The organism is Alsobacter sp. (genome assembly GCF_059501845.1).
This window is the reverse complement of the sequence record NZ_JCACDK010000021.1, coordinates 74,654-185,946: the sequence shown is the minus strand read 5'-3', so window position 1 is coordinate 185,946 and position 111,293 is coordinate 74,654. Positions and strand designations below refer to the sequence as shown.

Below are 111,293 nucleotides of genomic sequence, written 5' to 3'. Positions count from 1 at the left end.
CGCCTGAAACTGTATCTGGCCCAGGAACGGCGCGAGTGGAACGGCGCGTTCTTCAAGCCGGGATCGCGGTCCAACACCGCTGCCCGCGACGCGGCGCTCGCGTATATCCGCGATGTCTTCGCGGACCGCCCCGACCTCGCCGCCGCCGTTACGCCGGACTACCCCTTCGCCGGCAAGCGAGCCGTGGTCAGCAGCGACTTCTTTCCCGCGCTGAAGCGGCCGAACGTGACGCTCGTGCCGCGTGCGGTCGCATCGTGCACGCCTGGCGGGTTGGTCGACGCCGCCGGTGTCGAGCACGCCGCCGACGCCATCGTCCTGTGCACGGGGTTCGAGGCCACGCAGTACCTGAGCAGCCTTCCCGTCCACGGCCGCAACGGCAAGTGGCTGGCGGATGTCTGGGCCGGTGAGCCGCAGGCGTTCCTGGGCCTCATGGTTCCGGGCTTTCCGAACTTCTTCATGCTCTACGGCCCGAACACGAATGGCGGCTTCATCATCTCCAATCTGGAGCGCCAGTCTGCATTCGTGGCTGCCGAGGTCTCGCGCCTGGACCGGCTCGGCCTGCCGCGGGTCGAGGTCAGCCAGGAGGCCACCGACCGCTACAATTCATGGCTGCAGACCCGCATGGCCGGGACGGCCTTTGCGGAAGGCCAGAACTATTTCAAGTCGTCCACCGGCCGAATCGTGACGCAGTGGCCGGACAACGCCACGCAGTATGCCTGGCGCCTGACGTCACTGCGGCGCTTCTCAAACTGGCGCGAGCCCGTGCCCGCGGGTGCGACGCAGCCGGCGCAGCCGGAGGCGCGCGACGCCACCGTCGAGGAAAGGGCCTGAGATGAGCGTGACTCCGCTCTTAGCTGTCGATCGGAACGGCAAGCCCGTATTTCACGCGGTCCATGACCACCATGGTCTGGAAGCGCCGGACATTCGGATTGTCGAAGAAGAAGCGGCGCGTGAACTCCTCGTAGTTCGCCATGCTCCTGGCGGTGACGATCAGGATGAAATCGGTCTCGCCGGTGACGTAGTAGCACTGCATCACCTCGGGCGTGGCGCGCATCGAGCGCTTGAATTCGTCCATCAGGTCGGGACGCTCCCGCTCGAGCGTGACCTGCACGATCATCATCAGGTGGCGGCCCAGCGTCTCGGGTGCCACCACGGCGACTTCCGATTCGATGATGCCCTCGTCCCGCAGCCGCTTCATGCGCCTGAGGCAGGCGGATGGAGAGAGGCCCGCGGCATCGCCGAGCTGGTCGGCGTTCAGCTGGTTGTTCGCCTGCACGGCTTTCAGCAGCCGGCGATCGAAGTCATCGAGGGGCATGCGGCTCCGGCCCGTTGCGTGGGGGACTGTCCAGCTAACGCGCTGGCACCGCCCAGGTTCAGCCCGGACCTCCAGTGGCCGCTTCAACTGTACGGGTGGAGGCAATCATGAGCGGCACGGGACTGCCCGGACTGCGCGGCATCGAGCATGTCGGCCTCACGGTCCCCGACCTCGAGGAGGCGATCAGATTTTTCTGCGACGTCCTCGGCTGCGAGTTCGTCTTCGACGGCGGCCGCTTCGCCGATCCGGACACGATGCGCGACAGGCTCGCCGTCTCGCCCGAGGCGAGCATGCGGTACTGCTTCCTGCGCTGCCCGCGCGGGCCGAACCTCGAGGTTTTCGAGTACGAGGCCCCGGACCAAAGACGCGAGGCGCCGCGCAACAGCGATGTGGGTGGCCACCACCTGGCCTTCTACGTGGACGATTTCCAGGCCGCTCTGGCTCACCTCCAGGCCCACGGCGTCCGGATCGCCGGCACTCCCGAAATGATCTCCGAGGGTCCGGCCGCAGGGTCGACATGGGTTTACTTCATGGCGCCGTGGGGCCTGCAGCTGGAACTCGTCTCCTACCCGGCCGGCAAGGGGCCGGAAGGCGGACCGGGACGCCGGCTCTGGACCCCCGCCTTTCCCGAGCGATGGCCGGACTGACCGCACGCGCAGCCTTGCCGCCCTGCCAATCTGAACCCCCGGCCGTGCCGTGCCGGAACGTCAGGACACTTCAATGCCCATTCCACGCTTTCAGGCCCGACACGTTCACAACGAGATGGCCGATCCGTCGCGACCCTACGGAGAAGAGGAGCGCCGGGTCCTCAGCCTGGCCGCACATCGCCGCGCACGCGACGAGATCGGCTCCTGGCCCGGCTACGCACCGACGCCGCTCGTCATGCTCGATGCACTTGCAAGCAGCCTCCGGGTCGCATCGGTGGCCTACAAGGACGAGGGCGAGCGCTTCGGTCTCGGCAGCTTCAAAGCGCTGGGCGGCGCCTATGCCGTGCTGTGCGCACTGCGGGACCGTTCTGCCGCCGCCCACACGGAGATCGGCTCGGGCTTGGCTTCTTCTCCTGTTGGTCTCCCTGGCATAACCGTCGCCGCCGCGACGGATGGCAATCATGGCCGCTCCGTTGCCTGGGGCGCGCGGCTCTTCGGCTGCAAGTGCATCATCTACTTGCACGAGCACGTCAGCATGGAACGTGAGAGGGAGATCGCGAAGTTCGGCGCCGAGATCGTGCGGGGGCCCGGGCAATATGACGAGTCTGTGCGCCGCTGCGCCGCCGATGCAGCCGAGCGCAACTGGGTGCTGGTGGCAGACACGTCCGACGATCCCGCCGCTGCGGTCCCCGCGCTCGTGATGCAGGGCTATACCCTCATCGCGCAGGAGATCCTCGACGCTGCCGGCGGCACGTTGCCGACACACGTCTTTGTCCAGGCTGGGGTCGGCGGCCTGGCGGCGGCGCTCGCCGCGCATTTCTGGGAGACGCTCGGACCCGACCGTCCGCGGCTGGTGGTGGTCGAGCCGGAGCGGGCCGACTGCGTCTTCCGCGCGGTCGCGAGCGGGCGGCCGGTTCCGATCGAGGGCGACACGGACACGTTCATGGCATGCCTTGCGGCCGGCGAGGTGTCCGCTCCCGCCTGGGTCGTGCTCCGCACCTCCATCGACGACGTGCTCGCCCTGCCGGATTCCGCCGCGGTCGAGACGATGCGGTTCCTGGCCGATCCGCTGGACGGCGACCCTCCGCTCGTGGCCGGTGAATCGGGGTGCGCCGCCATGGCCGGCCTCCTGGCGGCAGCGGCCGATGAGCGGCTGCGCACCGCCCTGCATCTCGACGACCGGTCGCGCGTCGTCGTCATCGGAAGCGAGTCCGACACGGATGCCGAGACCTACCAGCGGGTCGTCGGACGCAACTCCGATGCTGTCCGCCAAGGACGTCGAACGCCAAAGCGGGAGATGGCACGATGAGCGCGCAGCTTCTCGCCGGCCGCTCCGCCTTCGTCACCGGGGGCGCTCAGGGGATCGGCCTCGCCATCGCCGAGGCGTTCCTGCGCCAGGGCGCGCGCGTCACCATCGCCGACGTGCAGGAGAGCGCGCTGGCGGCGGCGTGCGCGGCGCTCGAAGGGCTCGGCCCCGTGCGCGGCGCTGTCGTCGACGTCACCGACGCGGCCGCCACCGAGACGGCCGCCGCCGAGGCCGACGCGGCGCAGGGCGGCGTGGATCTCGTCGTCGCCAATGCCGGGATCCTGCTGCTGGCGCCGGCCGTCGACATCGCCCCGGACGCGTGGCGACGGGTTCTGGACGTCAATCTGACCGGAGCCTTCCTCACCGCGACGGCCTTCGCCCGGCGCATGGTCGCTGGGCCGCGGCGGGGGCATATCATCTTCACCTCGTCGCTGTTCGGCCTGCGCGGCGGTGTCGAGAACGCTGCCTACTCGGCTTCGAAGTTCGGCATGCTCGGCCTGATGCAGTGCCTCGCCGCCGAGCTGGCCGGCAAGGGCATCTCCGTCAATGCGGTCTGTCCCGGCCAGATCGGCAGCGCCATGCTGGACCAGCTCTTCGAGGAGCGCGCCGTGCTTCAGGCCCGGCCGGCGGCGGACCTGAAGTCCGCCTTCGAAGCGCGGATCCCGCAACGCCGGCTCGGGACAGCTGCCGAGGTCGCCGACACCTATGTCTACCTCGCCTCCGATCTCGCCCGGTACGTGACGGGGCAGGCCATCACCGTGGACGGAGGGTGGCAGGTCGGATGACCCAAACTCCGCTGACCCACGAAGAGGTCGCCGGTGCAAGCGCTCTGGCCGAAGCGCAGCGGGAGCGTCTCGTAGAAATGTGCGCCGCCCTCGTCGAAGCCCGGAGCGACCAGCCGGTGGGCGACACGACGGGTCCGGCACGCGTCATCGCGGCCTACCTTGCCGAGAACGGCCTTGCTGCCGAGACGAGGGCGGCGGTGCCGGAGAAGCCGAACGTTCTCTGCCGCTTCGGCGAAAGTGGGCCCCACCTTGTCCTGAACGGGCATCTCGACACGCTGGCGCCGGGGGACGAGGCGGCGTGGAGCGTCCCTCCTTTCCGGCTGGGCCGTGGCGGTGGCCGGCTCACCGGGCTCGGCATCGGCAATATGAAGGCGGGCACGGCCGTCCTCGCCGTCGCCTTCGTCCTGCTGGCGCGAGACGCGAACCTGCGCGGGCGTGTCACCTTCACGGCCGTCGCCGACGAGGTCGTCTTCGGCCCGCATGGCACGCGGTGGCTGCTGGAACACGACCCGGATCTCCGCGGCGATGCCGTCATCAATGCCGAGGGGCCGGGCGAAATGGGCGTCGCCCTCGCCGAAAAGGGCCTGATGTGGGTGGCGTTGACGGCCGAGAGCCCGCCCGGCCAGGGCATGCTCACGACGGAGCGGTCGAGCGCAATGGCCCGCCTCGCGCGGGCTCTTGCAGAGATCGACGGGTGGAATGCGTGGCGTGCCGAAGCTCCCGCCGCCATCGCTGCCGTGGAGGCCCATGCCGGCGAGCACGGGTTGCGCCTCTCCGCCAATATCGGGCGCATCGGGGGCGGCGATTTCGTCAGCCAGGTGGCGACCCGGGTGGAGGCCGAGATCGACTTCCGGATCCCTCCCGGCCTGACGATGGCAGACGTGTCCGGCCGGCTCGACGCACTCGTCGCGGCCGCTCCCGGCCTGTCGTGGCGGCTGATCAAGGGATGGGATCCGAACTGGTCGTCGCCGGAGAGCCCGCCTGTCGCCGCCGTTCTGCAGGCGTGCCGGGCCGTGCGGGGCGAGGCGCGACCCGTGGTCCGGCTCCCCGCGAGCGACGCGTCGCGTTGGCGCGCCCTCGGCGTGCCGGCCGTCTGCTTCGGGCCCCAGCCGACGCTCGCTGCGGGCGTCGACGACTACGTCAATGAGCAGGACGTGGTCGATTGCCTCGCCGTCACGCTCCTTGCAGCGCGATCGCTGCTGGGGCGGAAGGCCGAGGAGGAGGTGACATGAGCGCGCCCCTGGTGGCCGATTCCTACTCGTCCCGGATCAGGCCGGTGCTGGCTGGATCGCGTGGAGCGATCGCCGCAGCCCACCCGCTGGCCACCGCAGCAGGACAGGAGATCCTGTGCGACGGCGGGTCTGCAGTCGATGCCGTGGTCGCCGCGCAGGCTGTCCTGTCGGTCGTCTCGCCGGATGCCTGCGGGCTCGGTGGGGATGGCTTCTTCCTGGTGCGCACATCCGACGGCACGACGACGGCGATCAACGGCGCCGGGGCATCCCCGCGGGGTTTCGCCGGGCCCGCGTCGGACGGCGGCGCGAGCGTCACCACGCCGGGCATCGTCGACGCGTGGGACCAGATGACGGAGCGCTGGGGGCGGCTGCCGCTGCATCGCATCCTCGCTCCGGCAGTGCGCCTCGCGCGCGGCGGCATGCTGGTCACGCCGGGGCTGGCCAGGGCGGTCGAGGCTCAGCGCAACCGGCTCGTTCGCGGAGGGGCCGCGGACTGGAGCCTCGTGGCGGCGGAGCCCGGCGGGCGCGTGGTCCAGCTCGAGCTCGCCAATCTGCTGGACCGGATCGCAAAGGAGCGCGCCGCCGCCTTCTATTTCGGGGCGATGGCGGACGCGGTGGCGGATGCGGTGGCCCGGAACGGGGGAACGCTCGACCGCGCCGACCTCGCCGCTCACCACACCGTCTTCGCCCACCCGGTTGAGATCGCCTGGAGGGGGATGCGGGTCATGGTGCAACCGCCCCAGTCCCAGGGCATCCTGCTGGCGATGGCGTTGAAGGCGATGGACGAGCGGCCTGCGGGCAGCGATGCGGACCATGCCGGGGTCGAGCTCACCGAGGCGGCATTCCGCTGCCGCGATCGCGTTGCCGAAGGGGCCTCGCTGCTGGACGAGCCGCTTGGCTTCGATCCGGAGCGCGCGGGGCGGCGCGGAGGACCGCGCGCCTACCTGCACACGGCCGGCGTGGCAGCCGCCGACCGCCATGGCATGACGGTGTCTTCGCTGGCCAGCGTGTTCGACGATTTCGGCTCCGGCGTTTTCGTCCCACAGGGCGGCTTCGTCCTGAACAACCGGTGCGGGGGCTTCACGGCCGGGCTCAACGAGCCCGCTCCCGCCAAGCGGCCGGTGCACACACTGGCTCCGGTCCTGCTGGAGACCCCGGCGGGCCCGATCGGCCTGTCCACGCCAGGCGCCGACGGACAGGTTCAGACCCTGCTCCAGGTGCTCACGGCGGTCTTCGAGCGCGGCGACGATCTGGCGACGGCGATCGCTCGCCCGCGCTGGCGCAGCGAGGACGGGACGCTGCTGATGGAGAGCGACCACCCATTGCAGGAGGGGCTGCGCGGGCGTGGACACCGCGTCGAGCCGATGCCGCCCGGACACATGAAATTCGGCTCGGTGGTCGCAGCGGGAGTGATCGACGGCGCCCCCGTCGCCGTGTCGGACTGGCGGCGCGAGGCCTGGTCGGGGGTGGCCTGAGCGCGGCGTCGCGGCGGGTGAGGGTCGCCCCGCACGAAACGTCGCTGCCGGATCAGGCGAGTTCTGCAGCTGCGGCGAGGACCTCCGGGACGATCATCTGCACGTCCTCCTCCCGTGTCCTGTGGTTCACGAAGCAGGCTCTCAGCGCGAACTGGCCGTGAATGGTCGCGTTCGAGAGATAGACGTTCCCGCGGGCGATGAGCCTGCGCAGGAGGGCTTCGTTGTCCCGGTGCCTGTGCCTGAAGCACACCGCACTCAGCGGGACGCCGGCCAACACTTCCAGGTCGGGCTGGGACTGGACGAGCCGATGGAGAAGCCGGGCGTGATCGAGATCACGGGCAATCGCCTCCCGGAACGCGCGGCGCCCGTGGTACTGCAGCGAGAACCACAGCTTCAGGGCCCGGAAGCGGCGCGAGAGTTCCATGCTCTCGTCGAAGAACGAGAAGATCTCGGTCGGATCCGTGTTGAACGTCTTCACGTAGTCAGCGCTCTGCGAGAAGGCCCGCCTCGCCGCGCCGGGATCACGATAGAGCAGGCACCCGCAATCCAGCGGCTGGTAGAGCCATTTATGGGCATCGAGCGACAGGGAGTCGGCGCGTTCCATGCCCTCGAACTGCTCGGGCACCGCCAGCGCGGCCAAGGCCCCGAACGCACCGTCGACATGCATCCAGGTGTTCTCCCGCTCAGCGATGTCTGCGATCGCCGGCAAAGGATCGATAGCGCCAGTGGCGACGCTGCCGGCCGTCGCGACGATCGCCAGTGGATGGCGTCCCGCGCTCCGGTCGGCCGCGATCGCCCGTTCGAGGGCGGCGACGTCCATCCCGAAACTGCCGTCTACCGGGATCAGGCGAACGTTGTTCCGCCCGATTCCGAGGAGCGCAGCCGCCTTGACGATCGAGAAATGGGCCTGCTCGGACACGTAGATCGCGCCCGGCTCACGAACTCCGGTCTCGTTGGCCGGCAGCTTCGCTTCACGGGCCAGGGCGAGCCCCATCAGGTTGGCGGCTGATCCTCCTCCGCAGAGCGAGCCCCGGAAGCCGCCGCACCCGACAGCCTCGGCGAGCCACGTGACGACGCTCTGCTCGACGGACACGGCGGCCGGGGCGGATCGCCACGCCGTTGCGTTCTGGTTCAGCACGGATGCCAGGAAGTCACCGGCGGCTCCAACAGGCTCCCCGGAGCCGACCACGTAGCCGAAGAAGCGGCCTCCTGCCGGCCGAGAATGCGCGGCGATCTCCTTGAAGTCGTCGAGGACCGCTTTGCCCAGCCCTTCCTCCAGCCACGGCCTTGTGAAGAGCCCCGCGGTCTGGGATCCGCTGGTCTGGGGGTAGGACGGCAGTGCGGGCAGGCTGGCCCAGTATCGCTTGGCGAGGTCGGCTGCAGTCTCGACCAGCAGGGCGAGTTCATTCTCTGAAATATCCAGACCGCGCATGGCGCCCTCGCAAAAAAATTCGCGGGAAATGATGCGCTCTTTTCCGGTCATACGCGACCTGCGGCCCCTGGCAGGTCACCCGCGACGCAAATTCCGGGCCTGCAGCGATGCAGGGCCTGAATGGCTGCGTCCCTCGACAGGGGTTGAAACGGCCTAAGTAGATGATAATTTCTATGTACTACTAGATTACTCGGAAAGCAGGATTCATGGCCCTTCGTCACGTTCTTCAACGCCGGCAGGTTCTGGCTGCCTTCGCCGCTGCCGGGCTTCTCGCCGCCGGCACGGCTGCGCAGGCCGCGTCCACGAACTCCGTCACGGTCGGCATCATGAGCGGCGAGGACGAGGATGTCTGGAAGGTCGTCGCCGCCGAGGCTGCGAAGAACGGCCTCACGGTCAAGACGGTCGTCTTCTCAGACTACACACAGCCCAACGAGGCACTGGAGCGCGGCGAACTGGATGCCAACGCTTTCCAGCACCAGCCCTACCTCGACAACCAGATCAGCACGCGCGGCTACAAGATCGTGCCCGTGGGCTTCACGGCGATCTGGCCGATCGGCCTCTACTCCAAAAGACACAAGTCGGTCGCCGACCTGCCGAAGGGAGCCGTGATCGGCGTTCCCAACGACCCCTCGAACGAAGGCCGGGCGCTGCGGGTTCTCGAAGGGGAGGGCCTGATCAAGCTCAGGGACGGTACCGGGATCCTCGCCACCGCTATCGACATCAGCGACAACCCCCGCGGCGTCACCGTCAAGGAACTCGATGCCGGCATCGTGGGGCGCGCGATCGACGATCTCGACGCCGCCGTCGTCAACACCGACTGGGCGCTCAAGGCGGGCCTGAACCCCGCCACGGACCGCATCGCGCAGGAACCGCTTGCCAACAATCCCTACCGCAACTTCATCGCGGTGAAACAGGACCGGCAGGCCGAGCCGTGGGTGAAGACCCTCGTCGCCGCCTACCAGAACGACGCTGTGAAAGCCGAACTCGCCCGCGTCTACAAGGGCGCCGGACTGCCCGCCTGGTGAGGTGCGGCGGAGGTGTGCGGGCGCTGCCATCCCTTCTCCCGGCGCCCGCGCACCTGCTCCTTGCGCGCCTCCCTCGTTCAGGATTTCCCATGACCCGCGACACCGCTCCGCTTCGCCGGCGGGGCACACCCACTTCAGCAGCCGAAATTACCGGCCAACCCGTCGTCTGGCTCGACAGGGTGAGCCGGCGCTTCGGCACCGTCGCGGCGCTGGACGATGTGTCGCTGGAAGTCGCGCGCGGCGAGATCGTGGGCATCATCGGCCGCAGCGGTGCGGGCAAGTCGACGCTGATCCGCTGCATCAACGGACTGGAACGGCCGGACACGGGCGACGTGCGCGTGGACGGGCGCAGCATCGCCCGGCTGGACGAGCGCGACCTTCAGCCGGTGCGCCGGCGCATCGGGATGATCTTCCAGCACTTCAACCTGTTGGCCGCCAAGACGGTGGCCGACAACGTGGCCTTGCCCCTGAAGATCGGCGGCGTGCCGAAGGCCGACCGCGCCAGGCGCGTGACGGAGCTACTGGAGCTGACCGGCCTGGGCGACAAGGCCGATGCCTACCCGGCCCAGCTCTCGGGCGGCCAGAAGCAGCGGGTCGGCATTGCCCGCGCGCTCGCGGCTGATCCGACGCTCCTGCTCTGCGACGAGGCCACGTCCGCGCTCGATCCGGAAACGACGGCGCAGATCCTCGACCTGCTTCTCGACATCAACCGGCGGTTCGGCCTCACCATTGTCCTGATCACCCACGAGATGGAGGTGGTGCGGCGCATCGGCGACACGGTCGTCGTTCTGGAGGCTGGCCGCGTCGTCGAGCAGGGCCCCGTCGCCGACGTATTCGTGCGCCCGCGCGCCGCCATCACCCGCAGCTTCCTGCAGTCGGTCAGGCCGCAGCTGCCCGAGACACTGCGCGCCGCCCTGCGGCCGGACGGTGACGGCGACGCGCTGATCGAGGTGAGCCTCGCCGGTGACGATGCCCTGCGCCCCCTGATCGCGGATCTTGCCCTGGCGACGGGCGTCACCGCCGGCCTCGTGCATGGCGGGGTCGGAGACGTGCGCGGTGTCCCGATAGCGACGCTGTTCCTCTCGGTGCCCGCCCAACAGGCCGATCGCCTCGACGCAACCCTCGCCTATATTCGCCCCCGCTCGGCCGAAGTCGCTCTGCTCGGGCGCCTTCCCGCCCTCGTCCGCCACGCTCCGGAGCTCGCCGATGTCCGCCGCGCTTCTTGACCTTCTCCTGCGCTCGCTTGGCGAGACGGTGATCATGACGGCCGCGTCCGGCCTCATCTCGCTGGCGGTCGGGCTGCCGCTGGGGCTGCTGCTCGTGGCGACGGACAAGGGCGGCATCCGCGAGAACCTGGCCGTCAACCGCGTCGTCGGTGCGGTCGTCAACGGCTTCCGCTCCGTGCCCTTTATCATCCTGCTGGTGGCACTGATCCCGCTGACGCGGCTGATTGTGGGCACGTCCATCGGCACTGCTGCGGCCATCGTGCCGCTCTCCATTGCGGCGATCCCCTACTACGCCCGCATCGCCGAGGTCTCGCTGCGGGAGGTTCCGCCCGGGCTGGTCGAGGCGGCCCGGGCCATGGGCGCCAGCCGCTGGACCATCGTGCGCGAGGTGCTGGTGCCCGAGGCGATGCCGGGTCTCGTCTCCGGCTTCACGGTCACGCTCGTCACCCTCATCGGCGCGTCGGCCATGGCAGGGGCCGTCGGGGCCGGCGGGCTCGGCGATCTCGCCATCCGCTATGGCTACCAGCGGTTCGAGACGACCGTGATGATCACTGTCGTCGCGGTGCTGGTCGTGCTGGTGTGCGGCCTGCAATGGATCGGCGACCTCGCGGTCCGAAAGCTCGACCACCGCTGATGGCGGCGATCGACGCCAGCCCAGCGTTCCCCTCGCGAACGGCAGGCGACGCAGCAAGGAGACGGTCGAGCCAACCCAAGGCCGAAGGCTCCGTTCCATGGAAAGCCTCGCCTGTGTGCAATGCAGGAATTAACTAACGCGCGGCAAGCGTTGAGCTGATGTTTTCATCACGCTCAACCTTCAGCTGTGAGGTATGCTCCGCGCCGAGAACGGTTCAACGTCTCCGCTGAGGCTCCAGCCCTGTCCAGCGATACGGCGCGCCGGCCGTTACGGCCCTCGTTCAGTTCACGTTCGGCGCGGCGCTGTGCCTGCCAGCAGGGCTGATCCTGGAGCGATCCGGGCTGGACGCGTTCGGGGCCGCCGGGCTGGAGCTGTTCATTCTCGGCGTGTTCTCCACGGCCGCCGCCTTCGGTCTGCAGACCTATGCCCAGCGGCACACGCCCGCCAGCCACGCCGCAGTGATCGTGAGCGCGGAAAGCATTTTCGGCGCGGCCGGCGCCTTACTCCTGCTGTCCGAACGGACCTCGGCCGAGGGGATCGCAGGTGCCGCGCTCATCATCGCCGCAATCGTGCTGATTTCGCTCCGGCCGGGGCGGCCGAACCGCATCGTTCCACCTCGTCCGGCCGGGTGAGTTTCCGGCGATAACTCCTTCGCGCATTCCCTGCCGGCCAGTACCTCGCGCGCTAACGCCAGATCAGGGTCGCGGCCGTGAGGCCGGCGAGAACCACGATCGCTGCCGAGAGCCTCCAGGTAAGCACAAGCTGCCGCTTGCGTTCTCGTTCGCTCGCTCCCGGATCGCGACGTGGGCCTTCGTGCGGCTGCATCATCCGGCTCCTTGTGTCGCTGCCCTTCGTGCGGCTTCAGCCTGCAGCTTGTGCGACGGTGTTGGCGCGCGGCAGGGCGGCGAGGCCGGCGAACGGGATGAGGCGGCGCTCGGCCTCGTCCCAGAGCACCAGCTTCACGCATCCCAGGCTTTCCCTGAGGGTCAGCCGGCCGAGGTCGTTGAGCTCGGGATGATCGCGCAAAACCTCCGGGAGCCTGTAGAACGGGATGCGGCTGCTGAGATGGTGCACGTGGTGAGCGCCGATATTGGCGGAGAACCAGCGCAGCACGGGAGGCAGGACGTAGTGCGAGGACCCGTGCAGGGCAGCGTCGGCGTGGCTCCACTCCCCCGTCCGCTCCCAGCTCGTGTCCTCGAACTGGTGCTGCACGTAGAAGAGCCAGACGCCAGCAGACGCCGCGAGCACCGCCACGGGCAGGTGCAGCATCAGGAAGGTCGAGAGCCCCATCGCCCATATGGCGACCAGCGCCACCACGGCTATGGCGAGGTTGGTTCCCATGGCGCTCACCCAGGGAGCGACGCCGTGGCCGCGCATGAGCCCCACCGGGAGGCGATGCTGCAGGAGAAAGAGATAGGCCGGCCCGATCCCGAACATGACGAGCGGATGCCGGTACGCCCGATAGAGCAGTCGGCCCCATGTCGAGCGCGAGCGGTATTCCTCGACCGTCAGCGTCGTGATGTCGCCGATGCCGCGCTGGTCCAGATTGCCGGAAGACGCGTGGTGAAGGCTGTGGGACCGCCGCCACGCTCCGAACGGCGTCAGCGTCAAAACACCGATCATGCGCCCTGCCCATGTGTTGGCAGCGCGGTTGCCGAAGAAGGCGTCGTGACTGCAATCGTGCTGGATCATGAACAGCCGAACAAGGAACGCGGCGGTCGGGATCGCGAGCAGCAGGCTCAGCCAGTATCCGGCCTCCAGCGCCATCCACATCGCCACCCAGAGCGCGACGAACGGGCCGAGCGTGCAAACGAGTTCGACGAGGCTCTGGGCGAGCCGGGGCTTGCGATAGGGGGCGAGAACCGCCGGCCAGGGCTTGGCTGGCGGCGGGGTCGTCTGGCTGGCATGCAACATCGGCAACCGATTCTGGCGAGAGGACTGGAGGGAAGGCCTGCTGCCGTGGTCGGAACAGCCGCGAGCGAAACGAGGGACGATAACGGCACGACCGGGCCGGTGTGGGCCGGCCCTCTTGGCTGGCGCGTGCCGTCGCTGGCCTTTGCTCCATCATGAACCATAGAATGGTGCCAGCTGCCAATCGAAAATATTCGGCATCTTTCCTTTATGAATCTATCTTGGAATGTCTGCGCCTATTCGTCGGATCCATTTGCCTCGCCATGAATTCATGACAGAGGAGGCGAGTTGCCAAAATATTTTCTCAGCGTTCGCATGGGCGGCGTCGGTATCGATGACCTTGTCGGCGAAGCCTTCGACGACACCGAGGCCGCTCTCGCCTGCGCCGAAGCCAGCGCTCACGAGATGATCCGCGAAGCCTTGTCGCTTGGCGTCGGGCCGCGCAAGGGCTGCATCATCGTTTCCGACGAGGCCGGCGAGGTCCTTGGCACCGTTTCGTTCTCCAGCAGCGTCACCATTCTCCGGTCGGCGGTCTGAACGGCGCCGGGCAGCGGGCGAGTCACGCGGGCCGAAGCTTGCGCTCAGTGCCGCCGCCAGGTCTGTGAACGACCGAGCAGGGGCGTTCCGATATAGCCGCGCACATCGAGCGTGCGTCCGTCCGCCGAGAGCCGCATCCGGGCGGTGTACTCCTTGCCGTTCTTGGGATCGGTGATGGTTCCCCCCGTATACTCGTCTCCGTCCCGGCGCATGTTCTCGATGATCCTGAGCCCGACGATCTTGGCGCCCTTCTTCGCGCCGCTGCATTTCTCGCAGGTCTCGGGCACGGGATCCTTGCGGGGAAGAACCTTGCTGATGACCCCGTCGATGACGCCATTGCGGTCTGTGATGGTGATCAGGGCGCCGACAGTTCCGTCCTCGTCCACCTGTTCCCACACACCGTCGACTGGATCGGCCGCATGCGCCTGCGGCAAACCCCAGAGCGCACCCAGTGCCAGCCCGATTGCGACGATCCCGGCCAAGCGAATCATGACGTCATCTCCTCGCGAATGACGAGCAGGCCTACCGTTTCACGCGCCGGCATGGAACGTGGTCACGTCCCCGGGAGCCCGGATTGGCGAACGTCGTTCCAGCTGGCGTAAAAGACCGGAGACAGATGAGGGACGACATCATGGCCGACCGCCGCAACGACCGACCCGGCTTCGCCACCCGCGCCATTCACCACGGCTACGATCCGGCGGACGCCAAGGGAGCGCTGTCGCCGCCCGTCTACATGACCTCGACCTTCACCTTCGAGTCGGCGGAGGAGGGCGCGGCGCTCTTCCGCGGCGAGAAGGACGGCTACATCTACGGCCGGACGAAGAACCCGACGCAGGCCGTGCTCGAGGAGCGGCTCGCCAGCCTGGAGGGTGCGGAGGCAGGTCTGGTGCTGGCCTCCGGCATGGCCGCCATCTCGGCGACGCTCTGGACCCTGCTGAAGGCAGGCGACCGGGTGGTGGTCGACTGGACCCTCTACGGCAACAGCTTCACGCTCTTCACCAAGGGGCTGCCGAAGTTCGGCATCGAGGTGGTCACCGCCGACTTCACCCGGCTCGAGTCCGTGGCCGGCGCGCTCGGGAAAGGGGCGGCGCTTGTCTTCTGCGAGACGCCGGCCAACCCGAACCTGCGCGTCATCGACATCGCCGCCATTTCCGCGCTCGCCCGCAACGCCGGGGCGCTCACGGTGGTGGACAACACCTTCGCCACGCCGGTCCTGCAACGGCCCATCGAGCATGGCGCGGACCTCGTCGTGCACTCCGCGACCAAGTACCTCTCGGGCCACGGCGACCTGCTTGCGGGCGCCGTGCTGGGCTCCCGGTCGCTCGTCACGCAGGTCCGTGCGCATGGCCTGCGCTATCTCACGGGCGCGACGCTTTCGCCGCTGGCCGCCTTCCTCGTGATGCGCGGGCTGAAGACGCTGGAACTCCGCATGGAGCGGCACGTCGGGACGGCGACGGAGCTGGCGCGCCTCATGGAACGGCATCCCGCCGTGGAGCGGGTGATGTATCCCGGCCTCGACAGCTTCCCGCAGCGCGACGTGGCGCGCCGCCAGATGACGGGCGGCGGCGGTCTCGTCTCCTTCGAGCTGACAGGCGGCTTGGCCGCCGGGCTCGCCTTCATGAACCGCCTGCAGCTCGTCCAGCGCGCCGTCAGTCTCGGAGACGCAGAGACGCTGGTGCAGCACCCGGCCAGCATGACCCACGCCCAGTACACCCCGGCCGAGCGCGCCGCCCACGGCATTGCCGAGGGCCTGCTGCGGCTGTCGGTCGGCCTCGAAACGCCGGCCGACATCCTGGCGGATGTCGAGCAGGCCCTCGACGCTCAGGCATGACACGCTGACCGCCTGTCCCGCAGGGACAAGCAGCGCTGTGCCGTCCCGTGTAGGTTCTGCTGGGGATGGCCGGACGGAGCGCGACATGGCGGGTACGGGGGAGTGGTACGTGGCTGACGATGGAGAGGTCTCCGGACCTCTCTCCGCCACCGAACTGGCGGTGCTGGCCGCGACGCGGACGGGGCCTGTCCTCGTCTGGAAAGACGGCCTCGAAGGCTGGTCGGATGCACGCGAGATCGAGGCTCTGCGCCCTGCGCTCGGGCTTGCGGCCGCTGCTCCCCAGCTGGCGGACAAAGCGGCGCACAAGCCAACGGTTGCGGAGCGGGCGCGCCGTGAGCTCATCGAGTACGGCGTCATCGCGGCCTATCTCTACGTCTGCTTCGGCGCACTGATCCTGTACAAGGCCGCCATTCTCCGCGGTGCGGGCGTTCCGTTCGCGCCAATCGGCTTCGCTCTGGCCAAGGCGCTCATCCTTGGTAAGTTCCTGATTCTCCTGCACGCGGCGAAGGTCGGGGAGCATCGGACAGGCGGCGGGCGCATGCTCGTCGAGATCGGCCGCAAGGCGCTGCTTTTCGCCGGCCTCCTCATCCTCCTCAATGTGATCGAGGAGGTGATCGTGGGGTGGTTCCATCACAAGCCGCCTGCGGCTGTGCTCGCCGAGATGACAGGGGATTCGGCGCTGCAGGTTCTGGCGACGGCGTTCCTGATGGTGCTCGTCCTCGTGCCGTACTTCGCCTTCCGGGCCGTTACCGAGCGGCTGGGAGAGGGGGTGCTGGCGCGCATGCTTCTCGCGCGGGCGGAAGCAGAAGACGGCAGGCCGCAGCCAAGGCACGCCCGCGGACATCACCGAAGGGACGTCGCGGGTGGGGATGCCCCGGCCTGACGCGATCGGCCGGAACACGTCCGGCAGCAGCAGAACCAGCACCCGCCCATCTGCTTGTCCCCGGCGAGCGATCCCGTGTCTCCGGATGTCAAGCCACGCCCGCTGCGAGAGCCTAGTCCTAGCTGCTCGCCGGCACGGCATCCCGGCGTGAGGACGGACGGACACGGCCCGTTCCCGCCACCAGACGCGAGCTCTTGATTGGACTGGTTCATGGATCTGGTCGGACACCTGCCTGACGGCCTGATACTGATGGTCGGCGCCGCAACCACCGCCGCGCTCGCGGTGATCCTCGCCCTCCTGTCGCGCGCCGTCTTCTTCGCCACGGGCGGCGACACCCTGGCAGCACACACCAAGCTTGCGGAAATCGTGCACAGCAGCCTGCTCGCCTTCGCGGTGTTCGTGCTTGCTTTGGTGCTCAGCGACGCCCGTGCCAACATGAGCAAGGCCGACGACGCCGTCCTGCGGGAGGCGGCGACCCTGGAGCGGCTCGATTGGGAACTGGGGCTGATCGGCAGCCAGGAAGCGGGCGCCGTCAGAAAACACGTCCGCGACTACGCCAAGGCGGTGGTCGAGTTCGACTGGCCGTCGCTGGGACAGTCGAGGCCGGCACTGTCGCAGCAGGCGGGGGAGGCGCTGACGCGCCTCTTCGTCGGCGTGCGGTCCATTGCCTCCCTCCGGCCGGACATGGCGGGGACGCTGGGCTCACTTCTCGACCGGCTGCACGAATTCAGGCACGACCGGCTGGCCGGAGCGACCCGCGCGGTGCCCGCGATCTTCTGGTGGCTGATCGCGGCGTTTCTGCTGGGCGCCATGATGCTGAACGGGCGCCATCCGCTGGATTTTGCCAGCGTGTCGCTGATCACGCTTCACATGGCCGCCATCGGCCTCGTGATCGCGTTCATCCTCGTGATGGACGAGCCGTTCCGGGGAGAGGCCAGCATCGCGCCCCACCCCATTGCCAGCGTGTTCGACGACGATAACCCTCTCTAGCCGCTCAGGGCTAGGCTGGCGCCAGCTGCGCCACGCCGATCGATGCGGCGATCACGGCCTCCGCGATGTCGATGAAGCGTGCCGACGGGCCGTCGGGGCCGACGCTCTGCCGGCTCACCCGCGCTCCTTCGAGCAGCAGCGACAGCGTGTCGGCGAGTTGTTCCGGATCGACCGCGCCGGCGTCGCGGCACAGGCCGACCATCCGGTCGCGCTGGCTGCGTTTGAACGCATCCACCACCTTGCGGGCGGGATGGTCGGGATCGGGGATCTCGACGGCAGCGTTGGCGAGGTCGCACCCGCGGTGCTCGGCCGTGATCTTCTTGGAGACCAGCCGCACCCAGGTATGCAGGACGGCGACAGGGTCGGGATTGTCGGCGAGGATCTCCGCCCACTTCTCCTCGGCCTTGCGGGCCTGCTCGCGCATGCATTCGGCGATCAGCTCGTCCTTCGAGCCGAAATGCCGGTACAGCGTCATCTTGTTGGTTCCGGCAGCCTCGGCTATGGCATCGACGCCGATGCCCTTGATGCCGTGCTCCCGGAAAAGATCCTGCGCCGTGTCGACAATCCGGTTTCTCGGACGTCCTTTGGAGCAGATATCCATCTCCTCCTCCTCGCGAAAAAATCCCGTCGGGTGGGTTGACGAGGGTGTGACCGGTCTGTAACTTCCGGCTTGTTACTGACAGGTAACACCCCCACCGGAGTGCGTCAAGCCGCGCGGAACCTCCCGGTTCCCGCAGCAGGGATGTGTTGTCCCGCGCAGTCCTCGGCAACCCCCGGCCGAAGGAGTGTCCCATGACCCCGACCGACCCAGATCTCGACACACTCCTGTCGGACCCGCTGATCCGCTCCGTCATGAAGGCCGACCGGGTCGATCCCGAGCGGCTGCGCAGCAAGCTCGTGCGGATCGGCAGCGAAATTGCAAAGCGCCGCCTCGGGCGCTCGCGCGACAGGATCAGCGCCTGCGTTCAGGCGCGCTTTGCCGCGGAGCGGAAGGTGTCTGCCGCGCCGGCCGGGGGTATCTGGTAATGGTCAACTTCTTTATCAGCCGGCCCATCTTTGCCTCGGCCATCGCCATCATCATGGTGCTGGCCGGCGCGATCGCGTATGGGCTGCTGCCCGTCTCGCAATTTCCCAACATCACGCCGCCGCAGGTGGTGGTGAGCGCGAAATACCCCGGCGCGGGCGCGCAGGTTGTCGCAGACACGGTGACCACTCCGCTGGAGCAGCAGATCAATGGCGTCGAGGGCATGACCTACATGTCCTCCACGAGCTCCAATGACGGCAGCTCGACCATCACCGTCACCTTCGATGTCGGTTACCCGCTGAGCACCGCCGCGGTGGACGTGCAGAACCGCGTCTCGCAGGCGGCCTCGTCGCTGCCGGCCATCGTCAACCAGGCTGGCGTGACGATCCGCAAGCAGAACCCGAACTTCGTGCTGATCGTGAACCTCACCTCGCCGGACGGCACGGTCGATCCGGTGACGCTGAGCAATTATGCCTTCCTGCAGATCGTCGACCCGCTGAAGCGTCTACCCGGCGTCGGCGACGTGCAGATCTTCGGCGAGCGCCGCTATTCCATGCGCGTCTGGCTCGACCCGGACCGGCTCGCCAATCTGGGCCTGACCGCGGTCGACGTGCAGGGCGCCATCGCGGAGCAGAACCTGCAAGTTGCCGCCGGCAAGATCGGGCAGTCGCCCGCACCCAAGGGCACGCCCTTCGAGCTTCAGGTCAACGCCACCGGCCGCCTCTCCGACCCGCAGCAGTTCGGCGACATCGTCGTGCGTGCCGATCCCGCCTCCGGAGCGGTGGTGCGCCTGCGCGACGTCGCCCGCATCGAACTCGGCGCGCTGCAATATGCGTCGTCGGCGTTCTTCGGCGACGAGCCGACGGTCGTGCTCGGCGTCTACCAGATGCCCGGCTCGAACGCGCTCGAGCTGCAGCGCCACGTCAAGGAGAAGATGGACGAGCTCGCCACGCGCTTCCCCAAGGGGATCGCCTGGGCGATGCACTACGACACCACCCGCTTCGTCTCGGCCTCGATGCACGATGTGCTGATCACGCTCGGCGAAGCGCTGGTGCTCGTCGTGGCCGTGGTCTTCATCTTCCTGCAGAGCTGGCGCACGACGATCATCCCCGTCATCGCCATTCCCGTCTCCCTCATCGCGACGTTGGCGGTGATGCTGGCTCTGGGCTTCTCGCTGAACATGCTGAGCCTGCTCGGCATGGTTCTGGCCATCGGCCTCGTCGTCGACGATGCCATCGTCGTCGTCGAGAATGTCGAAAGGCAGCTCGAGGCCGGCCTTCCGCCCCTGGAGGCGGCGCGCACGGCGATGAAGGAGGTGACGGGCCCGATCATCGCCACCACCGCGGTGCTCATGGCCGTCTTCATCCCGGTCGCCTTCATCCCGGGTGTCGCGGGCCGGCTCTACAACCAGTTCGCGCTCACGGTGGCGATCTCGGTCGGCATCTCGGCTTTCAATTCACTGACCCTGAGCCCGGCGCTTGCCGCCGCGTTCCTGCGCCATGGCGGCCCGCCCAGCTTCCCGCCGTTCCGCTGGTTCAACGCCGCCTTCGGCTGGCTCTCGCACGCCTATTCCCGCTCGATCCGAGGCCTCGTATGGGCGCGCTGGCCCATGCTGATTCTGTTCGTCGCGGGTCTCGGGGGCACGTACTGGCTGTGGAGCCGCACGCCCTCGACCTTCCTGCCGGTCGAGGACCAGGGCTACTTCTTCGTCGTCGTACAGGCGCCCGACGGCGCCTCGCTGGAGCGGACGGACGCTGTTGCGCGAAAGGTCAGGGCGATCCTGCAGGAGACGCCGGGCGTCGACATCGTCGGCTCGATCAGCGGGCTGAACTTCCTGACCGGGGCGGCGCAGTCCAACTCCGCGGTGGAGTTCGCCATCCTCAAGCCTTGGGAGGAGCGTACCGCCCCCGGGATGAAGGCGAGCGAGATCGTCGCCAGGGTCCGGCCGAAGCTGCTCGGCATCCCTGATGCGCTCGCGCTCAGCTTCGATCCACCCTCGATCCCGGGTCTCGGCGCCACCGGCGGCTTCGAGTTCCAGGTCGAGGACCTCACCGGGCGCGGCTCGGCCGCGCTCAACGAGGTCACGCAGGCGCTGCTCGTGGAAGCCCGCAAGCAGCCGGAGATCAACCCGCAGGCGATCTTTTCGACCTTCAGTTCGTCGACGCCGCAGTACCAGTACGACCTCGACCGCAACAAGGCGAAGCTGATGGGCCTCAAGCTGCCCGACATCTTTAACACGCTGCAGATCCAGCTCGGCTCGCTCTACGTCAACGATTTCAACCTGTTCGGGCGCACCTTCCGGGTCACCCTGCAGGCGGCGCAGGACGCGCGCGGTTCGGCGTCCGACCTCTCCCGGCTCTTCGTGCGCAACGAGGCCGGAGGGATGGTGCCCCTCAACACGCTGGGCACGCTGAAGCCGGTCGTCGGCCCCGAGACGGTGACGCACTACAACAACTCCGCCTCGGCGCTCATCAACGGCGCCGCCGCGCCCGGCTTCAGCTCGGGCCAGGCGGTCGCGGCGATGGAGCGGGCGGCAAGGACCGTGCTGCCCCGCGACTATGCGTTCGAGTGGACGGGCATCACCTTCCAGGAACTGCGGGCAGGCTCGGTCGCCTCGCTCGTCTTCGTGCTGGCGATCGTGTTCGTGTTCCTCATCCTCGCCGCGCAGTACGAGAGCTGGACCATGCCGTTCATGGTGCTGCTCGCCGTGCCGCTGGCGCTGCTGGGTGCGCTCGGTGCGCTCGCCCTGCGGGGGCTGCCGATCGACGTCTACTCGCAGATCGGCTTCGTCATGCTGATCGGCCTTGCCGCCAAGAACGCCATCCTCATCGTCGAATTCGCGCGGCGACGCCGCGAGGAGGGGATGGAGATCGTCGAGGCGGCGATGGAGGCGGCACGGCTTCGCCTTCGGCCGATCCTGATGACGGCGTTCGCCTTCATCCTCGGCGTGGTGCCGCTGATGATCGCGACCGGCGCTGGTGCCGCCAGCCGCCAGTCCATCGGCACCACGGTGTTCGGCGGCATGCTGGCCGCGACACTTCTCACCTTGCTTTTCGTGCCCGTCTTCTACGTCGTGATCGAGCGCTGGCGCGAACGCCGGCCGGTGGCGGTGGCAGAGGCCGGTCACATCGCCCATGCACACGGCCAGCCGCTTCCCGGCCCGGCCGAATGATCCGGAGATCCCCCATGTCGACCTGGAAACTCACCCTCGGGGTTGCCGTCGCGCTGGCCGGCGTCACCCTCGTCCATCCCTGGATCCGCACGGGACTGGACATCGGCGCGGAGAAGGCCGGAGCCTCCGCACCCGCCAAGCCGCAAGCGGCCGCGCCCCAGGCGCCCCAGGCCATGCCGGTGCCCGTCGCTTCCGTCGTGAAGCGCAGCGTGCCGGTCACGCTGGACTATCCGGCGCGCACCGAAGCGGTTCGTACCGTCACGCTGCAGGCCAAGGTGCCCGGCTTTCTTCAGGAGCAGGCGGCCGCCGACGGCTCCGACGTGAAGGCCGGCGATCTGCTCTACCGCATCGACCCGCGCGACTTCCAGGCCGCGCTGGACCAGATCCGGGCGCAGATCGTCAAGGACAACGCCAATCTCGACTACCTGAAGTCGAGCCTCGACCGGGCCGTGGAGCTGTCGCGCAGCGGCAACATCGCCAGGGACAGCTTCGACCAGCGCACCAGCGCCGTGCGCCAGGCCGAGGCGGCGCTGGACATGGATCGCGCCGCGATCCGCACCGCCGAGCTGAACCTTGGCTACACCGAAATCCGGGCTCCGTTCGCGGGCCGGCTCGGCCGCAACCTCGCCTCGACGGGGACGCTGGTGACGGCGACGGGCACGCCGCTGAACACGCTCGTGCAGCTCGATCCGATCTACGTCACCTTCTCGCCAAGCGAGACAGACCTGGCGCAGATCAGGAAGGCGCAGGCGGCCGGGCCGGTCACCGTCGACGTGGTGCTGCCGGGCAACGACACCACCGTGCACAAGGGCGAGGTGACGTTCGTCGACAATGCCGTCGATCGCGGCACCGGCACCATCACGGCCCGCGCCACCATCCAGAACGATGACTTCGCGCTGCTTCCCGGCCAGTATGTCCGCGTCCGCTTGCATGTCGGCGAGGAGCCCGGCGCGCTGCTCGTGCCGCAGGTGGCCGTGGGGTCCAGCCAGCTCGGGAAATACCTCTATGTCGTGGGCCAGAACGGCGCGGTCGAGCAGCGCTTCGTCACCCTCGGCCTTCAGGATGCCGAGCTGGTCGCCGCGCACGGCGCCATAGCCGAGGGCGACCGCGTTATCACCGGGAACCTGCAGAAGATCGGACCCGGGCTGCCGGTGCAGCCGCTGGAGGGCAAGACCGCTTCGGCGCAGTAGGTTGCACGGCGCCTACCGGCTGCGCATTCCCTCCACCAGCACGTCCAGGAGGCGCAGCACGCTGTCCTTCCAGCCCGGCCCGTCGTGGAACGAGCACATGCCGATCATGGCGCGCAGGAGGTCTTCCGCCGTCAGGCCCGGGCGGATGGCGCCCTCCTGGACGGCGCGGCGGAGCAGGCCGCCCGCCGCCTCCGTCAACCGCTGGGACGAGTACCGGGTGAGGTCGGAGGTGCCGCTCATGACGATGGCGAGCGCTTCCGCCATGCCCTTCTTGGTCGCAACGAAGTTCACGGTCGCGTGAAGCCAGGTGCGCAGGGCTTCGAGCGGGTCACCCCCCGCAAGGCGCCCGGCGAGCTCCGCGAGCTGCTCGACCTCCCGCCGGTAGACGGCCTCGAACAGTGCTTCGCGCGTCGGAAAGTGCCGGTAGAGCGTGCCGATGCCCACGCCCGCCTCTCGTGCAACCGCTTCCAGGCTGGCCTCGGCCCCACCGGCGCCAAAAGCGGTCGCGGCGGCGGCGAGAAGACGCTCGCGGTTGCGGGCGGCATCGGCCCGCAAGCGGGGGCTGGTCGTCACGGCGCGGCGCTCCATCTCGATGGCAGGTCGTCCGGCCTTGCTAAGCGGAGGGTTCCTCCGTATAATACAAAGACCGGCTGCGATGGCGAGCCATCCTTGCGCTGTCCCATCAGGGCCCCGCCGCCGGCGTGGTCAGTTCAGCCATCGTCAACTCCGTCTTCACCGGACCTTCTGGTCCGGACCGCCCGCGCCTCACCGATGCCGATCGGAGCCCCGCATGCGTTTCCCCCTGACACTCACCATCAACGGTGTCCTCCGCAACATCGAACTCGACGACCCCCGGGTCACGCTGCTCGACCTGCTGCGCGAGCGCCTCGACCTCACCGGGACGAAGAAGGGCTGCGACCGCGGCCAGTGCGGTGCTTGCACCGTGCTCGTCGACAACAGGCGGGTGAACTCCTGCCTCGCCCTCGCGCTCAGCCTGGACGGCGCCGAGGTGCTGACCATCGAGGGCCTTGCCCAGGGCGATGCCCTGCACCCGCTGCAGGCGGCGTTCATCGCCCATGACGGCTTCCAGTGCGGCTACTGCACGCCCGGCCAGATCATGAGCGCGGTGGGCCTGATCCTGGAGGGCGACGCGGGCGACGATCCCGAGCGCATCCGCGAGGGCATGAGCGGCAATCTGTGCCGCTGCGGCGCCTATGCCGGCATCACGCAGGCGGTGCTTGATGCGCAACGGGCCATGGCGGCCGACGCGGAGAAGGCGGCATGAACCGGTTCGACTATCTCAGGCCCGCCACCCTGCCGGAAGCCGTCGCGGCCGCGGCGGAAACCGGTGCAGTGATCCTGGCCGGCGGCACCAATCTTCTCGACCTGATGAAGACCGGCGCCACCCGCCCGGAGAGGATCATCGACATCGGCCGGCTTCCTGGACTCGACAGGATCGAGGTTCTTCCCGGCGGCGATGTGCGGATCGGTGCTCTCGTCCGCAACTCGGACGCAGCGCGCCATCCCGACATCGCCGGGCGCTTTCCCGCCGTGGCAGAGGCCCTGCTGTCGGGGGCATCCGGCCAGCTGCGCAACGCCGCCACCGTCGGCGGAAACCTGATGCAGCGCACGCGCTGCACCTACTTCTTCGATCCCGCCAGCGCCTGCAACAAGCGCCATCCCGGTGCGGGCTGCGATGCGCTGGGCGGCGAGAACCGCCTGCACGCCGTGCTCGGCTGGAGCGAGGCCTGCATTGCCACGAACCCCTCCGATTTCTGCGTGCCGCTGTCGGCCCTCGACGCGATCGTCGAACTCGCCGGTCCCGGCGGGACACGGGACATTCCGCTGGAGAGCTTCCACAGGCTGCCCGGCGATACGCCGGACCGGGACACGGAGATCCGCCCTGGCGAAATCATCGTCGCCGTCCGGCTCCCGGCCGCGTCGGCCTCCTTCTCGGGGCATGAGCGCTACCTGAAGGTGCGAGAGCGGACGTCCTATGCCTTCGCCGTGGTCTCCTGCGCGGCGGCGCTGCGCCTCGATGGCGGCACGGTGGTGGAAGCGCGGATCGCGCTCGGCGGCGTCGCCCACAAGCCGTGGCGGGCGCGCGAGGCCGAGGCCCTGCTGGCGGGTGCCACGCCGGGCCCGGATGCGTTCCGGCGCTGTGCCGATGCCGCGCTCGCCGGGGCAAGTCCCTCCGGCGACAACGCCTTCAAGATCGAGCTTGCAAGGCGCGCCGTCGTACGCGCGCTGACCATGGCGCTCGCGGGAACGCCCGCGCGCCTTCCCGCCCTGCCTGCCTCGCCCCTGTCTTCTGGAGCCCCCGCCCATGACTGACATCCAGCCGACGCAGAACCCCGCCCACCGGCGCCACGGGTCCAACATGGGCCAGCCGCTCACCCGGCGCGACGGCGTCCTCAAGGTGACCGGCGCCGCCCCCTATGCTGCGGACGCCAAAAGGCCCGGCCTGCTGCACGCGGTTCTGGCGGTGAGCGGCATCGCCAGGGGGCGAGTCGCCGATCTCGACGTCGCCGCGGCGAAGGCGCACCCGGGCGTCGTCGAGGTGATGACGCCGGAGAACCGCCCTGCGCTAGCGCAGGATCCCGACGCCAAGTTCCACCCGTTCATGTTCCGGCTGGACCTGCTGCAGAACGACCGCGTCCGCTACCACCGCCAGCCTATCGCCGTGGTGATCGCCGAGACGCTGGAGGCCGCGACCGAGGGTGCCGCCCTGCTCGCGCCGCGCTACGAGGCGGAGCCGGCCCGCACCACGCTGGACGCGGCAGAACCCGTGACGCCGCCGGCGGTCGGAGTGGGCCATCCGGCCGACGACGAGACGGGAGACGTGGAAGCAGGGCTCGCCGGTGGCGAGGTCAAAGTGGAGGCGACCTACGAGACGCCACCGCAGTACCACAACGCCATGGAGCCGCACGCCATCGTATCCTCCTTCGAAGAGGGCCGGCTGGTCATCGACACGCCGACCCAGGGCTTCGAGATGGCGCGGGGCCGGCTCGCCGGCCTGCTCGGACTGGAGCCGTCGAAGATCCTCATCCGCAGCCCCTTTCTCGGCGGCGGCTTCGGGTCGAAGGGCCTCCTCTCAGGGCCCCAGGTTCTGGGCGTGCTGGCGGCGAAGCTGGTCGGCCGGCCGGTGAAGCTGGTGCTGAAGCGCGAGCAGATGTACGGCCCCGTCGGGCATCGTGCGCCGACCCGGCAGACACTGCGGCTCGCAGCGGCGGCCGATGGCGCGCTGACCGGCCTGCATCATCATACGCTGACCGCCAGCAGCACCTTCGACGACTTCTACGAGCCCGCCTCCGAGGTCTCGCACACGGTCTATGCCAGCCCCGCCATCCGCACGTCGCACAAGGCGGTGCGTCTCGATGCGGGGACGCCTTTGTTCATGCGCGCACCCGGCGAGGCGACCGGTTCGATCGCGCTGGAAAGCGCCATCGACGAGATGGCCGAGGCCTGCGGCATGGACCCGCTCGCCTTCCGCCTGCGCAACTATTCAGACACCGAGCCGATGACCGGCAAGGCTTTCTCCTCGAAGGCCCTGCGCGACTGCTACCGCATCGGGGCCGAGCGCTTCGGCTGGAGCGGCAGGCCGCTGCAGCCGCGGCAGATGCGCGACGAGGACGGCCTGCTCGTCGGCTGGGGCGTGGGAACGGCGACGTTCCCGGCGTTGATGTTCCAGGGCAAGGCACGGGCCGTGATCCGTCGCGACGGCTCGGGCATCGTCGAGACAGGCGCGCACGACATGGGGCAGGGCGCCTGGACGGCGCTGGCGCAGGTCGCCGCAGACAGCCTCGGCCTGCACATCGACGAGGTCGAGTTCCGGTCCGGTCATTCCGACCTGCCGGATGCCGGCATCGCCGGAGGCTCGGCCCACACGGCGACGGCCGGCTCGGCCATCCACCATGCCGGCGCAGACGTGATCGCGAAGCTCGCCGACATCGCCACCCGCGATGCAGCCTCGCCGCTGTTCGGCACCGGCAATGCGGGCGTGGTCGCCAGGGACGGGCGGCTGCACAGGCGCGACGACGAGACCCGGTCGGAGACCTACGCCGCAATCCTCGAACGGGCCGGCCTCGACAACGTCGAGGGCTCCGGCATGGCTGCCGCCGATCCGGCATCGCAGGACTTCGCCATGCACGCCCATGGCGCGGTGTTCGCGGAAGTGAAGGTCGACCCGGATCTCGGTCAGGTGCGGGCGACGCGCCTCGTCGGCGCATTCGCGGCCGGGCGCATCATCAATCCCCACCTCGTGCGCAGCCAGTACCTGGGCGGGATGGTGTGGGGCGTGTCCTTCGCGCTGCACGAAAAGGCGGTCACCGACGAGCGGACGGGACGCATCCTCAATGCCGACCTCGCCGAGTACCACGTTCCCGTCAACGCGGATGTCCCGGAGATGGAGGCGATCCTGGTCGACGAGCACGACCCTCACGTCAATCCGCTCGGGGTGAAGGGCGTCGGCGAGATCGGCATTACGGGCTCGGCCGGCGCCGTGGTCAACGCCATCTGGCACGCGACCGGGGTGCGCGTCCGCGAGTTCCCCGTCGGCATCGAACGCCTGATCACCTGACGGACAGACAGGCGCCCGATATTCGAGTGCCGTCCCGGACTGTCCTCGGTTGGCGCCGGGTCTCAGTCCTTCTCGCTTCCCCGCTCGGCGGACGTGCCGGCTTCGGCCAGCTCGCCCGCCTTGCGGAGATCGGCGACAAGGGCGTCGAAGGCGGCGGCCTTCTCCCGATCCGTCTGCAGCCGCAGGATGTAGGAGGGATGCGTCGCGATCAGCCCCGTCCGGCCGCCGGGCAGGGCGAAAGGCTCGCCCCGTTCACGCGTCACGGCCACCGACCGGCCGAGCACGGCCTGTGCCGCCGAGGCGCCGAGCAGGACGATGACGCCCGGGTCGACCGTTTCGAGCTCCCGCTCCAGCCAGGGCAGGCACGCGTGGATCTCGGCGGCAGCGGGACGCTTGTGCAGGCGACGCTTCCCCCGCGGCTCGAATTTGAAGTGCTTCACGGCATTGGTGACGTAGACACCGCCGCGCGACACGCCGGCCTCGGCCAGCGCCCTGTCGAGCAGCCGTCCGGCAGGGCCGACGAACGGCCGTCCCTCGATGTCCTCCAGATCGCCGGGCTGTTCGCCGATGAGCATCAGCCGCGCCGTGGCGGGGCCCTCGCCGGGCACTGTCTGCGTGGCGTGCTCCCATAGTGGGCAGGCACGGCAGGTGCGGGCGGCCGCGGCGATGCCGGGCAGTCCCTCTGCGGGAACAGGCGCAGCGGGAGCCGCGTCGGCCAGGACGGCCCCGCGGCGCTGCACAGGCAGCGTCGGCGCGGCGTCCACCATGGCGGCGGCACGGGCGGGGGCTTCGGCGACGAGGGTGGGGATGAGCGAGGCTTCCGGCAGGTTGCGCCAGAAGCGCTTGGGCATTTCCGCGCGCATCGCCTCGGGGTTCACCCGGGCGGGGTTGAAGATGTTGGCGTAGTAGCTGCGCCAGAGATCCTCCAGCCGATCCTGCGACGGCGCGTCCGCCTTGCCCGCGCCCGGGCCGAACAGGAGCGCCTCGCCCGTCCAGTGCGCGGTGCATTCCGGGGTCAGGATGGTCCAGACGAGGCTCGCGAAGCGCTTCACGAAGAAGCTCGATGCAGCTTCGACCACGTGGTGGTCGGGCTCGTACCACGCGACGAAGGCTTCGCCGGCGGGCCCCTCGATGTCGCGGAAGCGGACGAAGGCGTGCATCTTGTGAATGTCGCGCCGCACCGCCTTGGCGAGTTCGTTCAGGCGAACGATGTCCGGGTCCGAAGCCAGCGAGGGCAGGCGTGGCTCGTCGGCCAAACGCCAGAGAAGGCGATAAATCAGCGTGAAGCGGCCGGGGTCGCTGTGTAGCGAGGCCTGGCCGGCGAGAGCCAGGAAGGCGCGGGATACGCGGGGGACCGCCCGGCTGCCTTCCCCGGGCCGGCTGCCGCCTTCACCCGGCATGGCAAACAGGTCGTCGGGCGTGTCGCCCTCCAACCAGAGCACAGCGTCCGGCGGCACGCCCTGCGACAGCAGCCGGCGTGCATGCGCCCGGAACCCGTCGAAATCGGAGGGCCCGGCCAGCTGGATTCGCTCGACCGTTGTCGTCGCCGTTGCCATCTCACCCGAAAAGGTCGAGCTGTGCCGGGCCGGGGCGCAGGCGCGCGGCGAGGTCGGCGCGGTCGAGAAGCTGCGTCGGCCGGTGATCGGGGAGAACGAGGAAGGGGGAGACTTTCCGCAGCGAGATCTTGAGACGGGCGAGGTCGTCCGTCCTGAGGCTGCGCACCCGGCGTGAGACGAGGATACGGTCGACATTGCGGACGCCGAGCCCCGGCACGCGCAGCAGTTCCTCCCGGCTCGCCCGGTTCACATCGAGCGGGAAGCGCTCGCGATGCTTCAGCGCCCAGGCGAGCTTTGGGTCCATGTCGAGCGACAGCATCCCCGCATCGCCGCCCGCGACGATCTCGTCGAGCGCGAAGCCGTAGAAGCGCAGCAGCCAGTCCGCCTGGTAGAGCCGGTTCTCGCGCACCAGCGGCGCGGGCTTCGCGGGCAGGCCGGCGCTCGCGTCGGGAATGGGGCTGAAGGCGGAGTAGTAGACGCGCTTGAGCTTGTAGCCGCTGTACAGCGAGACGCTCGTTCCGAGGATTGCCGCATCGTCCGCGCCGTCGGCCCCGACGATCATCTGGGTCGACTGTCCGGCCGGGGCGAAGGGGCGGCCCTTCGACCGGGGCGCTTCCTCGATGGTGCTGCGCAGCCGGCCCATGGAGCGGCGGATGGCGCCGATCTCCTTGCGGGGTGCCAGCCGCTCCAGGCTCTCGGGCTTGGGCAGCTCGATGTTGACGCTCACCCGGTCGGCCCAGCGTCCCGCCTCCTCCACCAGAAGCGGGTCGGCGTTGGGAATCACCTTGAGATGGATGTAGCCGCGAAAATGGTGCTCCTCGCGCAGGGTCCGCGCCACCCGGATCAGCTCCTCCATCGTGTAGTCCGGCGATTTGATGATGCCGGAGGAGAGGAACAGGCCCTCGATATAGTTGCGCTTGTAGAAGCCGAGCGTCAGCCGGACGACCTCCTCCACCGAGAACCGCGCCCGACGCACATGGCTGGACGAGCGGTTGATGCAGTAGAGGCAGTCATAGATGCAGGCATTGGTGAGCAGGATCTTGAGCAGCGAGACGCAGCGCCCATCCGGCGTGTAGCTGTGGCAGATCCCCGACCCGCCGGACGAACCGATCCCTTTGCGATCCGACGAGTCCCGCTTCGCCCCGCCGCTCGACGCGCAGGAGGCGTCGTACTTGGCGGCGTCGGCGAGGATTTCGAGCTTGCCCTTGAGGTCCATGACGGGTTCCGGAACGCGGGATCCGGAGGGTAGGCCGTTCGATGTTTGTTCTCAAGGCGGGATGGTGCGGCGAAGGGACACGGGCGTGCTTCGTGCGGGAGGCATGGGTCCCTCACCCCTGCCCCTCTCCCACTCGGGAGAGGGGTTCCCGGTGCCGTTTGTGGCGCGCGAGCGCACTCTCTCTCCGAACGGGAGGGCAGGGTGAGAGGAGTTAGCCCCTGCCAGCTCGCCTCGCCCGCGTCCCAGCCTCGTCCACAGCCAGCCCGGCCACCACGACGCCGTAGTCCCGCGCGGCAGCGTCCGGCGAGATGTACCCGTCGAGAACGTCGTCGAGCACGGCCTGCGGATCCCGTGCGAACGGATCGCCATAGCCTCCGCCGCAGGGGCCCTGCGATACCAGCGTGTCGCCTGCCTTCACTGCCCGGTAGGGCACCTTGGACACGAGCTCGTGCTCCGCGCCCTCCCGCCCGCGCAGGCGCAATGCAGCGGTAAGGCCCTCGCGACCGCCCTGGAATCCCCAGGGGGCGTAGCGGTGGCCGTCGCCCTCGATAGAGAAGCCGCCATCGGCGAGGAAGGTGAATTCGCGCATCGAGCCGATGCCACCGCGCCACTGGCCGGCCGCGACGGCGTCGTTGCGCAGCTCGTAGCGGTTCACCCGCAGCGGCAGATGGGACTCGATGTCCTCGACAGGGTTGTTGCGGGTGTTGGCGTAGAGCGTGTCCACCGCATCCATGCCGTCCAGCCCGAAGCGGCCGCCATAGCTGCCTTCCAGGATCTCCATATGGACCCAGTGCTGGCCGTCGGCGAGGCCGCTGAAGGCGACCACGCGGAGGTTGCCAATGCCGGCGCTCACCTGCTTCGGCACGGCCTGCGACAGCGCCTTCATGACTGTGTCGGCGAGCTGGTTGCCCGGGCAGAAGCGCGCGATGACCGGGGCCGGGAAGGACGGGTTTGCCAGCGTCCCCTTGGGAGCGACGATCTCGATGGGCCGGGTCAGGCCGGAGTTCTGCGGGATCGCGCCGTAGACCGTGCTGTCCAGCAGAATCGAGCGCAGGGTCAGCCACACCGCGCAGTCGACCGTGCCCTCCAGCGGCATGTTGATCGGCCGGTCCGACACCTGCGGCGCCGTTCCGGTGAGGTCGACCACCATGCTGTCGCCGCGCACCTTCAGCGTCACCTGGATCGGCAGGTCTCGCCTCGCGGGGTCGGGATCGTCGAGGTAGCCGTCGATGTGGGTGACAGCCATGTAATCGCCGTCGGGCAAGGAGCGGATGGCGTCGCGCATCAGCCGCTCGGAATAGTCCATCAGGTCCTCGTAGGCGGCGTTCACGGTGGCAAGGCCGTAGGTCCGCACGAGGTCGAGGTAGCGGTCCGCGCCGATCTGCGCGGCCTTAATTTGCGCCTCCATGTCGCCGACCACGAGGTCGGGCGCCCGGATGTTGTCGCGCAGGATGCACCACACCGCGTCGTTGCGGCGGCCCTGGTCGAACACCTTGATGGCCTTGAACTGCAGGCCCTCGGCATAAGTGTCGACGGCATCGACAATGCCGCAGCTCCCCGGCGTCAGCGCGCCGACGTCGAGATGGTGGGCCGTTGTCACGGAAAAGCCGATGAGCCTGCCGTCGAGGAACACCGGGATGCAGAAGGCGATGTCCGGTCCGTGCGAGGCGCCGCCATAGGGGTCGTTGTGCATGATCACGTCGCCCTCGCGCAGCGTCTCGCCACGCGTGGCCATCGTTCTCAGGATGCCGCGGATGTAGCCGGGGATGGGGCCCGACTGCAGCGGCGTGCTCATCTTGCACTCGCAGAGCTGGCGTCCCTCGGCATCGGTGAGCGCGGCGCCGAAATCCTCGGACTCGCGGATGATGCTGGAATAGCTCATCCGCATCAGCTTGAAGCCCATCTCGACGGCGATGTTCTCCAGCGCGCCGTGGATCACGGCGGCGGTGACGGGATCGACGCGCGTGGCGGTGGCCTGCACGGTCATGCCGATGCTCCCAGCGTGATGAGGATGTTGCCGGCCGTGTCGACGACCGCCCGCGCCCCGGGCGGCACGACGGTGGTGCTGTCCTTCTGCAGCACGATGGCGGGCCCGGCGAAGGGTTCGCCTGCCGGCAGCTTCGAGCGCTGGTAGAAGGCGGTTTCGAAGCGCTGCAGCGTTCCGCCGACGCGGAAAACGCACGACCCGGTGCGGACTTTCGCCGCCTCCAGCGTGGTTCCTTCCGGCGCCGTCAGGGGCCGCAGCTTCGGCATTCGCCCGGCGCCGCTGACGCGGATGTTGACGATCTCGATCGGGCTCGCCTCGAAGGCGTGGCCGTACTCGGCCCGGTGCGCGGCGTGGAAGTCGCGCCAGACCTCCTCCAGCTCCGCCTGGCCGATGCGTCCGGCCGGCATCGGGATCTTGAGCTCGTAGCCCTGGCCGACATAGCGCAGGTCCCCGACACGGCCGAAGGAGACGTCGGCGGCGGGGATATGGTCGGCCTCGAACTGGCGCGAGAGGCCTGCTTCCATCGAGTCGAGATCGGCGTTCAGCCGGTCGAGGTCGACCTTGCCGCTGACCTGGAACTGCGTCCGGACTGCGTCGTACTTCAAGTCCGTCGTGAGCAGGCCCATGGCCGACGTGATGCCGGGATAGGGCGGAACGACGATCTCGGGAATGCCGAGCATCGCGGCCACCTCGGCCCCGTGCAGAGGCCCGGCCCCGCCGAAGGCGACGAGGGCGAAGCCGCGGGGGTCGATACCCTTCTGCACCGTGCGCGAGCGGATGGCGTTGGCCATGTTGCTGTTGATGATGGTGAGGATGCCCTCTGCCGTCTCCTCCAGCGGCAGGCCGAGCCTCTCGGCAAGGCCCGACACCGCGAGGCGCGCAGCGCCGGCATCGAGCTTCATGCCGCCGCCGAGGAAGTCGTGCTCGTCGAGCCGGCCAAGGACGAGGTTGGCGTCCGTGACGGTTGGCTCCGCCCCGCCCCGCCCGTAGGCGGCCGGTCCGGGCACGGCGCCGGCGCTGCGCGGCCCGACGCGGAAGGCGCCGCCACGGTCGAGATGCGCGATGGAGCCACCGCCGGCTCCGATCGTGTGGATGTCGATCATCGGCATCAGCAGGGGGAAGCCGGCAATCGAGGTGGAGCGGGCATCCGTCTCGGCGAAACGCCCATCCACCACGAGGCCGATATCGGCGCTGGTGCCCCCGATGTCGAAGGTGATCAGCCGCCTGCGCTGCGCGAGCTCGCCGATCCAGGCCCCGCCGAGCACGCCGGCCGCGAGGCCGGAGAGCAGCGTGAGGGCAGGCTTTTCCGCCACCATTCCGGCCGTCGCCACGCCGCCATTGGAGGCCATGATGCGCAGGTCGCCCTTCACGCCCGCCTCGGCCAGCGCCCCTTCGAGATGGGCGATGTAGCGGCGCACCTTCGGGCCGATGAAGGCGGCCAGCGCCGCAGTCGTAAAGCGCTCGAACTCGCGGAACTGCGGCGAGACGGAGGAGGAGGTCGTGACGAAGGCGTCCGGCATCACCTCGCGCACGATGGCCGCGGCGCGATCCTCATGGGCGGGGTTGAGGTAGGAGAAGAGAAAGCACACGGCCACCGAGGCGACGCCCTCTTCCTTCAGCTCCAGCGCGGCGCGCCGGACGCCCTCCTCGTCGAGCGCTTCCAGCTCCTCGCCGCGCGGCGGGACCAGGCGTCCGCGCACCACCTTTCGGTGGCGGCGCTTCACCAGCGGCCGGCTCTGCCAGGGCAGCTCCTGCATGATGGAATAGTGCTCGACGCGCTGGTGCCGCGCGATCTGCAGGATGTCGCGGAAACCGTCGTTCGTGATCATCCCGGCGACGGCGCCCTTGTGCTCCAGCACGGCGTTTGTGGCCGTCGTCGTGCCATGCAGGACGTAGGCGACCTCGGACGGGGACACTCCCGCCTGCGCGCAGAGCTCGAGAATGCCGGTCATGACGCCGCGGGAGGGATCGTCGGGCGTGGTCGACACCTTGTGCACGGCAAGGGACCCGCTCGCCATGTCGCTCAGGACGAGGTCGGTGAACGTGCCGCCGACATCGACGCCGATGCTCTTCATCCCCCACCACTCCCCAAGCCTGCGAAACCGGCACGATGCCTGCCGCGCTCCGCCCGAAGCAAGATCCGTGACGCGGCGGCCTGCGGGTGAATGTCTGATAGTCGCGGCCGGGGCGCCGCGGCGGCCCGGCGTCCGGATTGCGCGGAAAACGGCGATGCTTGAGCATGGCCCGGCACCAGGAGTGTGAACATGCGCGCCATTGTCATCGAGTCGCCGGGTCCGGGTCCCGACCGCATGGGGGTGCGGGACGTTCCCGAGCCGGTGGCGGCGCCGGGCGAGGTGGTCGTCGACGTTGCCTGCGGCGGCTGCAACTACGCCGACACGATGATGCGCAGCGGCATCTACCCGCACCCCAAGGGCTATCCGCTGGTGGCCGGCCTGGAATTCTCGGGCACGGTGGCCGCGCTCGGGCCGGGGGTGTCCGGTGTGGCGGTGGGCGACCGTGTCGCAGGCTTTTCGGAGAATGCCGGCGGCTTCGCGGAACGCTGCGCCCTTCCGGCCGAGCGGTTGATCCACCTGCCGGACGGCATGAGCCTGGAGACCGGAGCCGCCTTCTACATCCAGGGCATGACCGCGTGGGCCATCCTCCACTCTGTCAGTGTGACGAAGCCGGGTGACGCGATCCTGGTCCACGCCGCGGGCGGCGGACTGGGCCTGTGGGTGACGCAGCTGGCGACAAAGGCCGGCGCGACCGTCATCGGCACTGTCGGAACGAAGGGCAAGGAAGCCAAGGCTCTGGAATTCGGCGCGCGGCGTGTGGTCAATCGCGAGGAAGAAGACTTCGTCGCGGTGGCCCTGGAGATGACGGGCGGAGCCGGTGTCGACAAGGTCGTCGACTCCACGGGCGCTAGCATTCTCGACCGCAGCTTCGACGCGCTGCGGCGGCGCGGCCACGTCGTGAGTGTCGGCGAGGCCGAGGGCAAGCCCTATACGAACCTCTGGGAGCGGCTGGTACCGAAGTCTGCCACCTTCACCCGGCTCCACGTGGGCCACTGCGACTTCCGGTCACCGGAATGGAAGGCGGGCGTCGCGCTGGTTCTCGACGGCTTGATGGATGGCTCGCTGAAGGCGCCGGTCGCGGAAGTGTTTCCCTTCTCGCAAGCCAACGCCATGTACGACCGCCTTCTGTCGCGCCAGGTCTCCGGCAAGCTGCTGCTGGACGTGCAGGGATAGGGGCGCCGCCAGCCACCTGCCTGCTCGATCGCCGCACTCACGGCCTCTAAGCCGCCCCAACAGCAAAAAGCCCGGCGCTGGGCCGGGCTCTTCGTCATCTCTATGCGGGGGCCTTTCAGGCCGCCTCGTCCTGGTCTTCCTCGACCTCGGCTTCCGCCTCGGCGGCGGCATCCGTGGCCTTGGTCCGCTTGGGCGACTTGGCGAGCTGCGTCTCGATGAGCTTCAGCGCCTCGGTCTCGTGCAGGCGGTTCACGGCCGCGACCTCGCGAGCCATGCGGTCGAGAGCCGCCTCATAGAGCTGCCGCTCGGAATAGGACTGCTCGGGCTGCGCGTCGGAGCGGTGCAGGTCGCGCACCACCTCGGCGATGGAGATCAGGTCACCCGAATTGATCTTCGCCTCATATTCCTGGGCGCGGCGCGACCACATGGTGCGCTTGATGCGCGCACGACCGGTGATCGTCTCGAGCGCCTTTGTCACGAGACCGTTCTCGGCGAGCTTGCGCATGCCGCCCGTCGCCGCCTTGGCGGTCGGGACGCGCAGGGTCATCTTGTCCTTCTCGAATGCGATGACGAACAATTCGAGCTTGAAGCCGGCGACCTCCTGCTCCTCGATCGCGACGATCTGGCCAACGCCGTGCGCCGGATAGACGACGTATTCACCGGTCTTGTAGCCCTGCCGGTTCGCGGTGCTCTTCTTTACGTTCGTCATGGTTTCGAACATCTCCCGGACACCGGCTGTGGGACAGCCGGCGCGACACACCAAGCCACGGCTCTGACGGCGTGCCCCGTCGTCAGAACCGCGCTGCTTTCTTCAGCCGATATCAAGAAACGCTCCGGCCACCCGGCTCCGGTTCAATCGACCGAAAACCGCCTGTCCCACGCTCACGAAGAGCGAAATCGTCGGGAAGTGCGAAGCGTGCTGGATGTCATCGACCACGGGTGTGACAATAGCACAACGGGGCGCACGAATCAAAAGCAATGTGAGCGCCGGGCAAGCATCAGCCGCCCGCGCGCACCTTCAAGGGCTTCTCTCAGTCGCCTTCGCCGGGGTTCGGCGAGAAGTACTTGTCGAGTTTGCCTTCTTCTCCGTCGTGCTCCTTCGCCCCCTCGGGAGTGTCGCGCTTGACCGTGATGTTGGGCCACGTCTTGGCGTATTCGGCGTTCAGGCCCAGCCACTTCTCCAGTCCAGGCTCAGTATCCGGCTTGATTGCTTCGGCCGGACACTCGGGCTCGCACACGCCGCAGTCAATACATTCGTCGGGATGGATGACGAGCATGTTCTCGCCTTCATAGAAGCAGTCCACGGGACACACTTCCACGCAGTCCATATACTTGCACTTGATGCAGTTCTCGACGACGACATAGGTCATGACACGCTCCCGGGCCGGGTCAAGGCCGGCTTGCAGGTGAACTCCGAAACACGCTCCCGGGCCGGATGCGTAGCCGAGAAGCCTTGGCCTTGCAAGGCGGCGAAAGGCTCCGGAGAGGGCAGGACGCCCTGCAATCCGCTCGCATCTGCCCTGTGCTGGCCTCACCCGTCGCGTGGTTCGGGCAAAACGTCCTCGTAAAGCCCCTGCGCGACGGAAAACGAACCGCGCCGGTCCGCAGCGCCGATGACGCGGACCACCCGGGTCTGGCGGGGCAAGGCGAGTGTGAGCACGTCCCCGGCCACGACGGGCCTTGCCGGGTTGGTCACCCGGGTTCCGTTCACCCGGACCCGCCCGTTCTCGACCAGCTCGCTGGCGACGCTGCGCGTCTTCGCGAACCTCGCATAGACCAGCCACTTGTCCAGCCGCTGGCGATCGCCGGCGTCGTCGTCTTCCTTACCGGGGTCGCGACGTCCGGCCACCCCCGGCTCAGCCCTTGTCGCCCTGCTTGGCCTCGAGCTCGGCCTTCAGCGCGAGCAGCTTGGCGAAGGGCGAGTTGGGGTCGGGCTGCTTCTCACGCGGGGGGCGGTCGGTCCAGCCGCCGCCCTGCCGGTCCGGCCTGCCACCCGCGGGCTTGCCGTTGGGGCGCGGACCCTTGCCGCCCTGCGGCCCGCTGCGGCCGAACCGCTCCTCGCGGCGCGGAGGCCGACCATCACGGGCCTCGCCACCCTCCGGACGGCGCGGGCGCTCACCCTGCGGCGCGCCTGCTTCCGCAACGGCCGGCTGGTCGCGCCTGGGTGGCCGGTTGTCGGGCCTTCGGCCGCCGTCGCGGCGGCCTTCCTGCCCGGGCTGCCCGGGAGGACCGCCGGGACGGCCCTGGCGGGCACGGTCACGATTGTGATGGTGGCGGCCGCCCTGGTGCCGGTGCTGGCGCCACACCTCGAGGAGAACGACTTCGGGCTCGCCCACGGGCTCTGCCGCGTCCGCTCCCTCGGGAGCGGCCGGCGCGGACGCTGGCTCAGCGGCCTCGGCCGATGCCTCCGCCGCAGGCTCGCCGGCGGCCTCGACCGTCGTGCCCACTGCTTCTGCGGGGACTGCCTCAGCCGGTGCTGCCTCCATTTCGGGTGCCGCTGCCGTTGGTGCGTCTACGACCGGCACGGCCTCGCCTGCGGCGAAGTCGGCGAGCAGCAGCTCCGAGGGGGAGGAATCATCCGGGGCGGTGGCGCCCGGTGCGGCGTCGGTCGGCTCGGGCAGAGGGCTCGACGCCGGTTCGCTCCCGGCAGCCTCGCCGGAGACCGCTTCCGCCTGCGCCGCCTCGGGGGCGGGCGTCACGGCGGCCGGCACCGTCGGCGCCGCCTCCAGCAGCGGGACGGTGATGGCCGGCCCGGGGCGCTTGTCGACGACGTAGCCCAGGGAGCGGAGGATGGATGAGAAGTCCTCGCCGGCGCAGCCGCACAGCGAGGTCATGGCCGTGGTCACGACGAAGCCCTCGCCGTCGGCCGCTCCCGCCGGAGGTGTTCCCGGCGTCACGCCGGGCCGGTACTGGATGGCCGGGCGGATGAGGTCGGCGAGCCGCTCCAGGATGTCGACGCGCACGGCCCGTTCGCCGCAGACGCGGAAGCCCGCCGCCTTGTAGAGGCCGCGCGTGACCTCCTTGTCCACCGGGATGGAGGTCCGGCCGGATGCGGCGAGGTGGAGGATGTCGTCGAGCCCCTTCACGTCGGGGCCGCCATGCTTCAGCGCCCAGAGCTGCGCGGCCAGGGCGCGCGGGGCGGGTTTCAGCAGGGCCGGAACGGTCAGGTGATAGGCGCCGAAGCGGACACCGTAGCCGCGCAGCGCGGCGCGGCCCTCCTGGTCCAGCGACTTCACCTCCTCGGCGACCCGGGAGCGCTCCAGCACACCGAGCGCCTCCGCGATCTGGAAGGCGATGCCGCGGGCGATGCCGCCCAGCTGGTCGGGCGCCTCGAGCTTCAGCAACGGGCCGAGCAGCTTTTCCACGTAGGCCTTGAGCCACAGGTCGAGCCGGGACTGAACCTGCTCGCGGGCGGGCCCGGACAGGTGTTCGTCGGCCAGCAGCCGCACGCGCGGCTCCAGCAGCTTGTCGCCGGCAGCGATCTTGGCGACCACTTCGCCCTGCCAGCGCAGCGAGCCGTCATTGGCCAGCACGAAGGCATCGTCGGGTGATCCGCCGAGCCTGGAGGCGCGCGTGTCGATCTCGCCCGCGAGCGCCTTCGCGGCCGCGTTGCGGAGCGCCTTCGCCTCCTCGGGACCGGCAGCCTGCCCATCGGGGGCGAACTGGAAGCCCTGGAGGCGTCCGACATGGTGCCCCTCGACGAGCACATCTCCCGCCGCCGTAATTTCCGCCTCGAGCATCGCGTTCTCTCTCAGGCGCCGCATCAGCACGCTGGTGCGGCGGTCCACGAACCTTTGGGCCAGACGCTCGTGCAGCGCATCCGACAGCCTGTCCTCTACCTGACGGGTGACGCCCTGCCAATGCTCGGGATCACGCAGCCAGTCCGGCCTGTTCGCAACGAACGTCCATGTGCGCACCTGGGCGATGCGGTTCGACAGCGTGTCGATGTCGCCATCGGTGCGGTTGACGTCCTCGACATGGCGGGAAAACCAGTCGTCGGAGAGGCGCTGGTGGCGCATGAGCTGGCGGTAGACGGTCGAAACCAGGTCGGCATGGGCCTGCGGCGCCACCTTGCGGTAGTCAGGGATCTGGCAGACGTCCCACAGCCGCTCGACCGTCGCCGCTGTCGACGCGTAGCCGCGCAGCTCGTCGTCATGCGCGGCGATCTCCAGAGCCACCACGTCCGCAGCCGGAATGGCCCGCGTCAGCCCATGCTCCGACGGGTAGCGCTCCAGCGAGGCCACGAGGCGTGCGAGCGTCGAGAAATCCAGATCGGCGTTGCGCCACTGCAGCATCGTCAGCGGATCGAAGGAGTGGTTCTCGACGGCGTTGACGAGCTCCGGCTCGAAAGGCGGGCAACGGCCCGTGGTCCCGAACGTGCCGTCGCGCAGGTGACGCCCGGCCCGGCCGGCGATCTGCCCCACCTCGGCCGGGTTCAGGCGCCGGTGCATGGCTCCGTCGAACTTCCTGTCGGCGGCAAAGGCGACGTGGTCGAGGTCGAGGTTCAGCCCCATGCCGATGGCGTCGGTGGCCACGAGGAAGTCGACGTCGCCGTTCTGGAACATCGCGACCTGGGCGTTGCGGGTGCGCGGCGACAGCGCTCCCAGCACCACGGCAGCGCCGCCGCGCTGGCGGCGGATCAGCTCGGCGATGGCATAGACCTCGTCGGCAGAGAACGCGACCACGGCGCTGCGCGGCGGCAGGCGGGTCATCTTCTTCTCGCCGGCGAAGCTGAGCGTGGACAGGCGCGGGCGGGAGACGACGTTGACGCCGGGGATCAGCGCCTCGACAAGCGGCTTCACCGTGGCCGCCCCGATCAGCAGCGTTTCGGCGCGGCCCCGCATGTTCAGCAGGCGGTCGGTGAAGACGTGGCCCCTGTCGCGGTCGGCGCCGAGCTGCACCTCGTCGATGGCGACGAAGGGCACGTCCAAGTCACGCGGCATCGCCTCGACCGTGGCGATCCAGAACCGTGCATTGGCCGGCTTGATCTTCTCCTCGCCGGTGACGAGGGCGACGGCATCCACACCCACGCGGTCGACGACACGCTGGTAGACCTCGCGCGCCAGCAGGCGCAGCGGCAGCCCGATCAGGCCGGCTCCGTGGCCGATCATGCGCTCGATGGCGAGGTGGGTCTTGCCGGTGTTGGTCGGGCCGAGCACGGCCGTGACGCCACGGGCGCGAACGGAAGGCGGAAGCGAGCGGGGAAGCATTATCGACCGACTATATAGGGGCCGGGGTGGCCGGCTGCGAGCGGGAAAGCGCGAAAGAGAACTCTTTTTCCTGCCGAGTCAGGGAACGTTGAGGGAACGAATCACGGTCGAATCGGTGACTCCTCCAGAGTCTTCATTCGTTCCGCATCAAGATCAGCGGCAACATTGCGGCGGGAACAACGCACAAAGATCTTTTTCGTGTTGGTCGCTCGACGCCCTGCAAGCTCCGCTCGATTGGCCCCTCGCTGCCGTCTTGTCGGGAACTTGGTTAACCAATCGCATGCGCTGGCGCGAAGATTCTCGGGCTCTGTCAGTTCCCCGACGCCGGCGTGCCCGTGACATCCGAGGCGGTCGTCTTGGTCACCGTAAAGCGGTTCGCCTCGATCACCGTCGTTCCGATCATCGTCCGCACCGAGATGCGCATCGGGACCAGGACCCGGGCACCCTCGACGGGAGCCAGCCAGGCCTCCATGTCACGGTTTTCCGCCATGAACTGGGTCGACTTGCGACCGGTTCGGTGGCCGGAAATCGGGATGTACCTCGCGGAACACACCACCACGGGTCCCGAATAGCCCTTCACCTCGACCGTCTTGGTCTCGCTGTAGCTCAGCGTGACGTCGAAGCGGCCGGCCCCGTCGAACACCGGGATCGTGCGGTTGCACGAGGTCGGATCCAGCAGCTTGGCGCCGGCGGGCACGGGCATCAGGAGCGCGCTGACGGGGTCGACGACCCCCTTCTTGTGCTCGGTCAGAACCGGCACGCGGTCAGCCTTCGGATCGAGAGGCGGCGTGATCTCGATGTCGCCGACCGCCCCCGCATTCAGGGCCATTCGTACCGTGTAGGTGTTGCTCGATCCGCCCGAGATCAGCGCGTAGCTGGACGGCTCGATCTTGCCCTTGTCCATGACCCCGGTGGACGTGCCCGCGCCCTTGCCGCTGGTCAGCATCCCCGCCAGGCCGGTCAGCTTGGCACGCACGTCGACCTTGTAGGCCTCGCGGTCGAAGTTGCCGTTCAGCGTCGCCGTTCCGATCGGCAGGCCCGCCAGGCTCAGGGCGTACTGGACGCCGACCGTATCGGCATGCGCCGGGACGATGGCAGCGGCGGACGCAGCAAAGGCGAGCCAAATAAACGGGCGAGCGGCACGAAGGCGGCGCGGGGGGCGGACAGTCGGATGGCGCATCGGTCGGTTCGTTCCAAGGGACGCCCCGGCGCTTCGACCGGGAGGGCATCATCCGAGCGTCGCAACGGAAGGAGTCGCTTTCGTGGCGCGCCATCTTGACTGATTCGGGGGCATCATGGCGACTGCCCGCGCGTGGCGCGAGCCACATGGTCGGGCGGCGGGGCGAAAACCGGCCGGGTACGCGCGCCGCGCGACTTGACGTTGCGCCGTCCAGTCCACTATAGCACCGCCCAACGAATGCATGCGTGCTCCCGTCGGCGGCCTCGGCCGCCTTCGCTCTTTCAGCGGGGCGGGCACCGCGAGACGGCGAAGGATCTGAGAACATGGCACGTCGGTGTGAATTGACGGGCAAGGGCGTGCAGACCGGGCATCTGGTCAGCCACTCGAACCGCAAGACGAAGCGGCGCTTTCTGCCGAACCTGTGCCACGTGACCTTGCAGTCGGACGCGCTGCAGCGCTCGTTCCGTCTGCGCGTCACCGCGCATGCGCTTCGCTCGGTCGAGCACCGCGGCGGCCTCGACGCCTTCCTCGTGAAGGCCTCTACCGATGACCTGTCGCAGGGCGCCCGCGACCTGAAGCGCGAGATCGAGAAGAAGATCGCCACCGCCCAGTAAGGCGGACGGCCGGGACATTCGGGACCCCGCTCCGCCCGGAGCGGGGTTTCTTCGTTTTGCGCGGACGGGAGCGCCGAGATGAACGAGACCCTGCACCGCCTCGCACTTCCCGTCATCGCCATGACGCTCGTCGTCGTGGCCTCCAACGTGCTGGTGCAGTACCCGTTCACTCCGCTCGGGCTCGGCGACTACCTCACCTGGGGCGCTTTCACGTACCCGGTGTCCTTCCTCGTCACCGACCTGACCAACCGCCGCTACGGCGCGCCTACCGCGCGCAAGCTCGTTGCGGCTGGCTTCGTGGTCGCGGTGATGCTGTCCTTCGCCCTTGCCACGCCGCGCATCGCGGTCGCGTCCGGTACCGCCTTCCTCGTCGGCCAGCTGCTCGACATCGGCGTCTTCAATCGCCTGCGGCGGCAGGCGTGGTGGCACGCGCCGCTGGTGGGCAGCCTGTTCGGCTCGGCGGTGGACACGGCCCTCTTCTTCTCCATCGCCTTTGCCGGCGATCCCGACATGTCGGGCACCGTGCACTTCGCGGGCGTCCAGGCCATGCCGCTCTGGGTGAGCCTCGCTCTGTGCGATTTCGCCGTGAAGGTCGTGCTCGCGCTCCTGGCGCTGGTCCCCTACGGCGCACTCCTCTCGGTCGTGATCCCGGCGGAGCGGGAGCGTGCCGCGGCTCCGCGCTGAGGCCAGAGTCAACCGTCCAGCCGGAACTGCAGCAGAACCGTTTTCTGCAGCACCGAGAAATTGTCGTCCGATATCAGGCTGAGAACCGGCGCGCCGTCCCGGCCACGGTGGACGGCGAGCCCTTCCATGTTGTCGATGCGCGTCGCCATCGGCAGCATGACGATCTCCGGCCCGTCCAGCAGCGCATCCGGCACGATGTCTGCCAGCCTGATCCGCCGGATCCGCGCCGAGACGCCGTCGAGCAGGCGGAAGCGGCGTTCGAGCACCAGCATGTCGCCGGACGGCAGAAAGGCGAGGTCGGTGATATCGAAGCCGTCGCGGCGGCTCATCCGGAAGCCGCCGGGCCGTGCCGGATGCAGGAAAAAGCCTTCCGTCGGCGACAGGTCGCCCGGCTCGGATTGCTCGGCGATGCCGATGACGGTGCCAGCGAAACGGCCGGCCGGCAGGATGCCGATCGCCTCCAGCCCCATGTTGGCCGGCAGGTTTCGAGTGGCGGGAGGACTGGGAACCGGCACGCCGGGAGCCCGGAAATCCGGCTGCGCCGCATCCCTGCCGAGCGCGAAGCGGAGCAGTTCGGGGCGCCGCTCCAGCGAGACGTAGGCGACGCCCCCGGAGATCGCGAGCCCCTCGCAGTCGCCACGCCGGCCTACGCCGAAGGACTGGCTGCCCGGGGCATAGACACCCGCCAGCACCGCCCGATCCAGCCCCTTGAGACGCGTTCCGTCGTAGAGAATGCGCGCCGAGAACCACGTGCCGGTGTCGCCGATGGCGATCAGGTCGCTCCCGTCCGGCGAAACCCACAGGCCGGAGAAACCGCCGAACTGCGCGTCCGGACAGGTGAGGACGAGACCGCCAAGGAAATCCAGCGTCCCGAAACGCGTCCGGCCGGAGATGAACGGCAGCAGGTCGTCGAACGCATTTGCCGTGACGGTGACCTGCCGCGGACCGGACGTGGCGAGGTCCCACGCCCGGGCGGGGGCCGCGGAGCCCGCTGCCGCCGCCCCTGCCATGGCCAGGAAGCGGCGCCGGGACAGAAGCCTCATGCGCGGGCGAGGCGACGCGGGGCAGGAGCCGCCGGCCCGTGTTCGTCGAACAGCTCGGCCAGCTTTTCGGTCATGGCGCCGCCGAGTTCCTCGGCATCGACGATGGTCACGGCACGCCGGTAGTAGCGCGTCACGTCATGGCCGATGCCGATGGCGATGAGTTCCACCGGCGACCTCGTCTCGATGTCCTCGATGACCCAGCGCAGGTGCTTCTCGAGGTAGTTGCCGGGGTTCACCGAGAGAGTGGAGTCGTCGACCGGGGCGCCGTCGGAGATCATCATCAGGATCTTGCGCTGCTCGGTGCGGCCGAGCAGGCGCTTGTGGGCCCAGTCCAGCGCCTCGCCGTCGATGTTCTCCTTCAGCAGTCCCTCGCGCATCATCAGGCCGAGATTCTTGCGGGCCCGGCGCCAGGGAGCGTCGGCTGCCTTGTAGACGATGTGGCGCAGGTCGTTCAGCCGCCCGGGAGCGGCGGGCTTGCCGGACTGCAGCCAGGCCTCGCGCGACTGCCCGCCCTTCCAGGCCCGCGTCGTGAAGCCCAGGATTTCGACCTTAACCCCGCAGCGCTCCAGCGTGCGTGCAAGGATGTCGGCACAGGTGGCGGCGACCGTGATCGGCCGGCCGCGCATTGAGCCGGAATTGTCCAGCAGCAGCGTCACCACCGTGTCGCGGAAGTTCATGTCCTTCTCGCGCTTGAAGGACAGGGGCTGGTAGGGGTCCATGACGATGCGCGGCAGGCGCGCTGGATCCAGCGCTCCCTCCTCGAGGTCGAACTCCCAGGCGCGGTTCTGCTGCGCCATCAGCCTTCGCTGCAGCCGGTTCGCCAGCCGTGCGACGACGCCCTGCAGATGGCCGAGCTGCTTGTCCAGATAGGCCCGCAGCCGGGCGAGTTCCTCGGGATCGCAGAGCTCCTCGGCCGTCGCCACCTCGTCGAAGCGGGTGACGAAGGCCTTGTAGTCCGGGCCGCGGTTTTCCCGCGCACTGGACGGCGGGGGCCGCCAAGCCTCGGCCGGATCGTCGCCCTCGGCTTCGTCGTAGTCATCGGGCATGTCGGAGGTCGGGCCGTCGGAGGTCTCCGACTGGCCTTCCTCCATGTCGTCGGAGGCCTCGTCCGTGGCCTCGGCCTCGGCGCGCTCGGACGAGCTCTGGTCCTCGGACTCGCCCTCCTGCTGCTGCTGGTCGGGCTCGTTCTCGCCGTCCTTGTCGTCGTCCTCCTGGTCGTCGGAGTCGGCCTTGCTCTCCTCGGCCATGTCGAGGCTGACGAGAAGGTCGCGAACCGAGCGTGCGAAGGCGCGCTGGTTTTCCAGCGTGTCGCCCAGGCGGTCCAGCTCCGCGCCGGCCTTCTCCTCGACCCACGGGCGCCAGAGGTCGACGATGCGCTGCGCCGCCGGCGGCGGCTTCAGCCCGGTCATGCGCTCGCGCGCGATCATCGCCACCGCGTCCTCGAGCGGCGCGTCGGCTCTATCTGTAATCTCGTGGTAGTTGCCGCGGTGAAAGCGGTCCTCGAGCATCGCCCCGAGATTGGTGGCGACGCCCGCCATGCGCTTCGAGCCGATGGCCTCGACGCGTGCCTGCTCCACGGCGTCAAAGACGGCGCGGGCCGCCTGCCCCTCGGGCGCCAGTTTCCGGTGCACGCCGGAATCGTGGCAGGCGAGCCGCAGCGCCATCGCGTCGGCATGGCCACGCACGATGGCAGCGTCGGTCGCGCTCATCTTGCGCGGCGGATCGGGCAGCCTGGCGCGCTCCGGCGTCAGGGACGGCCGGTCGGAGGCGAAGGTGATCTCCAGCTCCGGACGGCGGGCGAGCGAGCGCATGCAGCCGGCAACGGCGCGCTTGAACGGCTCGGCCGGAGCTTCCTTGGGCTGTGGCGGCTTGCGATTGGTCGGGGTGCTGCTCACGTCAGGCCTGATCGTCGGTGGCAAAGGGACGCGTCATGATCTCGTCCCAGGTGTAAGGGCAGTCCACAGGGAAATCCTCTTCGACCAAGTCTGTCTCGATTGACGCACGTCCCCTTGCGTCGACGTAGGCGTCCGCACAGACCTCGCCCGAATGCCTCCTGAGGCTCGGGCTGTCGCGGAGAAGCCGTTCAATCCTCCGGCGTTGTTCGCGGATGCTGAAGACCCAACTCTTGGAGCGGCGTTCGGGCTGCTGGTCCCATTTCAGCATGTGGGTGAGGAGCACTCTCAGCGAACTCTGCAGGCGATGCCTTTCCGATTTCCCCATGTCGGAGAGCTCTTCAGCAACATTCAAGAGGTCAATCGCATCGAGCCGCCCCTCGCGCAAAAGCGCGGCCTGCTGCTCGACCCAAGCGCAATAATCGTCATCGATCCGGATGAGCTGGGGTGCCCCGGAAGAACCTGCCGGGGCCGAAGCCTTCGGTTCCTTCAGTGACTGGGCCATCCCTCGCACCTCTCTCCGGCTCCGAAAAGGCGCCGGTCGCTCCAACGCCTCTACGTCAGCGCCACGTTCACCGAACTCTCCGGCAGCTCCTGGCCGAAGCAGCGCTGGTAGAACTCCGCAACGAGCGGGCGCTCCAGTTCGTCGCACTTGTTGACGAAGGTGAGCCGGAAGGCGAAGCCGATGTCCTTGAAGATGTCGGCGTTCTCGGCCCAGGTGATCACCGTGCGCGGGCTCATCACGGTCGACAGGTCGCCGTTGATGAAGGCGTTGCGGGTGAGATCGGCGACGCGCACCATCTTGTTGACGATGTCGCGGCCTTCCTTGCCCGTGTAGTGCTTGGCCTTGGCCAGCACGATGTCGACCTCGTTGTCGTGCGGCAGATAGTTCAGCGTCGTAACGATCGACCAGCGGTCCATCTGGCCCTGGTTGATCTGCTGGGTGCCGTGATAGAGGCCGGACGTGTCGCCCAGGCCCACAGTGTTGGCCGTGGCGAAGAGGCGGAAGGCCGGATGCGGTCGGATGACGCGCTTCTGGTCCAGCAGCGTCAGCTTGCCGGAGATCTCCAGCACGCGCTGGATGACGAACATCACGTCCGGGCGGCCCGCGTCGTACTCGTCGAAGCACAGCGCCACGTTGTTCTGCAGGGCCCACGGCAGGATGCCGTCCTGGAACTCGGTGATCTGCTTGCCGTCCTTCAGAACGATCGCGTCCTTGCCGACGAGGTCGAGGCGGGAGACGTGGCTGTCGAGATTGATGCGCACGCAGGGCCAGTTCAGCCGGGCCGCGACCTGCTCGATATGGGTCGACTTGCCCGTGCCATGGTAGCCGGTCACCATCACGCGGCGGTTGCGCGCAAAGCCTGCGAGAATGGCGAGCGTCGTCGCCTTGTCGAACAGGTAGTCGGGGTCGAGGTCGGGGACGTGGGCGTCCGGCTCCGAGAAGGCCGGCACTTCCATATCGCTGTCGATCCCGAACACCTGGCGGGCGGACACCTTCATGTCAGGCATTCCGGGGAGGGACTCGGTCGCAGGCGTCAAGGCGGACATGGATCCTCGCAGGGCATTCAACATTCTGGGCGGGTTCGGCGCCTGCGCTCCGGCAAACGCCTCCCCGGGTTCCAGCGGGGGGCTGGCGGCCCTCCCGCCCATCATTAAGGGCAGCCCGGGCCGGAGGCAATCGCACCCACGGCGCCAAGCGAGCCCCGGCCACGGCGCCAGTGCAGGCCCGGATCAGGCCAGCTTGGCGGCCTTGAGGGTATTGTAGGCCTTGATGATCTCCTGCAGCCGGCCTTCGAGCGACCGGTCCCCGCCGTTAGCATCCGGATGGAACTGCTTCACGAGCTGCTTGTAGCGCGCCTTCACGGCGGCCTTGTCGGCGGTCTCGTCCAGGCCCAATGCGTCATAGGCCCGCCGTGCGACGGGGCCGACGCGCGGTTGAGGCTCCGGCGTGGGCCGGCGCGCGGCCTGGGCGGCGCGGAAGACGCCGAGCGGATCGTCATAGGTGAACTCGGCGTCCGGCCCGTGCGGCTTGGCGTGCGCCGCGGCGCCGTTGACGCCCATCGACCAGGTCGGCCTGTGGCCCACCATGGCGTCCTTCTGGTAGGCCTGAACGGCGTCGTCGGTCATGCCGGCGAAGTAGTTGTACGACTGGTTGTAGGCGCGGACATGGTCGAGACAGAAGCGCCAGTACTGGCCCTCCTGCCCGCGCCCCTTCGGCGCGCGATGCTCCCCATGGGCCTCGCAGCCGGGATGCTCGCAGCGGAGGGCGGACGGGCGCGGCTGCGCCGCCTCGGCGCGACGGGGCCTGGAGCGGATGCGGTCGAAGAGGGGCGAGTTGAGATTCATCGTCAGGGCATTATGAGGGACGGGGCCGCCCGGGCAAGGCCATGGGCGCAACTTCGACATGACGCTTGCGGTTGGAACCCGGACACAGGAGGGTTCCCGCTCGCAGGAACACGCGAAAGGGTGAAGGAATGGCCATCAAGGAGGCGATTAGCCGCAAGCTGAGCGATGCCCTCGCGCCGACGTCACTCAGCGTCGCCGACGAGTCGGAGAACCATCGCGGGCACGGTGGCTGGCGGGAGGGCGGCGAAACCCATTTCAGGGTCGAAGTGGTGTCTGAAGCCTTCCGCGGCAAGGGGAGGGTGGAGCGCCACCGCATGGTCAATAGCCTTCTCGCCGAGGAACTCGCGGGGCGCGTCCACGCCCTCGCGATCAGTGCCAAGGCGCCGGGGGAGTAGGGTCCGGGACCGCGCGTCTCCGGACGCGCTTTTCTCCCTCAGTCAAAAAAAGCGGGCCTGGAGGCCCGCGGTCCAACGCCGGGCTTCGTCCCTTATCCCTGCACCGCCATCAGAAGTCCGACGCCGACGACGATCAGCGCCATACCGAGCACGTCGCGGCGTGAGGTGTTCTGGTCGAAGAGGCGGCGTGAGACGATCTGGGCAAAGATGACCTCGACAAGGGCCAGCGTCCGGACATTGGCCGCGCTGGTCAGCGCAAAGCCGAGAAACCAGAACTGCGAGCCGAAGGCGCCCATGAAACCGGCGAACAGCGAGGCACGCCAAGCCTGGAAGCTCTTCAGCAGGGCCACACGGTTGAAGAGCGCAAGCCAGACCAGCAGGATCACGGTCTGAACCCCGAGCGACCAGACCAGTGTGGTCGTCGCCCGCAGGACGAACGAGGCGTCGCCCAACGCCAGCACGCCGCCGCGAAAGCCGATGGCCGACATCGCGAAGAACGCGCCGGCCGCAAGGCCGAGCAGCGCAGGACGGACGCTCGAGCCGGACGACGCGCCGGGTCTCAAGGCCATCATCACCACGCCCGACGTCGCGATCAGGATGGCGGCGTAAGCGGCCAACGGCAGGTGGTCTCCCAGGACCGCCACGCCGAAGAGAGCCACCTGCACGGGTTCGGTCTTCAGATAGGCGGTCGTGACGGAGAAGGAGCGCTCGCGCATGGCGGCGAGCATCAGGGCCGTGGCGACGATCTGGGCCAGTGCACCCGCCAGCACGAACAGCAGGAACCGCCCGCCCGGAGCCGGAGGAGGCGCTGCCAGCGCAAGGCAGACCAGCGCCAGGAAGATGAGCGCGAACGGGAATCCGTAGAGGAACCGCACCTGGGTCGCGCCCACCGTGCCCAGCGTCTCGGTGAGACTGCGCTGCATGGCGTTGCGCGCCGTCTGCGCCGCGGCAGCGACAAGGGTGATCGGAATCCAGAGCCAGGGAAAGACTGCGGCCAGCATCGGGACCTGTCAGGCGGGGGAAGGAGGCGGCGCGAAGCAGGCGAGTCGCTGCCCGAACGAGGCCATGTTCGGTCAGTAACAGGCAGTCAAACCCTAGGCAAATCGAGCGTCTCGGGATAGGAGTAGGCCGTGCCGGCGCCGTCATACGTGGCGCCGCGAAGAGCCACAGCTCCGAGCGCGCGCAACAACGGACCCGTAATGACGCTTTCGCCGTATCGCTTCCCCGTCGCCCTCGCCTGCAACCTGAAGACCGCTTTCGTCGCGGCAATACTCGCTGTGGTTGTGCCAGCTGGAGCCTGGGCACTGACGCCCTACGTGCTGGTCGAGGCGGGGTCCGGCAAGGTGCTGATGGCCGAGAACGCCACCATGCCGTGGCAGCCGGCGTCGGTGACGAAGCTGATGACGGCCTATGTCGCGATGCATGCAGTCCGTGACGGGCGCATCAGCTTCGACACGGCGATCCCGATCTCGATGCGCGCGGCTTCGCAGAAGCCCTCCAAGGTAGGTGCCCGGCCTGGCACGGAGGTGACGCTCGACAACGCCCTGAAGATGATGCTCGTGAAGTCGGCCAATGACATGGCCGTGGTCGTGGCAGAGGGCGTCGGGGGTTCGGTCGAGAATTTCGCCGAGATGATGAACCAGGAGGCGGTCCGCCTCGGCATGCACGAGAGCCGCTTCGTCAACCCGAATGGACTGCCGGCCGTGGGCCAGCAGACCTCGGCGCGCGACATGGCCATCCTCGCCAATTCCATCCTGCGCGACTTTCCCGACTGGGACGGCTATTTCGCCATTGGCGCGGTGCAGCTCGGCGACCGGGTGATGCAGAACACCAATGGCCTCGTCGGACGGTATCCCGGCGTCATCGGGATGAAGACAGGCTTCATCTGCGCCTCCGGCTTCAACCTCGTCGCAGCCGCCGAGCGCAACGGGCGCCGGTTGATCGCCGTGGTCATGGGCGCATCCTCGGGCGCCGACCGGGTCATCAAGGCGGCGGACCTGCTCGACAAAGGTTTCGCCTCGTCCTTCTTCTTTTCCTCGCAGGGCACGCTCGACGGGCTCGCTCCGTCGGGCATCACGACGCCGCCGGACGTTCGCGACGAGGTGTGCGGCCGCAACCGGCCGGCCGTCGCGTCGGAAGAGGAAGGCGAGAACGGAGCGGGCGTGAATTCCGGCGTCGCGGTCGCCAACTTCTTCGGCAGCCAGACGAGCAACGGCGTCCGCGGCGAGCGCCCCGGCCGCCTCGCGCCGCGGGGTCCGCTCGAGACCTTGCCGGTCTTCCTCGGCCGTGCGCCCGGTTCCGACACCGCGCCAGTGGCCGCGAATGCCGGATCCACGCCGGTCAAGACGGCCACGGCCTATGCCGGTGAGGGCGAGCCTGACGCTGGTGCCCTTCCGATCAAGCTCAAGCCCGGCGCGCCGTCCAAGGGGCTGAAGGCCAAAGGCAAGGTTGCCGCAAAGCCCTCAGCCGTTTCCGCCAAGACGGCAGGCAAGGCGTCCGAGAAGGCTGCCGCCTCGGCGAAGAAGCCGGCGGACAAGAAGGTCACGGCGAAAAAGCCGGTGAAGCCTGTGGCAGGAAAGACCAAGCCGACCGCCGCGGCGACGCCGTCCATCATGGCCGAGTAGGGACTTTCCGGTCACCCGCATGTCCCTCCCTGCCGCCGCCCCAGGGGGCCTGCTTCTCGCGCTCGGCGCGGCGGCGTCCTACGGCTTTAACATCGCCTTCGCCCGCGTCGCCGCCTTCGAGGGCGTCAGCGGCACGACGCTCGTCACCTGGCGCGTCGTCGCCATGCTGGCTGCAGCGAGCGCGGCGGCACTGGTCATGCGATCGGGCATCGGAGTGCCCCGGGAAGAGAGGCGCCCGTTTCTCGTCCTCATGCTGGGCAGTGCCGGCGTTTCGATCTGCTACATCTGCTCGGTCGCGTACATCCCCGTCGCGGTGGCGGCCGTCATCTTCTACACCTTCCCGATCCTCATCGTGCTGCTCAGCCCCTATGTCGATGGCCGCCGGCTCGATGCCGCGCTGCTGGGCGTGGTGCTGCTGGCCTTCATCGGGGTGGTGCTCGTCGTGGGCCCCGGCATCGGTGACCTCGACCCGCGCGGCCTGCTCCTGGCTGCAGGCGCGAGCCTTTCGGCCGTCGTCCAGTTCTTCGCGGCCAACCGCTGCGTGCGTACACCCACGCTCCCGAAGGTGATCTGGATCCAGATCGGAGTTCTGCCCATCGTCGTCGTCGCGGCGCTGCTCACGGGCGGCCTCCAGCCCGCCTCGGCGGTGCTGCTCGCGCCGCTGGCCATGGCGCTCAACATCGGCGGCTACCTCGTCGGCTTCGTGCTGCACATGCTGGCGCTCGTGCGCATCCGCGCCGTCGTTGCCGGGCTCGCCTTCTGCATCGAGCCCGTCATCGCCGCCCTCACCTCGGCCGTCGTGCTGGGAGAGAGACTCTCCGCCGTCCAGTATCTTGGTGGCCTCTGCGTCCTCCTCGCCATCGTCGCCAACGTGATGGCCGAGCGGCGGCGCACGGCGATTCCGGCGATGGCGTCCTGAGATGGCCGCGCCCGCCGCCATTCCCGTCACCCTGCTCACCGGCTTTCTCGGCGCGGGCAAGACGACCTTGCTCAACCGGCTGCTGCGCGATCCCGCGCTGGCCGACACGGCCGTGCTCGTCAACGAGTTCGGCGAGATCGGACTCGACCACGAGCTGGTGGAGGCCGTTTCCGGCGACATGATCCTGCTCGCGTCGGGGTGCCTGTGCTGCACGGTGCGGGGTGACCTCGTGTCGGCTCTCGAAGGCTTGCTCGCGCGCATAGACGAAGGCGGCTCCGACATTCGCCGCGTGGTGATCGAGACGACCGGCCTCGCCGATCCCGCCCCCATCCTGCATACGCTGCTTGCCCATCCGCTGCTCGCCGCGCGGTTCCGGCTGGACGGAGTGGTGACGCTGGTCGACGCCGTGAACGGCATGGGGACGCTGGACGCGCAGCCCGAGGCGGTGAAGCAGGCCGCTGTCGCCGACCGCATCGTGCTGACCAAGACGGATCTCGTTCCGGCGGGCGAGGCCAATGCGGGCGCGCTGCTGAAGCGCCTGCGGAGGCTGAACCCCGGGGCCCCCGTGCTCGACGCAGCCCGCGGCCAGGCGACCCCGGCTGCTCTGCTCGAAGCCGGGCCGTGGGATCCGTCGGGCAAGATCTCGGACGTTGCGACCTGGTTGAATGCCGAGGCCTATGCGGCGGCGGAAGGGTCCGCCGGGCACGAGGGCCATGACCACAGCGCGGCTGGCGAGAGGCAGGATGCCCACGACGTCAGCCGCCACGACGACCACATCCGGTCCTTCTCGATCGTGACTGACGCCGTGGTGCCGGCCGGTGCGGTCGAGATGTTCCTCATTCTGCTCACCTCGACGCAGGGGCAGCATCTGCTGCGCCTGAAAGGCCTTGTCGCCATTTCCGAGGAGCCAGGCCGTCCGCTGGTCGTGCATGCCGTTCAGAGCTTGATCCACCCGCCGGTCCTGCTTCCAGGCTGGCCGGGGTTCGATCGCCGAACGCGGCTCGTCTTCATCGTCCGCGACCTCGATCCATCCGTCGTCAGGCGCATGTGGGACGCGTTCATGAACGTCCCGTCCGTCGATACCCCGGATCGCGCCGCGCTCACGCAGAACCCGCTGGCGCTGCCGCGCGGAAATGCCTGAGCGTCAGGCCTTGCGGATGCGGAACCGCAGCACCGGTCCGTCGCGCTCCTGCGCCTCCACACGGTCCCCGGTCTCCCGCGACATATTCGGAATGTCGATGGCGGACATCGGGTCGGTGGCCTCCACCACGAGGAGGCTGCCGGATGCCATGCCCGCGAGGCGCTTGCGGGTTCTGAGTGCGGGAAGCGGGCACTTCAGCCCACGCAGGTCCAGATGCTCGTCGTCCGCCGCCATGCGCGGGCCTTTCCCCATTCGATTGCGCGGCGCTCTCTATCACAGGCGCGGCCGCGGCGGCATGATGCGGTCGACGGCGCCTCGAGACGGCTGCCGTGTGCAAGGGGAGACGCCATGGCGTCGATGATGGGCCGGCTGCGAAGCGAACTCGCCTATCTTACCGGATCCATCCGGATCCTGCGCCGTGCCTCGCCGATCGCGCGCAACCCCGGCCGCACGATGAACGACGTCATCGCGGCCGCCGCCAGGCTCCACGCCGACCGCCCCGCGCTGATCGGCGACGGCACTACCCTGACCTACCGGGAGATGGACGAGCGCATCGTCCGTTATGCCCGCTGGGCGCGGTCGGAGGGGATCGGCAAGGGCGATGTCGTCGCCCTGCTGATGCACAATTCTCCAGACTACCTGTGCTTCTGGCTCGGGCTGGCCCGCATCGGCGGTGTCACCGCGTTGCTGAACACCAACCTGACGGGACAGGCGCTGGCGCATTGCATCGCGATCGTCGAGCCTAAGCTCGCTGTGGCCGGTGCGGCTCTCGTCGATGCTTTCGACAGCGCCGTGCCATTCCTCGGCACGTCTCCCCCGCTTTACGTGCATGGAGCCGACGTGCCCGGCCGCCGGCGTCTCGAGCCTCTCGTCGATGCGCAGGACGGGAGCCCGCTCGGCCCCGGCGAGACGGTGGCGGTCACCATCGAGGACCGCTGCATCTATATCTACACGTCGGGCACGACCGGGTGGCCCAAGGCCGCCAACATCAATCATTACCGCATCATGGCCATGGGCATGGGCTTCTCCGCCCTCATGGACACCGGCCCGGCCGACCGGATGTATGACTGCCTGCCCATGTACCATTCGAATGGCGGGTGCCTCGCCACGCTCGGCGTCCTCACCCAGGGCGGCAGCGTCGTGATCAGGGAGCGCTTCTCTGCGCGGGAGTTCTGGCCCGACATCGTCCGCAATGGCTGCACGCTGTTCTTCTATATCGGCGAGCTCTGCCGCTACCTCGTCAACGCGCCCGTCGGGCCGCACGACCGCTCGCATTCCATCCGCCTCGTCTGCGGCAACGGGCTAAGGCCCGATGTCTGGCCGCTCTTCGTCGAGCGCTTCGGGATCCGCGAGATCCGGGAGTTCTACGCGTCCACCGAGGGCAATGTCGTCCTCTTCAACCTCGACAGCCGCGAGGGTTCGGTCGGCCGCATCCCGAAATGGGCGGAGAAGCGTTTCGTCGTCGAGGTCGTTCGCTTCGACGTCGAGAAGGAGGAGCCGGTCCGTGGCCCGGACGGCTACTGCCAGCGCTGCATGCCCGGCGAGGCCGGCGAGGTCATCGGCCAGATCCTCAACGATCCCGCCAAGCCCGCCAACCGGTTCGAGGGTTATGCGGACAAGGCGGCGACGCGCACCAAGATCCTGCACGACGTCTTCGAGAAGGGGGACGCCTGGTTCCGCTCGGGCGACCTGATGCGCCGGGACGCGGACGGCTATTTCTTCTTCGTCGACCGGATCGGCGACACCTTCCGCTGGAAGGGCGAGAACGTGGCGACCTCCGAGGTGTCGGAGACGATGACGGCATTCCCCGGCATTTCCGAATGCACGGCCTACGGCGTGCGAATCGACGGCATGGACGGCAAGGCTGGCATGGCCGCGCTCGTCTCGCCGGACGCGGCTGGGATCGATCTCAAGGCGCTGAAGGCGCATATCGACCGCAACCTCCCCGACTATGCCCGGCCGGTGTTCCTGCGCTTCCGGGATACGCTCGAGGTTACCGGCACGTTCAAACAGCGAAAGATCGACCTTGTTGCCCAGGGCTTCGATCCTGATGCGACGCAGGATCCGATCTTCTTCGACGATCCCCGCTCCGGCGGTTTCGTGCGGCTCGACGCGGACCGCGCGCGTGAGTTGAAGAGTGGCGGGGTGAGGCTGTAACGCCGACCGGCGCCACCCGCACCCGTCACGCGGAAACCCCAAAGAAACCGTGATCTCGCCCGTCCCCCTTGACTTCCGCGCTCGGCCACCCACCTGCCGTCGTGGTGACCGGGCCCCTCTGGCGAGAGTTCGACCCTCTCGTGATGTCGGCACCAACGTCCGTCGACGATGGGGTCCTTGATGCTTGAATTTTTGACGACTGAAATCCTGAACAAGCCGCTCTGGATGTGGGCGAGCTTCCTGGCCGTCGTGGCCTTGCTGATGGCCTTCGACCTCGGCGTGCTCCATCGTGACACGTCGAAGGAGATCTCGGTCAAGGAGAGCCTGCTGCTCTCCGCCTTCTACATCACCATGGGCGTGCTCTTCGGTGGCTGGGTCTGGTACTCGGTGTCCCCGCAGGCCGGCCTCGAATATCTGACGGGGTTCGTCATCGAGAAAAGCCTCTCGATGGACAACATCTTCGTCATCGCCATGATCTTCGGCTTCTTCGGCATCCCGAGGACCTACCAATACCGCGTGCTGTTCTGGGGCATCCTGGCGGTGATCCTGCTGCGCGGCATCATGATCGGCGTCGGCGCGGCGCTGGTCTCCGAGTTCTCCTGGCTGCTCTACATCTTCGCGGCGTTCCTCGTGATCACCGGCGTCAAGATGATCGTTGCCGCCGACAAGGAGTACGACGTCGGCTCCAACCCGCTGCTGAAGTTCATCCGCAAGCGGTTCCGGGTGACGGACCAGCTGCACGGACAGGACTTCACGGTCCGGAAGCCCGACCCGAAGACCGGCAAGATGGTCTTGTGGCTGACGCCCCTGGCGCTGGTGCTGATCCTGGTCAACGTCGCCGACGTGATCTTCGCGGTGGACTCGGTGCCGGCGATCTTCGCCATCACCACCGATACCTACGTCGTGTTCACGTCCAACATCTTCGCCATCCTCGGCCTGCGTGCGCTGTACTTCGCGCTGGCGGCGATGATCGATCGCTTCGCCTACCTGAAGTATGCGCTGGCCGCGGTGCTGATCTTCATCGGCTCGAAGATCGTCGTCGCCGACATGCTCGGCATCGCCAAGGTGCCCCCGCTGATCTCGCTCGGCGTCACCTTCGCCCTGCTCATTGCAGGCATCGTCTACTCGCTCTGGCGCACGAGAGGCGAGGCCAAGGTCCTCGCGGAAGAGACCGAGACCGAGGCTGCCGCCCGCCGGGAAGCCCTTCCGGGCGCCGCCGGCTAAGCAGACGACTTCCCGGCCGGAGATCCCCGATCCGGCCGGCTACCCTCCCGGCGCTCACCCCCTGAGGCGCCGGGAGGGTTTTTCGTTTCAGCTCTTGGCGAGCGCGAACAGCAGCAGTGACCGGCCGGTCACCGCGTAGTCTTCTCCGAACGGAAAGTCGCGCGACTGCTGGTCCGGCACGTTGGTGTCGAGCATCAGGTTCCAGGCGCTGCCGCCCGTCACCTCGGGCAGGGTGACGTTGACCACGTCGTGATAGGCGTTGACGACGATGAGGAGCGTGGCGTCGGCGCCGCGCTGGCGCAGGCCTGTCGGCTGGGCGCGGCCGTCGAGCAGGATCGCCATGCACTTGGCGTTGCCATCTCCCCATTGCTCCTGCGTCAGCTCCGATCCCGCTGGATCCAGCCAGGTAACGTCCTTGACCTCCAGCTCCTCGTTATAGGCACCGGTGAGGAAGCGCCCGCGCCGCAGCATGGGCTGCGAGGAGCGCAGGGCCGTCAGCCGCTGGACGTAACGCACGAGGCTTGCACCTTCCTCGTCGATGTCCCAGTCGATCCAGCCGAGCTCGGTGTCCTGGCAGTAGGCGTTGTTGTTGCCGTCCTGCGTGCGGCCGAACTCGTCGCCCGCCAGGATCATGGGCGTCCCCTGCGAGAGCAGCAGGGTGGCCAGGATGTTGCGCATCTGGCGCAGCCTGAGCGCGCGGATGTCCGGATCGTCCGTCGGACCTTCGGCGCCGTGGTTCCAGGACAGGTTGTGCGAATGGCCGTCGCGATTGTCCTCGCCGTTCGCCTCGTTGTGCTTGTCGTTGTAGGAGACGAGATCGCGCAGGGTGAAGCCGTCATGGGCGGTGACGAAGTTCACCGACGCCCAGGGCTTGCGGCCGCGCCGGTTGAACATGTCGCCTGACGCCGTCACGCGGGCCGCAAGCTCGGGGAGCACGCCGTCGTCGCCGCGCCAGAAGCCGCGCACCGTGTCACGGTAGCGGTCGTTCCACTCGGCCCAGCCGGGCGGGAATCCGCCGACCTGGTAGCCCCCGGGCCCGCAGTCCCAGGGCTCGGCGATCAGCTTCACCCGGCTCAACACGGGATCCTGGCGACAGGAGTCGAGGAAGCCGCCGCCCTCGTCGAAGCCGTGCGCCTCGCGTCCCAGGATCGTGGCGAGGTCGAAGCGGAAGCCGTCGACGTGCATTTCGCTGGCCCAGTAGCGCAGGCTGTCGTTGACCATCTGGAGCACGCGGGGATGGCTGAGGTTCAGCGTGTTCCCGGTGCCGGTGTCGTTGATGTAATGCCGCGGGTCGGGCGCGAGGCGATAGTAGGAGGCGTTGTCGATGCCCTTGAACGAGAGGGTCGGGCCCATCTCGTTGCCTTCCGCGGTGTGGTTGTAGACCACGTCGAGGATCACCTCGATGCCCGCGTCATGGAAGCGGGCGACCATCTCCTTGAACTCGTTGACGTTGGGCGTCGCCATGTAGCGCGGATGCGGGGCGAAGAAGCCGAGCGTGTTGTAGCCCCAGTAGTTGCGCAGGCCGCGCTCCAGCAGATGCCTGTCGTCGACGAAGGCGTGCACGGGCATCAGCTCCACGGCGGTCACGCCGAGGCTGCGGATGTAGCCGACGACGTCGCGGGCCATCAGGCCGGCAAAGGTGCCGCGCAGGCGCCGGGGCACGCTGGGGTGCTCCATCGTGTAGCCGCGCACGTGGAGCTCGTAGACGATCGTGCGTTCCCACGGCACGGCCGGGGCCTGCGTGCGTCCCCAGGTGAAAGCCGGGTCGATGACGCGGGCCTTGGGCACGAAGCGGGCGCTGTCGCGCTTGTCGAAGCTGAGGTCGCCCTCGGCCGAGCCCACCTGATAGCCGAACAGGCTGTCGTCCCACTGCAACTCGCCAACGAGCTGCTTGGCGTAGGGATCGATCAGAAGCTTGTTGGCGTTGAAGCGGAAGCCGTCCTGCGGCTGATATGGACCATGCACACGGAAACCGTAGGTGGTGCCCGGGCGGGCCTCCGGCAGGTAGCAGTGCCAGACCTCGTCCGTGTACTCGGGCAGCTCGATGCGTTCCTGCTCGGCGCCCCCCTCGGGATCGAAGAGGCAGAGCTCGACCTTGGTGGCGTGTGCGGAGAAGAGGGCGAAGTTGACGCCGAGCCCATCCCAGGTGGCACCCAGCGGATAGGGCAGACCCTCGCGTACGCGCATTCGGTTCAGTCGCGGAGACATGACGTTCATCAGGGAGCTACTCCAGGGCTTGCCGGCGTGGACCGACAACGCCCAAGCTCGCGATTGGCTCCCTGCGCGCGGCGAAATGGCAGGGCACGGCGCCGCACCCTCGTCGCGAGGCGGCCTCCATCTTGCATCACGCAATCGTCATAGGAGCAGGATTGCGTAGAGGCCGACATTGAGGGAGCCGCAAGCAATGAGCGGAGCATTTCAGGGGGCACCAGGCATGGGCTGGAAAGGAACGCGGACCGCATGCGGCGCGTTTGTCCAGCGGCACGACCCGGGTTCGTCCAGTCCGGAATGGCGACAGGGCAGGCGTCAAACGGCGAGGAGGCACGATGGACCCTGATCTCGAAGCGCGGATCCGCGAGCGCGCCTATGCGCTCTGGGTCCAGGATGGCCGGGCCCACGGCAAGGCAGACGACTACTGGTACGTGGCCGAGCGCGAGATCCGCGGCGAGGACGCAGAGGCCGCGCCAGCGGACCCGTCCGTTTTCACCATTCCCGATTCGGAGATGCTGACCGGCGAGCCGGATCCGGGCGAGGCGCCCGGGGGCCCGACCGTGGCTGCGCTCGGCGCGGCGCCAGCCGTTCCCGGGAAGGCGCGCAGGATGCCGGCCGGAACGCGCCCGGCGCGCGGCCGATCTGCCGCGGCTCCTGCGGAAGCATCCGCCGCCGAGGCCGCACCGGGCAGGCAGTCCGCAGAGGGTGTCGCGCCCCGCGGCGGCGCCACGAAGAAGAATCCGAAGACGAAGTGACATCAAGGCGGCCCTCAGAGGTCGCGTCCCGGATGGGAGGAGGAGGGGGCAGGTGAGCATCCAGGGGGCGGTCCCGGGGCAAAGGCCCGGTACGTGGAAGCCGGCACCGCTGTCGCGTCATGCGATGGCTTATGTGCTCGCGGGCGGGCGCGGCAGCCGGCTCGTCGAGCTCACCGACAAGCGTGCAAAGCCCGCCGTCTATTTCGGCGGCAAGTCACGCATCATCGATTTCGCGCTTTCCAACGCGCTGAACTCCGGCATCAGGCGGATCGGCGTGGCCGTGCAGTACAAGGCGCACAGCCTCATCCGGCACCTGCAGCTCGGCTGGGGGTTCCTCAGCTCTGGGCGCAATGAGAGCCTCGACATCCTGCCCGCCGGCCAGTTCGCCGACCAGGGCCAGTGGTACCTCGGCACGGCCGACGCGGTGTTCCAGAACATCGACATCATCCGCGGTTACAAGCCCCGCTTCGTCGTCGTGCTCGCCGGCGACCACGTCTACAAGATGGACTACGAGGCGATGCTGCAGCAGCACGTCGAGCGCGGCGCCGATGTGACGGTGGCGTGTGTCGAGGTCCCGATCGCGGAGGCGAGCGGCTTCGGCGTCATGCATGTCGATGCCGACGATCGCGTCATTTCCTTCCTCGAGAAGCCCAAGGACCCGCCATCTCTGCCCGGCAAGCCTGGCCGTGCGCTGGCCAGCATGGGCATCTACGTCTTCGACACCGACAGGCTGATCGAGGAGCTCAGGCGCGATGCGGCGGACAGACGCTCGCGACGAGATTTCGGCGGCGACATCATCCCGCATCTGGTCGAGCACGGCCTGGTGGTCGCGCATCGCTTCGAGCGGTCCTGCGTCCGCGGCGGGCTCGAGACCGAGCCCTACTGGCGCGACGTCGGAACGCTGGACGCCTACTGGCAGACCAATATCGACCTTACCGCCCCGGTGCCGTCGCTCGACCTCTACGCCGAGGGGTGGCCGATCTGGACCTACGCCGAGAACCGGCCGCCCGCCCGCTTCACGCCCGGGCCGGGCGGTACCGGTGGCGATGCGGTCAACTCGCTCGTCTCTGGTGGATGTGTCGTCGAAGGCGCGACCGTTCAGCGCTCGGTCCTGTTCTCCGGCACCAAGGTTGCGCCGGGCGCGCATCTCGACGGCGCCGTCGTGCTGCCGGATGTCCTCGTCGGTCGAGGGGCGCGGTTGAAGCGGACCGTCGTCGACAGGGGTGTCCGCATTCCCGACGGCCTGGTGATCGGCGATGATCCGAAGTCGGACGCGCAGCGCTTTCGCCGCTCGGCGCAAGGTGTATGTCTCGTCACGCAGACGATGATCGACCGCCTGCAGGAGTGACCCGTCTCAGAGCCGGTGCAGCGCGTCCCAGACAAGCTTCAGCGACACGAGGAAAAGCGCGATCTGCACGGCGATGAAGAACGGGCGTTCCGGCACGACCCGTGTCAGCCTCACCCCGGTCAGCGTTGCGATGACGCCGGCGGGCACGAGGATAGCGACCTTCTCGACATTGTCGATCGAAAGCTGCCCGAGTGCCCAGTAGGGGACCAGCTTGGCCGCGTTGACGATGGCGAAGAGGATCGTCGAGGTTCCAGCAAACACCATCTTGGGAAGGCGCTGCGGCAGGACGTAGACCTGGAAGGGTGGCCCGCCGGAGTGCGAGACGAAGCTGACGAAGCCCGTCAGCGTTCCCCAGAAGAGGCCTCGCGGCACGTCTGCCGGCCTCGGCTCGATCACCACGTTGCGGCGCCAGAAGTTCACGACGCAATAGGCCAGGCCGATGAGGCCGACGAGGAGCGTCACCCAGGCCTCGGCGACGATGCTCGCCGTCGCCCAGCCGATCCCCACGCCGAGGATGGTGGCAGGGATCAGGATCGCCAGGTTCCGGCTGCTGTATTCCTTCCGATAGGCCCACAGGCCGAACATGTCGGTCACGACGTAGATCGGCAGCAGCAGCCCCGCGGCCTCCAGCGGCGAGGTGACCAGTGCCAGCACCGGCACGCCCAGCATGCCGACGATGGGCAGGCCGCCCTTCGACAGTCCGACGAGGATCGCGGCTGGAAACGCGGCCAGCAGAAACACGGCCGAGGTGGTGAACATGGGGGAGGCTGTGCTCCGGACGCGGGCAGGCCGGCGTTGATAGCGCGCCGCCGCACCCCATAGAAGCGCGCGGGAAGCAGGGCTGGACGAAACGTGCGCAGCCCGGCATCGCGCTGCTGTGGCGAAGCGTTCCCCGCTCGCCTAAAAGGTGAGCCATGGCCGAGATACGCGATCCCTTCCCCGTCGTCGCACCCCGTCCCATGCCTGCCGCCACCGGCAGCGCGCGCCTGCGCGCCGTCGACGCGGCTCGCGGCGTCGCCCTGGTCGCGATGGTGATCTACCACTTCACGTGGGACCTCGGGTTCTTCGGCTTCATCGGCCTTCAGGCCGGCCATGACCCGGCCTGGCGGATCTTCGCCAAGCTCATCGCAGGCAGCTTTCTCGCCCTGGTCGGCGTGAGCCTGGTTCTCGCCGCGCGCGACGGTCTGCGGTGGGAACCCTTCCTGCGCAGGCTCGCCATGGTGGCGGGCGGTGCCGCCGCGATCTCGCTCGCGACCTGGTGGGCGATGCCGGACGACTTCGTCTATTTCGGGATCCTGCACTGCATAGCGGTCTGCAGCGTGCTCGCGCTGCCGTTCCTGAGGGCTCCGCTGTTGCTTGTCGCCGTCGTCGCGGTGGTGTGCCTCGGGCTTCCCGCCTTCGCCGCCTCGGACGCCTTCGACTCCCCCTGGCTGTTCTGGCTGGGGCTCGCCGAGACCGTGCGTCCGACCAACGATTACGAACCCGTGCTGCCCTGGTTCGGCGTCGTCCTCGGCGGAGTGCTGGTCGCCCGGCTGGCGCTGAGGGCAGGCTTGGACGCTGCCATCGCGCGCTGGCGGGGGGAGGGCCCGGCCGGACGCGGGCTGCGCTTCGCCGGGCGCCACTCGCTGCTGATCTACCTGCTCCACCAGCCCATCCTGTTCGGCTCGCTCTGGGTGATCGCGACGCTGGCGCCGGGGCTCGCCGCGCATCGTCAGGTCGCTTTGCCCGTGGATCCCGTGGCCGAATGCCGGGTGGTGTGCGAGCAGAACGGCGACAGCGCCGAGCTGTGCAGCCGCACCTGCACATGCATCGCCACAAGGCTGGCCGGCACGAACCTCATGTCCAAGCCGGTGCAGAGCATCACTTCCGAGGAACGCGAGCGCATCGTGGAATCCGCCCGGATCTGCCGGAAGGAAGCGGAAACGCTGCCATGACAATGGCTTAGCTGCCGTTTCCGGGGGCAGGGCAACAGGAACTAACCTTCTTCATTGGACGTTGGGGCCCCGTTGAACCGTGACGGAGTCGCCCCCTTGCCGGACAGGATCCTGATCACCGGCGGTGCCGGATTCATCGGCCGCCGCGTCGCCCTGGCCCTCGCCGAGAAGGGCCACGAGGTACGGGTCCTCGATTCGCTGATCGAGCAGGTGCATGGCGGGGAGCGGCCCGAGGGGCTGCCCCGCGATACCGAACTCGTGGTCGGCGACGTGCGGGATGAGACCGTGCTCGACCGTGCACTGGCCGGTATCGACAAGGTCGTCCACCTCGCGGCGGAGGTCGGTGTCGGGCAGAGCATGTACGCCGTGGAGCGATACGTCTCCGTCAACGATCTCGGCACGGCCGCGCTGTTCCAGAAGCTGATCGACCGCAACGTGGCGCGGGTCGTCGTCGCCTCGTCGATGAGCATCTATGGCGAGGGCCTGTACCGGACGGCCGAGGGTTCTCCGGTGGAGGATGCGCAGCGCCTGCCGCGCACGGCGGCGGATGCGGGCCTCACCTGGGACCCGCTGGACCGCGACCGCCGGCCCCTGGTTCCCGTTCCGACGCCGGAGTGGAAGCGGCCGACGCTGGCCTCGGTGTATGCGCTGACAAAGTACGTGCAAGAGCGCCTGACGCTCACGCTGGCTCCGGCCTATGGCATGGAGGGCGTCGCGCTGCGCCTGTTCAACGTCTACGGGCCCGGCCAGGCACTGTCGAACCCTTACACCGGCGTGCTCGCCATCTTCGCGTCCCGCCTGCTCAACAACCAGCCTCCGATGGTGTTCGAGGACGGCCGCCAGCGCCGCGACTTCGTGCATGTCGACGATGTCGCACGCGCCTTCGTCCTGGCGCTGGAGGAACCCTCTGCAGCCGGGCAGGTGTTCAACATCGGCAGCGGCCAGGACCGCTCCATCCTCCAGGTGGGCGAGATGCTCGCCGCGGCGATGAACAAGCCCGACCTCGTGCCGGAGACGCTGGGCAAGGCCCGGGTGGGAGACATCCGCCACTGCTTTGCAGACGTTTCGCTGGCGCGGGAAATCCTCGGCTTCGAGGCGCGCATGGACTTCTCCGAAGGTCTCGCCGCACTCGCCGGGTGGGTGGCCAGCCAGACGGCCCATGACCGGGTGACCGAGGCGCGGCGGGAGCTGGAGTCGCGGGGGCTCGTGGCATGAGCGGTGACGCATCCCGTCCCGTGCTCGTCACGGGTGGTGCCGGCTTCATAGGCTCCAATCTCGCGGACCGGCTGGCGAGCGAGGGGCGGGACGTCATCGTCTATGACGCGCTCAGCCGGCCCGGAGTCGAGGCCAACCTGCAATGGCTTCAGGCCCGGCACGGGCGGCGCATCCGTGCCGTCCGGGCGGATGTGCGCGACGCCGCGCGGATTGCAACGGCAGTGGCCGAGAGCAGCGCCGTGTTCCACATGGCGGCCCAGGTGGCCGTCACGACCAGCCTCGCATCCCCCCGCGACGATGCGGACGTCAACATCGGCGGCACTCTCAACGTCCTCGAGGCGGCGCGCATGCGGGGCGTCCCGGTGATCTTCGCCTCGACCAACAAGGTCTATGGCGACCTCGCCGACGTCGCCCTGGAGCGCATGGCCTCGGCCTATGTTCCGGCCGATCCCGACATCCGCGACCACGGCATCGGCGAACAGCGGCCGCTCGATTTCCACACGCCCTATGGCTGCTCCAAGGGTGCGGCCGACCAGTACGTGCTCGACTACGGCCGCAGCTTCGGCGTGCCAACCTGCGTGCTGCGGATGAGCTGCATCTATGGCCCGCGCCAGCGGGGCACGGAGGATCAGGGCTGGGTCGCCCATTTCCTCATTCGCGCGCTCGCCGGCCACGGCGTCACGGTCTATGGCGATGGTCGCCAGGTGCGCGACATCCTCGAAGTCGGCGATGCGGTTGATGCCTATGTCGCCGCGCTGTCGCGCATTCGCGACGTGTCCGGCCAGGCCTTCAACCTCGGCGGCGGGCCCGGCAACGCCGTGAGCCTGAGGCAGGTGCTGGCCGAGATCGGATCGCTCGCAGGACGCGAGGTCGAGGTCTCCTACGAGGACTGGCGGCCCGGCGACCAGCGCTACTACGTCTCCGACGCCCGCCGCGCCATGGATGCGCTGGGCCTGAGGCGGCCGGCCGAGTGGCGGGAAGGCCTCGCCCGCCTTGCCGGCTGGGTGCGTGACGAAGGCCTCGCCGACGATCCGCGCCAGCATCGTGCTCCCCTCCTGCAGGCAGCCCGATGAGGCGGCTCGTTCCCCGGGCGCAGGTCCGAACTCCCGACACCTCCGACACACGTGTGGACACCATGCCGAAGCTTCGCGTCCTGATCACCGCCGACGCCGTGGGTGGCGTCTGGACCTATGCGCTCGACCTCGCCCGCGGGCTCGCCGCCCGCCGTGTGGAGACCGTCCTTGCCGTACTCGGCCCTGCGCCGGACATGGCGCAGCGGGCCGATGCGCAGGAGGTCCCGGGGCTCAGCCTCGTCGAGACCGGACTGCCCCTCGACTGGACGGCCGCCGGGCCTGACGAGCTTCGCCATGCGGGAGCAAGGCTTTCCGCGCTCGCGACGGAAACGGGCGTGCACCTCGTCCACCTCAACACCCCGGCCCTCGCGGCGGTGGCGAGCTTGCCCGTGCCGGTCGTGGTGACGTCCCACTCCTGTCTCGCCACCTGGTGGACCGCCGTGAAGGGCAGCGAGCCGCTGCCGGAAGACTTTGCATGGCGGCACGATCTCGCGGCCCGTGGCCTGCGCGCGGCCGATGCCGTGACCGCGCCGACCCGCGCCTTCGCCGAAGAGACGCAGCGCGCCCACGGGCTCTCCGTCCTGCCGCGTGTCGTGGCCAACGGCCGCACGGCGCCCGTGCGGGATCCGGCCCGGCGCAGCGATGCGCCGCGCCATTTCGCGCTCACGGCCGGTCGCCTGTGGGACGAAGGCAAGAATGTCGCAACGCTGGACCGCGCCGCATCGCGGATGCTGGCGCCCATCTTCGCCGCAGGGCCGCTCGAAGGCCCGGCCGGGGCCAGCATTGCGCTCTCCCATGCACGCCCGATGGGCCGCCTGTGCGAACCCGTGCTGCAGCGCTGGCTGGAGGACGCTCCGGTGTTCGTTTCTGTCGCGCTCTACGAGCCCTTCGGGCTGACCGTCCTTGAGGCCGCGCAGGCAGGCTGCGCCCTCGTGCTCTCCGACATTCCGAGCTTCCGTGAGCTTTGGGACGGCGTCGCCCTCTTCGTGCCGGCCATGAACGAGGACGCCATCGCCGAGACTGTCGAGACGCTGGTGTGGGACGAGATGCGGTGCGCCGCGCTGGGCGAGCGCGCCCGGAACCGTGCCGCCCGTTTCACCGTCGACGCCATGGCGTCAGGCATGCTCGGCGTCTACCGGGGCGTGCTCAGGTCGACCGATCGCGAGGAGGTGGCGGCTTGAGGATCGTCGTCTTCACCCATTCGCTTGCCTCCTGCTGGAACCACGGCAACGCCCATTTTCTGCGCGGCGTCCTGCGCGCGCTGAACCGGGCCGGGCACGACGTGGTCTCGCTGGAGCCGGAGCGCGGGTGGAGCATGGACAATCTGCTCGCCTCCCATGGCCAGGATGGCCTCTCCGCATTCCGTGCCGCCTATCCCGAGCTGGAAGCGCGCACCTACGGGGCGGACCTCGACCTCGACGAAGCGCTCGACGGAGCCGACCTCGTGCTCGTGCACGAGTGGAACGAGCCCGAACTCGTGGCGCGCATCGGCGCCCATCGCATGTCGGGTGGCCGCTACCGGCTGTTGTTCCACGACACGCATCACCGCGCCGTCAGCGATCCCGATGCGATCCGGCGCTACGACCTCGATGCCTATGACGGCGTGCTGGCCTTCGGCGCGACGCTGGCCGAAGTCTATCGCCGCTGGGGCTGGGGCGACCGGGTGTTCGTCTGGCACGAGGCGGCCGACACGACGGTGTTCGCTCCCCCCGCCGAGGAACCGCACCGGGAAGGCCTGGTGTGGATCGGCAACTGGGGCGACGGCGAGCGCACGGCCGAACTCGAGGAGTTTCTGCTCCGGCCTGCCGGGGAAGCCGGGCTGTCCCTCGACGTGCATGGCGTCCGGTACCCGCCCGAGGCGCTCGCCATGCTGGCCCGCCACGGCGCAAGCTATCGCGGCTGGATCGCCAACGCCGCGGCCCCGGCCGTCTTCGCCACGCACCTCGCCACGGTGCACGTGCCGAGGCGCTTCTATGTCGAGGCGCTCCCTGGCATCCCCACGATCCGGGTGTTCGAGGCGCTGGCCTGCGGGATTCCGCTGGTGTGCGCGCCATGGCGAGACGACGAACACCTGTTCTCGCCCGGAAAGGACTATCTGGTCGCCGCCGACGGCGCGGAGATGACCCGTCACCTCGGCGCACTCGCCAGCGATCCCGGCCTGCGGCAGGAGCTTGCAGCCCACGGCCTCGCCACGATCCGGGCCCGGCACACCTGCGCTCACCGCGCCCGCGAGCTCGAGGCGATCGCCGCCCGGCTCGGTGCTCCCGGAGCCATCCCGGAAAGCCCCTTCGCCAGACGCTCCACCGCTCCGTCCATGGAAACGGCTTCATGAAGATCGCCTTCTACGGCTCCAGCCTGCTGTCTTCCTACTGGAACGGCGCCGCCACCTATTACCGCGGGCTCCTGAGCGACCTCGGCCGTCGCGGGCACGACATCACCTTCTACGAGCCGGACGCCTACGGCCGGCAGCAGCACCGGGACATCGACCCGCCGGACTGGGCGAAGGTGCGCGTCTACGACGCCACCGAGGATGCCGTGCGCGAGGTCGTCGCCGAGGCAGCCCATGCAGACGTGGTGGTGAAGGCGAGCGGCGTCGGGGTGTTCGACGACGAATTGCTGGCAGGCGTGATCGCGGCGTCCCGCCCCGAGGCGATCCGCATCTTCTGGGACGTGGATGCTCCCGCCACCCTCGCCGAGATCCGCGGCTTCGACCGCCATCCCTTGCGCCGGGCCCTCCCGGCACTGGATCTCGTGCTGACCTATGGCGGCGGGCCGCCGGTCGTGTCGGCCTATGAGGAGCTCGGCGCGAGGCGTTGCGAGCCGGTCTACAACGCCCTCGATCCCGCGACGCATCACCCGGCGCCGCCGGACCAGCGATTTTCCGCCGACCTCGGCTTCCTCGCCAATCGCCTTCCGGACCGCGAGGCGCGCGTGCAGGAGTTCTTCCTGGGCCCGGCCGCAAACCTTCCCGGCAAGACGTTCGTGCTGGGCGGCTCCGGCTGGGAGAGCAAGGAAACCACTCCCAACGTCCGGCGCATCGGGCACGTCTACACGCGCGACCACAACGCCTTCAACCGCACGCCGCTGGCGGTGCTCAACGTCGCCCGCGACAGCATGGCGGAAGTGGGCTTCTCGCCGGCCACGCGGGTCTTCGAGGCAGCCGGGGCCGGCGCGTGCCTCATCACCGACGCCTGGGAAGGCATAGAGCAGTTCCTTGAGCCAGGTGAGGAGGTTCTCGTGGCGCGCGACGGTGCGGATGTCGCCGCGATCATGGAGTGGCTCACGCCCGACCGGGCCGAGGCCATCGGGGGGCAGGCGTTGTCGCGGGTTCTCGCGGACCACACCTATGCGCACCGTGGCCGGCAGGTGGAGCAGATCCTGCGCGAGACCGCCGCCCGCAAGCGCGAAAGGAGCGCGGCATGAACGCCGTTCCGCCGCGCCGCAGGCTCAGGATCGTCGTCCTCGGCCTGACGCTGTCGTCGTCCTGGGGCAACGGCCACGCGACGACGTGGCGGGCTCTGCTGAAAGCCATGGCGGCGCGCGGGCACGACGTGCTGTTCCTCGAACGCGACAAGCCCTGGTACGCGAGCAATCGCGACCTCGATCAACCCGACTACTGCAAGCTCGCCTTCTACCAGTCGCTCGACGATCTCGACCGCTGGCGCGGGCAGGTCGAGAGGGCCGACGCCGTCATCGTCGGCTCCTATGTCCCGGAAGGGATCGCCGTCGGGGCGTGGGCCCAGGCACGGGCGCGCGGCATCGTCGCCTTCTACGACATCGACACCCCGGTCACCGTCGCCGCGCTGGAGCGCGGGTCCTGCGAGTATCTGCGAGCCGACCAGGTGCCGGGATACGACCTTTACCTCTCCTTCACCGGCGGGCCGATGCTGGCGCGGCTGGAGGACGAGTTCGGCTCGCCCGCGGCCCGGGCGCTCTACTGCTCCGTCGACACGCGCGCCTACCGGCCGCAGCTGGTCCAGCCGGAATGGGACCTCTCCTATCTCGGCACATACAGCGAGGACCGGCAGCCGGCGCTGGAACGCCTCCTGCTCGAGCCGGCGCGCCGCAGGCCCGACCTGCGCTGCGTGGTCGCCGGGCCGCAATACCCTGACACCATCGCCTGGCCCGCCAATGTCGAGCGCATCGACCACGTGCCCCCGGCGCGTCACCCGGCCTTCTACGCCGCCAGCCGCTGGACCGTGAACGTCACCCGCGCCGACATGGTGAGTGCGGGCTGGAGCCCCAGCGTGCGGCTCTTCGAGGCTGGCGCCTGCGCAACCCCCGTGGTGTCCGATCGCTGGGACGGGCTCTCCGCGCTGTTCGCGCCGGACAGCGAGATCGTCATCGCGGACACGGCCGATCGGGTGATGGAGATCCTCGCCTGGCCCGAACGCCGGCGCCTGTCCGTGGCTGAGGCCGCGCGATCCAGGGTGGACGCCGAGCACTCCGCCGACCGCAGGGCGCAGGAACTCGAGGGTCATCTCGTCGAGGCGATGGCCTCCCGCCTCGCTCCTGAACTGACCCGGACAGCCTGATGCGGGGAATCATCGCACGGCAATTGAACCATCTACAAACGTGCGGCGTTGGCCTCCGCGCACCAAGAGTGAGGTCTTCACGATGAAGAGCGGAACTGAGCACCGTGTCCTCGTCGCCGGAGGCGCGGGTTTCCTGGGTTCGCACCTTTGCGACGTCCTGCTGGCCGGCGGCTCTTCGGTCGTTTGTCTCGACAACTTCCGGACGGGCCGCAGCCAGAACGTGCGACATCTGCTGTCGAGCCCTCGCTTCGACGTGATCGAGGCTGATATCACCGAGCCTTTGCCGCAGCGGCTCCGGGGCCCGCGCAAGTCTTTCGACCGGATCTACAATCTTGCCTGTCCCGCTTCTCCGCCGCACTACCAGGCCGATCCGGAGCACACGATGTTCACCAGCGTGGTCGGCACGCGCAACCTCCTGCGTCTGGCCGAGGCACATGGCGCGCGCTTCCTGCAGGCCTCCACGAGTGAGGTCTACGGCGACCCCGAGAGCCATCCGCAGCGCGAGATCTACTGGGGGAACGTGAACCCCACGGGGCCGCGCGCCTGCTACGACGAGGGCAAGCGGGCCGCCGAGGCGCTGGCCTTCGACTTCGCCCGTCTCGGGCGCTGCGAGGTGCGCGTCGCGCGGATCTTCAACACCTACGGTCCCCGCATGGCGCCTGACGACGGGCGCGTGGTGTCCAATGTCGTCACCCAGGCGCTCGCGGGCGAGGACATCACCGTCTATGGCGACGGCAGCCAGACGCGCTCCTTCTGCTACGTCGACGACCTTGTTTCCGGCCTCGTGCAACTGATGGAGCACGAAGGGGCGCTGCCCGGTCCGGTCAATCTCGGCAATCCCGTCGAACTCACCGTGGGCGACCTCGTCGAGCGCGTGCTCGCCATGACGGGATCGCGGTCGGCCATCGTGCGCATGCCCCTGCCGGTCGACGACCCTCGGCGGCGGCGACCCGACATCACCCGTGCGGCCGAGCTGCTCGGGTGGTCGCCGCAGACGCCGCTCGAGGCCGGGCTGCACGCCACCATCGCCTGGTTCGCCAAGGAGGCACCGCGCAAGGGCGCGCGCCTGCGCGACATCGCGCTCGGCGACGCCGCCACGGCGTAAGCGCCTGAAAGGAGACGCCCGTGAGGGGATCCAAGCTTCGAGTAGGCCTCGTGGGAGTGGGCAACTGCGCCTCCTCCTTCGTACAGGGCCTGACCTATTACCGCGACGCGTCCGGCAACGAGCCCGTCCCGGGCCTGATGAACGTGACGCTGGGCGGCTACCACGTCTCCGACATCGAGATCGTGGCAGCCTACGACATCGCCGCGACCAAGGTGGGTCGCGACGTGTCCGAGGCCATTTTCGCGGAGCCCAACAACACGCAGCGCTTCGCCGAGCCGCCGCCGACGGGTGCCGTCGTCGAGCGCGGGCCGACCCTGGACGGGCTCGGGCGATATCTGCGCGACGTGGTCGAGGAATCGGGCGAGCAGCCGGTCGACGTCGCGGAATCCCTGCGGCGCAACCGGGTGGACGTTCTCGTCTCCTACCTGCCCGTCGGCTCGCAGCAGGCGGGCGAATACTATGCCGAGCAGGCGCTGGCCGCCGGCACCGGCCTCGTCAACTGCATGCCCGTCTTCATCGCCTCGGATCCACGCTGGGCGGCTCGTTTCGCCGAGCGGAACCTCCCGATCATCGGGGACGACATCAAGTCCCAGGTCGGCGCGACGATCGTGCATCGCGTGCTCACCAACCTGTTCAGGGAGCGCGGCGTCCGCGTCGACCGGACCTACCAGCTGAACTTCGGCGGCAATACCGACTTCCAGAACATGCTCGAGCGCGAGCGGCTGGAATCGAAGAAGATCTCCAAGACGCAGGCCGTGACGAGCCAGCTCGACGTGCCGCTTGCCCCCGGCGACATCCATGTCGGCCCCAGCGACCACGTTCCGTGGCTCACGGACCGGAAGTGGTGCTACATCCGCATGGAGGGCACGACCTTCGGCGGGATGCCCCTGAACCTCGAGCTGAAGCTCGAGGTGTGGGACAGCCCGAACTCGGCCGGCATCGTCATCGACGCCGTGCGCTGTGCCAAGCTGGCGCGCGACCGCGGCATCGGCGGCCCGCTGACAGCCCCGTCCAGCTACTTCATGAAGTCGCCGCCGCAGCAGTTCACCGATGCCGAAGCGCGGGAAAAGACACTGCGCTTCATCGCGGGAGACGTGGCGGGGCAGGCGTGAGGATGCCGGGATGCCGCTGCATCTGATCCTCGTGCGGCATGGAAGCCACGGTGAGGTCGGCCGCGTGCTCAGCGGCCGGTCGGACATCGCGCTGTCGTCGAACGGCCGTGCCGAGGCGGAAGCGGCCGCGAGGCGGATGGCGCTCGATCCCGTCCGCGCGGTGCTGTCCAGCCCGCGCCGGCGTGCGGTCGAGACGGCCGAACCCATCGCTGCGCAGCACGGGCTGCAGGTCGAGACGTCGCCGGCCCTGGACGAGGTCGATTTCGGGGGCTGGACCGGACGATCGTTCGCAGAGCTTGCCGACGAGCCGGACTGGCGGCGCTGGAACACGGCCCGCAGCCTCGCCCGTCCTCCGTCGGGGGAGAGCATGGTGGAGGCCCAGGCCCGCATGATCGGCCTTGCCGACCGGCTGATGGCCGGGCGCCCCGACGGTGCCGTTGTGCTCGTCGGCCATGCCGAGCCGCTGCGGTCGCTGATCCTCTTTGCCCTTGGCCTGGGGCTCGACGCGTGGAGCCGCGTCGCGCTGGACCCGGGCTCCGTCAGCCGCCTCGTCCTCGACGATAGCGGCCCTTGCGTCACCTCACTCAACGAGGCGCCATCATGAAGATCGTCGTCTTCGGCCTCGCCGTCTCTTCGTCATGGGGCAACGGGCACGCCACCCTGTGGCGCGGCCTCATCCGTGCGCTCGCGACGCTCGGCAATCGCGTTGTGTTCTTCGAGCACGACGCGCCCTGGTACGCGACGAGCCGGGATCTGCACGACATCCCGGGTGGCGACCTCGTGGTCTATCCCGACTGGCCGCAGGTTGCCGGGCGGGCCCGCCGCGAGCTCGCCGATGCCGATGTCGCCATCGTCACCTCCTTCTGCCCGCACGGGGTGGAGGCGACCGACCTCGTCATGGAAGCGGGACGGCCGATCCGGCTGTTCTATGACCTCGACACCCCCGTCACCCTCTCCCTTCTCGAAGACGGGGAGGACGTGACCTCGATCGGGGAACGCGGCCTCGGCTGCTTCGACCTTGTGCTGAGCTACACCGGCGGAACCGCCCTGGACGCGCTGCGGACCCGGCTCGGCGCGCGCCGCGTTGCTCCGCTCTACGGACATGTCGACCCCGAGCTCTACAGGCCCGTCGAACCCGATCCGCGCTTTCGCTGCGACCTCTCCTATATCGGCACCTTCGCCCCCGACCGGCAGGAGGCGCTGGAAGCGCTCTTCGTCGAGCCCGCGAGGCGGCGGCCGGCGCAGCGCTTCGTGCTTGCGGGAGCACAGTACCCCCGGTCGTTCCCCTGGACGGAGAACATCCATTTCGTCCGGCACCTGCCGCCGGCCGAGCACTCCCCGTTCTATGCCGCGAGCCGGCTCACCCTCAACGTGACCCGGGCCGCCATGGCACGTTCAGGCTGGTGTCCGTCCGGACGGCTGTTCGAGGCCGCCGCGTGCGGCACCGCGATCCTGACCGATACCTGGCGGGGCCTCGACGAGTTCTTCGAGCCGGGCCGTGAAATCCTCATCGCCCGCTCCACCCAGGAGGCGCTGGACGCGCTCGACATGAGCCCAGAGGCCATCGCCACCCTGGGCAGGCGCGGCCGCGAGCGGGTGCTCGACGCCCATACGTCCATGCACCGCGCGCGTGAACTGCTGGCCCTGATCGCCGGCGTGCGCCCCGAACGGTCGGGTGCGGCGCCCGAGATGGCCGAGGCCTGACATGTGGGGGATCGTACCCGCCGCGGGACGCGGCAGCCGCATCCAGCCGCTGGCCTTTTCCAAGGAACTGCTGCCGGTGGGTAGCAGAATCGACGGCGGGGCCGAGCGCCCCTGCGCGGTCAGCGAGCACCTCGTGGAGCGCATGCTGCGGGGCGGGGCAAACAAGGTCTGCTTCGTCATTTCGCCGGGAAAGTCCGACATTCTCGAATATTTCGGAGCGGGCTACGGCGATGCGACCATCGCCTATGTCGTGCAGCCCCGTCCGAGCGGGCTGTGCGATGCCGTCTTCCGCGCCGCGCCGCTCGTCCCGGCTGACGAGCATGTCCTGGTGGGGCTCCCGGATACCGTCTGGTACCCCGAGGACGCGCTCGCCGCGTGCCCGGACGGCGTGCTCTCTTTCCTGCTGTTCCCGGTCGACAATCCCGAAGTGTTCGACGCCGTCGTCACCGACGATCGCGACAGGGTGCTGGAGATCCAGGTGAAGCGACCCGACGCGGCTTCTGGCTGGATCTGGGGCGCGTTCAAGATGCCGGGGTCCGTCCTGCACGAGCTGCGGGACCTCTGGATCGCCCGCAATTGCCGCGATGAGTACATCGGGACGCTGGTCAACGCCTGGATCGCACAGGGCGGGGAGGCCGTCGGGGTCCGCGCGGGGTCTCGCTACGTCGACGTCGGGACCCTCAATGGCTGGCGGGCGGCGCTCGGCCTCTTCGCCGATGGCGCCGCGGCGCCAGCCGGACTTCACGGCCGTCCGCTCGGGCGGCCCTTTGAGGATTTCGCCACGAACGGGCAAGAGCCTGCCCCGGCCGACAGGAGCACGCCATGACCAGTCTCGAGCGCCTCTCACCCGACGAAATCCGCGCCCAGGCGGAGAAGCTCGGCCCCTGGTTCCACAACATCGACCTCGGCGGCGTCCAGACCGCACCGGAGCACTTCCTGGGCGACTATCCCCGCGTCAAATGGAAGGGCTTCGCCGACGCCATTCCCGCCGACCTGACGGGGAAGACCGTGCTCGACATCGGCTGCAATGGCGGGTTCTACGCCATCGAGATGAAGCGCCGCGGTGCCTCGCGGGTGGTGGCCGTCGACTCCGATGCCGACTACCTCGCCCAGGCCCGCTTCGCCGCCGGCGTGCTCGGCATGGACATCGAGTTCGGCGAACTCAGCGTCTACGACGTCGGCGCGCTCGGCGAGCGCTTCGACATCGTGCTCTTCATGGGCGTGCTCTACCACCTCAGGCACCCGCTGCTCGCGCTCGACCTGATCCGCGAGCATGTGTGCGGCGACATGATGGTGTTCCAGTCCATGCAGCGCGGCAGCAGCGAGGCCGGGGCGGTGAACGAGGATTACCCGTTCAGCGAAACCGCAGTCTTCGATCGGCCGGACTGGCCCAAGCTGCACTTCGTCGAGGACCGCTATGCGCGGGACCCGACGAACTGGTGGGTGCCCAACCGTGCCTGTGCCGAAGCCATGCTGCGCGCCTCCGGTTTCCGGATCGAGGCTCATCCCGAGGCAGAGGTTTATATCTGCCGCTGTGCCGCGCTGCCCGCGGATGCCGCGGTCTATCCCGCACGCCAGGAGGGTAACCGGCGATGATCGAAGCCGCGATGATCTGGAACGAGCCCAACAACAAGTCGCACTGGGATCCGCAGATCGACCCGGACTGGAGCCGCTTCGCAGAGATGGCCCGCCTAGCGGGACAGGCGATCCGCGCCGAGAACGCCGACCTGCCGCGCGTGCTGGGCGGCATGTCGCCCATCGATCCGTCCTTCGTCATCAATCTGGCGGGAAAGGGCGTGCTCGACGAGATCGACGTCGTCGCCGTGCACGGCTTCCCGCTCGACTGGAACCTGTGGCAGATCAGCGAGTGGCCGGCGAAGCTCGACGAGATCCGCGCGGTCACCAACAAGCCTCTCTGGGTGACGGAGGTCGGCGTCTCGTCGTTCGGCGCCGAGGAGGTGCAGGCATGGGGCGTGGAGCGGACGGCCGAACTCCTGATCGGCCGCGTTCCCCGCATTCACTGGTACAGCCTCTACGACCTGCCGCGCGACTGGCCTGCGACCACCCGGCACCGCGAGGCGGAAGGGTCGTCCTACTACCGGCACTTCTACATGGGGCTGCTGCGCGAGGACGGCTCGCCGAAGCCGTCCCTCGAAATGTACGCGCCCTACGCGTCCCAGATGGGCCTGTGCCAGTGGTTCCACTTCGAGGATCCCCGGCTTGATGATGCGGTTGCATGGATGCGTAGACTCGGTGTGCGACATCTGCGCACCGGGCTGTCCTGGGCGGATGTCTTCCGGCCGAACGCGCTGGACTGGTTCGACCGGCAGATGGACGCTCTGGCCGAGTTCGATGTGACCGTCACCTTCTGCTTCACGCCGGAACACAAGGGCATCGAGCCGCACCACACCAGCCCGCCGCGCGATCCCGGCGAGTTCGCGGAGTTCTGCGCCAGCATGGTGCGCCGCTATGCGCCGGGCCGCGCGAGCGCGGTTCCGCGTACCGCCGAAACGGTGGCGTGATCCATGCCCGGCGCGGCGGACGCGGCTGGGACGCTCGCCCTCCTCGCCGATCCCGCCCGGCCGGAGATCCTTGCGCGGACGGTCGTCGTCGTGGCCCATCCCGACGACGAGACCATCGGGCTCGGGGCGCAACTGCACCGGTTTCGGGATCTGCTCGTCGTGCATGTCACCGACGGGGCACCTCGCCGCAACGGGGATCCTGAGCGGGGCGGCTTTCATACCCTCGCCGACTATGCACTGGCGCGCCGGGGTGAACTCGAGGCCGCGATGGCGCTGGCGGGCGTGCCGCCGCAGGCCCTCGCCACCCTGGAGGTGCCGGACCAGGACGTCGCGACCACGCTTCCAGAGGTGATTGCGTGGCTGGGCCCGCTGCTGGCCGGCGCCGATCTCGTATTCACGCATCGCTACGAGGGCGGGCACCCCGACCACGACGCGACGGCTTTCGCGGTGGACAGGGCCGTTGCACGCATGCCCGTCCGGCCGGTCGTGCTGGCAATGCCTCTCTACCGGGCGGGGCCCGAGGGTGCGCTTTGGCAAAGCCTTCCCGAGGGCGGCAACGCTGCCGTCGTGCTCCGGCTGACTGCCGCGGAACGGGAGAGGAAGCTGCACATGCTGGCCTGCTTCGCCACGCAGGCAGCCACGCTCGCACCTGTTCGCCTCGATGCCGAGTGCTTCGTCGATGCCGGCCGGGAGGATTTCTCGGCAGCCCCGAATGGTGGGCTGATCCTGTACGAGCGCTTCGGCTGGGAAGCGACGGCGGCCGGACTGCTCGAGGCTTTCTCGGCCTGCGATGCTGCCCTCGGGAGGTCGGCATGAGCCTCGTCGTCCTGTCGGTGGCCTACCCGTTCGCGCCTGTCGGTCCGGACACTCCAGGCGGCGCGGAACAGGTGCTGTACCGGCTGGACGAGGCCCTGGTCAGGGCCGGGCATCGCTCTTTCGTCGTGGCGTGCGACGGCTCTGCGGTTGCGGGTGAGCTGGTCGCCGCGCCCGTGCCCCGGGGTGACCTGACGCCGGCGCGCCGGGCCGCAGCTCACCAGAACTACCGAAAGGTGATCGAGACTGCGATCGCCTCGGTGAAACCCGATGTCATGCATCTGCATGGGATCGATGCGGCCGCCTATCTGCCGGATGCGGGCCCGCCTGCCCTGGTGACCCTGCACCTGCCGCCCTCCTGGTACCCGGCTGGGCTCTTCCGGTTGCCGCGTCCACGGACGTTCCTGAACCCCGTCTCGGCCGCGCAGGCGCGCATGTGCCCGCCATCGCCGATTGTGCTGCCACCCATCCCCAACGGGGTGCCTGTGGAAGATCTCCAAGCCCGGCATGCCAGGCGAGGGTTCGCGCTCTGCCTCGGCCGGATCTGCCCGGAGAAGGGGCAGCACCTCGCCATCGAGGCCTGCAGGAAGGCTGGGGTGCCGCTGCTTCTGGCGGGAGAGGTCTTCGACTATGCCGAACACCGGCGCTACTGGCGCGAGGAAATCCTGCCGCGCCTGGGGCGCGGCGTGCGCTGGCTCGGCCGCGCGGGCTTCGCCCGGAAGCGGCGGCTGATGAGTGCGGCGCGCTGCGTGCTCGTCCCGTCTCTCGCCGAGGAGACGAGTTCGCTCGTCGCCATGGAGGCGGCGGCCTGCGGCACGCCTGTCGTCGCCTTCCGCCGCGGCGCGCTGCCCGAGACGGTGGAGGAGGGGCGGACGGGTTTCATCGTCGATGACCCCGAGGAGATGGCGGAGGCGATCGGGTCCGCCGCCCGCATCGATTCCGGAGATTGCCGCGCGACGGCCCGGCGGCGGTTTTCCCTGGAGCGGATGACTCAAGCCTATCTCGATCTCTACTGCCGCCTTGCGCGCGGCGAGGTCGGCTCGGCGCTGCCCCTGGACGTGCCGGCATGAGCGGGGTGGCCGAACGTCAGGACGCCGGCGCGCCGGCGCTCCGCTCGCCTCTCTGCATGGCCGAGCGCGTGAGTGACGATAGAGCGGCCCGCGACCTTCTCTCGGAGTGGCGTGACCTCTTCGACCGGGTGGCGGACGCCACGCCCTTCCAAAGCCCCGACTGGCTGCTGCCGTGGTGGGAAAGCTTCCGGCCGGGCACGCTCGCCATCATCGCGCTCCGCGTCGAGGGAAGGCTGGCCGCCCTGGCGCCGCTCTATGTGGAAGACGGTGCACAGGCTGTTCGCCTGCTGCCGCTCGGGATTTCGCTCAGCGACTTTTCCGACATCCTCGTCGAGCCCGCGGCCCACTCCGCGGTGCGCCCGGCGCTCGCCGAGGCGATCGCGCGCCTCTGCCCCGAGGCGGCGCGCCTCGACCTCGGCGACCTCCGGCCTTCTGCTCGGGCGCTGGAGCTTCCCGCCGTGCCGGGCTGGCGACGCGAAGAGCAGCCGCACGAGGCCTGTCCCGTGCTGGATCTCGAGCATGGGTTCGACTCCGTCCCCTCGCTCCGGCGGCGCAAGCTGCGTATGGCCCGCCATCGGGCGGAGAGGTCGGGCGGACTGACGCTGTCCGAGCCCGGGCCGGATCAGGCCGGCGACTTTCTCGACATGCTGGCGGACCTGCACGGCACCCGCTGGGAGTCGCGGGGCGAGGGTGGCGTGCTCGGCGATCCCCGCGTCGTTGCCTTCCACCGCGCTGCCCTTCCCGGCCTGCTCGCTCGTGGCTTCGCCGACTGCCGGTTGCTGCATATCGGTGGCAGGCTGGCTGGCGCCTATTACGGCTTGTGGCGCGGCGAGGAGGCCTGTGCCTACCTGTCCGGCTTTGACCCCGCCTTCCATCGCGAAGCCCCCGGCACGCTTCTCGTCGGCGACGCCATCGAGCGGGCGTGCGAAAGGGGCGCGCGCCGGTTTCATTTCCTGCGCGGCCGCGAGGCGTACAAGTACGACTGGGGCGCCACCGACCTGATGACGCGCCGCGTCTCGCTCTTCCGGGAGGCCGCGGGTGGATGACCATGCCCACCGCCTCCCCCGCGCCATCGCGGCTGCGGCGGCGGATACGCGGCACGCCAACCTTGCGCTGATGCACCTTCTGATCGCCGTCGGCAGCGATCCCGGGCTGCCCGATGCCCTTTCGGAAGCCGCCCGTCGTGCCTCCGGCCCCGAAGCCACCAGGCTGCGCGCCCTCTCCAGCCTCCTGCGGCAGAAGCCGGATGCGGCGCGCACCGTGGCCGAGGTCATGGCGGAGGCAGACCATGAGGGTGCAGGGTCGGGTGACGATGCCGTGGCCCGCTGGGCGCGGATCTTCGACGCCCTCGCCCTGCGTCATCCCGCGGCGTCCGTCGCACTCTACAGCCTGGGCGACGAGGAGCTTCTGGCCCGCGCGACGGGTGAAGTCGTGTCCTGGCTCGAAGCGCTCGGCCTGCCGGGGCCGGATCGAGCCGTCCTCGACCTCGGATGCGGAACCGGCCGGATCGGCCGGGCGCTGGCGCCGCGCTGCGGGCTGGTGGTCGGCGCAGACGTGTCACACGGCATGCTGGCCCAGGCGGCTGCAAAGCCCGAACCGGGGCTGTCCTTCGCACGGACGAGCGGGCGTGACCTCGCCCCATTCAGAGGCGAGGCCTTCGACACCGTCGTCGCCTGCGACGTTTTTCCCTACCTCGTGGCAGCCTCGCTGGCCGCGGACCTTGTCGGGGAGATCGCCCGTGTCCTGAAGCCGGGTGGCCATGCCGCCATCCTCAACCTGTCCTACAGGGGAGACGAGGCGCGCGACCGCGCCGATGCCGCGGAATGGGCGCGGGCAGCAGGGCTCCGGGTGGTCCTGGAAGCAGAGCGGCCCTTCACGGTGTGGGACGGCAGGGCCTGGCTCTGGCGGAAGCCCGAGTGAGCTGCGTCAGGCGACGGCCTTGACCGAGTTCTCCAGCCGGTCCTTGAGCGTCGCGCCTTTTTCCTCCTCGCGCTTCAGACGCACCCGCAGGAGAGCCAGCAGCGCGGCCTCCTCCGGCTTCAGCTTCTCGATCTCCGTCGCGAGCTCTTCCTCCACTTCCTCGCGGATCTCGCGAGCGAGGTCGCCTTCGAAATAGGCGTTGAAGACCTCCGGGTGGATGTAGCACTTGCGGCAGATCGTCGGCGTGTTGCCGAGGCGCGCGGAAACCCGCTCCACGGCGGCGCGGACGTTCTTCTTGGTCCGCGCGGCGCCATCGACCGTCTCGAATTCACGCAGCGCCATGGCAGCCAGCACGGTGCCTGCCCAGGTGCGGAAGTCCTTGGCGGTGATGTCGGCGCCGGTCGCTTCCTTGAGGTAGGAGTTGACGTCCTGCGAGGTCACCTCCTGCCGGTCGCCGTCCTCGTCGATGTACTGGAAGAGGTGCTGGCCGGGAATGTCCTGGCAGGCCTTCACCACCTTGGCGAGACGCCGGTCCTTGACCCGCAGCTTCCACGTCTTGCCGCTCTTGCCCTTGAACTGGAAGCGCATCTCGGCACCCTCGATCTTGACGTGCCGGTCGCGCAGGGTGGTCAGGCCGTAGCTCTTGTTCTGCTTGGCGTAGTCGGAGTTGCCGACGCGGATCAGCGTGTTCTCCAGCAGGTGGACGACGGTGGCCACCACCTTTTCGCGCGGCAGGCCCCGGCGGGCCATGTCGGCGTCGACGCGCTGGCGCAGGGCCGGAAGGATCCGGGCGAACTCGAACATGTGCTCGTACTTCGTGCTGTCGCGCAGCTCGCGCCAGGCGGCGTGGTAGCGGTACTGCTTGCGGCCACGGTCGTCGCGGCCCGTCGCCTGGATGTGCCCGCGCGGATCGGGACAGATCCAGACGTCGGTATAGGCCGGCGGCACCGCCAGCGACTTGATGCGCTTCAGTGTCTCCGCGTCCTGGACGGTGCTGCCGTCGGGGTTGCGATAGGAAAAGCCCTTGCCGCTCTTGCGGCGCCGGATCCCCGGCTCCTCGTCGCTGACGTAGAGGAGGCCTGCGGATTCGGCGGCGTCGCGCTGATCGACGATCGCGCCTTCCTCGCCGTTCTCCGGAATGATGTCGTCCGTCCTCGGCCCTGCGTCCATGATGCTGCTCCCGCCCGCCGCGGCAGCACGCGCTGCGGCTGAGAGCAACGGAACCGCACCGACGGGGGTTCCCGCTGCGGCGGCAGGTCGCCATATGCCGTCCAGGACTGAGGAGTTCCCATGCGCAGGCTGCCCGTCATCCGGCTCGAACTCGGCTTCGTGCTGGGCCTCATGGTGGTGGCCGGCGGCCTCTTCGCGTTCATCAGCCTTGCCGACGAGATACGAGAGGGCGAGACGCACGCCTTCGACACCGCCATCCTCCTCGCCTTGCGGCAGGTGGGGGACCCCGCCAAGCCCATCGGGCCGGAATGGCTCACCCTCTCGATGACCGACATCACGTCGCTCGGCGGCTTCACCGTGCTGACGCTCGTGACCGTGCTGTCGGCGCTTTATCTCGTGCTCGACAACAAACGTGCGGCGGCCGGCCTCCTCGTCACCTCGGTTGCCGGGGGCACGCTGGTCGGCCAGGTGCTGAAAGTGGCCTTCGACCGGCCCCGCCCGGACCTCGTGGCGCATCTCGTCGACGTGAGGACGCTGAGCTTTCCCAGCGGTCACGCCATGATGTCGGCCGTCACCTTCCTCACCATCGGCGTCCTGCTCGCGCGCACGTCGCCGCGCCGGAGGCTGAAGGTCTACATCGTCTCGGTCGCCGTGATGCTGACGCTGCTGGTGGGCTTCAGCCGCATCTTCCTCGGGGTGCACTGGCCGACGGACGTCCTGGCCGGCTGGTCGGCCGGCTCGGCCTGGGCCGTGCTGTGCTGGCTCGCGGCGCGGGCGCTGCAGAGCAGGGGCCAGGTGGAGCCTGCGGCGCAGGAGCCCAGCGACATGCAGGAGGCGCCCGGCATGGAACCTGGCGGTTACGGCGGAGTTCACGCCCTGACAGATCCGCCATCGGCAGATCGCACCGGCACGACCCCTGCCACCCAAGGACAGCCGCGCCCGTGAACGCTCTTTCCCGCATGCCTCCGCGACGCCTTCTCCTCGTGCTCAACCGGAAGGCGAGGGCGGGGGAAACATCGATCGATCCCGTGCTGGAGAGGCTGGACGCGGCGGGCATCGGCATCGCCCACACCTATTCCGACGACCCTTCCGGCCTGCACGACTTCGTCGTGGCGCATGCCGGCGAGGCCGACGCGCTCGTCGTCGGCGGAGGAGACGGGACGGTCTCCGCGGCGGTTGCGTCGGCGCTCGACACAGGATTGCCGCTCGGCGTTCTTCCAATGGGGACCGGAAACGATTTCGCCCGCACCATCGGCGTGCCGCTCGAACTGGAGGGTGCTGCGGACGTGATCGCCGCCGGTCTGCGGCGGCGTGTCGACGTCGGAACGGTCAATGATATTCCGTTCCTCAACGTGGCGAGCCTCGGCATCAGCGTCGAACTGGCCCAGCAGCTGACGACAGAGACGAAGCGAAGGTTCGGGACGTTGGGTTACGTGCTCACCTCCTTCGCCGTGCTGTTCAAGGCCCGCACCTTCGGCGCGGTGATCCAGACGCCGGATGAGCGCGTGCGGGTGCGGACGCTGCAGATCGGGGTCGGCAACGGGCGCCATTTCGGGGGCGGGCTGACCGTGGCCACCGACGCCAGCATCGAAGACGGTCTGCTCGACCTCTTCAGCCTGGAGACGGAACGCCTGTGGCGGCTGTTCCTGCTGGCTCCCGCCTTGCGCAGCGGCGACCACCACGCCTTCCAGGAGGTGCGCTCGGCGCGTGCCAAGGCATTTGAAATCCACACCAGCCGGCCGCGGCCTGTGAATGTCGACGGCGAGATCCGCACCTCCACGCCGGCCCGCTTCGGCATCCGGCCCGCCGCGCTGGAGGTGTTCGCCCCCGCGCCGCAGGCTGCCGCGAGCTAGTCTCGGCCCTCCGGCGTGTCGCCGGCCGGACGCTCGGGCACCCCGAGTGCATCGGCCAGCCGAGCCTTGGCCGAGCCTGGCCGGAGCGGCTTCTGCTGGCTTTCATGCGGCGCCCAGCCCGACACCCAGACGAGCTCGAACGTGGCGCGGATGCGCCCGTCCTGATCCGAAAAGCGCTCGGCATAGACCTCGAAGGATCGCAGCAGCGTGTCTCGCCGCAGCGGGGTGCGGCGGCGATCGATGAGCACGTTCGTGGCACCCATGGCGCGCAGGTCGCGCATCAGGCGCAGCGGGTCGGCGTAGCGCACGACCACCGAGTCGACGTCGGTCACGGGCAGGGCAAAGCCGGCGCGCTGCAGCAGTGCGCCCATGTCCCTGACATCGGCGAAAGGAAACACACGCGGGCTCACCCCACCCTCGACCTCGCTCTCGGCAATGGCGAGGGCCTGCCGCAACTCGGTGAGGGTCGAGCCCCCCGGCAGGCACGCCAGCAACAGCCCGTCAGGCCGCAGCGCCCTGCGGATCTGCACGAGAACGCCCGGCAGGTCGTTCGCCGTATGCAGCGCCAGAAGCGAGACCGCGAGGTCGATGCTGGCGGGAGCGAGCGGCAGCCTCTCGGGGTCGGCGACGAGGGCGAGGCCTGGCCGGCCGGCCGCCAGTGCGGCGTTGGAAACCGCCGTGACCACCTGGCCCACCCGTCGCTGGGCCTCCAGCACGCGGGCCGCATGGGGTGTGGGCGTTGAAAGGTCGAGCGCCACGGGGAAGTCGCGCAACACCGTGTCCAGCCGGTCTGCGAGGTCGTCGGCCGCGCGCTCGACGAGGAATTCGGCCGGTCCGGCGCGGACCGCCCGCAGCAGCCTGCGCACGGCGAGGTCGCGGTCGAAAATTGGATGTGGGCCGCTCATCGTCTCTCCAGGCCGCCGCATATGGCGCGCGGCGGGCGGACAGTCAAAGCCGCAGCGGCCGGGGGTTCGGTTCTGCTCGCCAAACGCGTGGTGAAGCATCGGTCCAGCCTGCCTTAGCATGGGGCCATGTCCGTGCCCTCCCATGCCGAGGATGTCTGGTGGCCCGAGGCTGTGTCCTTGACGGACACGGCCCATCAGCCGGCAGTCACAAGCCGGACCGGCTGGCGCGATCGGGCCGTTGCGGCGGCAAGGCGCGCCGGCGACGCGGTGACGGGACTTCTGTACCCGCCTGCCTGCCTCGCCTGCCCGGTGCTCACCGGCGCACCCGGCGGTCTCTGCCCGGCCTGCTGGCAGGCCATGCCCGTGATTGACCGGCCCTATTGCGAACGGCTGGGTACACCCTTCGCCCTCGACATCGGAGGCACACTTCTCTCGCCTGCTGCCATTGCCGAGCCTCCCGTCTTCGCCCGGGCCCGGGCGGTGGCTCGCTTCGAGGGAACGGCACGCATCCTCGTCCACCGGCTCAAATACGGCGACCGGCTGGACCTCGCGCCGTCGATGGGGCGGTGGATGGCGCGCGCGGGTGCCGAGGTGCTGAACGCGACCGACGCACTCGTCCCGGTGCCGCTGCACCGCTGGCGGCTGTGGCGGCGGCGGTTCAACCAGGCTGGAGCGCTGGCGGCGGCCGTCGGGCGGGAGAGCAACCTCCCCGTCTGGCACGACGTGCTCCTGCGCGGCCGCGCGACCCGCAGCCAGGTGGGCCTCACAAGGGCCGAGCGCGCCCGCAACCTGCAGGGCGTGTTTCGCGTGCCGCCGGAGGCCCGCCCCGCGCTGAAAGGGCGCCGCGTGGTGCTGGTCGACGACGTGATGACGACCGGGTCGACCGGCAACGCCGCGGCGCGCGCGCTCATCCGTGGGGGCGCCGCGCAGGTGGACCTGCTGCTTTTTGCCGTCGTCGCACACGCTCCGTAAGGCGCGGTACAGCTTCCGGTTTGATGCCGCGGCGTGGCATCCTATATCTCGTAGTGAAACGGTCACATGGACCGCCAGAGGTTGTCTTTCCCATGCCCGCCATCACCATCTACACCAAGTCGTGGTGCCCCTATTGCGACGCCGCCAAGGAGTTGCTGCGCCAGAAGGGCGCCGCCTTCGATGAGATCGACGTCTCCAACGGCGAGAAGCAGGCCGCGATGGCCCAGCGCGCCGGCGGCCGCAGGACGGTTCCGCAGATCTTCATCGGCGACCGCCATGTCGGCGGCTGCGATGACCTCTACGCACTCGAGAAGGCTGGCGGGCTCGATCCCCTGCTGGCGGCCTGACGATGCCCGAGAGCGCGCGCCCGTTCATCGCCGCCGGCGTGCAGATGCGCTCCGGGCGCGACCCCGCGTCCAATGTCGATCAGGCTGCCGCGCTCATCCGCGAGGCAGCGGCGGCCGGCGCAAGCTTCGTGCAGACGCCGGAGATGACCAACATCCTCGACCGCGATCGCGAACGCCTGTTCCGGGTGATCGCGCCGGAGCAGCGCGATCCGTCGCTCGCGTCCTTCCGGGAGCTGGCACGCGAGCTTGGGGTGACGCTCCACATCGGCTCGCTCGCCATTCTCCGTGCCGACGGCAAGGCCGCCAACCGGGCGTTCGTCGTCAATCCCGAAGGCGAAATCGCCGCGACCTACGACAAAATCCATCTCTTCGACGTGGATCTGCCCAATGGCGAGACGTGGCGGGAATCGCGGACCTATACGGGCGGCGACATCGCGGTTCTGGTCGACGTGCCCGGCGCCCGGCTGGGCGTCACCATCTGCTACGACGTCCGGTTCCCGCAGCTCTACAGGGCTCTGGCGGAAGGTGGAGCCAACGTCCTTTCGGCTCCGGCCTGCTTCACCCGGCAGACCGGCGAGGCGCACTGGCAGGTGCTCCAGCGCGCGCGGGCCATCGAGAACGGCGCCTTCATGATCTCCGCCGCGCAGGGCGGCGTGCATGAGGACGGCCGCGAGACCTATGGCCACTCGATCATCGTGGATCCCTGGGGCCGGGTTCTGGCCGAGGCCGGCGAAGAGCCCGGGCTCGTGATGGCGACCATCGATCCGGCCGAGTCCGTTGCCGCGCGAGGTCGCGTGCCCTCGCTGCGGCACGGGAAGCCCTTTACGGTCAGCCTCGCGGGCCGCGCCTCGGAGGCGGCTGAATGATCCGCTACGACCTGCGTTGCGAGGCCGGGCACACATTCGACTCCTGGTTCCGCAACAGCGCCTCCTATGACGAGCAGGCAAGCCTCGGCCTTGTCGGCTGCCCGGTCTGCGGCTCGGTGAAGGTCGAGAAGCAGATCATGGCACCCGCCGTGGCCCGGACCGACCGCGACATCGTCGCCCGGCCCGACCCGCAGCCGGAGCAGGAGCAGGCGGCCTCGCCGCCAGCCCCCGTGCCCGCAGGACCCGTGGCGCTGATTTCCGAGCGCGAGCGGGCCTTCCGCGAGATGATCCGCGAGTTCCGCCGCATGGTGACGGAGAAGGCCGAGAACGTCGGCCCGCGCTTCGCCGAGGAAGCGCGCGCCATGCACGAGGGCATCAGCGAGTTCCGCGCCATCTATGGGGAGGCCACGGCGGACGAGGCCCGGGCCCTGCACGAGGAAGGCATCGACGCCTTCCCGCTCCCGGCGCTTCCCGACGAGCGGAACTGAGCCGGTCCAGTATCACTGCGTCTGAAGAACTTCGTCCTTGCGAGCGAAGCGAAGCAATCCAGGTCAGTTCGACTTGTCTGGCACCGTTCTGGATTGCTTCGTCGCTTCGCTCCTCGCAACGACGGGCGGGGCGGCTTGCAGGTCAGAGAAAGTCCCGCCGCCTGGCTTCCACCAGCGCCACAATGACGTCGTGAGCGGCGCGAACGCGGGCGAGACCGCGCACGTCGTCGTGGACGACGATCCAGTAGGAGCGCCTGACCGAGAGCTCCGGCAGGATCGGGACGAGGTCGGGATAGAGCCGGGCGGCATAGTCGTGCAGCACGCCGACGCCCGCTCCAGCCCGCACCGCCTCGATCTGCCCGAGGATGCCGGCGCATTCGAAGCGCAGGCGCGGCTCGATGCGCATCTCGCCGAGGTAGTCGAGCGCGTCGGTGAAGAGCAGGTCGCGCACATAGGTGACGATACGGCACTCGGCGAGCCGGGCCGGGCTCTCGATCGGCCCGTGCCGCTCCAGCCAGCCGCGCGAGGCGTAGAGGCTGAGCCGGTAGTCGGTGAGCTTTCGGACGGTGAGCCTTCCTTCCACCGGCGGCTCGATGGTGATGGCGATGTCCGCCTCCCGCTTGGCGAGGGAGAAGGCGCGGGGCAGGGGAACGAGTTGCACCGTCAGGGCGGGGTGCTGCTCCACGAACTCGGCGAGGTTGCGCGCCAGCACGAACGTGCCGAAGCCGTCGGGCGCGCCGATGCGCACCTCGCCGCCCACCGCCACGTCGAGGCCGGACAGCGCCGCCTGGGCCTGCAGCATCTCGGATTCCATGCGCTCGGCCGTGGCGAGGAACGCCTCGCCGGCCGACGTCGGCACGACCCCGGTCGTGCGCCGATCCAGAAGTTTCACGCCCAGGGCCGCCTCCAGCGCATTGACGCGGCGGCTCACCGTCGCATGATCGAGCCCGAGCTGCCGCGCGGCGCCGAGCAGTTGGCCTGCGCGCGCAACGGCGAGGAAGACGCGGGCGAGGTCCCAGTCCGGAGCGCCTGACATTGGTCCATGAATTCCCGCACAGCGGTTGAGCATTCTACGCTGTTGCTATGCGGAAAGTCATGATCCATCACACCGCACCAGAAGACAGCAGTGGAGGACGCGATGGCCGGGCCAAGGGAACTCACGCATTTCATCGGCGGCAAGCATGTCGCCGGCACGTCGGGCCGCTTCACCGACGCCTACTGGCCCATGACCGGCGAGATCGCCTCGCGTGTGCCGCTCGCGTCGAAGGAAGAGGTCCGCGCCGCGGTCGAGAACGCCATGGCCGCGCAGCCGGCCTGGGCGGCGACCAATCCCCAGCGCCGCGCCCGCGTGATGATGAAGTTCCTCGAGCTCGTGAACCGCGAGTATGACAGCCTGGCCGAGATCCTCGCCCGCGAGCACGGCAAGACCATCGCCGACGCCAAGGGCGACATCCAGCGCGGGCTCGAGGTCGTCGAGTTCTGCATCGGCGCGCCGCACCTCCTGAAGGGCGAGTTCACCGACGGCGCCGGTCCCGGCATCGACGTCTACTCGATGCGCCAGCCGCTCGGCGTCGTCGCCGGCATCACGCCGTTCAACTTCCCCGCCATGATCCCGCTGTGGAAATGCGCCCCGGCGCTCGCCTGCGGCAACGCCTTCATCCTCAAGCCGTCCGAGCGTGACCCCGGCGTGCCGCTGCGCATCGCCGAGCTCTTCCTCGAGGCGGGCCTGCCGCCCGGCGTCCTCAACGTCGTCAACGGCGACAAGGAGGCGGTCGACGCCATCCTCGATGATCCCGACATCAAGGCGGTGGGCTTCGTCGGCTCTACCCCGATCGCCGAGTACGTCTACACGCGGGGCTGTGCGGCGGGTAAGCGCGTGCAGTGCTTCGGCGGCGCCAAGAACCACATGATCATCATGCCGGACGCCGACATGGACCAGGCCGTCGACGCGCTCATCGGCGCCGGCTACGGCTCGGCCGGCGAGCGCTGCATGGCCATCTCCGTCGCGGTACCCGTCGGCAAGACGACCGCCGACAGGCTGGTGGAAAAGCTGATGCCGCGCGTGGAGAACCTGAAGGTCGGCCCTTCGACGGACTCCTCCGCCGATTTCGGCCCGATGGTGACCAAGGCGCATCTCGACAAGGTGAAGGCCTATGTCGACCTCGGCGTGACGGAAGGCGCGACGCTGAAGGTCGACGGCCGCGGCTTCAGCATGCAGGGCTATGAGAACGGCTTCTACATGGGCGGCTGCCTGTTCGACAACGTGACGCCCGACATGCGCATCTACAAGGAGGAGATCTTCGGACCGGTCCTCTCCGTGGTGCGGACCGAGCGCTACGACGAGGCCATCCGGCTCGCCAACGAGCACGAATACGGCAACGGCGTCGCTATCTTCACCCGCGACGGCGATGCGGCCCGCGACTTCGCCTCGCGCGTCCAGGTCGGAATGGTCGGCGTCAATGTGCCGATCCCGGTTCCGATCGCCTACTACACGTTCGGCGGCTGGAAGCGCTCGGGCTTCGGTGACCTCAACCAGCACGGCCCCGACGCCTTCCGGTTCTACACCAAGACCAAGACCGTCACGGCCCGCTGGCCCTCCGGCATCAAGGATGGCGCCGAGTTCGTCATCCCCACGATGCGCTGAACCGATCGTCATCCCCGGCGGCCCGACGGGCCGGGAAGGGGATCCAGGGCTGGCCGCGTGCGGCCCCTGGATCTCTTTCCCCTCCGGCCCGTCGTGCCTCCGGCCGGGGATGACAAGGCTCTTCCGGACCGCGCGTCTTCAGACGCGCCGTTCGCGCGACGAAGCATCGATGCGGGTCTGAAGACCCGCGGTCCAATGCTCGCGCCCTCTCGTTTTGTCCTCACCCCCGCGCTATCGTCATGGCTGCCTCGCCCGGCCAGCCGGAGCGCCGCTTTCCCGCAGCTGACCCCTTTCGTGGCAAAAGAGCCACACTATCTAGGGAGAGCGGGACGCCTCGGCAGGGGACCGCGAGACGGAGCGCAGGGCCGTGCCTTTCGGGGGCGGCCGATCGGCGCGGCCGAAGGAGGACCATATGGATTTCGAGAAATACACCGACCGCGCCAAGGGGTTCGTGCAGGCGGCGCAGACCATCGCGATGCGCGACGGCCATCCGCAGCTCACTTCCGAGCACCTGCTCAAGGCGCTGCTCGACGACAATGAGGGGCTGTGCGCGGGGCTGATCCAGCGCGCCGGCGGCGATCCCCGCGCGGCGCTGCGCGGCGTCGACGCGGCACTCGCCAAGCTGCCCAAGGTATCCGGCGCGGCCGCCAACCCGCAGCCGACGCGCGACCTCGTGCGCCTGTTCGACAGCGCCCAGAAGATCGCCCAGAAGGCCGGCGACAGCTATGTCACGGTCGAGCGCCTGCTGCTGGCCATCGCCACCGAGAAGGACAGCGAGGGCGGGCGTATTCTGGCGCAGGCCGGCGTGACGCCGCAGGCGCTGAACACTGCCATCAACGAGCTGCGCAAGGGCCGCACCGCCGACAACGCCTCGGCGGAGAACTCCTATGAGGCGCTGAAGAAGTATGCCCGCGACCTCACCCAGGCGGCGCGCGAGGGCAAGCTTGACCCGGTCATCGGCCGCGACGAGGAAATCCGCCGCACCATCCAGGTCCTGTCGCGGCGGACCAAGAACAACCCGGTCCTGATCGGCGAGCCCGGCGTCGGCAAGACCGCCATCGCAGAAGGGCTTGCGCTGCGCATCGTCAATGGCGACGTGCCGGAGAGCCTCAAGGACAAGCAGCTGCTCGCCCTCGACATGGGCTCGCTCATCGCCGGCGCGAAGTATCGCGGCGAGTTCGAGGAGCGGCTGAAGTCCGTCCTGAACGAGGTGACCTCGGCCGAGGGCGGCATCATCCTGTTCATCGACGAGATGCACACGCTGGTCGGTGCCGGCAAGGCGGACGGGGCGATGGACGCCTCCAACCTGCTGAAGCCCGCGCTCGCCCGCGGCGAGCTGCACTGCGTCGGCGCCACCACGCTCAACGAGTACCGCAAGCACGTCGAGAAGGACGCCGCGCTGGCCCGCCGCTTCCAGCCCGTCTTCGTCAGCGAGCCCACCGTGGAGGACACGGTGTCGATCCTGCGCGGGCTCAAGGAGAAGTACGAGTTGCACCACGGCGTGCGCATCACCGACGGCGCCATCGTGGCGGCGGCGACGCTGTCCAACCGCTACATCACCGACCGCTTCCTGCCGGACAAGGCCATCGACCTCGTCGACGAGGCTGCGTCGCGGCTGCGCATGCAGGTGGACTCCAAGCCGGAGGAGCTCGACGAGCTCGACCGGCGAATCGTCCAGCTTCGCATCGAGCAGGAGGCGCTGAAGAAGGAGAGCGACACGGCGTCCAGGGACCGCCTGGCCCGCCTGATGGGCGAACTCGCGCAGATCGAGGAGAAGTCGGACGCGCTCACCGCCCGCTGGAAGGCGGAGAAGGAAAAGCTCGGCAGCGCCCAGAAGATCAAGGAGCAGCTCGAGCAGGCCCGCACCGACCTCGCCAATGCCCAGCGCAAGGGCGAGTACCAGCGCGCAGGGGAACTCGCCTACGGCGTCATCCCCGATCTCGAGAAGCGGCTGAAGGACGTCGAGGGCAGCGAGAACACCGCGCTCGTCGCCGAGGCCGTCACGGCCAACGACGTGGCGCAGGTCGTCTCGCGCTGGACCGGCGTGCCGGTCGACAAGATGCTCGAGGGCGAGAAGGAGAAGCTCCTGCGCATGGAGGAGCAGCTTGCGAAGCGCGTCGTCGGCCAGGCCGAGGCGGTGGCGGCGGTGTCGACCGCGGTCAGGCGCGCTCGGGCCGGGCTGCAGGATCCGAACCGGCCGATCGGCTCGTTCATGTTCCTCGGGCCCACGGGCGTCGGCAAGACCGAGCTCACCAAGGCGCTGGCGTCCTTCATGTTCGACGACGAGACCGCGATGGTGCGTATCGACATGTCGGAATACATGGAGAAGCACTCCGTCGCCCGGCTGATCGGCGCGCCTCCCGGCTATGTCGGCTACGAAGAGGGCGGGGCGCTCACCGAGGCGGTGCGGCGGCGGCCCTACCAGGTCGTGCTGTTCGACGAGATCGAGAAGGCGCATCCGGACGTGTTCAACGTCCTGCTGCAGGTTCTCGACGACGGGCGGCTCACCGACGGGCAGGGGCGGACGGTCGACTTCCGCAACACGCTGATCATCATGACCTCGAACCTCGGGTCGGAATTCCTCGTCAACCAGCGCGAGGGCGAGGACACGGACGCGGTGCGCGAGGAAGTGATGGCGGTGGTGCGGTCGCACTTCCGGCCGGAGTTCCTGAACCGCGTGGACGAGATCATCCTCTTCCACCGGCTGCAGAAGAACCAGATGGGGTCGATCGTCGACATCCAGCTGTCCCGCCTGCAGAAGCTGCTGGACGAGCGCAAGCTCGTGCTGGAGCTGGATCCGAGCGCCCGCGACTGGCTGGCGCAGAAGGGCTACGACCCCGCCTACGGGGCAAGGCCGCTGAAGCGCGTCATCCAGAAGAGCGTTCAGGACCCGCTGGCCGAGCTGATCCTCTCCGGCCAGATCCGCGACGGCGACACCGTCCCCGTCAGCGCCGGCGAGGAAGGCCTGCGCATCGGCAACGTCGTGGTGGCGCCCGAAGCGGCGCCCAAGGGCGTCCGGTTGAATTGAACGAGCGCGGCGCCCTCTCCTTCGGGGGAGGGCGCCCGGCCTGGCCGGAGCCCCTTTGACGCGCATGTGACCCCATGCGGGGCCCGAAGATGTGTGCTGCGCCTCCCTCGGCGCCTCTTGTCGCGCTCGGACGGCTTCACAACGGCGTCACGACCCCTATAGACTATTCCTGCGGGCGGATTCGTGCCGCTCGTCCCGTGCGGGCGGATGCGCTCGTGGGTTCCAGACGTCCGGACGGGAGTGTCGTGGTCAGGAGGCGGTCTCGGTGACGATCCACGTCCACCAGCCCGTGGTCCCGGACGCCTGTCCGGCCCTGGTGCTCAATGCGGACTACAGACCCCTGAGCTATTATCCCCTGTCGCTGTGGAGCTGGCAGGATGCGATCAAGGCGGTCTTTCTCGATCGGGTGAACATCGTCTCGCACTACGACACGATGGTGCGCAGCCCCAGTTTCGAGATGCGGCTGCCCTCGGTGGTCTGCCTCAAATCTTACGTGAAGCCGGCGCGGCATCCCGCCTTCACGCGCTTCAACGTGTTCCTGCGCGATCGCTTCACCTGCCAGTATTGCGGGTCGCGGGAGGACCTCACCTTCGACCATGTGATTCCCCGGTCGAAGGGCGGGCAGACGACGTGGGAGAACGTCGTGGCCGCGTGTTCCCCCTGCAATCTGCGCAAGGGTGACAGGCTGCCGCGCGATGTCGAGATGTGGCCGGCGCAGAAGCCGTTCGCCCCCACGGTGCACGACCTGCATCACAATGGGCGGCTCTTCCCGCCGAACTACCTGCACGATTCCTGGCTCGACTACCTCTACTGGGATACCGAGCTGGAGCCCTGAGGCTCAGCGGACGAAGCCGCCCGGCGAGCCGCCGCCTCCGCGCATGAAGCCGCCGCCCTGCCAGGGACGTCCGAGGCGACGGGGCACGGTCTGGCCCGTCACGTCACCCATGCCGCCATTGTCCAGACCGTCGCCGTTCTGGCCATTGCCGTTCTGGGTGGGGTCGATCATGACCTCGACATTGATGTTGGGACGCGGGCCGCGGCCCGGCAGGTCGGCGCAGCCGTCCCAGCCCTGAGCCACCAGCGGCCTGCCGGGTGGAGGCGCCGGGCCGTCCACGACGCCCCAGGATCCTGGGTCCGGGCAATCCTGCCGCCCGGACCCGGCCTGCTGGCCGGTCGGCGTGGGTGGCTGGTCGATGAAGACGTCCTGCGGCTGGCGCGGCGCGTAGGTTCCGTCGGCCGAGGCGGAGCCGCCACCCGCGCAGAGAGCCAGCAGGAGCACCAGGATGAAGGGCATCCGCAGGTCGGTGGTTCGCAGGTCGGGGTCGCGTGTCATGGCCGGTAGCCTCCACCGCCAGCATCGGCGCGCGGGGTAAACACGGCGCCAAGGCGGATGAACAAAGAGTCATGAACGCTCAAGGCGCCGGTAAGCGTGGCTTCCCACCTCTCGACGAGGAGAAGGAGGGAAACCATGCTGTTCGACATTGCCCTTGCCGCCATCGTCGCGACCATCTTCGTTCGCCTGTTCGGCTGGTCCGACGACCGGGATCTCGGCCGTCCCGCCGGTGCCTGACGAACTCAGAACTCTTCCCACCCGCCCATGTCGGCGCCGCCCGCGGTCTTCGCGGCCTTCGGCGACGGGGGAGGGCTGGCCGGCTTCGGCTTGGCGAAGGCTTCCGCCGCCATGCGGCGCAGCCGCTCCGGCTCGGCGATGCCGACCGCCGGCATCGGCGTATCGGGCGTGACCGGCACGGGCGCGGCCTGGCGCGGCTTTGCAGGGCGCTTGACGGGCTTGGCGGGTGAGGCCGGCGCCCGCGAAGGGGCGGCCGCGCGGGGCTGTTCGATCGTCACTGCCGTGCGGGCGGGCTGGTAGCCCACCGCGACCTTGCGGTCGGTGCGGAACTGGCCGACGAGGCCGTTGAGGCGGTCGATCTGATCCGACAGCAGTCCCGCCGAGGCGGCGCTCTCCTCGGCCAGCCCGGCATTCTGCTGGGTCATGCCGTCCATGTGGGCGATGGCCTGGCTCATCTCGTCGATGCCGTTGGCCTGCTGGGTCGTCGCGGAGGAGATCTCCGTGACGGTCTCGGCCACCTTTCGGGACGCCTCGACGATGCGGCCCAGAGTCTCGCCGGCGAGGTGGACCAGCTTCACACCGTCCCCGACCTGCTGGTTGGAGGTGGAGATGAGGGCGCCGATGTCCTTCGCCGCCTCGGAGGACCGCTGCGCGAGGGTGCGGACCTCGGCCGCCACGACGGCGAAGCCTTTGCCTGCGTCGCCGGCACGGGCGGCCTCCACGGCCGCATTGAGGGCAAGCAGGTTGGTCTGGAAGGCGATTTCGTCGATCACCGAGGTGATGTCCGAGATCTTCTGGCTGGCCTGTTCGATCCGCGACATCGCGTCGACCGCCGAGCCCACCGTCTGGCCGCCGTCCTCGGCCACCTTGCTGGCTTCCTCGGCGAAGTGGACCGCCTGGCGAGAGGCCTGCGCCGCCGACTTCACGGAGGCGGCGAGCTCTTCCGTCGTCGCGGCCGTTTCCTCCAGAGCTGACGCCTGCTGCTCGGTTCTCCGCGCCAGGTCCTGCGAGCCCGTGTTGATCTCCCGGGCGGCGCCGGACACGTCGAAGGCCGTCGCCTGCAGCGTCGTCACCGCCTCGGCCAGATGCTCGATGGTCGCGTTCAAAGCCGTCTTCAGCTCGAGGAACCGGCCCTGGTAAGCGGTCTTCACGGTCCGCGTCAGGTCGCCTTCGGCCACGCTGCTCAGGATGTCGGCGAACTCGGTGGTCGCGCTGTCCACGGCCTCGTTGATGGTGTTGATCCCGTCGACGAGCTCGCGAAGCTCCGGCTCCTTCGTGTCGGACGCGACCCGTGCCGAGAAGTCGCCGGCGGCAGCCTTGCTCACCACGCCGGAGACGTCGCGGACGATAGCCGCCATCGCGTCGGCCCGCCGCACGCGCTCTGCGGCGGCACGCTTCTCCTCCTCCTCGAGCGCCTTCACGCGCAGCGCGTTTTCCTTGAACACCTGCACCGCGGCCGCGATCTCGCCGATCTCGTCGGCGCGGCCGGCGTGTGGCACCTCGGTTGCGAGCTCGCCGGCGGCGAGGCGCGTCATCGCCCGGGTGGTCTCCGCCATCGGCCGGGAGAGCCGGTTGACGATGATCAAAGCCGCGCCGGCGATGACAAGGAGGTTGAGGAGCCCGAAACCGAGCACGATCATCACGGCGCGCCGCTCCGTCGCCTGTGCGGCGGCGGCGCTCGCATCGGCGTCGGTGGCGGCCTTTTCCGCAATGGCGCCCAGCGCGGTCTCGATGCCTCCTGCCGTCTGGCCGAGGGCCTTGCGGAGGTCGGAGGCCTGCCCGGTCTGGCCGGCCTTCACCGCTGCCATGTGCTTCTCGGCGGTGTCGACGAGGTCGGGCCAGAACGCCTTGAAGGTCTTGAGCGAGTCTGCGTCCTCCTCGGCCTCGGCGAAGGGCTCGTATTCGGCCGTCAGCTGATCGACGTGGGTCTCGGTTTCCTCGAGAACCTTCTCGAGCGCGATGCGCTGCTTCAGCGTCTCGGCGTCGGCATGCTCGTTGGTGATGCTCCGCACCTTGTTGGCGCCGGCGATCATCCCGTTCACCAGTTGGACGGACCGGAGATTCTCGTGGGTGAGCATCTCGAGCCGCGACTGGACGGACTGCAGGCCGAGATAGGAGCCAGCCACCGCGGCCAGCATGCCGGCAGCGATCACGGCGTAGAGGGCGAGCAGCGTGTTTCGGAGGCTGAGCTTGAGCATGAACTTCTCGTGCGAGCGCGTCAGAAGGGGGGCGCGGGAGGGGGGGCGGCCGCGCATATCGCTGATTGCTAGCGCCAATCGCTTAAGTCGCAGTGAAGCCGGGGTTCCCCGGGTTAAATTAGCTTGGCCGGGTCGCCGGGAGGCTGAATAGCGAGTGAACAAGGGAGCCACGTTGCATTCAGCCGCAGCCCTCTAGGGTGCTGGTCATGGCGGGGTGACCCGCCGGAGTACCGGAATCAGATCCATGACCCTCGATCACTCCCCCGTCTTCCGCCTTCTCCGCCCTGTCCTCGTAGCGGCCGCCCTGCTTGCCCCCGTCGCGGCTGCACACGCCTCTCCGGCGGCATCCCCCGCCGCCCTGGAGCATCCCGTCACTGTCCAGCTGGCCGACTGGGACGGCTGGGGCTGGGGCCCGCCCCCTCCGCCGCCGCCCTACCGCTGGGGCCGGCCGCGGGGCGAGGACTGGGGCTGGCGCCATCGCTGGCGCGAAGAGCAGGCCTGGCGCTGGCGGGAGGAGGAAATCCGCCGCGAGCAGGAGCGCCGCCGCGCCATGTACCGCCACCGCGGCTGGGACGATGGCGGCTGGTACTGACACGCCGAGCCCACCTTTCCACCAATCACCGACCCTCGAGAGGATCGCATCATGAACACTCCTCGCAAGATCGCCGCCGCCCTTGCTGCCGCACTCACCCTTGGTACGTTCGCTATCGGCGCAGCCGGAGAGGCGCAGGCCCGGGACGGCCGCAACGCTGCCCTGTTCGGAGGCCTCGCCGCCGGCGCCCTCCTGGGTGGGGCGCTGGTCGGCGCCAATCGCGGCTACGCTGCGCCGGCCTACGACTACCCTTCGTACCCCGCCTACCCCGCCTATGGCGGCGTCCCGGCCCGCTACAATTACGGTGCGGCGCCCTACGACAGCTACGAGGCGCCGGTCGTCGTGCAGCAGTGCTGGCGAGAGCGCCAGCCGGTCTACGACAATTGGGGCGAGGTCGTCGGCTTTCGCCGCGTGCGGGTCTGCAACTGAGCGGGCCACGGAAACGTCGCATTATTGACCGACGGCTTGGGCCGCTGCCCGCGAGGGCGGCGGCAAAGCCGTGGAGGACGCCATGCTTGCAGTCGCCCGTCTGATCCGCTCGCGTTTTCTGCCGGCGACGGCTGCCCTGGCGCTGGGGCTCGGCGCCGCCGCCGCGCAGGACGCCAATGGCCGCTACTCCATGTCGACGACGGCCGACGGCTATCTGAAGCTCGACAGCCGCACGGGTGCCGTCACCCATTGCGAGCGCGAGGGTGCTGCATTCCGGTGTACGCTCGTGCCTGACGAGCGCAACGCGCTGCAGGACGAAATCGACCGTCTCTCACGCGAGAACGCCGATCTCAGGAACCGGCTCGCCGCAGCCGGCGGAACCGCTCCGCCTCCCGCGGCGGCCGTCCCGCCCCCGTCTGCCGCGCCCAGCGACCAGGACATCGACCGCGCGCTGACGCTGATGGAGCGCTTCCTGCGCCGCTTCAAGGACATCATGCGGGAGCCGGAAGACGGCAAGCCGCTCTGACGCGGTGAGGTCCGCCCCCCGAAGGGGACTTCAGCATCTCCGATTGCCTGCGGCCCGGCACGGCCAGCACCATGCCGGGTTGCCCGTGTCTATCCGCGGGGAGGAACGTTCTCGGCCCGCCGCCACAGCGCGTCGATGCTCCACGGGCCAGGCCCCGCAAAGACGAAATACAGGAAGACGAAGCAGTAGAGAATGGCGGCATCGCCGCCGTTCAGGGTGGGAAACACGTTCTTCGGGGCGTGAAACATCCAGTATGCCACTGCCATTTCACCTGCCACGACGAAGGCCGCTGCGCGGGTAAACAAGCCCACCAGCAGCAGCAGGCCGCCCGCGAGCTCGAGAAACCCGCCGATCCACATGAAGGACAGGAAGGCGGGCATGTTTTCCGACGGCGGAAATCCCAGCAGCTTCTGCGCGCCGTGCAGGAGGAAGATGAGGGCGGTGACGATGCGCAGTACGGAGAGCATGCGCGGTGCGTTGGCGGCGAGTGTCGAAGGCATGGATATGTCCCGGAGTGGCGGAGGCCACGTCTATACGGTGACGCTCAGGCCCGTCCCCGGGTTCCCGGCGGCTGCGCTGGGCGCACCGGCGGCCACTCGGGAGGGCGACCGCCGGCGCGTGGGATCGCCGATCCGCAGAGGAAGACGGGAGGACGACCGGATCGAGTATGGCACCTGCGCTGCGCACCGCCAGCCAAGTGTTAACGGATGGTTAACTTACTGAATCGAAACCCGCGCGACGAGTGTATCCATTTAACTTGATCATGGCAGTATACCTCCATGGAGGATTTATGCGTCGTATCCTGGGGCGTTTCGTCAAGGCCAACGGCGGCGCCACCGCCGTGGAGTACGCGCTCTTCGCGGCCATCATCGCCGGCGTGGTGATCGGCGCGACCGGGTCGATCCGCTACGCGATGCAGGCGACGTTCTCCAACGTCTCGGCTGGCGTCGACACCGCCAACGCACCCTGACCGTCCTGCCTGACCCGGAGTGAAACGCTTCACAGCGCTCGCCCAGCGACGTGGGCCAAACTTCGGGTCACGTTTCCAGAGCAGGAGGGAGACATGGCTCCCGTTGATCTCGACCGTCCGGCCGTGCTGTCCCTCAGGCCAGCCTTGGGTCAGGGGCGGATCGTCACCGTGTTTGCCGGAACGTATGGCCGCGCGCTGATGGTCCTCGCCGCACTGCCTTTTCCGCTGCGCGACCGTGCGTCCATCGAGGTGCTCGGTGAGGCCGCTGCGACAGGCACGGACGGCTGGGCAGCAGCCTAGCCGGATCCGCTGCCGGGGATCGTTCGCCTCTCGAGCGAGGCGGATGCTGGTCCAAGGCGACTCACGCCAGGAAACTGACACCGACGCTCGACGCCAGGCGCCATACGACGGTGCACGCCAGCGGCTCCCGGCCCATAGCCTCGAGCGTGAATTGGTCGGGGATGCCGAGGACGCTCTCTACCAGCAGCCTGGCACCCGACTGGGAGAGATCGCGGATCGTGCAGTCAATGACGGAGGCACCGCCGTTGAAGACAATCTTGCCGGACTTCAGTGTTCTGCGGCGGATCTCGCCGCGATTCTCGGACATCGGGGTACTGCGCCTGGAGCCGTGAAGGCGTGGACGCCTTTAACCCGCCCGCTGCACGGTGGTTCATGCGGCGGACGGGCCGTCTTGCGGACAGCGTGACCGGAAACTCTACCAGCTCCCGCCTGCGGCTCGCCGCGCTGCAGGCACCGGGGCGGAGGCTCGCGACGGAGCCTGGCGTCCCTGCACCCGGCTGGACGACGGCCCTGCCGCGCTGATGACGAAGCTGTCGACGAGGCGGGCCAGCACCTGGATCTGCTCGCCGAGCGCGGATGCGGAGGCGGAGCTCTCCTCGGAAAGGGCCGCGTTCTGCTGCGTCATCTCGTCGAGATGGGAGATGGCATGGCTCATCTCGTCGATGCCGCTCGCCTGCTCGGTGCTGGCCGATGCGATCTCGCTGACCGCCGAGGCGACGCGCTGCGAGGCTCCGACGATCCGCTGCAGCGTGTCGCCGGCCTGCCTGACCAGGCCGACGCCGTCGCGCACCTCGCTGCCGGAGGTGGCGATGAGGGTGCCGATCTCCTTGGCCGCCTCGCTCGAGCGCTGGGCGAGGGTGCGGACTTCGGCCGCAACCACGGCGAAGCCCTTGCCCGCATCGCCCGCCCTGGCCGCCTCGACGGCGGCATTGAGGGCAAGGAGGTTCGTCTGGAAGGCGATCTCCTCGATGACGCTGGTGATGTTCTCGATCTTTCCGGAGGCCTGCTCGATGCGGGCCATCGCCTCGACGGCGCGGCCGACGATGGCTCCGCCTTCATGCGCGACCTCGCGGGCCGACTCGGCATCTCCGACCGCCTGGCGAGAGGATTGAGCGCTGGCCTTCACCGAAGCGGAGAGCTGCTCGATGGTGGCTGCTGACTGTTCCAGCGCGGAGGCCTGCTGTTCCGTGCGGGAGGCCAGGTCGCGGCTTCCGGAGGCAATCTCCGACGCGGCCGCCTGTGACTCGCCGGCCGCCCCGCGCACCGTCTCGAGGACACTGGAGATCTCCTCGAGCAAGGCGTTCACGCCGTTGGCGAGGAGGCGCACGTCCTCCACCTCCGTATCCACCGAGGCGCGGCGCGTCAGGTCCTTGGCTTGCGCCGCTTCGACCACCGCAGCGATGGACCGCACGACGTCGCGGATCTGGCTCGCCTTCACCTGCTCGGTGATGTCGGTGGCGAACTTCACCACCTTCACCGGCTTTCCGTCGGCATCGAGGATGGGGTTGTAGCTTGCCTGCAGCCAGATCTCGCGGCCGCCCTTACCAATCCTGCGGTAGCGGCCGGCATCGAATTCGCCGCGGCGCAGCTGCTCCCAGAACTGCCGGTAGGCCGGCGTGTCGCGCTCGGCCGGATCCACGAACATCGAGTGATGCTGACCGCGGACTTCGGTGAGCTCGTAGCCCACCGCCTTCAGGAAGTTGGGGTTGGCATCGAGGATCCGACCGTCGAGGCCGAATTCGATGACGGCCTGTGCCTTGTCGATCGCCGCGATCTTGCCGGTGAAATCCGCCAGCTGGGACTTCTGCGCGGTGATGTCGGCTGCGACCTTCACCACCTTGACGGTCTTGCCGGCCTTGTCGAGGACGGGATTGTAGCTCGCCTGAAGCCAGATGCCCTTGCCGTCCTTGGTGATGCGGCGGTACTGGCCCCGGTCGAACTCTCCGCGCTTCAGCCGGGCCCAGAACTGCAAGTATTCCTGGGTGCCGGCATAGTGCGGCTCGACCAGCATCGAATGGTGCTTCCTGCGGATCTCGGCCAGCGTGTAGCCCATTGTGTCGAGGAACGACTGGTTGGCCGTGAGGATCGTACCGTCAGGGGAGAATTCGATGATGGCCTGCGATTTCCCGATCGCGTCGAGGGTCGCCCCAGCACCGTTGGAACCGGAGGAGAAAAACGACAGCATTTGCACATCCATGATGGGATGAAGCTGGATCAGCCACGTCGTTACTAGAGTCGAGAATGCTTAAGTTGTCGTATCTGCATTTTCTTGATCGCAGAAAATTATCATCCAGTAAAATAGTGTGAACTCGTTGATGAACTGCTCTATCTCCTTCCCCAGTTGGAGAGCATGCAGTAGATAACATGCAGGTGCCGGGCTGCGTTGTACGGCTCGCTGATACTGAATTGACGGGTGGCGCGACATCACACGACAGCGCAGCGCGTTGTCTTGCGCGGGCGGAAGTGCGGGAAGACCTCCCCCGGATTGGCACACCGGCGGCCCACCCTTCTTTTCCGATTATCGCGAAAGGGCCCGCAGGCCAGCCAGCGGTTCCGGCCCGATCAGCCAGGCGTGACCGGCCAAGAGAAACCAAGTGTAGAGGGCGAGCGAGATCGCCGCTGCTGTTGCGAGAGGCTTCCAGCTGCCGCACCGGGTCCGCCCTGCGAGCAACGCCGCGAATGGGAGGGTAGAGCTGCTTTTGGCCAGCGCGTACCAGCGCTCCTCGCCCAGCCGCTTGCGTGCCTTCCTGTCGACCAGGACGAAGCCGGCCGCCGAGAGGATCGCCATGGCGCCGAACAGCAGCACGGGGACGAGCCGGCCATTGGCAGGAACGTGCGATGCGGCCCAGATCAGGAATCCCCACAGGACCGGATGCCGCGTCACGCAGGCGATGGCGGGGAGTTCCTCGCCGCCACGAAGGCTGACGGACAGCGGATTGGCCTCCATCAGTCCGGCCACCAGCAGGAAGCCGGCAACCGGCATGGCGAGGATGGGAACCAGCCACTGCCATGCCGTAGGCGCCCACAGCGTGGTGCCGTCTGCTGCAAGTGCGGCCTGGACCACCCACGCGAGCAGTCCCAGGGAGACCAGCGAGTAGAGGGCGAGGTACGAGCGGCGCCCCAGCGCCGCCACGAGCCGTGCCCTGACGGCCGGTGCGGCGGGCAACAGATGGGCAACGAGGAAAGCCGCCAGCGCAGTTACGAAAGTGGTCATGCCGGAGATTGTGCCGCTTGCGCGCGCCGGCGTCTTTGCTCCCGGGCAAGAGCCCACAACGCCTGGAGTTGTCGGGGCGCAAAGACGGGGCGCCGATGCTGCCCAGGGTGGTTTTCCGGCGAAGAAGGCCCTGCAATGTCCGCAATCACGGCCGGCCTGCTGGTCGACGACGTCATGCATCGATGGCCGGCCACCATGCGCGTGTTCATTGACTGCAGCCATCCGGAGTTGCCGCGCGGGAAAGCTGTCCACGCTCAACGCAGTACGACGCGGACCGGTATCACGCGCCATCCGTGCCCCTACGGACCGTCCGGCAGTTTGTCGCCGGACAAAGAGGGCGGCCTGCACCGGGCCTAGCCTCGTGCGACCAATCCGGAGGCGCTGCAATGTCTCCCATCCCCGCCTGCATGAACTACGACGGTCCGCCGCTGCTCTCCTGCGGGTTCCGACCCTTTCTTCTGCTCGGCTTGCCCTTCGGTGCCGCCGCCATCCTGGCCTGACCGCCGGCGTGGTCCGGCGAGATCACGATCCCGACCGCCTTTGCTTCATGCGTCCGGGGGGCGTGGGCCCGGCGGGCCCGGCCGCTTCGTAACGAAACGCACATCGCCGGGCCTCGGACGGGATCAGGGTCGCAGCCATGAACACCGGCGCATTCGGGAGCAGCCAGCGCGGCGACGCGACGGCATGCGCGAGGCCGCCGGCACTCTCTCTCGCTCCCGGATCATCGCCATGACCATCCCCCTTGCTCCGCCTGCATCGCATTATGGCGCAGGCCATCCCACCCTCGTCTCCGTGCTCGCGCTCAGTGGCTGGATCTGCGACGGCCCGGCGCCGGCGGGACGATGTGGTGCCCCGCTGATCGCGGGACGCGCGGCGCAGATGCTGTCGGCGCCCTTCGTCGTGCTGGGGGAGGGCGGTCCGGGGCCGCGAACCGGATGGCGCGAGAGCCTCGACCGCGCCACGCCGTTCCTGCACAGCGCGACGTTGGAGGTGGAGCGCATCTTGAAACAGGGCCGCCGGCCCGCCGTCTTCGCCAATCGCTGCGGCGCCAGCCTGTCGACGATCGCCGCCGCCATGCGCTGCCGGCCGGATGCCGTCGTGGTGTGGTGCGACGCGCATGGTGACTTCAACACCCCGCTGAGTTCTCCTTCGGGATCGCTGGGGGGCATGGTCCTGGCGGCGCTGTGCGGGCTGTGGGAGTCGGGCCTGGGCGCCTGCCTGCCCCCGGACCGCCTCGTCATCGTCGGCGCCCGGGACCTCGGCGATCCCGAGCGCCAGGCCATCGAACGCTGCGGCGTCCGGATGGTGGCGGGGCGCGGTGGCTTCGTCGACGTGGAGGCTGTCGTCTCGGCCGTGGCAGGCCGGCCCGTCTGGCTCCATGTCGACACGGACGTGGTCGATCCCGTGCACGCCGGCTCCCGCTACCGGGTGCCGGGCGGGCTGCACCCCTCGGCGCTTCGCCAGCTCGCCGAGGCCATCGTCGCCGGCAGCGAGCTGGTGGGACTGGAACTCACCGAGTTTGACGGGACTTGCGAGCCCGACGAGCAGGACGAGGCGATCGCGGACCTGCTATCGGCGATCGAGCCGGCGCTCGCCGCTCTCGCCCGCCACTGAGCGCCTGCCGCCCGGTCAGGCGCGCGGGGCGCGCCGGCGGGTCCGGCGCGTGGCCGAAACCATGTAGTTCACGGCGGTGTCGGACGACATGCGCCATTCCGAGGCGAGCGGGTTGAAGACTACCCCCGCCTCCTCCCGCACACTAAAGCCGCCGGCGGCAAGCGCTTCCTCCAGCTCGCGCGGGGTCACGAACTTCTCCCAGCGATGGGTGCCCCGGGGCAGCCAGCCCAGCACGTATTCGGCACCCACGATGGCGAGCGCGAAGGAGCGCATGGTCCGGTTGATCGTGGCCATGAACAGGAGGCCGCCCGGCTTCACGGCGGCGCAGCACGCCTCGACGAACAGGCCGACGTCCGAAACGTGCTCGACGACCTCCATGGCCGTCACCACGTCGAAGCGCTCTCCCGCCGCCACCAGTTCCTCGACCGTAGCCTGGCGGTAGTCGATCGCAAGGCGGGACCGTGCCGCGTGCCGGCCCGCGACCTCGACGTTCCCGGGCGCGGGATCGATGCCGGTGACGCTGCCGCCGAGGCGCGCCAGCGGCTCGCACAGCAGCCCGCCGCCGCACCCTACGTCGAGCATGGCGAGGCCCTCGAAGGGCTTCGGCGCGGCGAGCGACCGGTCGAAATGGGCGAGCATCTCGTCACGGATGAAGGTCAGGCGGACGGGATTGAAGCGGTGGAGTGTCCGCATTGGCCCGTCCGGATCCCACCAGGTGCGCGCCATCCTGTCGAACCGGGCGACCTCGCCCGCATCCACCGTGCTCGCGCCCGCCATGGCGATCCCTTTCCGTGCCGCGGCCCGGGCATTTCGCCCGCCGCTCCTTCACCCCTGCGCCGGTTGACAGTGCCGAGCGCCGCCGTCATGAGTGTGCGCCTTTTTCAACCGGCCGCCGCTGCGATGCAAGGCAGCGCGAGGCGGCAATTCGTCATGACCCCACCGGGGCGCGCCGGACGCGCGTACCGGCTTGGAGAAGCCGATCCGCATGGCCCGTCTGGTGATGAAGTTCGGCGGCACGTCGGTCGCCACAGTCGAGCGCATCCGCAACGTCGCGCGTCATGTCGAGCGCGAGGTGAAGGCCGGCTACAACGTCGCCGTCGTCGTCTCCGCCATGTCGGGCAAGACCAATGAGCTCGTCGCGTGGTGCAGGGATAGCGCCGAGCTCTACGACCCTGCCGAGTACGACACGGTCGTCGCTTCGGGCGAGCAGGTGACCTCGGGGCTGCTCGCCATCGTGCTGAAGTCGATGGGGATCCCGGCCCGGTCCTGGCAGGGCTGGCAGATCCCGATCCTCACCTCCGACGCGCACGGCTCAGCGCGTATCTCCGGCATCGAGCCCGCCCGGCTGATGGCCGCATTCGATCGCGGCGAGGTGGCCGTGATCTCGGGCTTCCAGGGCGTCAACGGCGACAGCGGACGGATCACCACTCTGGGGCGCGGCGGGTCCGATACGAGCGCCGTCGCCGTGGCGGCCGCCATCGGGGCCGAGCGCTGCGACATCTACACCGACGTGGACGGCGTCTACACCACCGATCCCCGCATCGTGTCCAAGGCTCGCCGGCTCGACAAGGTGGCGCACGAGGAAATGCTTGAAATGGCCTCGCTCGGGGCCAAGGTGCTCCAGGTGCGCTCGGTCGAGCTCGCCATGGTTCACAATGTCAGGACCTACGTCCGGTCGTCCTTCGACGATCCGGCCGCCCCGCAGGCGGGTACGCTCATCTGTGACGAGGAGGAGATCGTGGAACAGCAGATCGTCACCGGCCTCGCCTATTCCAAGGACGAGGCCCAGATCACGCTCCGCCGGGTGGCCGACAAGCCTGGCGTCGCCGCCGCGATCTTCATGCCGCTGGCCGACGCCAACATCAACGTCGACATGATCATCCAGGTCGTGTCCGACGACACGACGACCACCGACATCACGTTTACGGTGCCGACGGCCGATTTCGACCGTGCCCGCGCCATCCTCGAGACGTCGCGTGACGGCATCGGCTTCGCTTCGCTGCACGGGACGACCGACGTGGTGAAGGTCTCCGCCATCGGGATCGGCATGCGCAGTCATGCCGGCGTCGCCGCCAAGGCCTTTGGTGCCTTGGCTGGAAAGGGCATCAACATTCGCGCGATCACGACATCGGAGATCAAGTTCTCCGTGCTGATCGACTCCGCCTACACCGAACTCGCGGTGCGTACGCTGCATTCTCTCTACGGGCTCGACAAGGCCTGACGGAGAGCTCGGTGCGGCTCCCGCCGCTCCGGTGCGGGACGGTGTGGTCTTTGCATTGGGTCGGTCACGTGGGGTAAACCGGAGTGGAGGGCCGCCCGCGCGCGGATTGGCCCACGATTCGTAGCGCCCCGGAACCAGGGCGACGAGGAAACGGGGACTTTTTTCGATGCGAGGCGCCCTGGGCGGACCGCGCCTTCTGTTGCGCCGCCTCCGCGAGGTCATGGCGGAGCCGGTCAGCGCACAGGCGCGCCTCGACAAGATCGTCGTCCTCATTGCCAACAACATGGTCGCCGAGGTCTGCTCGTTCTACGTCCTGCGGGCGGACAGCACCCTCGAGCTCTATGCCACCGAAGGCCTGAAGCGCGAGGCGGTCCACCTCACCACCATGCGTGCGGGCGAGGGCCTCGTCGGGCTCATCGCCCAGAAGGCACAACCGCTCAACCTGCCCAACGCGCAATCGCACCCCGCCTTCTCCTACAAGCCGGAGACGGGCGAGGAGATCTACCAGTCCTTCCTCGGCGTGCCCGTCCTGCGCGCTGGCAACACGCTCGGCGTGCTCGTCGTCCAGAACCGCGCCCACCGCCTCTATTCCGAGGAGGAGGTGGAGGCGATGCAGACGACGGCGATGGTGCTCGCCGAGATCATCGCTTCCGGCGAACTCCAGACCCTCGTCCGCCCCGGCGCGGACATCGCGCTGCGCCGCCCGGTGAGCCTCGCCGGGCAGCCGCTCTCCGACGGGGTCGGGCTCGGCTATGTCGTGCTGCACGAGCCCCGCGTGGAGGTGTCCAACCTCATCGCGGATGATCCGCAGAAGGAGTTCGACCGGCTCGACTCCGCGGTCGCCGACCTGCGCTCCTCCATCGACAGGCTGATCGAGCGCGGCGACGTCGCCCATGGCGGCGAGCACCGGGAGGTGCTGGAGACGTTCCGCATGTTCGCCCACGACCAGGGCTGGATGCGGCGCCTGCGCGAGGCGGTCAGCTCGGGCCTGACCGCCGAGGCGGCGGTGGAGCGCGTGCAGTCCGACACCAGGGCCCGCATGCTGCGGCAGACCGACCCGTACCTGCGCGAGCGGCTGCATGACCTCGACGAGCTCGCCAACCGGCTCCTGCACCGGTTGACCGGCCAGGATCTCGTGCCGACGCACGCGCCGCTGCCGGACAACGCCATCCTGGTGGCCCGCTCCATGGGTGCGGCGGCGCTGCTCGACTATGACCGCTCCCGCCTGCGTGGCCTTGTGCTGGAGGAGGGCGGTCCGACAAGCCACATCGCCATCGTCGCCCGGGCGCTCGGCATCCCTTCGGCGGGCAATGTCGAGAATGTGACCAGCCTCGCCGAACACGGTGACGCCATCATCGTGGACGGCGGCGTCGGGCAGGTGCACCTGCGCCCGCAGCCCGACGTCGAGAGCGCCTTCCGCGAGAAGGCACGCCTGCGCGCCCGCAGGCAGGAGCAGTACCGCAAGCTGCGCGATCTGCCGGCCGTCACCATCGACGGCCAGACGGTGAGCCTGTGCCTGAACGCCGGCCTGATCGTCGACCTGCCGCATCTGGAGGAGACCGGCGCGGAAGGCATCGGCCTCTTCCGCACCGAGCTTCAGTTCATGATCGCCGAGCGGCTGCCGTCGGCGACGGAGCAGCTGGAGCTCTACCGGCACGTCCTCGAATCCGCGGGTGGGCGGCCGGTGACTTTCCGCACGCTCGACATCGGCGGCGACAAGGTGCTGCCCTACATGCGGACCGTCGAGGAGGAGAACCCTGCGCTGGGCTGGCGCGCCATCCGCATCGGACTCGACCGGCCGGGCCTCCTGCGCGCGCAGCTGCGCGCCATGATGAAGGGCGCCGCCGGCCGCGAGCTCAAGGTCATGTTCCCCATGATCGCGACGGTCGACGAGTTCATGCGCGCCCGCGCCATCGTCGAGCGCGAGCAGGCCCATCTCGCCCGCCACGGCTACGAGCCGCCGACCGAACTCAGGCTCGGCGTGATGGTGGAGGTTCCTTCCCTCCTCTACGAGATCGACGAGATCGCCGCGGTGGCGGACTTCCTCTCCGTCGGCTCCAACGACCTGATGCAGTTCCTGTTCGCGGCCGACCGCGAGAACGCCCAGATGGCCGACCGCTTCGACCCGATGAGCCCGGCCTTCCTGCGCGCGCTGCGGATGGTGGCACAGGCCGGCGAGCGGGCCGGCATCCCGGTCACGGTCTGCGGTGAACTGGCCGGCCGGCCGGTCGAGGCCATGGCGCTGCTCGCTATCGGCTACCGGTCGCTCTCGATGTCGCCGGCCTCCATCGGGCCGGTGAAGGCGATGCTGCTGTCTCTCGACCTTGCCAGACTGCGCGAGCGCTTCATGCCCATCCTCGACGCGAAGGATGGCGCGGCGTCGCTGCGTCCCCATCTTGTGGCCTTCGCCGTGGAGCATGGCGTTCCCCTTTGAACGCACGCTGAGTTGATGACCGTTTCCGCATGACCCTTCCCGTCCACAAGCTCGACGCCATCATGATGCGCCACGCGGTCATTACGGACCGCCTCGCCGCCACGGCCGACAGCGACACCATCGTCTCGCTGTCGCGCGAGCTCGCCGAACTCGACCCTGTCGTGGTCGCGCTGCGGGAGTACCGGTCCGCGCTCGAGGAGCGCGCCGGCGTCGAGGCGATGCTCTCCGATCCCGCCGTGGACGGAGACATGCGCGAACTCGCCGAGGCGGAGGCTGAGGCCGTGCAGGCGCGCTGCGGCGAGCTGGAGCGGCAGGTCCGGCTGATGCTGCTGCCGAGAGACGCCGCCGATGCGCGCGGCGCCATTCTCGAAGTTCGTGCCGGGACGGGCGGCGACGAGGCATCGCTCTTTGCGGGGGACCTCTTCCGCATGTACCAGCGTTACGCCGACTTGAAGCGCTGGAAGGTCGAGATCCTCTCGGAAAGCGAGGGGACCATGGGCGGCTACAAGGAGATCATCGCCGAGATCCAGGGCGAGGGCGTGTTCGCCCGGCTCAAGTTCGAGAGCGGCGTGCACCGGGTGCAGCGCGTGCCGGAAACCGAGGCCGGCGGGCGCATCCATACGTCCGCGGCCACCGTCGCCGTGCTGCCCATCGCCGCCGAGGTCGACGTCTCGATCGACGACAAGGACCTCAACATCGAGACGATGCGCGCCGGCGGCGCGGGCGGCCAGCACGTCAACAAGACCGAAAGCGCCATCCGTATCACCCACCTGCCCACCGGCATCGTCGTCATGATGCAGGAGGAGCGCTCACAGCATCGCAACCGCGCCAAGGCGATGGAACTGCTGCGCAGCCGCATCTTCGACCTCGAGCGGCAGAAGCGCGATCAGGCGAGGTCGGCCGAGCGGCGGTCGCAGGTGGGCAGCGGAGACCGGTCCGAGCGTATCCGGACCTACAATTTCCCGCAGGGCCGCGTCACCGATCATCGCATCAACCTGACCCTCTACAAGCTGCCCCAGGTCATGGACGGCCTTGCCCTGGACGAGATTGTCGACGCGCTCACCACCGAGCACCAGGCAGGGCTGCTGGCGGCAGAGGCATCCTGAGATGTCGGCGTATGCTGGCGGGAACGCCCTCTCCATCGAAGCCGGCACGACGCGGCTGGAGGCGCTGAAGCGGCTGGGCGAGGTGTTCCGCGAGGCCGGGATCGAGACGGCGCAGCGCGACGCGCGCCTGCTGCTGCTGGAAGCCGCGAAGCTGCAGCACACCGACCTCATCCGGTCGCCGCGCGAGGCGCTGGGGCCGGAGGCAGCTGCGCGGCTCGCGGGCCATGCCGCCCGCCGCCTCGCCACGCGCGAGCCGGTGGCGCGCATCCTGGGCGAATGGGAGTTCTGGAGCCTTCCCTTCACGCTGACGCCAGCGACCCTCGTGCCGCGCCCCGACAGTGAGACGGTGGTGGCCGCCGCACTCGTCGCCTTGGGGGCCCGCCGCAAGGCGAGCGACGGACTACGGATTCTGGATCTCGGCACCGGCTCGGGCTGCCTGCTCGTTGCCCTGCTGCACGAAATGCCCGGCGCGACCGGCGTCGGCGTCGATCTCTCCGCCGAAGCCGTCGAAGCCGCCCGCTTCAACGCCGCCCGCAACGGCGTCGCGGACCGGGCCGAGTTCGCGGTATCGGATTGGGAAAAGGCGGTGCAGGGCCGCTTTGATCTCGTCGTGTCCAATCCGCCCTACATCGCCGATCCCGTTCTGGAGGGGCTGGAACCCGAGGTCCGGGTGCACGATCCCAGGCTCGCCCTGTCGGGCGGGCCGGACGGACTTGCGGCCTACCGCGCCATCGCCGCCGCGCTCGGAGGGCTGCTTTTGCCGGGCGGCATCGCGGCCCTGGAGATCGGCGCGGACCAGGCGGCGAGCGTGACCGCCCTGCTGGAGCAGGCCGGCTTCACCGTGGAGGGGCCGTTTGCAGATTTCGGTAACCGTCCGCGGGCACTGGTTGCCCGTGCACGCCCTTGAACATGATGGAAAAACGCATCTGCGCCTCGGAAACCACTTGGTTTTCGGCAGCAGACGCACTAGGGTAATCGCATGAATCGTCGGCCAAGGCCGCGCGCGACAGCGCCGGTCCGGCCCGTAGAGATCGAAACCGTATGCCGGCAACGGCGTTGAGGTGAAGTTCTCCGGGACCTGGCTTTCGACCCTTCAGGGTCGGGCAACGGATTGACGATAGATTCCGGCAACGGTGACGTCCCGGCTTCGCGAAAGCGGCATGGTGGCGGCACGGCGGCGCATGGTATGGCCCGCCAGACGAGGAATGAGGGCTCGAACGCCTCGATCAACCTCCCGACTCACACAGCCCGGCGGCCTGTCCGGAGCCGCTGCGCATGTGCGCAGGCCAAACCCAAGCGAAGACGCGACGTGTCATGAAGGACCCTCGATGAGACCCCAGCATCAGAACAACAAGCGCATGCGCGGGCGTAACAGGAACGGCAAGGGTCCCAACCCGCTGTCCAGGACCTACGAGTCGAACGGTCCCGACGTAAAGATCCGCGGCACGGCGCAGCACATCGCCGAAAAGTACCTGCAGCTCGCACGCGACGCGCAGGCCTCCGGCGATCCGGTCACCGCGGAGAGCTACCTCCAGCACGCCGAGCATTATCTCCGGTTGATCGCGGCGGCGCACGAGCAGCTTCGCCAGGCGAACCCGTCCTATCGCCCCTACGATCCGAACGCCGACCTCGACCAGGACGACACGGACGAGGACGGCAACCCCTACATCAACGGCTCTCCCCAGCCCGACGTGCGGTTCCCGCAGGCGTCGATGATGGAGCCCGACGGCGAGTTCCAGCCCCGGCAGTTTCAGCCGCGCGAGCAGAACCAGCCGCGTGAACAGCGCGAGTATCAGCCTCGCGAGCAGCGTGACTACCAGCCTCGGGAGCAGCGCGACTTCCAGCCGAGGGGCGACCAGAGGGGCGAACGCGAGTTCCAGCCCAGGGGTGACCAGA

102 protein-coding genes and 1 pseudogene (2 of these 103 running past the window's edge) are annotated in these 111,293 nt (G+C 68.9%); 69 read left to right on the top strand and 34 right to left on the bottom strand.

Features of this window, described 5'->3' with window-relative positions; all coding sequences use genetic code 11:
- On the top strand, positions 1-831 hold the 3' portion of the coding sequence (locus tag AC5JCN_RS26375) for a flavin-containing monooxygenase (protein ID WP_495758124.1). It extends 711 nt beyond the left edge of the window; 831 of the gene's 1,542 nt are visible here — the last part of the coding sequence; its start codon lies beyond the left edge, outside the window; the stop codon is at positions 829-831.
- Positions 832-850: 19 nt separating this feature from the next.
- On the opposite strand, the gene AC5JCN_RS26370 is transcribed toward AC5JCN_RS26375, so the two are convergent.
- On the bottom strand, positions 851-1,315 hold the full coding sequence (locus AC5JCN_RS26370) for an Lrp/AsnC family transcriptional regulator (protein ID WP_495758123.1): 465 nt from the start codon (positions 1,313-1,315) through the stop codon (positions 851-853).
- Positions 1,316-1,422: 107 nt separating this feature from the next.
- On the opposite strand from AC5JCN_RS26370, the gene AC5JCN_RS26365 reads away from it, so the two are divergent.
- The 5 genes from AC5JCN_RS26365 to AC5JCN_RS26345 all read left to right on the top strand — a co-directional run bounded on the left by AC5JCN_RS26365 (position 1,423) and on the right by AC5JCN_RS26345 (position 6,760).
- Positions 1,423-1,962 (top strand): VOC family protein, encoded by a 540-nt coding sequence (locus AC5JCN_RS26365; RefSeq protein WP_495758122.1) that lies wholly within the window; start codon positions 1,423-1,425, stop codon positions 1,960-1,962.
- A gap of 73 nt (positions 1,963-2,035) precedes the next feature.
- Positions 2,036-3,271 carry a diaminopropionate ammonia-lyase gene (locus tag AC5JCN_RS26360; RefSeq protein WP_495758121.1) on the top strand — a complete coding sequence of 412 codons (1,236 nt, stop codon included), beginning with the start codon at positions 2,036-2,038 and terminating at the stop codon, positions 3,269-3,271.
- The gene (locus AC5JCN_RS26355; protein WP_495758120.1) at positions 3,268-4,053 is read left to right on the top strand and encodes an SDR family NAD(P)-dependent oxidoreductase; all 786 of its coding nucleotides are present in this window, start codon (positions 3,268-3,270) and stop codon (positions 4,051-4,053) included. The genes AC5JCN_RS26360 and AC5JCN_RS26355 overlap by 4 nt, the downstream gene beginning before the upstream one ends.
- Positions 4,050-5,285, top strand: coding sequence for a M20/M25/M40 family metallo-hydrolase (locus AC5JCN_RS26350; RefSeq protein ID WP_495758119.1), 1,236 nt, complete (start codon positions 4,050-4,052; stop codon positions 5,283-5,285). The genes AC5JCN_RS26355 and AC5JCN_RS26350 overlap by 4 nt, the downstream gene beginning before the upstream one ends.
- Positions 5,282-6,760 (top strand): gamma-glutamyltransferase, encoded by a 1,479-nt coding sequence (locus AC5JCN_RS26345; RefSeq protein WP_495758118.1) that lies wholly within the window; start codon positions 5,282-5,284, stop codon positions 6,758-6,760. The genes AC5JCN_RS26350 and AC5JCN_RS26345 overlap by 4 nt, the downstream gene beginning before the upstream one ends.
- 52 nt (positions 6,761-6,812) lie before the next feature.
- On the opposite strand, the gene AC5JCN_RS26340 is transcribed toward AC5JCN_RS26345, so the two are convergent.
- Positions 6,813-8,192: a pyridoxal phosphate-dependent decarboxylase family protein gene (locus AC5JCN_RS26340; RefSeq protein ID WP_495758117.1), complete on the bottom strand. Its 1,380-nt coding sequence runs from the start codon at positions 8,190-8,192 to the stop codon at positions 6,813-6,815.
- Between the two features lie 206 nt (positions 8,193-8,398).
- On the opposite strand from AC5JCN_RS26340, the gene AC5JCN_RS26335 reads away from it, so the two are divergent.
- From AC5JCN_RS26335 to AC5JCN_RS26320, 4 genes and pseudogenes are all read left to right on the top strand, one after another.
- The gene (locus AC5JCN_RS26335) at positions 8,399-9,217 is read left to right on the top strand and encodes a MetQ/NlpA family ABC transporter substrate-binding protein (RefSeq protein ID WP_495758116.1); all 819 of its coding nucleotides are present in this window, start codon (positions 8,399-8,401) and stop codon (positions 9,215-9,217) included.
- Between the two features lie 89 nt (positions 9,218-9,306).
- Positions 9,307-10,443 carry a methionine ABC transporter ATP-binding protein gene (locus AC5JCN_RS26330; RefSeq protein ID WP_495758115.1) on the top strand — a complete coding sequence of 379 codons (1,137 nt, stop codon included), beginning with the start codon at positions 9,307-9,309 and terminating at the stop codon, positions 10,441-10,443.
- Positions 10,424-11,077: a methionine ABC transporter permease gene (locus AC5JCN_RS26325; protein WP_495758114.1), complete on the top strand. Its 654-nt coding sequence runs from the start codon at positions 10,424-10,426 to the stop codon at positions 11,075-11,077. The genes AC5JCN_RS26330 and AC5JCN_RS26325 overlap by 20 nt, the downstream gene beginning before the upstream one ends.
- Positions 11,078-11,346: 269 nt before the next feature.
- Positions 11,347-11,709 (top strand): annotated as a pseudogene (locus AC5JCN_RS26320) (EamA family transporter); the annotation flags it as partial.
- A 229-nt stretch (positions 11,710-11,938) separates the two neighbouring features.
- Here the strand turns inward: AC5JCN_RS26320 and AC5JCN_RS26315 are convergent.
- Positions 11,939-12,991: a fatty acid desaturase gene (locus tag AC5JCN_RS26315; RefSeq protein ID WP_495758113.1), complete on the bottom strand. Its 1,053-nt coding sequence runs from the start codon at positions 12,989-12,991 to the stop codon at positions 11,939-11,941.
- A gap of 285 nt (positions 12,992-13,276) precedes the next feature.
- Between AC5JCN_RS26315 and AC5JCN_RS26310 the strand changes: the two genes are divergently transcribed.
- Positions 13,277-13,525, top strand: coding sequence for a DUF6894 family protein (locus AC5JCN_RS26310; RefSeq protein ID WP_495758112.1), 249 nt, complete (start codon positions 13,277-13,279; stop codon positions 13,523-13,525).
- A 44-nt stretch (positions 13,526-13,569) separates the two neighbouring features.
- On the opposite strand, the gene AC5JCN_RS26305 is transcribed toward AC5JCN_RS26310, so the two are convergent.
- Positions 13,570-14,016: a DUF2147 domain-containing protein gene (locus tag AC5JCN_RS26305; RefSeq protein WP_495758111.1), complete on the bottom strand. Its 447-nt coding sequence runs from the start codon at positions 14,014-14,016 to the stop codon at positions 13,570-13,572.
- A gap of 125 nt (positions 14,017-14,141) precedes the next feature.
- Between AC5JCN_RS26305 and AC5JCN_RS26300 the strand changes: the two genes are divergently transcribed.
- From AC5JCN_RS26300 to AC5JCN_RS26290, 3 genes are all read left to right on the top strand, one after another.
- Positions 14,142-15,356, top strand: coding sequence for a trans-sulfuration enzyme family protein (locus AC5JCN_RS26300; protein WP_495758110.1), 1,215 nt, complete (start codon positions 14,142-14,144; stop codon positions 15,354-15,356).
- An 85-nt stretch (positions 15,357-15,441) separates the two neighbouring features.
- Positions 15,442-16,239, top strand: a complete 798-nt coding sequence (locus AC5JCN_RS26295; RefSeq protein ID WP_495758109.1) for a DUF4339 domain-containing protein — start codon at positions 15,442-15,444, stop codon at positions 16,237-16,239.
- Positions 16,240-16,449: 210 nt separating this feature from the next.
- Positions 16,450-17,229, top strand: coding sequence for a bestrophin-like domain (locus AC5JCN_RS26290; protein WP_495758108.1), 780 nt, complete (start codon positions 16,450-16,452; stop codon positions 17,227-17,229).
- 10 nt (positions 17,230-17,239) lie between these two features.
- Here AC5JCN_RS26290 and AC5JCN_RS26285 read toward each other — a convergent pair whose 3' ends face one another.
- A complete protein-coding gene (locus AC5JCN_RS26285; protein ID WP_495758107.1) occupies positions 17,240-17,830 on the bottom strand; it encodes a TetR/AcrR family transcriptional regulator in 591 nt (196 codons plus the stop codon).
- A 191-nt stretch (positions 17,831-18,021) separates the two neighbouring features.
- Here AC5JCN_RS26285 and AC5JCN_RS26280 point away from each other — a divergent pair, with 191 nt between their 5' ends.
- From AC5JCN_RS26280 to AC5JCN_RS26270, 3 genes are read left to right on the top strand one after another with little or no spacing between them, the layout of a single operon-like run.
- Positions 18,022-18,255, top strand: coding sequence for a hypothetical protein (locus tag AC5JCN_RS26280; protein WP_495758106.1), 234 nt, complete (start codon positions 18,022-18,024; stop codon positions 18,253-18,255).
- Entirely contained in the window at positions 18,255-21,425 is a 3,171-nt protein-coding gene (locus tag AC5JCN_RS26275; protein WP_495758105.1) for an efflux RND transporter permease subunit, read from the top strand. Before AC5JCN_RS26280 ends, AC5JCN_RS26275 begins: the two co-directional genes overlap by 1 nt.
- A 14-nt stretch (positions 21,426-21,439) precedes the next feature.
- Positions 21,440-22,615 carry an efflux RND transporter periplasmic adaptor subunit gene (locus tag AC5JCN_RS26270; protein WP_495758104.1) on the top strand — a complete coding sequence of 392 codons (1,176 nt, stop codon included), beginning with the start codon at positions 21,440-21,442 and terminating at the stop codon, positions 22,613-22,615.
- Between the two features lie 12 nt (positions 22,616-22,627).
- On the opposite strand, the gene AC5JCN_RS26265 is transcribed toward AC5JCN_RS26270, so the two are convergent.
- Positions 22,628-23,203, bottom strand: coding sequence for a TetR/AcrR family transcriptional regulator (locus tag AC5JCN_RS26265; RefSeq protein ID WP_495758103.1), 576 nt, complete (start codon positions 23,201-23,203; stop codon positions 22,628-22,630).
- 202 nt (positions 23,204-23,405) lie between these two features.
- Here AC5JCN_RS26265 and AC5JCN_RS26260 point away from each other — a divergent pair, with 202 nt between their 5' ends.
- From AC5JCN_RS26260 to AC5JCN_RS26250, 3 genes are read left to right on the top strand one after another with little or no spacing between them, the layout of a single operon-like run.
- On the top strand, positions 23,406-23,900 hold the full coding sequence (locus tag AC5JCN_RS26260) for a (2Fe-2S)-binding protein (RefSeq protein ID WP_495758102.1): 495 nt from the start codon (positions 23,406-23,408) through the stop codon (positions 23,898-23,900).
- Complete coding sequence (locus AC5JCN_RS26255) at positions 23,897-24,949, top strand: FAD binding domain-containing protein (RefSeq protein ID WP_495758101.1); 1,053 nt, start codon at positions 23,897-23,899, stop codon at positions 24,947-24,949. The genes AC5JCN_RS26260 and AC5JCN_RS26255 overlap by 4 nt, the downstream gene beginning before the upstream one ends.
- Entirely contained in the window at positions 24,942-27,194 is a 2,253-nt protein-coding gene (locus tag AC5JCN_RS26250; protein ID WP_495758100.1) for a xanthine dehydrogenase family protein molybdopterin-binding subunit, read from the top strand. Before AC5JCN_RS26255 ends, AC5JCN_RS26250 begins: the two co-directional genes overlap by 8 nt.
- 62 nt (positions 27,195-27,256) lie before the next feature.
- On the opposite strand, the gene AC5JCN_RS26245 is transcribed toward AC5JCN_RS26250, so the two are convergent.
- The 4 genes from AC5JCN_RS26245 to AC5JCN_RS26230 all read right to left on the bottom strand — a co-directional run bounded on the left by AC5JCN_RS26245 (position 27,257) and on the right by AC5JCN_RS26230 (position 34,028).
- The gene (locus tag AC5JCN_RS26245; RefSeq protein WP_495758099.1) at positions 27,257-28,750 is read right to left on the bottom strand and encodes a UdgX family uracil-DNA binding protein; all 1,494 of its coding nucleotides are present in this window, start codon (positions 28,748-28,750) and stop codon (positions 27,257-27,259) included.
- Between the two features lies 1 nt (position 28,751).
- On the bottom strand, positions 28,752-29,966 hold the full coding sequence (locus tag AC5JCN_RS26240) for a putative DNA modification/repair radical SAM protein (RefSeq protein ID WP_495758098.1): 1,215 nt from the start codon (positions 29,964-29,966) through the stop codon (positions 28,752-28,754).
- 211 nt (positions 29,967-30,177) lie between these two features.
- Positions 30,178-31,953, bottom strand: a complete 1,776-nt coding sequence (locus AC5JCN_RS26235) for a hydantoinase B/oxoprolinase family protein (protein ID WP_495758097.1) — start codon at positions 31,951-31,953, stop codon at positions 30,178-30,180.
- Positions 31,950-34,028, bottom strand: a complete 2,079-nt coding sequence (locus AC5JCN_RS26230; RefSeq protein WP_495758096.1) for a hydantoinase/oxoprolinase family protein — start codon at positions 34,026-34,028, stop codon at positions 31,950-31,952. The genes AC5JCN_RS26235 and AC5JCN_RS26230 overlap by 4 nt, the downstream gene beginning before the upstream one ends.
- A gap of 189 nt (positions 34,029-34,217) precedes the next feature.
- On the opposite strand from AC5JCN_RS26230, the gene AC5JCN_RS26225 reads away from it, so the two are divergent.
- Complete coding sequence (locus AC5JCN_RS26225; RefSeq protein WP_495758095.1) at positions 34,218-35,201, top strand: zinc-binding dehydrogenase; 984 nt, start codon at positions 34,218-34,220, stop codon at positions 35,199-35,201.
- Positions 35,202-35,316: 115 nt separating this feature from the next.
- Here the strand turns inward: AC5JCN_RS26225 and AC5JCN_RS26220 are convergent, their stop codons facing one another.
- The 5 genes from AC5JCN_RS26220 to AC5JCN_RS26200 all read right to left on the bottom strand — a co-directional run bounded on the left by AC5JCN_RS26220 (position 35,317) and on the right by AC5JCN_RS26200 (position 41,591).
- Complete coding sequence (locus AC5JCN_RS26220; protein WP_495758094.1) at positions 35,317-35,910, bottom strand: CarD family transcriptional regulator; 594 nt, start codon at positions 35,908-35,910, stop codon at positions 35,317-35,319.
- Between the two features lie 322 nt (positions 35,911-36,232).
- Positions 36,233-36,571: a ferredoxin FdxA gene (gene fdxA, locus AC5JCN_RS26215; protein WP_495758093.1), complete on the bottom strand. Its 339-nt coding sequence runs from the start codon at positions 36,569-36,571 to the stop codon at positions 36,233-36,235.
- A 161-nt stretch (positions 36,572-36,732) separates the two neighbouring features.
- A complete protein-coding gene (locus AC5JCN_RS26210) occupies positions 36,733-37,050 on the bottom strand; it encodes an RNA-binding S4 domain-containing protein (protein WP_495758092.1) in 318 nt (105 codons plus the stop codon).
- A 7-nt stretch (positions 37,051-37,057) separates the two neighbouring features.
- Positions 37,058-40,411, bottom strand: a complete 3,354-nt coding sequence (locus AC5JCN_RS26205; protein WP_495758091.1) for a helicase-related protein — start codon at positions 40,409-40,411, stop codon at positions 37,058-37,060.
- Positions 40,412-40,721: 310 nt separating this feature from the next.
- A complete protein-coding gene (locus AC5JCN_RS26200) occupies positions 40,722-41,591 on the bottom strand; it encodes a DUF3108 domain-containing protein (RefSeq protein ID WP_495758090.1) in 870 nt (289 codons plus the stop codon).
- Between the two features lie 323 nt (positions 41,592-41,914).
- Here AC5JCN_RS26200 and rpmB point away from each other — a divergent pair, with 323 nt between their 5' ends.
- Positions 41,915-42,205: a 50S ribosomal protein L28 gene (rpmB, locus tag AC5JCN_RS26195; protein ID WP_495758089.1), complete on the top strand. Its 291-nt coding sequence runs from the start codon at positions 41,915-41,917 to the stop codon at positions 42,203-42,205.
- A 78-nt stretch (positions 42,206-42,283) separates the two neighbouring features.
- Positions 42,284-42,889 (top strand): queuosine precursor transporter, encoded by a 606-nt coding sequence (locus AC5JCN_RS26190; protein WP_495758088.1) that lies wholly within the window; start codon positions 42,284-42,286, stop codon positions 42,887-42,889.
- A gap of 8 nt (positions 42,890-42,897) precedes the next feature.
- Here AC5JCN_RS26190 and AC5JCN_RS26185 read toward each other — a convergent pair whose 3' ends face one another.
- The 5 genes from AC5JCN_RS26185 to AC5JCN_RS26165 all read right to left on the bottom strand — a co-directional run bounded on the left by AC5JCN_RS26185 (position 42,898) and on the right by AC5JCN_RS26165 (position 48,173).
- Positions 42,898-43,932, bottom strand: a complete 1,035-nt coding sequence (locus AC5JCN_RS26185; RefSeq protein ID WP_495758087.1) for an esterase-like activity of phytase family protein — start codon at positions 43,930-43,932, stop codon at positions 42,898-42,900.
- Positions 43,929-45,827, bottom strand: a complete 1,899-nt coding sequence (gene cobT / locus AC5JCN_RS26180) for a cobaltochelatase subunit CobT (protein WP_495758086.1) — start codon at positions 45,825-45,827, stop codon at positions 43,929-43,931. The genes AC5JCN_RS26185 and cobT overlap by 4 nt, the downstream gene beginning before the upstream one ends.
- A gap of 1 nt (position 45,828) precedes the next feature.
- Complete coding sequence (locus AC5JCN_RS26175) at positions 45,829-46,329, bottom strand: DUF29 domain-containing protein (RefSeq protein ID WP_495758085.1); 501 nt, start codon at positions 46,327-46,329, stop codon at positions 45,829-45,831.
- 50 nt (positions 46,330-46,379) lie between these two features.
- Positions 46,380-47,375, bottom strand: coding sequence for a cobaltochelatase subunit CobS (cobS, locus tag AC5JCN_RS26170; protein WP_495758084.1), 996 nt, complete (start codon positions 47,373-47,375; stop codon positions 46,380-46,382).
- A 183-nt stretch (positions 47,376-47,558) separates the two neighbouring features.
- Positions 47,559-48,173: a J domain-containing protein gene (locus AC5JCN_RS26165; RefSeq protein ID WP_495758083.1), complete on the bottom strand. Its 615-nt coding sequence runs from the start codon at positions 48,171-48,173 to the stop codon at positions 47,559-47,561.
- A gap of 128 nt (positions 48,174-48,301) precedes the next feature.
- Between AC5JCN_RS26165 and AC5JCN_RS26160 the strand changes: the two genes are divergently transcribed.
- The gene (locus AC5JCN_RS26160; protein WP_495758082.1) at positions 48,302-48,568 is read left to right on the top strand and encodes a BolA family protein; all 267 of its coding nucleotides are present in this window, start codon (positions 48,302-48,304) and stop codon (positions 48,566-48,568) included.
- A gap of 92 nt (positions 48,569-48,660) precedes the next feature.
- Here AC5JCN_RS26160 and AC5JCN_RS26155 read toward each other — a convergent pair whose 3' ends face one another.
- Positions 48,661-49,569, bottom strand: a complete 909-nt coding sequence (locus AC5JCN_RS26155) for an EamA family transporter (RefSeq protein ID WP_495758081.1) — start codon at positions 49,567-49,569, stop codon at positions 48,661-48,663.
- 198 nt (positions 49,570-49,767) lie between these two features.
- On the opposite strand from AC5JCN_RS26155, the gene AC5JCN_RS26150 reads away from it, so the two are divergent.
- From AC5JCN_RS26150 to AC5JCN_RS26140, 3 genes are read left to right on the top strand one after another with little or no spacing between them, the layout of a single operon-like run.
- The gene (locus AC5JCN_RS26150) at positions 49,768-51,192 is read left to right on the top strand and encodes a D-alanyl-D-alanine carboxypeptidase family protein (protein WP_495758080.1); all 1,425 of its coding nucleotides are present in this window, start codon (positions 49,768-49,770) and stop codon (positions 51,190-51,192) included.
- A gap of 19 nt (positions 51,193-51,211) precedes the next feature.
- A complete protein-coding gene (locus tag AC5JCN_RS26145; protein ID WP_495758079.1) occupies positions 51,212-52,111 on the top strand; it encodes an EamA family transporter in 900 nt (299 codons plus the stop codon).
- A 1-nt stretch (position 52,112) separates the two neighbouring features.
- A complete protein-coding gene (locus AC5JCN_RS26140; protein ID WP_495758078.1) occupies positions 52,113-53,252 on the top strand; it encodes a CobW family GTP-binding protein in 1,140 nt (379 codons plus the stop codon).
- A 3-nt stretch (positions 53,253-53,255) separates the two neighbouring features.
- On the opposite strand, the gene AC5JCN_RS26135 is transcribed toward AC5JCN_RS26140, so the two are convergent.
- Positions 53,256-53,486 carry a sulfurtransferase TusA family protein gene (locus tag AC5JCN_RS26135; RefSeq protein ID WP_495758077.1) on the bottom strand — a complete coding sequence of 77 codons (231 nt, stop codon included), beginning with the start codon at positions 53,484-53,486 and terminating at the stop codon, positions 53,256-53,258.
- 114 nt (positions 53,487-53,600) lie between these two features.
- Between AC5JCN_RS26135 and AC5JCN_RS26130 the strand changes: the two genes are divergently transcribed.
- Positions 53,601-55,409, top strand: a complete 1,809-nt coding sequence (locus tag AC5JCN_RS26130) for a long-chain-acyl-CoA synthetase (protein WP_495758076.1) — start codon at positions 53,601-53,603, stop codon at positions 55,407-55,409.
- 180 nt (positions 55,410-55,589) lie between these two features.
- A complete protein-coding gene (locus tag AC5JCN_RS26125; RefSeq protein ID WP_495758075.1) occupies positions 55,590-56,633 on the top strand; it encodes a TerC family protein in 1,044 nt (347 codons plus the stop codon).
- A gap of 87 nt (positions 56,634-56,720) precedes the next feature.
- On the opposite strand, the gene glgX is transcribed toward AC5JCN_RS26125, so the two are convergent.
- On the bottom strand, positions 56,721-58,850 hold the full coding sequence (gene glgX / locus AC5JCN_RS26120; protein ID WP_495758074.1) for a glycogen debranching protein GlgX: 2,130 nt from the start codon (positions 58,848-58,850) through the stop codon (positions 56,721-56,723).
- 329 nt (positions 58,851-59,179) lie between these two features.
- Here glgX and AC5JCN_RS26115 point away from each other — a divergent pair, with 329 nt between their 5' ends.
- Together AC5JCN_RS26115 and glgC are read left to right on the top strand one after the other, a co-directional pair.
- The gene (locus AC5JCN_RS26115; RefSeq protein ID WP_495758073.1) at positions 59,180-59,599 is read left to right on the top strand and encodes a DUF2934 domain-containing protein; all 420 of its coding nucleotides are present in this window, start codon (positions 59,180-59,182) and stop codon (positions 59,597-59,599) included.
- A 52-nt stretch (positions 59,600-59,651) separates the two neighbouring features.
- Positions 59,652-60,947, top strand: a complete 1,296-nt coding sequence (gene glgC / locus AC5JCN_RS26110) for a glucose-1-phosphate adenylyltransferase (RefSeq protein ID WP_495758072.1) — start codon at positions 59,652-59,654, stop codon at positions 60,945-60,947.
- Positions 60,948-60,953: 6 nt separating this feature from the next.
- Here glgC and AC5JCN_RS26105 read toward each other — a convergent pair whose 3' ends face one another.
- Positions 60,954-61,706 carry a sulfite exporter TauE/SafE family protein gene (locus AC5JCN_RS26105; RefSeq protein WP_495758071.1) on the bottom strand — a complete coding sequence of 251 codons (753 nt, stop codon included), beginning with the start codon at positions 61,704-61,706 and terminating at the stop codon, positions 60,954-60,956.
- A 155-nt stretch (positions 61,707-61,861) separates the two neighbouring features.
- On the opposite strand from AC5JCN_RS26105, the gene AC5JCN_RS26100 reads away from it, so the two are divergent.
- The 18 genes from AC5JCN_RS26100 to AC5JCN_RS26015 all read left to right on the top strand — a co-directional run bounded on the left by AC5JCN_RS26100 (position 61,862) and on the right by AC5JCN_RS26015 (position 79,950).
- Positions 61,862-62,881, top strand: a complete 1,020-nt coding sequence (locus tag AC5JCN_RS26100) for a heparan-alpha-glucosaminide N-acetyltransferase (RefSeq protein ID WP_495758070.1) — start codon at positions 61,862-61,864, stop codon at positions 62,879-62,881.
- A 96-nt stretch (positions 62,882-62,977) separates the two neighbouring features.
- Positions 62,978-64,096: an NAD-dependent epimerase/dehydratase family protein gene (locus AC5JCN_RS26095; RefSeq protein ID WP_495758069.1), complete on the top strand. Its 1,119-nt coding sequence runs from the start codon at positions 62,978-62,980 to the stop codon at positions 64,094-64,096.
- A complete protein-coding gene (locus AC5JCN_RS26090; protein WP_495758068.1) occupies positions 64,093-65,169 on the top strand; it encodes an SDR family NAD(P)-dependent oxidoreductase in 1,077 nt (358 codons plus the stop codon). The genes AC5JCN_RS26095 and AC5JCN_RS26090 overlap by 4 nt, the downstream gene beginning before the upstream one ends.
- Before the next feature lie 62 nt (positions 65,170-65,231).
- Positions 65,232-66,350 carry a glycosyltransferase family 4 protein gene (locus AC5JCN_RS26085; RefSeq protein WP_495758067.1) on the top strand — a complete coding sequence of 373 codons (1,119 nt, stop codon included), beginning with the start codon at positions 65,232-65,234 and terminating at the stop codon, positions 66,348-66,350.
- Positions 66,347-67,501, top strand: a complete 1,155-nt coding sequence (locus AC5JCN_RS26080) for a CgeB family protein (protein WP_495758066.1) — start codon at positions 66,347-66,349, stop codon at positions 67,499-67,501. The genes AC5JCN_RS26085 and AC5JCN_RS26080 overlap by 4 nt, the downstream gene beginning before the upstream one ends.
- On the top strand, positions 67,498-68,592 hold the full coding sequence (locus tag AC5JCN_RS26075; protein ID WP_495758065.1) for a CgeB family protein: 1,095 nt from the start codon (positions 67,498-67,500) through the stop codon (positions 68,590-68,592). Before AC5JCN_RS26080 ends, AC5JCN_RS26075 begins: the two co-directional genes overlap by 4 nt.
- Positions 68,589-69,704: a CgeB family protein gene (locus AC5JCN_RS26070; RefSeq protein ID WP_495758064.1), complete on the top strand. Its 1,116-nt coding sequence runs from the start codon at positions 68,589-68,591 to the stop codon at positions 69,702-69,704. The genes AC5JCN_RS26075 and AC5JCN_RS26070 overlap by 4 nt, the downstream gene beginning before the upstream one ends.
- Positions 69,705-69,786: 82 nt before the next feature.
- On the top strand, positions 69,787-70,809 hold the full coding sequence (locus tag AC5JCN_RS26065; protein WP_495758063.1) for a UDP-glucuronic acid decarboxylase family protein: 1,023 nt from the start codon (positions 69,787-69,789) through the stop codon (positions 70,807-70,809).
- 20 nt (positions 70,810-70,829) lie between these two features.
- Positions 70,830-71,921 (top strand): inositol-3-phosphate synthase, encoded by a 1,092-nt coding sequence (locus tag AC5JCN_RS26060; protein ID WP_495758062.1) that lies wholly within the window; start codon positions 70,830-70,832, stop codon positions 71,919-71,921.
- Positions 71,922-71,931: 10 nt separating this feature from the next.
- Positions 71,932-72,525, top strand: coding sequence for a histidine phosphatase family protein (locus tag AC5JCN_RS26055; protein ID WP_495758061.1), 594 nt, complete (start codon positions 71,932-71,934; stop codon positions 72,523-72,525).
- Positions 72,522-73,625 (top strand): CgeB family protein, encoded by a 1,104-nt coding sequence (locus AC5JCN_RS26050; RefSeq protein WP_495758060.1) that lies wholly within the window; start codon positions 72,522-72,524, stop codon positions 73,623-73,625. Before AC5JCN_RS26055 ends, AC5JCN_RS26050 begins: the two co-directional genes overlap by 4 nt.
- A gap of 1 nt (position 73,626) precedes the next feature.
- A complete protein-coding gene (locus AC5JCN_RS26045; RefSeq protein ID WP_495758059.1) occupies positions 73,627-74,451 on the top strand; it encodes a nucleotidyltransferase family protein in 825 nt (274 codons plus the stop codon).
- Positions 74,448-75,221, top strand: coding sequence for a TIGR04290 family methyltransferase (locus AC5JCN_RS26040; protein ID WP_495758058.1), 774 nt, complete (start codon positions 74,448-74,450; stop codon positions 75,219-75,221). The genes AC5JCN_RS26045 and AC5JCN_RS26040 overlap by 4 nt, the downstream gene beginning before the upstream one ends.
- Positions 75,218-76,147: a glycoside hydrolase 5 family protein gene (locus tag AC5JCN_RS26035; RefSeq protein WP_495758057.1), complete on the top strand. Its 930-nt coding sequence runs from the start codon at positions 75,218-75,220 to the stop codon at positions 76,145-76,147. The genes AC5JCN_RS26040 and AC5JCN_RS26035 overlap by 4 nt, the downstream gene beginning before the upstream one ends.
- Before the next feature lie 3 nt (positions 76,148-76,150).
- Entirely contained in the window at positions 76,151-76,963 is an 813-nt protein-coding gene (locus AC5JCN_RS26030) for a PIG-L deacetylase family protein (protein WP_495758056.1), read from the top strand.
- Positions 76,960-78,030, top strand: coding sequence for a glycosyltransferase family 4 protein (locus AC5JCN_RS26025; RefSeq protein WP_495758055.1), 1,071 nt, complete (start codon positions 76,960-76,962; stop codon positions 78,028-78,030). Before AC5JCN_RS26030 ends, AC5JCN_RS26025 begins: the two co-directional genes overlap by 4 nt.
- Positions 78,027-79,076, top strand: coding sequence for a GNAT family N-acetyltransferase (locus tag AC5JCN_RS26020; RefSeq protein ID WP_495758054.1), 1,050 nt, complete (start codon positions 78,027-78,029; stop codon positions 79,074-79,076). The genes AC5JCN_RS26025 and AC5JCN_RS26020 overlap by 4 nt, the downstream gene beginning before the upstream one ends.
- Positions 79,069-79,950, top strand: coding sequence for a class I SAM-dependent methyltransferase (locus AC5JCN_RS26015; RefSeq protein ID WP_495758053.1), 882 nt, complete (start codon positions 79,069-79,071; stop codon positions 79,948-79,950). The genes AC5JCN_RS26020 and AC5JCN_RS26015 overlap by 8 nt, the downstream gene beginning before the upstream one ends.
- Before the next feature lie 6 nt (positions 79,951-79,956).
- Here AC5JCN_RS26015 and AC5JCN_RS26010 read toward each other — a convergent pair whose 3' ends face one another.
- Positions 79,957-81,120 carry a DNA topoisomerase IB gene (locus AC5JCN_RS26010; protein ID WP_495758052.1) on the bottom strand — a complete coding sequence of 388 codons (1,164 nt, stop codon included), beginning with the start codon at positions 81,118-81,120 and terminating at the stop codon, positions 79,957-79,959.
- A gap of 120 nt (positions 81,121-81,240) precedes the next feature.
- On the opposite strand from AC5JCN_RS26010, the gene AC5JCN_RS26005 reads away from it, so the two are divergent.
- On the top strand, positions 81,241-82,065 hold the full coding sequence (locus AC5JCN_RS26005) for a phosphatase PAP2 family protein (RefSeq protein WP_495758051.1): 825 nt from the start codon (positions 81,241-81,243) through the stop codon (positions 82,063-82,065).
- Positions 82,062-82,973 carry a lipid kinase gene (locus tag AC5JCN_RS26000; protein ID WP_495758050.1) on the top strand — a complete coding sequence of 304 codons (912 nt, stop codon included), beginning with the start codon at positions 82,062-82,064 and terminating at the stop codon, positions 82,971-82,973. Before AC5JCN_RS26005 ends, AC5JCN_RS26000 begins: the two co-directional genes overlap by 4 nt.
- Here AC5JCN_RS26000 and AC5JCN_RS25995 read toward each other — a convergent pair.
- Positions 82,970-83,878 (bottom strand): methyltransferase domain-containing protein, encoded by a 909-nt coding sequence (locus AC5JCN_RS25995; RefSeq protein ID WP_495758049.1) that lies wholly within the window; start codon positions 83,876-83,878, stop codon positions 82,970-82,972. The two genes, AC5JCN_RS26000 and AC5JCN_RS25995, sit on opposite strands and share 4 nt — an antisense overlap.
- Positions 83,879-84,004: 126 nt before the next feature.
- Between AC5JCN_RS25995 and AC5JCN_RS25990 the strand changes: the two genes are divergently transcribed.
- The 4 genes from AC5JCN_RS25990 to AC5JCN_RS25975 all read left to right on the top strand — a co-directional run bounded on the left by AC5JCN_RS25990 (position 84,005) and on the right by AC5JCN_RS25975 (position 86,551).
- Positions 84,005-84,850, top strand: coding sequence for a ComF family protein (locus tag AC5JCN_RS25990; protein WP_495758048.1), 846 nt, complete (start codon positions 84,005-84,007; stop codon positions 84,848-84,850).
- A gap of 92 nt (positions 84,851-84,942) precedes the next feature.
- On the top strand, positions 84,943-85,197 hold the full coding sequence (gene grxC, locus AC5JCN_RS25985; protein WP_495758047.1) for a glutaredoxin 3: 255 nt from the start codon (positions 84,943-84,945) through the stop codon (positions 85,195-85,197).
- A 2-nt stretch (positions 85,198-85,199) separates the two neighbouring features.
- Positions 85,200-86,063, top strand: coding sequence for a carbon-nitrogen hydrolase family protein (locus AC5JCN_RS25980; protein WP_495758046.1), 864 nt, complete (start codon positions 85,200-85,202; stop codon positions 86,061-86,063).
- The gene (locus AC5JCN_RS25975; protein ID WP_495758045.1) at positions 86,060-86,551 is read left to right on the top strand and encodes a DUF1178 family protein; all 492 of its coding nucleotides are present in this window, start codon (positions 86,060-86,062) and stop codon (positions 86,549-86,551) included. The genes AC5JCN_RS25980 and AC5JCN_RS25975 overlap by 4 nt, the downstream gene beginning before the upstream one ends.
- 142 nt (positions 86,552-86,693) lie before the next feature.
- Here AC5JCN_RS25975 and AC5JCN_RS25970 read toward each other — a convergent pair whose 3' ends face one another.
- Positions 86,694-87,620, bottom strand: coding sequence for a LysR family transcriptional regulator (locus tag AC5JCN_RS25970; protein ID WP_495758044.1), 927 nt, complete (start codon positions 87,618-87,620; stop codon positions 86,694-86,696).
- Between the two features lie 69 nt (positions 87,621-87,689).
- Here AC5JCN_RS25970 and AC5JCN_RS25965 point away from each other — a divergent pair, with 69 nt between their 5' ends.
- From AC5JCN_RS25965 to AC5JCN_RS25955, 3 genes are all read left to right on the top strand, one after another.
- The gene (locus AC5JCN_RS25965) at positions 87,690-89,195 is read left to right on the top strand and encodes a CoA-acylating methylmalonate-semialdehyde dehydrogenase (RefSeq protein WP_495758043.1); all 1,506 of its coding nucleotides are present in this window, start codon (positions 87,690-87,692) and stop codon (positions 89,193-89,195) included.
- A gap of 412 nt (positions 89,196-89,607) precedes the next feature.
- Positions 89,608-92,223, top strand: a complete 2,616-nt coding sequence (gene clpB / locus AC5JCN_RS25960; RefSeq protein WP_495758042.1) for an ATP-dependent chaperone ClpB — start codon at positions 89,608-89,610, stop codon at positions 92,221-92,223.
- A 265-nt stretch (positions 92,224-92,488) separates the two neighbouring features.
- Positions 92,489-93,058: an HNH endonuclease gene (locus AC5JCN_RS25955; RefSeq protein ID WP_495758041.1), complete on the top strand. Its 570-nt coding sequence runs from the start codon at positions 92,489-92,491 to the stop codon at positions 93,056-93,058.
- A 3-nt stretch (positions 93,059-93,061) separates the two neighbouring features.
- On the opposite strand, the gene AC5JCN_RS25950 is transcribed toward AC5JCN_RS25955, so the two are convergent.
- Both AC5JCN_RS25950 and AC5JCN_RS25945 read right to left on the bottom strand, forming a co-directional pair.
- Positions 93,062-93,556 carry a hypothetical protein gene (locus tag AC5JCN_RS25950; protein WP_495758040.1) on the bottom strand — a complete coding sequence of 165 codons (495 nt, stop codon included), beginning with the start codon at positions 93,554-93,556 and terminating at the stop codon, positions 93,062-93,064.
- Between the two features lie 242 nt (positions 93,557-93,798).
- A complete protein-coding gene (locus tag AC5JCN_RS25945; RefSeq protein ID WP_495758039.1) occupies positions 93,799-95,991 on the bottom strand; it encodes a HAMP domain-containing methyl-accepting chemotaxis protein in 2,193 nt (730 codons plus the stop codon).
- Positions 95,992-96,235: 244 nt separating this feature from the next.
- Here AC5JCN_RS25945 and AC5JCN_RS25940 point away from each other — a divergent pair, with 244 nt between their 5' ends.
- From AC5JCN_RS25940 to AC5JCN_RS25930, 3 genes are all read left to right on the top strand, one after another.
- A complete protein-coding gene (locus AC5JCN_RS25940; RefSeq protein WP_495758038.1) occupies positions 96,236-96,583 on the top strand; it encodes a hypothetical protein in 348 nt (115 codons plus the stop codon).
- A gap of 51 nt (positions 96,584-96,634) precedes the next feature.
- Entirely contained in the window at positions 96,635-97,012 is a 378-nt protein-coding gene (locus AC5JCN_RS25935; RefSeq protein WP_495758037.1) for a hypothetical protein, read from the top strand.
- Positions 97,013-97,094: 82 nt separating this feature from the next.
- Positions 97,095-97,538: a hypothetical protein gene (locus tag AC5JCN_RS25930; protein WP_495758036.1), complete on the top strand. Its 444-nt coding sequence runs from the start codon at positions 97,095-97,097 to the stop codon at positions 97,536-97,538.
- An 89-nt stretch (positions 97,539-97,627) separates the two neighbouring features.
- Here AC5JCN_RS25930 and AC5JCN_RS25925 read toward each other — a convergent pair whose 3' ends face one another.
- The gene (locus AC5JCN_RS25925) at positions 97,628-98,038 is read right to left on the bottom strand and encodes a DoxX family protein (protein WP_495758035.1); all 411 of its coding nucleotides are present in this window, start codon (positions 98,036-98,038) and stop codon (positions 97,628-97,630) included.
- A gap of 290 nt (positions 98,039-98,328) precedes the next feature.
- On the opposite strand from AC5JCN_RS25925, the gene AC5JCN_RS25920 reads away from it, so the two are divergent.
- Entirely contained in the window at positions 98,329-98,508 is a 180-nt protein-coding gene (locus AC5JCN_RS25920; RefSeq protein ID WP_495758034.1) for a Flp family type IVb pilin, read from the top strand.
- A gap of 93 nt (positions 98,509-98,601) precedes the next feature.
- Complete coding sequence (locus tag AC5JCN_RS25915) at positions 98,602-98,808, top strand: hypothetical protein (protein WP_495758033.1); 207 nt, start codon at positions 98,602-98,604, stop codon at positions 98,806-98,808.
- A 61-nt stretch (positions 98,809-98,869) separates the two neighbouring features.
- Here AC5JCN_RS25915 and AC5JCN_RS25910 read toward each other — a convergent pair whose 3' ends face one another.
- From AC5JCN_RS25910 to AC5JCN_RS25900, 3 genes are all read right to left on the bottom strand, one after another.
- Positions 98,870-99,115 carry a PilZ domain-containing protein gene (locus AC5JCN_RS25910; protein ID WP_495758032.1) on the bottom strand — a complete coding sequence of 82 codons (246 nt, stop codon included), beginning with the start codon at positions 99,113-99,115 and terminating at the stop codon, positions 98,870-98,872.
- Positions 99,116-99,223: 108 nt separating this feature from the next.
- Positions 99,224-100,993, bottom strand: a complete 1,770-nt coding sequence (locus AC5JCN_RS25905) for a methyl-accepting chemotaxis protein (RefSeq protein ID WP_495758031.1) — start codon at positions 100,991-100,993, stop codon at positions 99,224-99,226.
- 333 nt (positions 100,994-101,326) lie between these two features.
- The gene (locus AC5JCN_RS25900; protein ID WP_495758030.1) at positions 101,327-102,022 is read right to left on the bottom strand and encodes an NnrU family protein; all 696 of its coding nucleotides are present in this window, start codon (positions 102,020-102,022) and stop codon (positions 101,327-101,329) included.
- Between the two features lie 729 nt (positions 102,023-102,751).
- Here AC5JCN_RS25900 and AC5JCN_RS25895 point away from each other — a divergent pair.
- Positions 102,752-103,636 (top strand): arginase family protein, encoded by an 885-nt coding sequence (locus tag AC5JCN_RS25895; RefSeq protein ID WP_495758029.1) that lies wholly within the window; start codon positions 102,752-102,754, stop codon positions 103,634-103,636.
- Positions 103,637-103,651: 15 nt separating this feature from the next.
- Here the strand turns inward: AC5JCN_RS25895 and ubiG are convergent, their stop codons facing one another.
- The gene (gene ubiG / locus AC5JCN_RS25890) at positions 103,652-104,413 is read right to left on the bottom strand and encodes a bifunctional 2-polyprenyl-6-hydroxyphenol methylase/3-demethylubiquinol 3-O-methyltransferase UbiG (protein WP_495758028.1); all 762 of its coding nucleotides are present in this window, start codon (positions 104,411-104,413) and stop codon (positions 103,652-103,654) included.
- 208 nt (positions 104,414-104,621) lie between these two features.
- On the opposite strand from ubiG, the gene AC5JCN_RS25885 reads away from it, so the two are divergent.
- From AC5JCN_RS25885 to AC5JCN_RS25865, 5 genes are all read left to right on the top strand, one after another.
- Positions 104,622-105,857, top strand: coding sequence for an aspartate kinase (locus AC5JCN_RS25885; protein WP_495758027.1), 1,236 nt, complete (start codon positions 104,622-104,624; stop codon positions 105,855-105,857).
- Between the two features lie 166 nt (positions 105,858-106,023).
- The gene (gene ptsP / locus AC5JCN_RS25880) at positions 106,024-108,291 is read left to right on the top strand and encodes a phosphoenolpyruvate--protein phosphotransferase (protein WP_495758026.1); all 2,268 of its coding nucleotides are present in this window, start codon (positions 106,024-106,026) and stop codon (positions 108,289-108,291) included.
- 29 nt (positions 108,292-108,320) lie between these two features.
- Positions 108,321-109,397 (top strand): peptide chain release factor 1, encoded by a 1,077-nt coding sequence (prfA, locus tag AC5JCN_RS25875; RefSeq protein WP_495758025.1) that lies wholly within the window; start codon positions 108,321-108,323, stop codon positions 109,395-109,397.
- A gap of 1 nt (position 109,398) precedes the next feature.
- Positions 109,399-110,304 (top strand): peptide chain release factor N(5)-glutamine methyltransferase, encoded by a 906-nt coding sequence (gene prmC / locus AC5JCN_RS25870; protein WP_495758024.1) that lies wholly within the window; start codon positions 109,399-109,401, stop codon positions 110,302-110,304.
- Between the two features lie 421 nt (positions 110,305-110,725).
- Positions 110,726-111,293, top strand: the 5' portion of a protein-coding gene (locus tag AC5JCN_RS25865; RefSeq protein WP_495758023.1) for a DUF4167 domain-containing protein. Its footprint extends 566 nt past the window's final position; only the first 568 of its 1,134 coding nucleotides appear in the window; it begins with the start codon at positions 110,726-110,728; the stop codon falls past the right edge of the window.

Coding starts and splice junctions, on each gene's coding strand:
- AC5JCN_RS26370 (WP_495758123.1), bottom strand. CDS start 1,315: ATGCCCCTCGATGACTTCGATCGCCGGCTGCTGAAAGCCGTGCAGGCG.
- AC5JCN_RS26365 (WP_495758122.1), top strand. CDS start 1,423: ATGAGCGGCACGGGACTGCCCGGACTGCGCGGCATCGAGCATGTCGGC.
- AC5JCN_RS26360 (WP_495758121.1), top strand. CDS start 2,036: ATGCCCATTCCACGCTTTCAGGCCCGACACGTTCACAACGAGATGGCC.
- AC5JCN_RS26355 (WP_495758120.1), top strand. CDS start 3,268: ATGAGCGCGCAGCTTCTCGCCGGCCGCTCCGCCTTCGTCACCGGGGGC.
- AC5JCN_RS26350 (WP_495758119.1), top strand. CDS start 4,050: ATGACCCAAACTCCGCTGACCCACGAAGAGGTCGCCGGTGCAAGCGCT.
- AC5JCN_RS26345 (WP_495758118.1), top strand. CDS start 5,282: ATGAGCGCGCCCCTGGTGGCCGATTCCTACTCGTCCCGGATCAGGCCG.
- AC5JCN_RS26340 (WP_495758117.1), bottom strand. CDS start 8,192: ATGCGCGGTCTGGATATTTCAGAGAATGAACTCGCCCTGCTGGTCGAG.
- AC5JCN_RS26335 (WP_495758116.1), top strand. CDS start 8,399: ATGGCCCTTCGTCACGTTCTTCAACGCCGGCAGGTTCTGGCTGCCTTC.
- AC5JCN_RS26330 (WP_495758115.1), top strand. CDS start 9,307: ATGACCCGCGACACCGCTCCGCTTCGCCGGCGGGGCACACCCACTTCA.
- AC5JCN_RS26325 (WP_495758114.1), top strand. CDS start 10,424: ATGTCCGCCGCGCTTCTTGACCTTCTCCTGCGCTCGCTTGGCGAGACG.
- AC5JCN_RS26315 (WP_495758113.1), bottom strand. CDS start 12,991: ATGTTGCATGCCAGCCAGACGACCCCGCCGCCAGCCAAGCCCTGGCCG.
- AC5JCN_RS26305 (WP_495758111.1), bottom strand. CDS start 14,016: ATGATTCGCTTGGCCGGGATCGTCGCAATCGGGCTGGCACTGGGTGCG.
- AC5JCN_RS26300 (WP_495758110.1), top strand. CDS start 14,142: ATGAGGGACGACATCATGGCCGACCGCCGCAACGACCGACCCGGCTTC.
- AC5JCN_RS26295 (WP_495758109.1), top strand. CDS start 15,442: ATGGCGGGTACGGGGGAGTGGTACGTGGCTGACGATGGAGAGGTCTCC.
- AC5JCN_RS26290 (WP_495758108.1), top strand. CDS start 16,450: ATGGATCTGGTCGGACACCTGCCTGACGGCCTGATACTGATGGTCGGC.
- AC5JCN_RS26285 (WP_495758107.1), bottom strand. CDS start 17,830: ATGGATATCTGCTCCAAAGGACGTCCGAGAAACCGGATTGTCGACACG.
- AC5JCN_RS26280 (WP_495758106.1), top strand. CDS start 18,022: ATGACCCCGACCGACCCAGATCTCGACACACTCCTGTCGGACCCGCTG.
- AC5JCN_RS26275 (WP_495758105.1), top strand. CDS start 18,255: ATGGTCAACTTCTTTATCAGCCGGCCCATCTTTGCCTCGGCCATCGCC.
- AC5JCN_RS26270 (WP_495758104.1), top strand. CDS start 21,440: ATGTCGACCTGGAAACTCACCCTCGGGGTTGCCGTCGCGCTGGCCGGC.
- AC5JCN_RS26265 (WP_495758103.1), bottom strand. CDS start 23,203: ATGGAGCGCCGCGCCGTGACGACCAGCCCCCGCTTGCGGGCCGATGCC.
- AC5JCN_RS26260 (WP_495758102.1), top strand. CDS start 23,406: ATGCGTTTCCCCCTGACACTCACCATCAACGGTGTCCTCCGCAACATC.
- AC5JCN_RS26255 (WP_495758101.1), top strand. CDS start 23,897: ATGAACCGGTTCGACTATCTCAGGCCCGCCACCCTGCCGGAAGCCGTC.
- AC5JCN_RS26250 (WP_495758100.1), top strand. CDS start 24,942: ATGACTGACATCCAGCCGACGCAGAACCCCGCCCACCGGCGCCACGGG.
- AC5JCN_RS26245 (WP_495758099.1), bottom strand. CDS start 28,750: ATGGCAACGGCGACGACAACGGTCGAGCGAATCCAGCTGGCCGGGCCC.
- AC5JCN_RS26240 (WP_495758098.1), bottom strand. CDS start 29,966: ATGGACCTCAAGGGCAAGCTCGAAATCCTCGCCGACGCCGCCAAGTAC.
- AC5JCN_RS26235 (WP_495758097.1), bottom strand. CDS start 31,953: ATGACCGTGCAGGCCACCGCCACGCGCGTCGATCCCGTCACCGCCGCC.
- AC5JCN_RS26230 (WP_495758096.1), bottom strand. CDS start 34,028: ATGAAGAGCATCGGCGTCGATGTCGGCGGCACGTTCACCGACCTCGTC.
- AC5JCN_RS26225 (WP_495758095.1), top strand. CDS start 34,218: ATGCGCGCCATTGTCATCGAGTCGCCGGGTCCGGGTCCCGACCGCATG.
- AC5JCN_RS26220 (WP_495758094.1), bottom strand. CDS start 35,910: ATGACGAACGTAAAGAAGAGCACCGCGAACCGGCAGGGCTACAAGACC.
- fdxA (WP_495758093.1), bottom strand. CDS start 36,571: ATGACCTATGTCGTCGTCGAGAACTGCATCAAGTGCAAGTATATGGAC.
- AC5JCN_RS26205 (WP_495758091.1), bottom strand. CDS start 40,411: ATGCTTCCCCGCTCGCTTCCGCCTTCCGTTCGCGCCCGTGGCGTCACG.
- AC5JCN_RS26200 (WP_495758090.1), bottom strand. CDS start 41,591: ATGCGCCATCCGACTGTCCGCCCCCCGCGCCGCCTTCGTGCCGCTCGC.
- rpmB (WP_495758089.1), top strand. CDS start 41,915: ATGGCACGTCGGTGTGAATTGACGGGCAAGGGCGTGCAGACCGGGCAT.
- AC5JCN_RS26190 (WP_495758088.1), top strand. CDS start 42,284: ATGAACGAGACCCTGCACCGCCTCGCACTTCCCGTCATCGCCATGACG.
- AC5JCN_RS26185 (WP_495758087.1), bottom strand. CDS start 43,932: ATGAGGCTTCTGTCCCGGCGCCGCTTCCTGGCCATGGCAGGGGCGGCG.
- AC5JCN_RS26175 (WP_495758085.1), bottom strand. CDS start 46,329: ATGGCCCAGTCACTGAAGGAACCGAAGGCTTCGGCCCCGGCAGGTTCT.
- cobS (WP_495758084.1), bottom strand. CDS start 47,375: ATGTCCGCCTTGACGCCTGCGACCGAGTCCCTCCCCGGAATGCCTGAC.
- AC5JCN_RS26165 (WP_495758083.1), bottom strand. CDS start 48,173: ATGAATCTCAACTCGCCCCTCTTCGACCGCATCCGCTCCAGGCCCCGT.
- AC5JCN_RS26160 (WP_495758082.1), top strand. CDS start 48,302: ATGGCCATCAAGGAGGCGATTAGCCGCAAGCTGAGCGATGCCCTCGCG.
- AC5JCN_RS26155 (WP_495758081.1), bottom strand. CDS start 49,569: ATGCTGGCCGCAGTCTTTCCCTGGCTCTGGATTCCGATCACCCTTGTC.
- AC5JCN_RS26150 (WP_495758080.1), top strand. CDS start 49,768: ATGACGCTTTCGCCGTATCGCTTCCCCGTCGCCCTCGCCTGCAACCTG.
- AC5JCN_RS26145 (WP_495758079.1), top strand. CDS start 51,212: ATGTCCCTCCCTGCCGCCGCCCCAGGGGGCCTGCTTCTCGCGCTCGGC.
- AC5JCN_RS26140 (WP_495758078.1), top strand. CDS start 52,113: ATGGCCGCGCCCGCCGCCATTCCCGTCACCCTGCTCACCGGCTTTCTC.
- AC5JCN_RS26135 (WP_495758077.1), bottom strand. CDS start 53,486: ATGGCGGCGGACGACGAGCATCTGGACCTGCGTGGGCTGAAGTGCCCG.
- AC5JCN_RS26130 (WP_495758076.1), top strand. CDS start 53,601: ATGGCGTCGATGATGGGCCGGCTGCGAAGCGAACTCGCCTATCTTACC.
- AC5JCN_RS26125 (WP_495758075.1), top strand. CDS start 55,590: ATGCTTGAATTTTTGACGACTGAAATCCTGAACAAGCCGCTCTGGATG.
- glgX (WP_495758074.1), bottom strand. CDS start 58,850: ATGAACGTCATGTCTCCGCGACTGAACCGAATGCGCGTACGCGAGGGT.
- AC5JCN_RS26115 (WP_495758073.1), top strand. CDS start 59,180: ATGGACCCTGATCTCGAAGCGCGGATCCGCGAGCGCGCCTATGCGCTC.
- AC5JCN_RS26105 (WP_495758071.1), bottom strand. CDS start 61,706: ATGTTCACCACCTCGGCCGTGTTTCTGCTGGCCGCGTTTCCAGCCGCG.
- AC5JCN_RS26100 (WP_495758070.1), top strand. CDS start 61,862: ATGGCCGAGATACGCGATCCCTTCCCCGTCGTCGCACCCCGTCCCATG.
- AC5JCN_RS26090 (WP_495758068.1), top strand. CDS start 64,093: ATGAGCGGTGACGCATCCCGTCCCGTGCTCGTCACGGGTGGTGCCGGC.
- AC5JCN_RS26085 (WP_495758067.1), top strand. CDS start 65,232: ATGCCGAAGCTTCGCGTCCTGATCACCGCCGACGCCGTGGGTGGCGTC.
- AC5JCN_RS26075 (WP_495758065.1), top strand. CDS start 67,498: ATGAAGATCGCCTTCTACGGCTCCAGCCTGCTGTCTTCCTACTGGAAC.
- AC5JCN_RS26070 (WP_495758064.1), top strand. CDS start 68,589: ATGAACGCCGTTCCGCCGCGCCGCAGGCTCAGGATCGTCGTCCTCGGC.
- AC5JCN_RS26065 (WP_495758063.1), top strand. CDS start 69,787: ATGAAGAGCGGAACTGAGCACCGTGTCCTCGTCGCCGGAGGCGCGGGT.
- AC5JCN_RS26055 (WP_495758061.1), top strand. CDS start 71,932: ATGCCGCTGCATCTGATCCTCGTGCGGCATGGAAGCCACGGTGAGGTC.
- AC5JCN_RS26050 (WP_495758060.1), top strand. CDS start 72,522: ATGAAGATCGTCGTCTTCGGCCTCGCCGTCTCTTCGTCATGGGGCAAC.
- AC5JCN_RS26045 (WP_495758059.1), top strand. CDS start 73,627: ATGTGGGGGATCGTACCCGCCGCGGGACGCGGCAGCCGCATCCAGCCG.
- AC5JCN_RS26040 (WP_495758058.1), top strand. CDS start 74,448: ATGACCAGTCTCGAGCGCCTCTCACCCGACGAAATCCGCGCCCAGGCG.
- AC5JCN_RS26035 (WP_495758057.1), top strand. CDS start 75,218: ATGATCGAAGCCGCGATGATCTGGAACGAGCCCAACAACAAGTCGCAC.
- AC5JCN_RS26030 (WP_495758056.1), top strand. CDS start 76,151: ATGCCCGGCGCGGCGGACGCGGCTGGGACGCTCGCCCTCCTCGCCGAT.
- AC5JCN_RS26025 (WP_495758055.1), top strand. CDS start 76,960: ATGAGCCTCGTCGTCCTGTCGGTGGCCTACCCGTTCGCGCCTGTCGGT.
- AC5JCN_RS26020 (WP_495758054.1), top strand. CDS start 78,027: ATGAGCGGGGTGGCCGAACGTCAGGACGCCGGCGCGCCGGCGCTCCGC.
- AC5JCN_RS26010 (WP_495758052.1), bottom strand. CDS start 81,120: ATGGACGCAGGGCCGAGGACGGACGACATCATTCCGGAGAACGGCGAG.
- AC5JCN_RS26005 (WP_495758051.1), top strand. CDS start 81,241: ATGCGCAGGCTGCCCGTCATCCGGCTCGAACTCGGCTTCGTGCTGGGC.
- AC5JCN_RS25995 (WP_495758049.1), bottom strand. CDS start 83,878: ATGAGCGGCCCACATCCAATTTTCGACCGCGACCTCGCCGTGCGCAGG.
- AC5JCN_RS25990 (WP_495758048.1), top strand. CDS start 84,005: ATGTCCGTGCCCTCCCATGCCGAGGATGTCTGGTGGCCCGAGGCTGTG.
- grxC (WP_495758047.1), top strand. CDS start 84,943: ATGCCCGCCATCACCATCTACACCAAGTCGTGGTGCCCCTATTGCGAC.
- AC5JCN_RS25980 (WP_495758046.1), top strand. CDS start 85,200: ATGCCCGAGAGCGCGCGCCCGTTCATCGCCGCCGGCGTGCAGATGCGC.
- AC5JCN_RS25975 (WP_495758045.1), top strand. CDS start 86,060: ATGATCCGCTACGACCTGCGTTGCGAGGCCGGGCACACATTCGACTCC.
- AC5JCN_RS25970 (WP_495758044.1), bottom strand. CDS start 87,620: ATGCTCAACCGCTGTGCGGGAATTCATGGACCAATGTCAGGCGCTCCG.
- AC5JCN_RS25965 (WP_495758043.1), top strand. CDS start 87,690: ATGGCCGGGCCAAGGGAACTCACGCATTTCATCGGCGGCAAGCATGTC.
- clpB (WP_495758042.1), top strand. CDS start 89,608: ATGGATTTCGAGAAATACACCGACCGCGCCAAGGGGTTCGTGCAGGCG.
- AC5JCN_RS25950 (WP_495758040.1), bottom strand. CDS start 93,556: ATGACACGCGACCCCGACCTGCGAACCACCGACCTGCGGATGCCCTTC.
- AC5JCN_RS25945 (WP_495758039.1), bottom strand. CDS start 95,991: ATGCTCAAGCTCAGCCTCCGAAACACGCTGCTCGCCCTCTACGCCGTG.
- AC5JCN_RS25940 (WP_495758038.1), top strand. CDS start 96,236: ATGACCCTCGATCACTCCCCCGTCTTCCGCCTTCTCCGCCCTGTCCTC.
- AC5JCN_RS25935 (WP_495758037.1), top strand. CDS start 96,635: ATGAACACTCCTCGCAAGATCGCCGCCGCCCTTGCTGCCGCACTCACC.
- AC5JCN_RS25930 (WP_495758036.1), top strand. CDS start 97,095: ATGCTTGCAGTCGCCCGTCTGATCCGCTCGCGTTTTCTGCCGGCGACG.
- AC5JCN_RS25925 (WP_495758035.1), bottom strand. CDS start 98,038: ATGCCTTCGACACTCGCCGCCAACGCACCGCGCATGCTCTCCGTACTG.
- AC5JCN_RS25920 (WP_495758034.1), top strand. CDS start 98,329: ATGCGTCGTATCCTGGGGCGTTTCGTCAAGGCCAACGGCGGCGCCACC.
- AC5JCN_RS25915 (WP_495758033.1), top strand. CDS start 98,602: ATGGCTCCCGTTGATCTCGACCGTCCGGCCGTGCTGTCCCTCAGGCCA.
- AC5JCN_RS25910 (WP_495758032.1), bottom strand. CDS start 99,115: ATGTCCGAGAATCGCGGCGAGATCCGCCGCAGAACACTGAAGTCCGGC.
- AC5JCN_RS25905 (WP_495758031.1), bottom strand. CDS start 100,993: ATGCTGTCGTTTTTCTCCTCCGGTTCCAACGGTGCTGGGGCGACCCTC.
- AC5JCN_RS25900 (WP_495758030.1), bottom strand. CDS start 102,022: ATGACCACTTTCGTAACTGCGCTGGCGGCTTTCCTCGTTGCCCATCTG.
- AC5JCN_RS25895 (WP_495758029.1), top strand. CDS start 102,752: ATGACCATCCCCCTTGCTCCGCCTGCATCGCATTATGGCGCAGGCCAT.
- ubiG (WP_495758028.1), bottom strand. CDS start 104,413: ATGGCGGGCGCGAGCACGGTGGATGCGGGCGAGGTCGCCCGGTTCGAC.
- AC5JCN_RS25885 (WP_495758027.1), top strand. CDS start 104,622: ATGGCCCGTCTGGTGATGAAGTTCGGCGGCACGTCGGTCGCCACAGTC.
- ptsP (WP_495758026.1), top strand. CDS start 106,024: ATGCGAGGCGCCCTGGGCGGACCGCGCCTTCTGTTGCGCCGCCTCCGC.
- prfA (WP_495758025.1), top strand. CDS start 108,321: ATGACCCTTCCCGTCCACAAGCTCGACGCCATCATGATGCGCCACGCG.
- prmC (WP_495758024.1), top strand. CDS start 109,399: ATGTCGGCGTATGCTGGCGGGAACGCCCTCTCCATCGAAGCCGGCACG.